Raw genomic sequence first — 96,234 nt, 5'->3', positions numbered from 1 at the left:
TCTCGGTTGGCTTCGCAACCCCGAGCTACCAAGAGGCCCTGTCTTCATGCCCGCCGCCAGCTGCGACCACCCGATCGAGACTCTCGTTCGACGCACAACCCTCACGATCGGAACGACAACAGCTACTAAGGCCATCGGACGACGCTGGGAGCGAGCCAAACGGGTGCACGAGGCCGTGAGTGATGAGTTCGCTCGGCGAACCACGTAGCGCGGCGGGTCATTCAACGACAATGGTCCCGGCGCCAGGGGAACTTGGCGCCGGGAGCGCGCCTCACGGGTGATGCGTGGCTGCGCGACATGGCAACCGCACGGTGAACTCGCTGCCCGTTTGCCGGTTGGCCGCGCGAATCGATCCGCCCATGAGATGGGCGTTCTCCTGAGCGATGGACAGTCCCAGCCCGCTGCCTTGGGAACGAGGCCGCGGGCTCTCGGCCCTGAAGAAGCGTTGGAAGATCAGGGGCAGAGCGTCCTCCGGAATGCCCCTGCCGCTGTCCGCCACCGTGATCTCGAAGTCCTCGTCGGGGCGAGGAGCCACCGTGACGGTCACCGGTGGCGCTCCGTGTTTCAGAGCGTTGGTGACGAGGTGCGCCACAACAAGGTCAAGGCGTCGGGGGTCCAGATACGCCTGGATGAGGTGCGGGGCCCGGAGCGTGACCGTGTCCCTCGGCTCCTGGGCACGGATCAGGGCGCCGACCCGGGCGGTGATCTCCACCTCCTCCGGTGCCACGGTGGCGAGGCCGGCGTCGATCCTCGCCAGGTCCATGAGCCCTTCGACGATCTCGTTCAGTCGGTGTGCTTCGTTGGACACGAGGCGGACCGAGGGCCGGAACTGCGGGTCCAGCCGTTCGGCTTCCTCCGCCAGCACGTCGGTCACGGCAGTGATCGCCGTCAGCGGGGTGCGTAGTTCGTGCGCCATGTCCGCGAGGAACCGTCTCAGGGTCGGGTCCACCGATGTCCTGACTGGCTCGGCGGGTGGCAGGTACGCGTGGTTGGGGGTGAAGGGCACGGTGCCCAGGGCGTTGCGGTCTCGGCACTGCGGCTGTGGCCGGTTCGCGGCCTGTAGGGCGGAGCCCACCGCACCGAAGACCTCGTTGAGCGTCAGCGTCTCCCCCGCACCGGGCACCCCGCCGCGCAGCACCTCGATCAGTTCTCCGGTGAAGGCCGTGTGCCTCTCTCCTGGTGGCGCCAGCGCCACGGCGTTCTCCGCGGTCGCGGCCAGCAGATACGTCCCGTCGATCTCCGCCAACCCCAGCCCTTCGGACATCGAGCCGAGCATCCGGCCGCTGTAGCAGCAGTCCAGCACCACGATGCGCCGTGCGGCGGGGCTGGTCAGCAAAGCCCGCCGGACCCACTCGTACGGCACTGCCGTGTCGTACACCTCCTGCGGATGGCTGTCCCGCACGGCCAGGTACAACTCACCGGTGCCCGGGTCGATCAACCCGTGACCCGCGTAGTAGAAGACCAGTGTGTCCGACGCGTCGCGCGCGGCGAGTCTGATCGCGTGCGAGACCGCCGGTGCCGCATGCGGTTCGCGCACGACCACGCAGTGGTCCTCGGGCAGCTCCCACATCCCTTCAGCGGTGAAGAGCTCACGCAGCACCGCGACATTGGCCGCGACCGCCGGAAGGTCGGTCAACTCGGTGAATCGGCTGGCACCGACCAACACCACCCGCGAACGCTCCCGGTCGGGTAGCCCGCTCACGGCTCGGAACGGTTATCGGGCAGGACGCCGAGCGCCCTCAGGGTCCGCTGTGCTTCCTCCGTGGATGTCCCGCTCACGGTCACCTTCAGGCCGTCTGCCCGCTCGACGATCACCGTGGTCCCCTCGTGCCGACGCGTACCGCGCCACTGGGCAAGGGTCACGGCCAGCGACGCCGCGCTGAACCCTGAGCCAAGGACGAGGGAAATGACGTCCAGAGCCCCGCCCATGCTGTCGGGTCGTGACGGTGCCGAAGCACGCAACTCCACCTGCGCGCCGCGCCGCGCCTCGGGGTCAGCCAGCAGCCATGTGTGAAGCGATCGGAGCTCCTCCTCCGCCGTGTCCCCCTCAACGGTCAAGGTCACCCGCACTCGAACCCCCTCCCGGCGCCCATGCGAACGGCAGCTTAGACCCAGCTCGACATCCCGAACCAGGTCGGAGTCGGCCGGCCGTTCCTCACCGACCGCCGCAGCCTGTTCGGACGTACACAGGCGTGAATCACCCAAGAGGATGAAGTTCGCGACTCAGTGTCGATCACGGCACGCGCACACGAGCAACCCCTCAATTGCGGACATACACTCATAAACAGGAGTAGATGATCAAGGAATCGTCTACGGAGATCTGCGCACTGACATTGTCCGCGAAGGGGAAATGACCATGGAACACGCCAGCATGCTGAAGCTGTCGGAAGTACTCACCACGCTCGACATGAGCCGGGCCGCCTTCTACCGCATGCGGTCTCGGGGGCAAGGACCCCGCCTCCACAGGCTGCCCAACGGGCACCTCCGCGTCCGGCGCAGTGACCTCGACGCCTGGATCGAGGGCCTGGCCGAGACCACTGTCTGACTCCTCCTTCACCCGCCGATGGCGCTCGGCCGCGCGGAGCGTCGTCTCAGAAAGGAAAGGCGCCTACTTTGGGGCACACGTTCGACGTCAAGATCTGGGCTGTCCGGCAGAGAGCCGGCGTGAGACAGAAGTCCGCTGAGCTGCGGTGGAGGACCGGGAATGTACCTCCCCACTCAGAGACGTTCCGTACCAAGACGCTCGCCGACAACCGGCGAGCCGAGCTGCTGGTCGCCCTCCAGCGCGGAGAGGCGTTCGACGAGGCGACCGGGCTTCCCCTGTCCGAGCTCCGGCGGCTGCGGGATGTGAGCTGGTATCAGCACGCGCGGAACTACATCGAGATGAAGTGGGACCGGTCCTCTGCGGGGACGCGGAGGACGCTGGCGGAGGCGATGGCCACCGTGACGCCCGTGCTCGTGCAGGACACCAAGGGGATGGCCGACCCGCAGGCGGTGCGCACCGCCCTGTACGGGTGGGCCTTCAACAAGAGGAGATGGGAGGAGGAGACGCCAGCGGACGTGGCGGCGGTGCTCAGGTGGTTTGAGCGCAAGTCGCTTCCCACCTCGGCTCTGGCCGACCGGATGGTCGTGCGGCGGGCGCTCGACGGGCTCACTAGGAAGCTGAACAGTGAGACAGCCGCAGCCTCGTCCATCCGCCGGAAGCGGGCCATCTTCCACAACGCGCTGGTCTTCGCAGTCGACGCGGATCTGCTGACTGACAACCCGCTGCAGCGGGTGAGCTGGACGCTCCCGGAGCCGGTTGAGGAGGAGGTGGATCCGGCCTCCGTGCCGAGTCCCGATCTTGCCGCGCAACTGCTGGACGCGGTGGGTGCTCAAGGGCCGCGTGGGAGGCGGTTGGTCGCCTTCTTCGGGTGCATGTTGTACGCCGCCGCGCGGCCAAGTGAGGTGATCCCCTTGGGGCGCCAGGGTTGCCGGAGCCTGCCTCGGCGTGGGTGGGGCCTGATTGCTCTCCAGGAAACCCGGGCGCGTTCCGGGTCGGCGTGGACGGACAGCGGTGAGGCGCACGATCGGCGTGGGTTGAAGAAGCGGTCGCGTAAGGCCGTGCGTCTGGTGCCTGTGCCGCCCGAGCTGGTGGCGCTGCTCCGGTGGCACATCGACGCCTACGGCTACGCGCCGGACGGTCGGCTCTTCCGCACGATAAGAGGTGGGCTGGTCCAGGAGAGTGGCTACGGGGAGGTGTGGGCTCGGGCGCGGGCGAAGGTTTTGCCGCCGGAGCTCCTGCACACCTCGTTGGCGAAGCGGCCGTACGACCTGCGGCACACCGCTGTGTCGGTGTGGCTGGCGTCCGGGGTCGATCCACAGACGGTCGCCAAGCGGGCCGGGCACAGCGTGGCCGTGTTGTTCCGGGTGTACGCCAAGTTCATCAACGACAGCGACGAGGCGGCGAACGCCAGGATCTCCGCGCGGCTTCGGCAGCGCGGGTGAGGCCCGTAGAGGCCTTGTTTCTGTCCACAAATAGGCCGCAGACGCTGGTCAGGAGGTGATTCGCGGCGAGACATAAGCGGACATAGAGCCCATATTGGGCGCGGAGTGTTCGAGGGGAATGACGAAGCCCCTGCTCCGCGTTTCCGCAGGTCAGGGGCCGTTTGGTGCAGGGTGGCGGCGCTAGGATTCGAACCTAGGAAGGCTGAGCCGGCAGATTTACAGTCTGCTCCCTTTGGCCACTCGGGCACACCGCCTTGTGACGACGTCAACGATACCCGATCGGGAGGGGTGCTCCGCCACCGGGTAATGGGGGTGGGGAACGGTGGGGTGAGTCATAGGCTGTGCGGCGAGGTAGCGGACGAGCGATCTGTGAGGAGTCCCGTACACATGGCTGACTCGAGTTTCGACATCGTGTCCAAGGTTGACCGGCAGGAGGTCGACAACGCGCTCAACCAGGCGTCGAAGGAGATCTCCCAGCGCTACGACTTCCGTGGCGTGGGTGCCGCGATCGCCTGGTCGGGTGAGCGGATCGAGATCCGGGCGAACGCCGAGGAGCGGGCCACGGCGGTGTTGGACATCTTCCAGTCCAAGCTGGTCAAGCGCGGCATCTCGCTGAAGGCGTTGGAGTCCGGGGAACCGCAGCCGTCGGGGAAGGAGTTCCGGCTGTACTCGACGATCAAGGAGGGGATCTCGAGCGATGACGCGAAGAAGGTCGCGAAGCTGATCAGGGACGAGGGGCCGAAGGGCGTCAAGGCGCAGGTGCAGGGGGACGAGCTGCGGGTGAGCTCCAAGAGCCGGGACGCGCTGCAGGAGGTGCAGCGGCTGGTGAAGGAGCGGGACTTCGACTTCGCCCTGCAGTTCGTCAACTACCGCTGACGGACCGGAGGCCCCGGGGGCGCGACGAGGGCCCCCGGGGGGACATCAGGTGTGGAAGTCGCGCTGCCACTGGTGCCTGGCCAGCACGGCGAGTTGGTCGGGGGTGAGCGGGCGCCCGTCGCTCGGGGCCGCGTTGCGTTCGACGTTGCGCACGGTGCGCATGCCGGGGATGACGGTGGAGACCTCGGGCGCGCTGAGCACGGACCGCAGCGCGTGGGCGGCGATCTCGTCGGGTGCGATGCCGAGGTCGGCGACGATCGCGGCCACCCGCCGTGCCACCTCGGCGGGGCGGTCGTCGCGGAAGTAGTCGCGGCGGAAGTCGGCCTCGGGGAACGTGCTGTCGGCGGTGATCCGGCCGGTGCGGCCGCCCTCGTCCAGGGCGACCCGGACGATGACGCCGACGCCGTGTTCCGCGCAGGCCGGCAGCAGGGCGGTGGCTGGCGACTGGTCGAAGACGTGGTAGATGACCTGCACGGTGTCGACGACGCCGCTGCGGACGAGGGCGAGGGCGTCGTCGGGCTGGTGGTCGTTGACGGAGACGCCGAAGAGGCGGATCGTGCCCTCGCGCTTCAGCGCGGCGATCGTCTCCAGCCAGTCGCCGCGGCCGACCCACTCGTCGCTCCAGACGTGGAACTGCAGCACGTCGAAGTGGTCGAGGCCGCTGGTGCGCAGGCTGGTCTCCAGGCTGGCGCGGATGTGCTCGCCCGGGAACGTCTCGGCGGGGTCCAGGCCGTCGGGCGCGGGCCACCGGCCGTTCTTCGCGCGCCGTGGCCGATCTCCGACACGGACAGGCCGCCGCGGCCCAGTTCGCGACAGCGCACGTTCTTCCTCCACAGGCCGTCGCCAGGGACACGGCGACGATACCCGGGAGGGTCAGTGACGGAAGCCCTGGACGGGTGGCCGCGGGGCCGCCGCGGCGGGCTCGGCCGGGGCGGCGCCCGGCAGGTCGGACTCGATGGTCCAGTGCCGGGGGTTGACCGCGATCGGGATCATCTTCAGGTGCTGGACCGCGGCCAGCCAGGCCACCAGCGTGACCGCGAAGAACAGGCCGAGCAGCAGGTGCAGCGCCAGCACCCAGATCCCGCCGACCAGCAGCCACAGCAGGTTCCGCGGGTCGTACCACGGGCCGGGCTCGGGTCCGGGGACCGGGGCGCGGCCGAACGGCCACAGCACGTATCCGGCCATCCGGAACGCGGCCAGGCCCCAGGGCAGGGTGACCACCAGAAGGCAGCAGATCACCCCGGCCAGCGCGTAGACCAGGGCCATCCACAGGCCGGAGAAGATCAGCCACAGCACGTTCAGCAGTGCGCGGAGCACCGGGCGGTCCGGCTCCTCGGTCCGTCCCGCGGTGTTCGCAGTCCCCGAGTACGCCATGGCGTTACCTGGGTCCGCCGGCCATGCGCTCAAGGCGCGCGATGCGTTCGGTCATGGGCGGGTGTGTGGAGAACATGCGGGCCAGCCCTTCGCCTCGGCGGAACGGATTGGCGATCATCATATGACTGGCGGTCTCCAGCTGGGGTTCCGGACGCAACGGCCGTCGCTGGGTGCCGGCCTCCAGCTTGCGCAGCGCGCTGGCCAGGGCCAGCGGATCGCCGGTGAGCTGGGCGCCGGAGGCGTCCGCCTGGTACTCGCGGGAACGGCTGACCGCGAGCTGGATCAGCGAGGCGGCGATCGGGCCGAGGAGCATCACGAGCAGCATGCCCACGATGCCGGGCCCCTCGTCGTCGTCGCGGCCGATGGGCAGGAACCAGGCGAAGTTCACCAGGAACATGATCACCGAGGCCATGGCGCCGGCGACCGACGAGATCAGGATGTCCCGGTTGTAGACGTGGCTGAGCTCGTGGCCGATGACGCCGCGGAGCTCGCGCGGTTCGAGCAGGGTGAGGATGCCCTGGGTGCAGCAGACCGCGGCGTTGCGCGGGTTCCGGCCGGTGGCGAACGCGTTCGGCGCCTCGGTCGGCGAGATGTAGAGACGGGGCATGGGCTGCCTGGCCAGGCCGGCGAGCTCGCGCACCATGCGGTACAGCTCGGGCGCCTCGAACTCGCTGACCGGCCGGGCCCGCATGGCGCGGAGCGCGAGACGGTCGCTGTTCCAGTACGCGTAGCCGTTGGTGGCGAGGGCGATGACCAGGGCGACGATCAGCCCGGCGCGGCCGAAGAAGCTGCCGATGAGCAGGATCAACGCGGACATGCCGCCGAGCAGGGCGGCGGTTCGCAGTCCGTTGTGCCGGCGGTGCACGGTGGCCCTCCAGATTGCGCGGCGTGGGGGAGTCCGGGCGTTCCGGATGTCGGAGTTTCTCCACCAACAGTGGACACTCCCGAAGTGCACAACGCCATACGGCGGAAATCCGTTCCCCCGGCGGCGCCGCCCAGTGCGTCCGGCCTCCGGCCGGGGAACCGGTCAGAGCGCGCGGCAACGGGGGGCGGGGAAGGCCCGGAGAAGGGTCAGAGGAAGGTGCCGGAGGCGAAGGTGAGGATGAGCTGCGGGGCTCCGGAGAGCACGATGCCGGCGCCCGCGGCCAGGGCGATGGCGCCGGCCAGGGGCAGCGTCAACGGCCGCGCGACCGCCTCCGGCGCGACCGCCTCCGGCGCGCCGGCCGGGAGCGCGACCGTCTCCGGCGCGCCGGCTGTCACCGCGCCTGCGGGCACCGGGTCGCCGGAGTCGCCGGCGGGGGTCGTGGCGCTGGCAGCCGCCGGGCCAGGGGTCTCGGCGCCTGCGGGCACCGCGCCGCCGGAGTCGCCCGCCGGGGTCGTGGCGTGGGCAGCCGCCGGGCCAGGAGTCTCGGCGCCTGCGGGCACCGGGTCGCCGGAGTCGCCCGCCGGGGTCGTGGCGTGGGCAGCCGCTCCGGCCTGGGCCGGTGTGGGGTCGGCCGCCGGGCGGAAGAGGGTCGCGGTCCAGCGCAGGTAGTAGTAGAGGGCGATCGCGACGTTGGCCGCCATCACCACCGCGAGCACGCCGAGGCCGGCGTCCACCGCCGTGGAGAAGACCGCGACCTTGGCGAACAGGCCGATCACGCCGGGCGGCAGCCCGGCCAGGCAGAGCAGGAAGAAGCCCATGGCCAGCGCGGCCAGCGGCTGCCGGGCGTACAGCCCCCGGTAGTCCGCGATCCGGTGGCCGGCGCGCGCCCGGTCCACGTGCGCCGCGACGGCGAAGGCGCCGAGGTTGACCGCGCCGTACATCAGGGCGTACGCGACGGTGGTGCCGATCGCGGCGGAGACCGCCTCGGCGTCGCCCTCGTCGGCGTAGGCCGCGGCGGCGAGCGGTACCAGCAGGTAGCCGGCCTGGCCGATGGAGGACCAGGCCAGCAGCCGGATCGCGCTGTGCGGCGCGTCCGGCACGGTGCGCAGCGCGGCGACGTTGCCGGCGGTCATGGTGAGGCCGGCGAGCACGGCCACGACCGGGCCCCACAGCTCGGTGTAGTCGCGGAAGGCGACGACGGTCACCAGGATCAGCCCGGCCAGCCCCGCGGTCTTGCCGACGACCGAGAGGTAGCCGGCGACCGGCAGCGGCGCGCCCAGGTAGGTCTCGGGCACCCAGAAGTGGAACGGCACGGCGGCGACCTTGAACGCGAAGCCGACCAGCGTCAGCGCCACCCCGGCCTCGATCAGCGTCGCCAGTCGCGGATCGGCGTCCGGCAGGGCGGCGGCGATGCCTTCGAGGTGGAGGGTGCCGGCGCCGGCGTAGACGAAGCTGATGCCGAGCAGCCCGACGGCGGTGGCGGTGACCGAGGTGAGGAAGAACTTCACCGCGGCCTCCGGACCCGCACGCCCCTCGCGGCGCAACGCGACCAGGGCGTACGCCGGGAGCGTGGCCACCTCCAGGGCGATGACCAGGGTGGCCAGGTCGCGGGCGGCGGGCAGCAGCGCCGCGCCGGAGGCCGAGGACAGCAGCAGGAACCAGAACTCGCCCGCCGGCAGCGAACCGCCGGTCTCCTCGTCGTCGCCCTCGTGCACCTCGGGGAAGGACAGCAGGGCGGCCAGGAAGGCGCCGCCGAGCACCAGCAGTTGGACGATGACGGCGAAGCGGTCCGCGGCGTACGAGCAGTCGCCGCCGGCCAGGCAGAACGTGGCCCGGTCGCCGTCCCGCAACGGCAGCAGCGACAGCGCGGCCAGCGCCAGGCCGGCCAGCGCCAGCCAGCCGAGCAGCCGGCGGCGCGCGGGTGGTAGGAAGAGGTCGACCAGCATCACCGCGGCGGCGGCCGCGGCGGCGATGGTCGGCGGCGCGATGACCGCCCAGTCCACGCTCTGGATGCCGGTCGCGCCGGCGGCACCCCCGGCGCCCACGGTCAGATTCATCTGGCGACTCCCGGCAGGAGGCTCTGCACGGCGGGATCTGTCAGGTCGAGCAGCACCGCCGGCCACAGCCCGGCCAGCACGGTGAGCGCGACCAGCGGGCCGAACGCCGCGTACTCGTACACCCGCAGGTCCGGCAGGTGCGGCGGTGGCTCGGACGGGACGTCGCCCATGCACACGCGGCGGACGACCAGCAGCAGGTACCCGGCGGTCAGCAGGGTGCCGAACGCGGCCACGACCAGGAAGACGAGGTACGCGGGCCGGCTGAGCCCGTCCGCCGGCTGGTAGGCGCCGAGCAGGGCCAGCAGCTCGCCCCAGAAGCCGGCCAGCCCGGGCAGCCCGAGCGAGGCCACCGCGGCGAACGCGATCAGGCCGCCGAACCGCGGCGTCCTGCCGTACAGCCCGGCGCCGCCGGCGGCCCCGGCGAGGCCGTCCAGGTCGGTGGACCCGGTGCGCTCCTTCAGGGCGCCGACCAGGAAGAACAGCAGGCCGGTGATGAGCCCGTGGGCGATGTTGGCGAACAGCGCGCCGTTGACGCCGGTCGGGGTCAGGGTGGCGATGCCCAGCAGCACGAAGCCCATGTGGCCGACCGAGGAGTAGGCGATGAGCCGCTTGAGGTCGCCGCCCGCGCCCTCCCTGACCAGCGCCAGGCAGGCCAGCGACCCGTAGACGATGCCGGTCACGGCGAACGCGCCGAGGTACGGGGCGAGGGTCTCCATGCCGTCGGGCGTCATCGGCAGCGCGATGCGCACCAGCCCGTAGGTGCCCATCTTCAGCAGCACCCCGGCCAGCAGCACCGAGCCCACGGTCGGGGCGGCGGTGTGGGCGTCCGGCAGCCAGCTGTGCAGCGGCCACATCGGGGTCTTCACCGCGAGGCCGATGCCGATGGCGAGCACCGCGAGCAGCTGCGTGGTGTGCCCGAGCCCGGCGCCGTGCGCCTCGGCCAGCTCCACCATGTCGAACGTGCCGGCGCCGAGCCCGACCAGCAGCAGGCCGAGCAGCATGACGACCGAGCCGAGCACCGTGTACAGCACGAACTTCCAGGCCGCCGGGCCGCGCCCCGCGCCGCCGAAGCGGGCGATCAGGAAGTACATCGGGACGAGCACCGTCTCGAAGGCCAGGAAGAAGAGCATCAGGTCGAGCACGGCGAAGGTGGCGAGCGTGCCGCACTCCAGCAGCAGCAGGAACGCGACGAACGCCCGCGCGTCCCCCTCGGGCGGGCGGACGTAGCTGTAGAGCGCGCAGAGGAACGTCAGCAGCGCGGTGAGCACCAGCAGCGGCAGCGAGATGCCGTCCACGCCGAGGTGCAGCCGGATGTCCAGCGCCGGGATCCAGCTGACGTCGCTCTCCGCCTGGATGGCGCCCGGCCGGTCGTAGTCGAAGGCGGCGGCCAGCACCAGGGTGGCGACGAGGACGGCGCCGGTGACGGTGACGCCGTGCCGCAGCACGGCCCGGTCGCGGTCGCCGCCCGCCCCGAGGCCGGGCGGCGGGGGCAGCAGCGCGGCGCCGGAGCCGAGCAGCGGCAGCACGACGACGGCGACGAGCAGCAGCTGGAGCGTGGTGTCGTTCAGCGTGATCATCGCGGGGTCACCCTCCGGCTGCGACGAGGACGGCGGCGAGGGCCAGCACCAGCGAGCCGGTGACGAGCACGCTCAGATAGCTCTGCACGTTGCCGGTCTGGGCGCGGCGGGTGACGGCGCCGAGCCAGCCGGGCGCGGCGGCCGAGGCGCGCACGTACGCGTCGATGACGGCCCGGTCGAGGAAGCGCACCAGCCGGGCGGCGGCCCGCACGGGCCGGACGAACGCGGCCGCGTAGAGGGCGTCGAGGTGGAAGCCGACGACGGCGTGCCGGTGCAGCGGGCCCAGCAGCGCCGGGCCCGGATCTATCAGCCGGTCGCTCTCGTAGGCGCGGCGCCAGGCGGCGTACGCGGCGATGCCGCCGACCAGGGCGACGCCGGTGGCCAGCACCGAGGTGGTCAGCGTCGGCGCCAGCGAGCCGCCGTCGAACCAGTCGGGCAGCACCCCGTACGCCAGGCCGAGCAGCAGCGAGGGCAGCGCCAGCAGCCACAGCATCGCGATCATCACCGGGCTGGCGCCCTCCCCGGTGGGCACCGGGTCGGTACGGGCGCCGACCGGGTCGTGGAACGCGACCAGCCACAGCCGGGCGGCGTAGGCGGCGGTGAGCAGGGCGGTGACGAGGCCGGCGACCAGCACGATCCAGCCGGCCGCGACCGGCGCCACGGCGGCCTCGGCGCCGTGGCCGGCCTCCTCGAGGGCGGCGTGCTCGGCCGCGCCGATCACCGCCTCCTTCGAGAAGAAGCCGGAGAACGGCGGGATCGCGGCGAGCGCCAGCAGGCCGATGGTCATCGTCCAGAATGCGTCGGGCGCCTTCTCCTTCAGCCCGCGCAGCCGGGCCATCGCGGCCAGCGAGCCGGTGCCCGCGGTGTGGATCAGCACCCCGGCGCCGAGGAACAGCAGCGCCTTGAACGCGCCGTGGGTGAGCAGGTGGAAGACGGCGGCCTCGCGGTCGGCGACGGCCAGCGCGCCGCTCATGAAGCCGAGCTGGCCGATGGTCGAGTACGCGAGCACCCGTTTGACGTCGTCCTGGGCGAGGGCGGCGAGCGCCGAACCGAGCATGGTGACCGCGGCCATGACGGCGAGCACCACCAGCGCGGCCGTGGAGGCCACGAAGACGGGCAACAGCCGGGCGACCAGGTACACGCCGGCGGCGACCATGGTCGCGGCGTGGATCAGCGCGGAGACCGGGGTGGGGCCGGCCATCGCGTCCGGCAGCCAGGTGTGCAGCGGCACCTGCGCCGACTTGCCGGCCACGCCGCCCAGCAACAGCAGCGCGACCAGCGTCGGCTGCTCCAGTTCGAAGGAGGACAGCGAGGAGGTCAGCCGGGTGACGATCGTGGAGATGCGGAACGTGCCCGCGTCTGCGGCCAGCACCAGGATGCCGATCAGGAACGGCACGTCGCCCAGCTTGGTGACCAGGAACGCCTTGAGGGAGGCGGCGCGGGCGGCGGAGGTCTCCCAGTAGTGGCCGACCAGGAAGTAGGAGCAGATGCCCATCACCTCCCAGCCGACCAGCAGCACGATCAGGTCGTCGGCGTAGACGACCAGCAGCATCGCCGCCGTGAAGAGGGAGATCAGCGCCGCGTAGGAGGGGTAGCGCGCGTCGCCGCGCATGTAGCCGGTGGAGTAGAGCTGCACGCAGGAGGCGACGACGGCCACCAGGACGGCGACCAGCACCGCGAAGCCGTCGAGGTGGAGGGCGAGGCTGATGGTGAACTGGGCGTCACCGGGGTCGGCGAGTGTGGTGGCGGCGCGGATCGGCTCCTCGCCGCCCTGCCGGACGGCGACGAGGACGGCGAGTCCGGCGGCGCCGAGGGTGGGCAGCACGGCCAGCGGGCGGACGAATCCTGGGGCGCGGCGGCCGGTCAGCAGGATCGCCGCGGCGGCGAGGAACGGCAGCAGCGGGACGAGGGCGGCGGCGGTGGAGGTGTTCACGTGGTGGTGTTCTCCCGGCGGGCGGGTTCCGGGTCGGTGGGGACGGCGGACGCGGTGGGGGCGGCGGACGCGGTGGGGGCGGCGGTCGGCTCAGCGGGTGCCGTGGGGTCGGAGTCGCCGTCCAGGGCGCGCATCCGGTCGACGGCGGAGACGCCGCTGTTGCGGTACAGCAGCAGCACCAGCGCCAGGCCGATGCCGATCTCGGCGGCGGACAGGGCGATGAGGAAGAGGGTGAAGACCTGCCCGGAGTGCAGGGTGTCGCGCAGCCAGACGTCGAACGCCACGAGGTTGAGGCTGACGGCGGCGAGCATCAACTCCACCGACATCAGCACCAGGATGGTGTTGCGCCGGGCCAACACCCCGTACAGGCCGGTGCAGAACAGCAGCGCGGCCAGCACGGCCGGGTAGACGAGGTGCATCAGCCATCCCCCCGATCGTCCCGGGCGCGCGACACGACGATCGCGCCGACCAGCGCGGCCAGCAGCAGCACGGACAGCGCCTCGAACGGCAGCACCCAGGTGCGGAACAGGCTCTCCCCCACCGGCCCCGACGCGCCGTGCGGGGTGTCCAGGTCGATCCACTGCCCGCGGAACGCGTCCACGACCAGGGTGACCAACGTCGCGGCGGCGGCCAGGGCGACGCCGAACGCCACCGGGCGGTTGGCCGAGTCGGCGTCCGGCGAGGGGCCGATGGGCGCCTTCGTCAGCATCAGGCCGAAGAGCAGCAGCACCACGACCGAGCCGAGGTAGATCAGCACCTGCACCCAGGCCACGAACTCGGCGGTGAGCAGCAGGTACTGGACAGCGAGCCCGCCCAGCGCGACCACCAGGTAGAGCGCCGCGTGCACCAGCTGCCGGCTGGTGACGCAGAGCACGGCGGCGCCCAGCACAACCACGCCGACCAGCACGAAGACGATCTCCTGGCCCGAGGGCGACAGGAAGCCGTGGGTCTCGTCGGCGGCGAGGATCACGACGGCTCCTCCCCCGGGCGCTCGGCGGCCTGTTCGGCGGCCAGCCGCTCCGCGGCCTTCTGCGCGGCGGCGACCTCCTTGGGCTCCTCGGCGGCGAGGTCGAGCGGCGGCGGCTCCGGCACGGTCCACATCCACTCGCGGAGCCGGTCCCGTTCGTGGGTCAACTCCCGGATGTCGGTCTCCGCGTACTCGAACTCGGGCGACCAGAACAGCGCGTCGAACGGGCAGGCCTCGATGCAGATGCCGCAGTACATGCAGAGCGCGAAGTCGATGGCGAACCGGTCGAGCACGTTCCGGCTGCGCTCCCGCCCGCCGGGGGTGGCGGGCGGCACGGTCTCCTTGTGCGAGTCGATGTAGATGCACCAGTCGGGGCACTCGCGGGCGCAGAGCATGCAGACCGTGCAGTTCTCCTCGAACAGCCCGATCACGCCGCGGCTGCGCGGCGGCAGCGCGGGCTGCGTCTCCGGGTACTGCTGGGTGACCGCGCGCCGGGTCATGGTGCGCAACGTGACCGCGAGCCCCTTGGCCAGCCCGGTGCCGAAACTCACGAGATCACCACCTTGATCACGCCCGTGAGCGCGATCTGCGCCAGGGCCAGCGGGACGAGCACGGTCCAGGCGAACCGCTGGATCTGGTCGGCGCGCAACCGTGGCCAGGCCACCCGCGCCCAGATCACCAGGAAGCAGAGCAGGCCGGTCTTCAGCAACATCCACAGCCAGCCGAGCTGGTCGGAGTAGGGGCCGTGCCAGCCGCCGAGGAACAGCACGGCGGTGAGCGCCGAGACCACCACGATGCCGGCGTACTCGGCCAGCAGGAACAGCGCGAAGCGCAGGCCCGAGTACTCGGTGAACGCGCCGAAGATGATCTCCTCGGGCGCGATCGGGGCGTCGAACGGCGGGCGCTGCAGCTCGGCCATGCCGGCGGTGAAGAAAACGAAGCCGCCGACGAGCTGCCAGGGCACCCACCACCACTCGTAGCCGTCCAGGATGCCGGTGAGGCTGAGCGTGCCGGCGGCCATGGCCACGGAGGCGGCGGACAGCAGCAGCGGCAGCTCGTACGCCATCAGCTGGGCGGCGGTGCGCAGGCCGCCGAGCAGCGAGTACTTGTTGGCCGAGGCCCAGCCGCCCATGAGCGAGCCGAGCACGCCGACGCCGAGCACGGCGAGCACGAAGAAGATCCCGGCGTCGATGCTCTCGCCGACCAGCTCGTCGGGGCCGAGCGGGATGGCGATCAGCACGATCAGGTACGGAATGAGGGCGACGGCGGGCGCGAGCTGGAAGACCCGCCGGTCGGCGCCGGCCGGGACGGTGTCCTCCTTCTGCACGAACTTCACGCCGTCGGCGACGAGCTGGGCCCAGCCGTGGAAGCCGCCGGCGTGCATCGGGCCGACCCGGCCCTGCATGTGGGCCATCGCCTTGTGCTCGATCTGCCCGACGAGCAGGGGCAGGATCAGGAAGGCGAGCAGCACGGCGAGCAGCCGCACCGCCACGTCGAACGCGTCCATCAGCCCCCGCCCTCGCCGCTCTCGCCGCCGTTGGCGGCGTCCGAGCCGCCGTCGGTGTCGGTCTCGTCGTCGGCCTCACGCCCGGCCCGGGGCCCACCCCGGGGCTGCCGCCCCGGCCCGGCGCCCTCGCCGCGCGGGGCGGCCCCGGCAGGACCGGGACGGTCCTCCGTCGAGGGCGCGACCGGGCCGCGCGCGTCATCGCTGGCCGGCGACGTTCCGGGTTCGCCGGGCGCCACCGGCGGCTCGTCGAGGCCCGGGGCCCCGGCGGGACCCGGGCGGTCCTCGGCCGGGGCGGAGTCCTCCACACCGGGTGGGGGCGTTACGGGTCCGTGCGCGTCGTCGTTCGCGGCGTCGCCGGGGCGATCGTCCGGCGTCGCCTCCTCGCTGCGCGCGGCCGACCCAGCCGGACCGGGACGGTCCTCCGCGGGCGCCGAGCCCGCCGCGCCCGGCGGGGGCGTTACGGGTCCGGCGTCGCCGGGGTGAACGTCCGGCGCGCCCGGCGGCTCATCGGAACCGGCGGAACCGGGACGGCCCTCCGCCGGGGCGGAGCCCTTCGCGCCCGGCGGGGGTGTGACCGGGGGTTGCCAGGGGGTGTCGGCGGCGCGGCGGCCGGCGGCGGTCCCCGGGGGCCGGCCGCGGCCGGGCGACTCGCCGGAGGCCGGGGCGGCGCCGTCGCCGCCGGAGCGGGCCCGGCGGGTCGGGCGCTCGTCCGGGGTCTCGCCCGGCGCAGCAGACTCGCGCTGGCTCGCGGAACCCTCGCTCGCCGAGCGGGCCCGGCGGGTCGGGCGCTCGTCCGGGGTCTCGCCCGGCGCAGCCGAGTCGCGTTGGCTGGCCGAGCCCTCGCTCGCCGAGCGGGTGCGGCGGGTCGGGCGGTCACCTCGGTCAGCGGCTCCTCGGGCGCGGGCCGGGCGGGCCGGGGCGTCGGGGAGCTGGCCCTTGAGCGGGCCCCATTCGTTGGGGTCCGGGACGCCCGGGGGCAGCATCTGGCGGCGCCTGGGGCCACCGTGCGCCGACTCGCCCGGCTCCTTCGCGCCCGGCCACGCCTTCACCACCCGGGCCGCCAGGACGAAGTCCTTCCGCAGCGGATGGCCCTCGAAGGTGTCCGGGAGCAGCAGCGGCGTGAGCCCCGGATGGCCGGGGAAGTCGATGCCGAACATCTCGTGCGTCTCCCGCTCGTGCCAGGCGGCCCCGGGGTACACCCCGGTCGCCGTGGGCACCGCGGCGCCCGCGTGCGGGAGCGTGGTGCGCAGCAGCAGCGTGCGCGGCGGGGCGCCGAGCGCCACCACGTGGGCGCAGACCTGGAACCCCGTGCCGGGCTCGTCCACCGCGCTGAGCCAGTCGAAGTAGGAGCAGCCGAGCTCGTCCCGGGCGGCCAGCAGGGCTCGCGGCCAGCGCTCGGCGTCGTCGGAGACGGGCACGTCGACGGTCAGCAGCCCGTACGACTCCGTGGCCTCCGCGCCCTCCCCGAAGAGATCCGCCGCGTCGCGCGGCAGCCAGCCCACCCCCGTCACCGGCCGCCCTCCTCGGGGGTGGCCGCCGGGGCCACCAGGCCGCTGGTCAGCGCCGCCGGGGAGGCGCCCGCGGGCGGCGCGTACCGGCCGGCGGTGGACTCCTCCGCGATCTTCTGCTGGAGCTTGAGGATGCCCTGGAGCAGCGCCTCGGGGCGGGGCGGGCAGCCCGGCACGTAGACGTCGACGGGGATGATCTGGTCGACGCCCTTGGTGACCGAGTACGAGTCCCAGTACGGGCCGCCGCAGTTGGAGCAGGCGCCGAAGGAGATCACGTACTTCGGCTCCGGCATCTGCTCGTACAGCCGCTTCACGGCCGGCGCCATCTTGTCCGTGACCGTCCCCGAGACCACCATCAGGTCGGCCTGCCGGGGCCCGGGTGCGAACGGGATCACGCCGAGCCTGATGAAGTCGTGCCGTGCCATGGACGCCGCGATGAACTCGATCGCGCAGCAGGCGAGCCCGAAGTTGAAGACCCAGAGGCTGTAGCGGCGACCCCAGTTGAGGATCACCTTCATCGGCTCGGGGGCCAGCCGGGCCAGCGGCCCCAGCCGCGACCCCGTCGGCTTCAGGTCCATGTCAGGACGCCCTTCCGCCAGGCGTACAGCAGCCCCGCGCTGAGGAAGCCGAGGAAGACGAACATCTCCACGAGGGTGACCGCGCCGAAGCCGTCGGCGGCGAAGATCGTCGCCCAGGGGAAGAGGAAGACCGAGTCGACGGCGAAGATCACGTACAGGAACGCGTACACGTAGTACCGCACCTGGGTGTGGGCCCAGCCCTCACCGACCGGGTCGACGCCGCACTCGTAGGTCAGCAGCTTCTCCCGGCTCGGCACCGCGGGCCGCAGCAGCCGCCCCGCCGTGAACGCCACCGTGACGAAGAGCACGCCGACGACCGCGACCAGACCGACGACCGCGTAGCCGTGGAAGTAGTCGGGCACGTTCGGACCTCCGGCGGATGATCCGTGTAGGGGGACTCCGGTGAACTGTCAGGAGGGGAGTCTAGGGGGTGCCGGGCCGCTTGTGACCAGTGCGTTGCGGCCCCCGCTCACGCGAACCCCGACCACGCGTTCGGGGCGACGGGTGGGGTGACCGGCGCGGCGGCGGACGGCCGGCGGCCGGGTCGGTGGCCGGGGTGCGTGCCGGGGTGGGGATATCCCCCCCACGTGTTCACCGATCCACCCCCTGGCAGTCGCCCTCCGCGCCCGGCACGCTGGGTGCCATGACCAGCACTGTCGCCGCGCCCGACGCCCGCGAACCGGAGAGGCTTCCGCCGCCCCGGTCCGCGTTGGGCGCCCAGACCTGGCGGGAGATCGGCTATCTGCTGAGCAGCTTCCCGCTGGACGTCGTCGCCTTCGTCTACGTCCTGGCCTGGATCTACTCGGGCGTGCTGCTGTCCATCACGGTGGTCGGGCTGCCGATCCTGGCGCTCGGGCTGGTCGGCTGCCGCCGGCTGGGCGCCTGGGAGCGGTCCCGGGCCAGGTCCCTGCTGCGGCTGCGCATCGACGAGCCGAGTCGGCTGCCGGTGCGCCGGGGTGCCGGCTTCTTCGCCTGGCTGTGGAGCAGCCTGCGCGACCCGGTGGGGTGGCGCACCGCGCTGTTCTTCGTGGTGCGGCTGCCCTGGACGCTGGTGGCCTTCGTCGTGACGCTGGCCGGGCTGTTCGTCGTCTGGCCGCTGCTGCCCTGGCTGGTCCGCTGGATCAGCCACGTGGACCGGGCGCTGGTGCGGGCGCTGCTGTCCCCGTCCGACGCGTTGGAGCGGCGGATCGCGGAGCTGGAGTCGGACCGGATGACGGTCACCGACACGGCCAGCGCCGACCTGCGGCGGATCGAGCGGGACCTGCACGACGGCGCCCAGGCCCGGCTGGTCGCCCTGGCCATGGACCTGGGCCTGGCCAAGGAGAAGCTCACCGAGGACCCCGAGGCCGCCGCCAGGATGGTCGACGAGGCACACGGCGAGGTCAAGCTCGCCCTCCAGGAGCTCCGCGACCTCGCCCGCGGCATCCACCCCGCCGTCCTCACCGACCGCGGACTCGGCCCCGCGCTCTCCTCCCTCGCCGGCCGCTGCACCGTGCCCGTCACGGTGACCGCCGACCTGGCCGAGCGGCCCGCGCCCGCCATCGAGGGCATCGCCTACTTCACGGCGTCGGAACTGCTGCAGAACGTCAGCAAGCACAGCGGCGCCCGCCAGGCGAGCGCCGAGATCTGGCGGTCGCAGGACCGGCTGATGCTCCAGGTCACCGACGACGGGCACGGCGGCGCCGACCCCGCGACCGGCAGCGGCCTGTCCGGTCTCGCCGAACGCCTCGCCGCCGTGGACGGCCTGCTCGCCGTCCACTCCCCCGAGGGCGGCCCCACCACCATCACCGCCGAGCTCCCGTGGCGGGAGCGCACCGGCACACGAGAAGGATCACGCCGATGAGCGGCACGCTGAGCACCCACCGGAGCGACACCATGACCGGTCTCACGACTCCCACGGCCCCGGACGCCGCCGAGCGCGGCAGCCGGCTGCGGAACGCGCTGCTGCTGCCGTTCCGCGCCCGCACCCTGCGGGAGGGCCTGCACCTGCTGCTGAACTTCCCCGTCGCGCTCGCGGCGTTCGTCACCGCGGTGACCGGACTGGCGGTGAGCGCCGGGCTGTTGATCACCTTCGTCGGGCTGCCGTTGATGGGGCTGGTGCTGCTCTGCCTGCGCGGCTTCGGCCGGCTGGAGCGGGCGCGCGCCCGGAGCCTGCTGCGGATGGAGATCGCGGAGCCGGAGCCGCTGCGGCTGCGCGGCGAGCGCACCGGGCCCATGGCCTGGATGGGTGCGATGCTGCGGAGCAACGTCTCCTGGCGGGCGGTGGCGTACGCGCTTCTGGGCTTCCCGTGGGGCGTCTTCACCTTCTGCGTGGTGCTGGTGCTGTGGTCGGCCGGCTGGTCGATGCTGACGTTCCCGCTGTGGTTCTGGATCGTCCCGGCGTCCACGGACGAGCCCGGCGTGGGCATCAACCCCGGCGCGGAGGAGGGCGAGTGGTCCTGGGTCTGGGACGGCCCGCTGGAGGTGGTCATGGCCGTGGTGCTGGGTGCCCTGCTGCTGATGCTCGCCAGCGTGCTGATCCGGTTCCTGGCGCACGGCGACCGGGCGCTGGTGTCGCTGCTGCTGGGTCCCTCGGCGGCGGCCACCCGGATGTGGCAGCTGGAGTCGGACCGGTCGCAGGTGGTGGACGCCTCGGCGGAGGACCTGAGGCGGATCGAGCGGGACCTGCACGACGGCGCCCAGGCCCGGCTGGTCGCCCTGGCCATGGACCTGGGCCTGGCCAAGGAGAAGCTCACCGAGGACCCCGAGGCCGCCGCCAGGATGGTCGACGAGGCACACGGCGAGGTCAAGCTCGCCCTCCAGGAGCTCCGCGACCTCGCCCGCGGCATCCACCCCGCCGTCCTCACCGACCGCGGACTCGGCCCCGCGCTCTCCTCCCTCGCCGGCCGCTGCACCGTGCCCGTCACGGTGGATGTGGAGCTGGACTGGCGGCCGGCCGAGGCGATCGAGGGCATCGCCTACTTCACGGCGTCGGAACTGCTGCAGAACGTCAGCAAGCACAGCGGCGCCCGTCGGGCCTCCGTGGACATCTGGCGGTCGCAGGACCGGCTGATGCTCCAGGTCACCGACGACGGCCGCGGCGGCGCCGACCCGGCCAGCGGCAGCGGCCTGTCCGGCCTCGCCGAACGCCTCGCCGCCGTGGACGGCCTGCTCGCCGTCCACTCCCCCGAGGGCGGCCCCACCACCATCACCGCCGCCCTGCCCTGGCGCGACCGGGTGGCCGCCCGGCGCTGAGCGCCCTTCCGAAGTCTCCTCACCCAGGCTCCTCGCCGCCCCGCGGCGGGGAGCCTGGGTGAGATGCTGAACGCCGACACGGGGCATCCCCCCAACGCCGTATCTGGCGAAACGAACGGAGTCGAGGACGTGCGGGTAGTCATCGCCGAGGATTCGGTGCTGCTCCGGGAGGGGCTGACCCGGCTGTTGAACGACCGGGGCCACGAGGTGGTCGCCGGGGTCGGGGACGGGGACGCGCTGATCGCGGCGGTGCGCGAGCTGGCGGACGGCGGGGCCGCGCCCGACGTGGTGGTGGCCGACGTGCGGATGCCGCCGACGCACACCGACGAGGGCGTACGGGCGGCGGTCCGGCTGCGGCAGCGCTACCCGGACCTGGGCGTGCTGGTGCTGTCGCAGTACGTGGAGGAGCAGTACGCCACGGAGCTGATCGCCGGATCCAGCCGGGGCGTGGGGTACCTGCTGAAGGACCGGGTCGCCGACGTGAGCGAGTTCGTCCAGGCCGTGGCCCGGGTGGCGGAGGGCGGCACCGCGCTCGATCCCGAGGTGGTGGCGCAACTGCTGGGGCGCAGCCGGAAACAGGACGTGTTGGCGGGGCTTACTCCGCGGGAAAGAGAAGTCCTAGGACTAATGGCGGAGGGCCGCACGAACTCCGCTATCGCCCAGCAGCTCGTGGTGAGTCACGGTGCCGTCGAAAAACACGTGAGCAACATCTTTATGAAGCTCGGCTTGGCACAGAGTGACACAGATCACCGGCGAGTTCTGGCAGTTCTGACCTACCTCAATTCCTAGCGACTGGGTCAGCCTGTACTCAGGACCCTGGGGCGGTGGGACGGTCGGGACTTCGAGGGGGGCCTTTGGACGGTTGTCGGGACGCCGGCGGAGCACGGCGGGGGTGGGGCGGACGGCCCCGCGCCGACGCGCGTAGCCCGCGTCCATCATGTGATCACCTTCGGGAAGGCACCCCTTACCCGCGTACGATGGCTGACAAGAGCCGCCTCGAAGGAGGGCTACAGCAGTGACCACTGAGGTCAACCAGGCGAGCCGGGACAGCAAGGACGTCAGGCGTCTCGACCGGGTGATCATCCGGTTCGCTGGTGATTCCGGAGACGGGATGCAGCTCACGGGGGACCGTTTCACCTCGGAGACGGCCTCGTTCGGAAATGATCTGTCGACGCTTCCCAACTTCCCCGCGGAAATCCGCGCCCCCGCTGGCACGCTGCCCGGCGTGTCATCGTTCCAGGTGCATTTCGCGGATCATGACATCCTCACCCCGGGTGACGCCCCGAATGTGCTGGTGGCGATGAATCCGGCCGCTTTGAAGGCGAATGTTCCTGACCTGCCGCGCGGCGCGGAGATCATCGTCAACACCGACGAGTTCTCGACCCGGGCGATGGCCAAGGTCGGGTACGCCGAGAACCCGATGACGGACGGCTCGCTGGACGGGTACAGCGTGCACGAGGTGCCACTGACCACGCTCACCGTCGAGGCGCTCAAGGAGTACGGCCTGACCCGCAAGGAGGCGGGCCGCAGCAAGAACATGTTCGCCCTCGGGCTGCTGTCGTGGATGTACCACCGGCCCACCGAGGGCACCGAGGCGTTCCTGCGCAGCAAGTTCGCGAAGCGCCCCGAGCTGGCCGAGGCGAACATCACCGCCTTCCGCGCCGGATGGAACTTCGGCGAGACCACCGAGGACTTCGCCGTCTCCTACGAGGTCGCGCCGGCCACGTCGGCGTTCCCCGCCGGCACCTACCGCAACATCTCGGGCAACCTCGCGCTGGCGTACGGCCTGATCGCCGCCGCGCGGTGCGCGGACCTGCCGCTGTTCCTCGGCTCGTACCCCATCACGCCGGCGTCCGACATCCTGCACGAGCTGTCCAAGCACAAGAACTTCGGCGTGCGCACCTTCCAGGCCGAGGACGAGATCGCCGGCATCGGCGCGGCCCTGGGCGCGGCGTTCGGCGGGGCGCTGGGCATCACCACCACCTCGGGGCCCGGCGTGGCGCTGAAGTCGGAGACCATCGGCCTCGCGGTCTCGCTGGAGCTGCCGCTGCTGATCATCGACATCCAGCGCGGCGGCCCGTCCACCGGTCTGCCCACCAAGACCGAGCAGGCCGACCTGCTCCAGGCGATGTACGGGCGGAACGGCGAGGCGCCCGTACCGATCGTCGCCCCGGCCACCCCGGGCGACTGCTTCACCGCGGCGCTGGACGCGACGCGCATCGCGCTGGCGTACCGCACTCCCGTCTTCCTGCTGTCCGACGGGTACCTGGCCAACGGCTCGGAGCCGTGGCGGATCCCGGAGCTGGACGAGCTGCCCGACCTCCGGGTGCAGTTCGCCACCGGGCCCAACCACGAACTGGCCGACGGCACCGAGGTCTTCTGGCCGTACAAGCGCGACGAGCGGACCCTGGCCCGGCCCTGGGCGGTCCCCGGCACGCCGGGCCTGGAGCACCGCATCGGCGGCATCGAGAAGCAGGACGGCACCGGGAACATCAGCTACGACCCGGCCAACCACGACCACATGGTGCGCACCCGACAGGCCAAGGTGGACGGCATCGCGGTGCCGGACGTGGTGGTGGACGACCCCAGCGGTCCGCCCGGCGAGGGCGCAAAGCTGCTGGTCCTCGGCTGGGGCTCGACGTACGGACCCATCACCGCCGCCGTCCGGCGCATCCGCCGGGACGGCGGCCAGATCGCCCAGACCCACCTGCGCAACCTCAGCCCGCTCCCCGGCAACCTCGGGGACGTGTTGCGCGCCTACGACCGGGTCGTGCTGCCCGAGATGAACCTCGGCCAGCTCGCCATGCTGCTCCGGGCGAAGTACCTGGTCGACGTCAGGTCGGTGACCCAGGTCACCGGTCTGCCCTTCAAGGCAGAGCAGCTCGCGTCCGCTTTCAAGGAGGCCCTCGACCATGACCACTGAGGCACCCACCCAGCCCTCAGCCGCGTCACCCACCCCGTCACCCACCCCCACACCCGGTGTGGGGCGCACCGCGCTGGCGCTCGTGCCGACCGCCGAGACCCGCCAGACCGCGAAGGACTTCAAGACGGACCAGGAGGTCCGCTGGTGCCCGGGCTGCGGCGACTACGCCGTGCTCGCCGCCGTCCAGGGCTTCATGCCCGAGCTCGGCCTGGCCAGGGAGAACATCGTCTTCATCTCCGGCATCGGCTGCTCCTCGCGGTTCCCGTACTACATGAACACCTACGGGATGCACTCGATCCACGGGCGCGCTCCGGCGATCGCCACCGGCCTGGCCGCCGCCCGCCGCGACCTGTCGGTCTGGGTGGTCACCGGCGACGGCGACGCGCTGTCCATCGGCGGTAACCACCTGATCCACGCGCTGCGGCGCAACGTGAATCTCAAGATCCTGCTGTTCAACAACCGGATCTACGGTCTGACCAAGGGCCAGTACTCGCCCACCTCGGAGACCGGCAAGATCACCAAGTCCACGCCGATGGGCTCGCTCGACACCCCGTTCAACCCGGTGTCGCTGGCGCTGGGCGCGGAGGCGTCGTTCGTCGCCAGGACCGTGGACTCCGACCGCAAGCACCTCACCAGCGTGCTGCGCGCCGCCGCGGACCATCCAGGATCGGCGCTCGTGGAGATCTACCAGAACTGCAACATCTTCAACGACGGCGCCTTCGAGGCGCTGAAGGACAAGCAGCAGGCGCAGGAGGCGGTGATCCGGCTGGAGCACGGGCAGCCGATCCGCTTCGGTGCCCCGTTCGCCGAGGAGGACGGCGGCGACGGGCTCGGGCGCCGGGGCGTGGTCCGCGATCCGGTCAGCGGTGAGCTGCGGGTGGTGGACGTCACCACGGAGGGCACGCACGGCGTGCTGACCCACGACGCCCACGCCGACTCCCCCGCCACCGCCTTCGCGCTGTCCCGGCTGGCCGACCCGCAGACCCTGCACCGCACCCCGATCGGCGTGCTGCGCTCGGTCGAGCGGCCGGTCTACGAGGAGCGGATGGCCGAGCAGTTGGAGGCCGCGGTGGAGCGGCACGGCAAGGGCGACCTGGCCGCGCTGCTGACCGGGCACGACACCTGGACCGTCGCCGGCTGAGGGCCACGCCCACGGGCTGTCAGGACCGTCACGCCGTAACGGGAATGACAGCCCGGCCGCCCGGCGCTACCGTCATGACGGGGTTGGCGTGGACATGGGAGGCAGTGGTGGGCGCAGCGGCGAGCCGGGCGGGCCTGGTGTACGGACTCGCGGCCTTCGGCATGTGGGGCCTGCTCCCGCTCTACTGGCACGAGTTGGAGGACACGGGCCCGTGGCAGCTGCTCGCCCACCGGATGCTCTGGTCGCTCCCCACCGCGCTGGTGATCCTGGCGCTGGTCCGCAGCTGGTCCTGGATACGCCCGCTGCTGCGCCAGCCGAAGCAGCTCGCGCTGCTCGCCCTGTCCGCCTCGTTGATCACCGTCAACTGGGGCGGCTTCATCTGGGCGGTGGCGAACGACCGCACGCTTGAGGCGTCGCTCGGATACTTCATCAACCCGCTGATCAGCATCGCCATCGGCGTGCTGCTGCTGCGGGAACGGCTGCGCCGCGCGCAGTGGGTGGCGGTCGGCATCGGCGCGCTCGCCGTGGTGGTGATGTCGGTGGCCTACGGGCAGGTGCCCTGGCTGGCGCTCGCCCTCAGCTTCAGCTTCGGGACCTACGGACTGGTCAAGAAGAAGACCGGCCTCGACGGCGTCGCGGGCTTCAGCGCCGACGCCGCGCTGCACTTCCTGCCGGCGCTCGGCTTCCTGCTGCTGTTCCCCGGCGACGGCGGAATCGCCGGGGGCGCCGGCCTCTTCGGGGACGGCGTCGGTCACACGCTGCTGCTGGTCGTCAGCGGTCCCATCACCGCGCTGCCGTTGATCCTCTTCGGCGCCGCAGCGGTCCGGGTGCCGCTGTCCACGCTCGGGCTGATGCAGTACCTGGCGCCGAGCTTCATGTTCCTGCTCGGCATCTTCGTCTTCCACGAGGAGATGCCGCCGGAGCGGCTGGCCGGCTTCCTGCTGGTCTGGGCCGCCCTCTCGGTGCTGACCTGGGACGCCCTGCGCGCCGCCCGCCGCGACCGCGCCCGCCGATCCGGGCCGGTGGCCCGGAGCACGCCGGCTGAGCGGGACACGGCCGCGGCCACGCGGTCAGCTGCGCGGAAACCCTGAGGTGTCGAGCGGCAACGGCCGCCCGTCCCGCCGCCGCAACTCGACCGTCTCACCGAAGGGCAGGACCTGCTCGCTCTTGTAGTCCTCGCGCCCCGGCTCGGTGAGCAGCGTGCAGCGGCCCTGAAGCGGATCGATGATCAGGTACGTCGGGATGCCGGCGTGGGCGTACTTCTGGCGCTTGACCTCGTAGTCGTTCCTGATGGAGCTGGGTGAGACGATCTCGACGGCGATGTCCACGTCGAGGAACACGTAGCGGCCTGTCTCCCCACGCTCGGCCGTGTCATCGAGGAAGGTGACGTCCGGCGCCGGAGTGTTCCGATAGCCCGGGAACTCTATCGGCACATCGGTCTTGAACTTGGTGCCCTCGCCCAGAAGCTGTACCGCCTGTTGCACCACGGCCCAGGTGATGTCGGAATGCTCCTCGTTCTGCGGCGTCAAGACGATCTGCCCCTCGATGACCTCGACCTTGTAGCCCTCGGGGAACTCGGTGTGCTCGATGGTCCACCAGATGTCATCCAGAACGGTCACCGCTGGCCTCCATCGTCTCGGGCTGTGTCTTCACGATACCCGGACGAACAGGGCGTGAGCCGCCCTCCGCGCGGCGCCGGGACCGCCCCCGCGCGCGAGTCCGGGAGACGGCCACGCCGGCCAGGCAGAGGAGGCCGCCGAGCATGGTGAGGGCGCCGGGGACCTCGTCGAGCAGGAGCCAGGAGAGCACGATCACCACGCCGGGTGCCGCGTAGGTGGTGGCGCCCATCCGGCCCGCCGTGGTGCGGGAGAGCGCGTAGGCCCAGGTGCTGAACGCCAGGGCGGTCGGGAAGACGCCGAGGTAGGCGACGTTCAGGGTGGCGCCCCAGGGCGCGTCCTGGACCTCGGTGACGAGCTGCCAGGAGAACGGCAGGCAGGCGAGCGTGCCGACCAGGCAGCCGAACGTCGTCACCTGCACCGGCGAGGCGTGCGCCAGCGCCGGCTTCTGGCTGACCACGGCCACCGCGTAGGAGACGGCGGCGATCAGGCACAGCCCGACGCCGAGCAGCGACGCGGCGCCCTCGTCGGACATGGACAGGCCGACCACCACGGCCCCGACGAACGACACCGCCATGCCGGCGAGCAGTCGCGGCGGGAAGCCCTCCTTCAGGAACCACCCGCCGAGCAGCGCCATCAGGATCGGCCCGACGTTCACGATCATGGCGGCGGTGCCGGCGTCCACCTCCTGCTCGCCCCAGTTCAGCGCGACCATGTAGCCGCCGAACCACAGCACGCCGGTGACGAGCACCCCCGGCCAGGCCCCGCGCGGCGGCAGCAGCGGACGCCCGCGCCGCTGCACCAGCAGCACGGCGACCAGCACCGCGGAGCCGGTGAGCAGCCGGCCGAGCGCCAGCGCCCCGGGCGAGAAGTGGTCGGCCGCGCTCCGGATCGAGACGAAGGCCGACGCCCACAGCACCACCGTGACCGAGGCGGCGGCGACCGCCCAACCGTCAACTCTTGCTTCGCTATCACCCATAGAACTCTTCAGCACTGCAACACCGTACGCGTGTTCCCCCTCGAACCGACAGGGGTTTTCGCGGATTGGCACGCGAGGGCCCGGAGTGCCGGCACGGAGGCCCGATCTCCGGAAATTCATGGCACGGAGTGCCCACCCTGCCGGGTGCGATCCGTGACCGAGCGCGTACTATGCGGCGGTGAACGGCGCGGACAGTCCGGCCAGCCAATGACCAGGAGGCAGCGACCGTGATCGAAGCGGAACTCAAGGCCCGCGTGCACGCCCCCCAGGACGTCATACGAAACCTCGACCAGTACGGCCCGGGGCATGTGGAGACGTACCACGACACCTACTACGACGACGCCGACGGCAGCCTCACGGCGCGGGACGCGGAGCTGCGCACACGCACCGTCAGCAGCCCGCACGACACTCGCTTCGTGCTCACCTACAAGGGCGCGACCATCGACGCGGACTCGGGCTCCAAGCCGGAGCACGAGACCCGGGTCACCGACCCCGACGCGGTCCACGCGATGCTCACCGGCCTGGGATACCGGCCGGCCATCGCCTTCGAGAAGCGGTGCCGCAACTACGAGTTCGACGCCCGCGGCCGGAAGATGCAGGCCACGTTGGCGTTCCTGCCCGAGCTCGACGCCACCTTCCTGGAGCTGGAGACCCTGATCCGGGACGACGGCGACGTGCAGGAGGCGCTGAGCGACGTCAGGGCGGTGCTGCACGATCTGGGCATCAAGGATCCGGACCTGACCAAGGAGCGGTACTCCGAGGCGGTGGCCGCCAGCCGCGGCTGACGCGGCCCGGCCGAGCAGAGCCCCAGCAGAGCCCGAGGGGGGCGAGTGGGGTCGAGGGGCCCGTGGGGGTGCTCCGGAAGCGCGCCCACGGGCCCCTCGGCACGCCGGCCGGCAGGCTGTCAGTGGCGGCTGGTATCAGTGGGGAATGGCACTGGGATGGAAGCTCGTCATCGACTCACGGGACGCCCCGCGGCTGGCCGACTTCTGGGCGGCTGCCCTGGAGTACGACCTGGAGGACCACAGCGCGCTGATCGAACGGCTGCTGGCCGCCGGACACATCGGCGAGGACATGGTCGTCGAATGGCACGGGCGGCGCGCCTGGCGGGACTTCGCGGGGGTCAGGCATCCGGACGACCCGGTGGACGAGGCCACCGGCGTCGGCACGGGCCGGCGGCTGCTCTTCCAGAACGTGCCGGAGTCCAAGACCGTGAAGAACCGGCTGCACATCGACGTGCACGTCCCCGAGCCGGGGAATCCGGCCGCCCTGGAGGAGCTGGTCACCCGGCTGGAGGGCCTGGGCGCGCGGCGGCTCCGCGAGGAGAACCAGGGCCCGGCGGGCCACTGGTGGGTGATGCTCGACCCCGAGGGCAACGAGTTCTGCGTGTCCTGACGAGGCCGCGGCGCCGGCCGAGAGGGCCGACGCCGCGGGGCGTTCGTTCGGTGCGGTCCCGGGCTCAGCGGGACAGCACGTCCGGGAGCAGCTCGGGCGCCAGGCCGCCGAAGGAGGTGCCCGGGTTGATCTCCAGCACCTCCGCGTCCTGCGGCGGGGTGAAGTCGAACGTGCCCCCGGCCGGCTGCTCGTAGGTGATCTGCGAGAACGACACGTCCAGCAGCTGGTCGTCGCCGTCCTGGATGGTCACCGCGAGCGGCACGCCGGTCTCGGCGTCCACCGCGATCCGGACCGAGCTGGCCCGGTCCGCCACCTCCTCCTCGGTGGGCACCACCAGCAGCTGGTAGGCGTCCCGGCCGGCCACCCGGGCGGTGCCGTCCACGGAGATGTCCGCGTACTCACCGGCCTCGTCCAGCAGCCGCTCCGCGACCTGCTGCGGGGTGAGGCTGCCCAGCCAGTCCTGCTCCTCCGCCGGCAGGTTCTCCCCGTGCTCCCCCGCGTCGTCGGGCACGGTCCCCTTGAAGACGGTGTTGCTGCTGCTGTCGTACGCCCACAGCTCGTCGCCGTCGTGGATCACGCTGAACTCGTCGGAGCCGCTCGCCACCGCGAGCCGCTGCCGCTCCGGGCCGTCCATCGCCACCCGCAGCGTGCTCTCGCCGGTGGCCACCCCGGCCAGCGCGCCGGCCGGACCCCCGACCTCGCCGAGCACGCTGTCCAGCACGCCGCCCATGTTCGGCAGCGACGGGATGCCGAGATCCGCGTCCACCCGCACCGTGCCCGAGAGCTGCTCGGTCTCGGACTCGGCCATCTGCACCAGCAGCTCCTCCGCCGTCGTGGCCGGCAGGTCCGGGCTACCGTCGCTGGCCAGGGCGGGCCAGATGCCGGCTCCGACGGCGGCGATGCCGGCCACCACGGCGGTCGGCACGGCCGCCCGCCGGACATTTCTCGTCAACGTCGATGCCATCAGATCCCCATCCACTCGGCGTCGGTCCCATTCCCCGTCCCCGGAACGATCACAAGACCAATTGCACCAGGCTCGGGCCAAACCGGCATCCGCCAGCGGTCGGCTTCCGCAGTCATACCCAGGGAGTACCCCCGGGCCCGGTCATGACCCGAACCCGTAGGGGTAGGCCCCAGGGACACCGGTCGGAAACGCGCCACCGGGCCGCCGCCACCATCGGAAGCCGCACGGACACGGACGGTGGCCGGCCACCGGCGACAGGGGCCAGCAGGTGGTCAGGAGGAGCTCAGCAGGAGCTCAGCAGGTGGTCAGCGGGCGGACCCGCGGCTGGCCGGCCGGAGGTCACACGGCGCGGTCGGCCACCGCGTCGCAGAGCTCGGCCAGGGCCCGCCTGGCCGGGATGTCCGGCAGCGGCGTCAGGGTCTGCCGCGCCTGGTCGGCGAAGGACAGCGCGTCGCGCCTGGCCTGCGCCAGCGCGGGGTGCCGGCGCAACCGCGCCAGCGCCTCGGCGTGCCGCGCGTCGTCGCTGAGGTCGCTCTCCACCAGGTCGAGCAGCTCCCGGTCCGCCGCGGCCGCCGGCCCCTCGCCCGCGGCCATCTCGCGCAGCCGCAGCACCGGCAGGGTGGCCACGCCCTCCCGCAGGTCGGTGCCCGGCGTCTTGCCCGACTCCAGCTCGTCGCTGGCGATGTCCAGCACGTCGTCGGCGAGTTGGAAGGCGACGCCGATCCGCTCGCCGAACTGCGCCAGCACGTTGACGAACGGCTCCTCGACGCCGGCCAGCAGCGACCCCAGCCGCATCGAGACGGCGATCAGCGAGCCGGTCTTGCCCGCCACCACGTCCAGGTAGTGGCCCACCGGGTCCTGCCCGGGGCGGGGCCCCGAGGTCTCCTGCATCTGGCCGGTGACCAGCCGGCCGAACGCCTCGGCCTGGATGCGGACCGCCTGCGGGCCGAGCTCGGCGACTATCGCCGAAGCCCGGGCGAAGAGGAAGTCGCCGGTGAGCACCGCCACCGAGTTGTCCCAGTTGGCGTTGGCGCTGGGCACGCCGCGCCGGACCTCCGCCTCGTCCATGATGTCGTCGTGGTACAGCGTGGCCAGGTGGGTCAGCTCCACCACCACGGCGGCCGGCACCACACCGGGCGCGTCCGGGTCGCCGAACCGCGACGCCAGCAGCGTCAGCAGCGGGCGGAACCGCTTCCCGCCGGCCCGCACGAGGTGTTGGGCGGTCTCGGTGAGGAACGGGACGTCACTCTTGGTGGCCTCCACCAGCCCCGCCTCGACGGCCGCCAACCCCGCCCGGATCTCTGCGTCCAGGGCGGTGTCCCGCACGCTCACCCCGAAGGGTCCCACGACCGTCACGAGCGTTACTCTCCTGTCTCCGGCCAGCCTGATGGTGGGATGTCCCCCGCAGGGTAACGGGTCAGAAGTGGATCACCGCCGCCCGATCCCCCTGGATCCCCCCTGACGGTGCGCTCCCGGCTGGATGCTGGTGGCACGGATGCCGCAGACTGCCATAGGACGGTAACACTTTGACCTTTCGCCTTCCGTCCGGGATAGCGTCGGCCGGGATAGCGTCAGTGACCACGTGCAACGTTGTGCGACGTTCGAGGGGATGACATGGGTAGGTCAAGGTCAACGAGGCTCGCCGCGCCCGCCCTCGCGGCGGCGGGTGTGCTGCTGCTCGGGGCGTGCGGCCTCATCGGCGGCGACGAGGAGGGGGACTCCGGATCCGCCGAGGACCAGGGCTCGGACCAGGGCGGCGGCGAGGAGAGCGGCGGAGGCGAGGGCGAGGAGACGGGCACCGAGGGCCTGGACGGCACCTGGATCACCGGGTTCGAGGAGCCGTACAACGCCCTGGTGATCGCCGGCGAGACCGCGACGTTCGTCAAGGACAGCGGCACCGAGGTGTGCACCGGACCGGCGCTCAACGACACGCTGGCCCTGGTCTGCGAGTCCGGCAACACCGAGTTCACCGCCGCCACCTTCGAGCGGCAGGGCGACTCGCTCACCGTGTCCTGGGAGTCCGGCGGCGACGAGTCGTACCAGCGGGCCGACGACGCGGCCCTCCAGGAGCTCCCGGGAATCGAGGACATTCCGGGCCTGGAGGATCTGGAACAGGACCTCCAGGATCTGCAGGACCTTCAGGACACTCTCGACAACTAATCGGCCAGAAGCCGGATTTCCGGCCAACTGCCCCAAGCCCCCCTGCGGGTGCGGAACCGTCACCCCCATCATGACGTGTACGCAAGCACACACAGCCCGTAGGGGGGTTTCATGCACACCACGGCCCGGCGACTCGCCGGTGCACTGGCGCTGATACCGATGGCGCTCGCGATCGGCGCCTGTTCCGACGGTGGCGGCGGGGGGGCCGCCGTCGCGGAGATCACCGAGAACGCCGACCTGTCGGACGGCACCCTGCCCGGCGAGCTGATCGCCGACGGCATGCGCGATCTGGGCGACTGGCGCGATCTGATGCCCGAGGAGGGCGAGGAGGACCTGCCCACCGACGACTGGGACTCCGACTCGGGGGTGGTGGGGTCCTGGTTCAGCGTCGACGACTACTACAACTACCTGTCGTTCTACGACGACGGTTCGGCCTCGCTGATCACCGAGGCGGAGACCTGCTACGGCACGTTCACGGAGGCGGGCTCCGTGTCGCAGCTGCAGTTCCCCGACTGCTCGGGAAGCACCTACACGAGTGGCACCGCGACGCTCTCCTCCGACACCCTGGAGGTCTCCTGGGCGGACGGCACGTCCGAGGGTTACAGCCAGAACGCCGCCGACGCCCCGGCCTCCCCGGACGACGAGGGCGACGGGACGGAGAACGTGGCCGAGGAGATCTCCGGGATCTGGGCGGGCGACGACGGCTCGTTCTTCCTGGCGGTCCCCTCCCAGGAGTCCGGCACCGGCATCGCCAACGCCTCCTACCTGGCGCCGGGATCGACCACCGAATGCCTCGGCATCATCCTGGAGGACATCCTGGGTGAGGGCTGGGACGCCACCGTCACCTGCGACGAGAGCGGCGAGGGCGGGCTGCTCTTCGCCGACCTCACCCTGGACGGCGAGATCCTGACCGTCAGCTGGCCCGACACCGGCGAGTCCGCCGCCTACCAGTGGTACTCGGAATGGGACGCCGCGCTGCCCGACGACACCCAGGAGTCCTGACCCCAACCGTGCCCGCGCACGAGCCGTGAACGACGCCGGCCGGATCCCCGAGGGGATCCGGCCGGCGTTCGCGTCCGTGACGGCGGGGCTCAGCGAACGAACACCCCCGCGTCGCCCGCCAGGTCCAGGAAGTACTGCGGGGCCACGCCCAGCACCAGCGTCACGACCACCGCCAAGCCCACCACCATCGTGGTCAGCGGGCTCGGGATGACCACCGAGGGGCCCTCCGGCTTCGGCTCGCTGAAGAACATCAGCACGATGACCCGGACGTAGAAGAACGCGGCGATGGCCGAGGCGATCACGCCGACCACGACCAGGCCCATGGCGCCGGCGTCCGCCGCCGCCTTGAACACCGCGAACTTCCCGGCGAAGCCCGACGTCAGCGGGATGCCGGCGAAGGCCAGCAGGAACAGCGCGAAGACCGCCGCCACCAGCGGCGAACGGCGCCCGAGCCCGGCCCACTTCGACAGGTGGGTGGCCTCGCCCCCGGCGTCCCGCACCAGCGTCACCACCGCGAACGCGCCCAGCGTGACGAAGGAGTAGGCCGCCAGGTAGAACAGCACCGAGGAGACGCCGTCCTCGCTGATCGCCACCACACCGGCCAGGATGAACCCGGCGTGCGCGATCGAGGAGTACGCCAGCAGCCGCTTCACGTCCGTCTGCGTGATCGCGATGACCGCGCCGGCCACCATCGAGGCGATGGCCACGCCCCACAGCACCGGCTCCCAGTCCCAGCGCAGGCCCGGCAGCACCACGTACAGCAGGCGCAGCATCGCGCCGAACGCGGCGACCTTGGTGGCCGCCGCCATGAAGCCGGTGACCGGGGTCGGCGCGCCCTGGTAGACGTCCGGCGTCCACATGTGGAACGGCACCGCGCCCACCTTGAACAGCAGGCCCATCAGCACCATCGCGCCGCCGATCAGCAGCAGCGCGTCGTTGCCCATGGTCGAGGCCAGGCCGGCGTTCAACGCCGCCGGCTCGCCGCTGACCACGTCGGCGATGCCGGCGTACGACAGCGTGCCCGCGTAGCCGTACAGCAGCGCGATGCCGAACAGCAGGAACGCCGAGGCGAAGGCGCCGAGCAGGAAGTACTTGACCGCCGCCTCCTGCGACAGCAGCCGCCGCCGGCGGGCCAACGCGCACAGCATGTACAGCGGGAGCGACAGCACCTCGAGGGCGATGAACAGCACCAGCAGGTCGTTGGCCGCGGGGAAGAGCAGCATGCCGCCGACCGCGAAGAGCAGCAGCGGGAAGATCTCGGTGGCGGTCCACCCGGCCTTCACCGCCTCCCGCTCGGCCACGCCGCCCGGCACCGCCGCCGGCTGCGCCGCGAACGAGTCCACCGCCGCGCCGTGCGCCGCCGGTTCCAGGCGGCGTTCCGCGAACAGGAGCACGGAGACCAGGCCCACCAGCAGGATGACGCCCTGCAGGAAGAGCGCGGGGCCGTCCACGGCCAGCGAGCCCATGCCGGCCACCTCGGCCTCGGTGGTGGCGCGGCCGCTGGCGGCCAGGGCCACCACCGCGGCGAAGCCGCCGGCCATGGCCAGGCCGGTCAGCACCGCCTGCGCGGCGTACCTCGTCGAGCGGGGCGCGAACGCCTCGATCAGCACGCCGATGATGCCCGCACAGAAGACGATCAGGCTCGGCGAGAGCGCGACCCACTCGATGTCGGGGGCCTGGAGTTCCCCATTCATTCGGTGGCCTCCACTTCAGGAACCTGCGGTTCGGGGTCGGTCTTGCCGACGTCGGACAGGGTGTGGTCAACGGCCGGGTTGACGACGTCGGTCAGCGGCTTGGGGTAGACGCCGAGGAAGATCAGCAGCGCGATCAGCGGCCCGACCACGACGAGCTCCCGCACCCGCAGGTCGGGCAGCTTCTCCAGGCCCGCCTTCACGGGTCCGGTCATCGTGCGCTGGTAGAGGATCAGCACGTACAGCGCCGCCAGCACTATTCCGGTGCAGGCGATGATGCCGGCCACGTGGTAGCGGCTGAAGGTGCCCACCAGCACGAGGAACTCGCTGACGAACGGCCCGGTGCCCGGCAGCGACAGCGTCGCCAGGCCGCCCACCAGGAACGTGCCGGCCAGCACCGGTGCGGACTTCTGCACACCGCCGTAGTCGGCGATGAGCCGGGAGCCGCGCCGGGAGATCAGGAACCCGGCGACCAGCATCAGCGCCGCGGTCGCCACCCCGTGGTTGATCATGTAGAGGGTGGCGCCGCTCTGGCCCTGGCTGGTCATCGCGAAGATGCCGAGGATGATGAAGCCGAAGTGGCTGATCGAGGCGTACGCGATCAGCCGCTTCATGTCCCGCTGGCCGATCGCCAGCAGCGCCCCGTAGACGATGCTCACCAGCGCCAGCGTGATGACCACGGGGGTGGCCCAGTCGCTGGCCTCGGGGAACAGCCCGAGGCAGAAGCGGAGCATCGCGAAGGTGCCGACCTTGTCCACCACGGCGGTGATCAGCACCGCCACCGGGGCGGTCGACTCGCCCATGGCGTTGGGCAGCCAGGTGTGCACCGGCCACAGCGGGGCCTTGATGGCGAACGCCACGAAGAAGCCGAGGAACAGCCAGCGTTCGGTGCCGGTCGCCAGGTCGAGCTCGCCCGCCGCCCGCGCCTCGGTGATGGCCTGGAGCGAGAAGGTGCCGGCGTCCAGCTGGTCCGCGGTGGCCACGTACAGGCCGATGACCGCGGCCAGCATGATCAGCCCGCCGACCAGGTTGTAGAGCAGGAACTTGACGGCCGCGTAGGAGCGCTGCCTGGCCTGCCCCTCCTCGTCCTGCTCCCCCGCCCGGTCGCCGAAGCCACCGATGAGGAAGTAGAGCGGGATCAGCATCGCCTCGAAGAAGATGTAGAAGAGGAAGACGTCGGTCGCCACGAAGGACATCACGACCATCGCCTCGACCATGAGGATCAGCGCGAAGAAGCCCTGGGTGGGCCGCCAGCGCCGGTCCGCGGGGGTCTCCTCCTCCTTGGGGTCGGCGTCGTTCCAGCCGGCGCCGATGAGGAACGGGATCAGGCCGGCGACGAGCGCCAGCATGGCGACGCCGATGCCGTCCACGCCCAGCTCGTAGCGCACCCCGAAGTCCGCGATCCAGGGATGCGACTCGGTCAGCTGGTACCGGTCGGCGCCGGCGCCGGTGTCGAAGCGCACCAGCACCACGGCCGCCAGGCCCGCGGTCACCAGGGAGAACAGCAGGGCCAGCCACTTGGCGGCGGTGCGCTGGGCGGCCGGCACCGCGGCCGTGACCACGGCGCCGACGGCCGGGGCCAGCGCGGTGGCCGTCAGCAGGGGAAACGACATGTCAGACCGCCCTCATCAGCAGGGTCGCGGCGATCAGCACGGCCGCGCCGCCGAACATCGAGACCGCGTAGGAGCGGGCGAATCCGTTCTGGACCCGCCGCAGCCGCCCGGACAGCCCGCCGAACGCGGCGGCGGTGCCGTTGACCACGCCGTCGACGAGCTTGTGATCCACGTAGACCAGGCCGCGGGTCAGGTAGTTGCCCGGGGTGACCAGCGCCGCGTGGTTGAAGTCGTCCTGCAGCAGGTCCCGCCGGGCGGCCCGGGTGAGGAAGCGGCCCGCCGGCGCCACCACGGGCACCGGGCGCCGCCCGTACTGGAACCAGGCGCCGGCCACGCCGACCACCATCACCGCGGTGGCGGCGATCGAGACCTCGCCGTGGCTGACCGGCGAGTGGCCGTGCGCCAGCCCGGTGACCGGCTCCAGCCAGTGCACGAAGGACTCGTTCAGGTCGAACAGGAAGCCGGCGCCGACCGAGCCGAAGGCCAGGATGATCATCGGGATGGTCATGGTGGCCGGCGACTCGTGCGGGTGCGGCTCGTGCCCGTGCGCGTCCGGCTGCCAGCGCTTCTCGCCGAAGAACGTCAGCAGCATGATCCGCGTCATGTAGTACGCGGTCAGCGCCGCGCCCAGCAGCATCACCCCGCCGAGCACCCAGCCCTGGGTGTCGCCCTTGGCGAACCCGGCGTAGATGATCTCGTCCTTGGAGAAGAAGCCCGACAGGTAGGGGAAGCCGATGATGGCCAGATAGGCGAGGCCGAACGTGGCGAAGGTGACCGGCATGTGCTTCCGCAGGCCGCCGTAGCGGCGCATGTCGACCTCGTCGTTCATGCCGTGCATCACCGAACCGGCGCCGAGGAACAGCCCGGCCTTGAAGAAGCCGTGGGTGACCAGGTGCATGATCGCGAAGACGTAGCCGATCGGGCCGAGCCCGGCGGCCAGCATCATGTAGCCGATCTGCGACATGGTCGAGCCGGCCAGCGCCTTCTTGATGTCGTCCTTGGCGCAACCGACGATGGCACCGAACAGCAGCGTGACCGCGCCGACGGTGACGACGACGGTCTGCGCGTCGGGCGCCGCGTTGAAGATCGCGCCGGACCGGGTGATCAGGTACACGCCCGCGGTCACCATGGTGGCGGCGTGGATCAGGGCGGAGACCGGGGTCGGGCCCTCCATCGCGTCGCCGAGCCAGGACTGCAGCGGCACCTGGGCCGACTTGCCGCAGGCGGCGAGCAGCAGCATCAGGCCGATGCCGGTGAGCGTGGCCTCGCTCGTGCTGGTCGCGTTGGGCAGCACCTCGTCGAACGCGAAGCTGCCGAACGTGGTGAACATCAGCAGGATCGCGATGGACAGGCCGACGTCGCCGACCCGGTTGACGATGAACGCCTTCTTGGCCGCGGTGGCCGCGCTGGGCTTGTGCTGCCAGAAGCCGATCAGCAGGTACGAGGCGAGGCCCACGCCCTCCCAGCCGACGTACAGCAGCAGGAAGTTGTCGGCCAGCACCAGCAGCAGCATGGCCGCGAGGAAGAGGTTCAGGTACCCGAAGAACCGGCGCCGGCGCTCGTCGTGCGCCATGTAGCCGACCGAGTAGAGGTGGATCAGGCTGCCCACGCCGGTGATCAGCAGCACGAAGGTCATCGACAGCTGGTCGAGGTGGAAGCCCACGTCCGCCCGGAAGTCGGCGACCGGCACCCAGCTGAAGAGGTGCTGGTTCAGGGTGCGCTCCTCACCGCCCCGGTCCAGCATGTCGAAGAACAGCACGGCCGCGACGGCGAACGACGCGGCGGCCATGACGACGCCGATCCAGTGCCCCACGCGGTCCAGGCGCCGCCCGCCGACCAGCAGCAGGGCGGCGCCGAACAGCGGCGGCGCGATCAGCAGTCCGATCAGTGACTCCACTGGTCTCTTCCCCTTACAGCTTCATCAGGCTGGCGTCGTCGACCGAGGCCGAGTGACGGGAGCGGTACAGCATGACGATGATCGAGAGGCCCACCACGACCTCGGCGGCGGCCACCACCATCACGAAGAACGCCATGATCTGGCCGTCCAGGTTGCCGTGCATGCGGGAGAAGGTGACCAGCGCCAGGTTGGCGGCGTTCAGCATCAGCTCGATGCACATGAACACCACGATCGCGCTCCGCCGCAGCAGCACCCCGCAGGCGCCCAGGGTGAACAGCATGGCGGCCAGGTAGAGGTAGTTCTCCGGGCTCACTTGCGGGCCTCCTCGGCCTCGTTCTCACGCTCCGACTCCGAGTCGTTCCGCATGCCCTTCTTGGGGCCGCCCTCCAGCTCCGCCGTGGTGTCGGGCTGGCCGTGGTACCGGGCGGTGCGCCGCTCCAGCGCGGCGACCTCGGTCAGCGCCTCCCGGTGCACCTCGCGGATCTGGCCCCGGCGGCGCAGCGTCTCGTTGACCGTGAGCTCGGACGGGGTGCCGTCGGGCAGCAGGCCCGGCACGTCCACCCCGTTGTGCCGGGCGTAGACGCCGGGCGCGGGCAGCGGCGGCACCTGGGTGCCGGCGCGCACCCGCTCCAGCGCCTGCTCGCGCTGGGACTTGGTGCGTTCGATGCGCTCGCGGTGGGTGAGCAGCGTGGCGCCCACCGCGGCGATGGTCAGCAGCACGCCCACCACCTCGAACGCCACCACGTAGCGGGTGAACAGCAGCGAGGCGAGGCCCTCGACGTTCCCGTCGGCGTTGGCCTCGGACAGGCCGGTGAAGGAGCCGACGGACGCCTGGCCGATGCCGACGACCAGCAGGATGCCGAGGCCGAGGCCGCAGCCGGCGGCCAGCCAGCGCTGGCCCTTCAGCGTCTCCTTCAACGATTCGGTGCTGCTGACGCCGACCAGCATCAGCACGAAGAGGAAGAGCATCATCACGGCGCCGGTGTAGACGACGATCTGCACCATGCCGAGGAAGTAGGCGCCGTTGGCGAGGTAGAAGATCGCCAGGATCACCATGGTCCCGGCCAGGCACAGCGCCGAGTGCACGGCGCGGCGCAGCAGCACCGTGCCGAGCCCGCCGAGCAGGGCGACCGGGCCCAGGATCCAGAACTGCGTGGCCTCCCCCGAGGACGTCGAGGTCTCGGCGGCGAGGTTCGCCAGCGCGTTCATGCGCGCACCTCCGGGGATGACGCTCCGGCTGGGCCGGTGGAGCCCGAGGGATCGGAGTCGCTGCCCTGTGCCTGCCGGCGGCCCTGCGGTGCGGCGCCGTGGTCGGCGCCCGCCGGGTCGCGCAGCGAGGCGGCGGCGGCCAGCGCGTCGGTGTGGTCGACCGGCTCCTTGTCGGTGAGGAACTCCTCGCCGGTCGACCCGCCGTGCGGCGTCTGGCGGGGCGTGCCGGGCGCCGCCGCGGTCACCTCGCCCCGGTAGTACGACTGCTCGTCGGTGCCGGGGTACATCGCGTGCGGCGCCTCGACCATGCCGTCCTCCAGACCGGCGAGCAGCTCCTTCTTGGTGAAGATGAGCGACTCACGGCTGCGGTCGGCGAGCTCGTACTCGTTGGTCATGGTCAGCGCCCGGGTCGGGCACGCCTCGACACACAGGCCGCACAGGATGCAGCGCAGGTAGTTGATCTGGTAGACGCGGCCGTAGCGCTCGCCCGGGGAGTAACGCTCCTCCTCGGTGTTGTCCGCGCCCTCCACGTAGATGGCGTCGGCCGGACAGGCCCAGGCGCACAGCTCGCAGCCGATGCACTTCTCCAGCCCGTCCGGGTGCCGGTTGAGCTGGTGCCGGCCGTGGAAACGAGGCGCGGTGGGCTTCTTCTCCTCCGGGTACTGCTCGGTGAGCCGCCGCTTGAACATGGCGCGGAAGGTCACGCCGAAGCCGCCCAGCGGATTGTGGAACTCAGGCACCGTCGCCCTCCTCCTTCTCGTCGGTCTCGGCAGCGCTTCCGGCGGCCTTGGCCCCTACTCCGGCCGCCGCGGGCTCCCGGTGCCGGTCGGCACGGGACGGCCGGCGCGGCACCGGCGGCAGGGTCTGTCCGGGCAGCGGCGGCACCGGGAAGCCACCGGCCATCGGGTCGAACGGCTGCTCCGCCGCCGCCTCCTTCTCGGCGTCCTCCTTGGCCTGTTCGGCCCGGTCCCGGAAGACGTCGACGACGAAGGAGAGCAACAGCAGCACCAGCACGCCGGCGCTGACGTAGAGCACGATGTCGCGGAAGCTGTAGTCCTCGTTCTGCATCCCGCGGACGGTGGCCACCAGCATCAGCCAGACCAGCGCGATCGGGATGAGCACCTTCCAGCCCAGCACCATCAGCTGGTCGTAGCGGACCCGCGGCAGCGAGGCGCGGATCCACATGAAGAAGAAGATCACCATCGTCAGCTTGATCGTGAACCAGAGCATCGGCCACCAGCCGGAGTTGGCGCCGTCCCAGAAGCTGAGCGGCGCCGGGGCGCGCCAGCCGCCGAGGAACAGGGTGACCATCAGCATGGACACGGTGACCGTGTGGATGTACTCGGAGAGCATGAAGAAGGCGAACTTGATCGAGGAGTACTCGGTCAGGTAGCCGCCCACCAGGTCGCCCTCGGACTCCGGCATGTCGAACGGCGGGCGGTGCGCCTCGCCGACCATCGTGATCATGTAGATCAGGAACGACACCGGCAGCAGGATCACGAACCACCGGTCCTCCTGCTCGGCGACGATGGCCGAGGAGGACATCGAGCCCGAGTAGAGGAAGACGGCCGCGAAGGACAGACCCATCGCGACCTCGTAGGAGATGATCTGCGCCGTGGCCCGCACGCCGCCGAGCAGCGGGTACGTGGAGTTCGACGACCAGCCGGCGAGCACCGTGCCGTAGACCGCTATGGCCGAGGTGGCCAGCACGTACAGCAGCGCCACCGGCAGGTCGGTCGCCTGGAGCACGGTCTCGGTGCCGAAGATGCTGACCGGGTCGTCCGCGGGCCCGAAGGGGATCACCGCGACCGCCATGAAGGCCGGGATGGCCGCCAGGATGGGCGCCAGGATGTAGACCGGCTTGTCGGCGGCCTTGACGGTGATGTCCTCCTTCAGCATCAGCTTGACGCCGTCGGCGAGCGACTGGAGCATGCCCCAGGGGCCGTGCCGGTTGGGGCCGATGCGGAGCTGCATCCAGCCCAGCACCTTGCGCTCCATGACGATGGAGATCAGCACGCACACCATCAGGAACGCGAAGCAGAACACCGCCTTGAGCAGGATGAGCCAGAAGGGGTCCTGACCGAACATCGACAGGTCAGGATCCTGCGCGAGCATCACGCTGTGACCTCCTCGGTGCGGGCCGGCTCGGCGCCGGCCGGCTCGATGCGGACCGGCTGGCCCGGCAGCGCGCCAAGATCCTGGGGCACGCCGCCGCCGACCGAGTTCAGCGGGAGCCAGACCACCCGGTCGGGCATCTCGCCGGTGACCGCGAGCGGCAGCCGCACCGTGCCGGCGGGCCCGGTGACGGCGATCTCGGCGCCGTCGCTGAGCCCGGCCTCCGCGGCGGTGGCCGCGGAGACGCGGGCCACGGCGGCGTGCCGGGTGCCCGCGAGCGCCTCGTCGCCCTGCTGCAGGACGCCCTGGTCGAGCAGCAGCCGGTGCCCGGCGAGCACCGCCTCGCCGGCGTCCGGGCGGGACAGTTCGGCGGGCTGGGCCGTCGGGCCGAGCGGCAGTTCGCCGGTCCACTCGGCCAGCCCGTCCAGCTCCGCGCGGAGCGTGCGCAGGTCGGGCAGGCCCAGGTGGACGTCCATCGCGTCGGCCAGCATGTGCAGCGCGGCCGCGTCGGACCGCACGTGGCGGCGGGTCATCTGGTCCGGCTTTATGGCCGCGGTGAACGGCCGGGCGCGGCCCTCCCAGTTCAGGAAGGTGCCGTCCTTCTCGACCACGGCGGCCACCGGCAGCACCACGTGGGCCCGCGCGGTGACCTCGGAGGGCCGCAGCTCCAGGCTGAGCAGGAAGCCGCGGTCCGCGACCGCGTCCAACGCCCGGCGGGCCAGGGCCGGGTCGGGCAGGTCGGCCACCTCGACGCCGGCCACCACAAGGGCGGCCAGTTCGCCGGCGGCCGCGGCCTCGACGATCTGCCCGGTGTCGCGGCCCTCGCCCTCGGGCAGGGTGGCCAGCCCCCAGGCGGTGGCGACCTCCTGCCGGGCGCGGGTCGAGCTCGCCGGGCGGCCGCCGGGCAGCAGCCCGGGCAGCGTGCCGGTCTCGATCGCGCCGCGCTCGCCGGCCCGGCGCGGGATCCAGACGAGCCGGGCACCGGTCGCGTTGGCCGCGGCGACGGCGGCGGTGTACCCGCCGGCCACGGCGGCCAGCCGCTCGCCGACCACGATCAAGGCGCCGTCCTGCCGGAGCGCCTCGGCCGCGACCTCGCCGTCCGCGTTCAGTCCGGTGTGCCCGGCGCCGGTGGCCAGGGCTTCCAGCCAGGCGGGCTCGGTGCCGGGCGCGGCCGGCAGCAGCGTGCCGCCGGTCTTGGCCAGGCCCCGGGTGGTGTGGGTGGCCAGCGAGAAGACCCGCAGGCCGCGCTTGCGGTGCGCCTTGCGCAGCCGCAGGAAGACGCCGGGCGCCTCCTCCTCGGACTCCAGACCCACCAGCAGCACGGCGGGCGCGGCCTCCAGGGCCCGGTAGTTCGGCCCCTCACCGTCCAGGTCGACGCCGCCGCCCGCGATGTGCGAGGCGAGGAACGCGGCCTCCTCCGCGCTGTGCGCGCGGGCCCGGAAGTCGATGTCGTTGGTGCCGAGCGCGACCCGGGCGAACTTGGCGTACGCGTACGAGTCCTCGACGGTGAGCCGGCCGCCCGTGAGCACCGCCGCGCCGCCCGCGTTCGCGCCGCGCGCCCGGCTCAGGCCCTCGGCAGCGGCGGTCAGCGCCTCCGGCCAGCTCGCCGGCTCCAGCTCGCCGGTCTCGGCGTTCCGCACCAGCGGGGTGGTCAGCCGGTCGGGTAGCTGCGCGTAGCGGAACGCGAAGCGGCCCTTGTCGCAGATCCACTCCTCGTTGACCTCGGGGTCCTCGGCGGCGAGCCGGCGCATCACCTTGCCGCGCCGGTGGTCGGTGCGGGTGGCGCAGCCGCCCGCGCAGTGCTCGCAGACGCTGGGCGAGGAGACCAGGTCGAAGGGGCGGGAGCGGAACCGGTAGGCCGCCGAGGTGAGGGCGCCGACCGGGCAGATCTGGATGGTGTTGCCGGAGAAGTACGACTCGAACGGGTCGCCCTCGCCGGTGCCGACCTGCTGCAGCGCCCCGCGCTCCAGCAGCTCGATCATCGGGTCGCCGGCGATCTGGTTCGAGAAGCGGGTGCAGCGGGCGCACAGCACGCAGCGCTCGCGGTCCAGCAGCACCTGCCGGGAGATCGGCACCGGCTTGTCGAAGGTGCGCTTGCGGCCCTCGAACCGGCTCTCCGGGTCGCCGTGGGACATCGCCTGGTTCTGCAGCGGGCACTCGCCGCCCTTGTCGCAGACCGGGCAGTCCAGCGGGTGGTTGATGAGCAGCAGCTCCATCACCCCGCGCTGCGCCTTCTCGGCCACCGCGGAGGACAGCTGGGTGCGGACGACCATGCCGTCGGTGCAGGTGATGGTGCAGGACGCCATGGGCTTGCGCTGGCCCTCGACCTCCACGATGCACTGCCGGCAGGCGCCCACCGGGTCGAGCAGCGGGTGGTCGCAGAACCGGGGGACCTCGATGCCGAGCTGCTCGGCGGCGCGGATCACCAGCGTGCCCTTGGGCACGGAGATCTCGATGCCGTCGATGGTCAGCGTGACCAGGTCCTCGGGCGGCACCGCCTGTCCACCTCCGGTGGTGGCCTCGGTGGTGACCGTCATGCGTTCACCTCCTGGTGAGCCGTGCTGGTGCCGTGGTCGGCCCAGAGCGTGGAGCGGGCCGGGTCGAACGGGCAGCCGCGTTCGGTGATGTGCTGCTCGTACTCCGCGCGGAAGTGGTCGAGCGACGAGAGGATGCAGGCGGCGGCGCCGTCGCCGAGTGCGCAGAACGACTTGCCGTTCACGTTGTCGGAGATGTCGGCGATCTTGTCGATGTCGCTGAGCAGCGCCTTGCCGGCCTCGATGTCCCGCAGCAGCTGGACGAGCCAGTAGGTGCCCTCCCGGCAGGGGGTGCACTTGCCGCAGGACTCGTGCGCGTAGAACTCGGTCCACCGGGTCACCGCGCGGACCACGCAGGTGGTCTCGTCGAAGCACTGGAGCGCCTTGGTGCCGAGCATCGAGCCGGCGCCCATCGTGCCCTCGTAGTCCAGCGGGACGTCGAGGTGGGCGTCGGTGAGCATCGGCGTGGACGAGCCGCCGGGGGTCCAGAACTTCAGCCGGTGCCCGGGGCGCATGCCGCCGCTCATGTCGAGCAGCTCGCGCAGCGTGATGCCGAGCGGGGCCTCGTACTGTCCGGGCTGGGCGACGTGTCCGGACAGCGAGTAGAGCGTGAAGCCGGGGGACTTCTCGCTGCCCATGGTGCGGAACCACTCCTTGCCCCGGTCCATGATGGCGGGAACCGAGGCGATGGACTCCACGTTGTTCACCACGGTGGGGCTGGCGTAGAGGCCGGCCACGGCGGGGAACGGCGGGCGCAGCCGGGGCTGTCCGCGGCGGCCCTCCAGCGAGTCGAGCAGCGCCGTCTCCTCACCGCAGATGTAGGCGCCGGCGCCGGCGTGCACGGTGAGGGTGAGGTCCTTGCCGGGGCCGAGCGCGTCCTTGCCGAGGTAGCCGGCGGCGTAGGCCTCGGCGACGGCCGCGTGCAGCCGTCGCAGCACCGGCACGACCTCGCCCCGCAGGTAGATGAAGGCGTGGTGGGACCGGATCGCGTGGCAGGCGATGATGATGCCCTCGATGAGGGAGTGCGGGTTGGCGAAGAGCAGCGGGATGTCCTTGCAGGTGCCCGGCTCCGACTCGTCCGCGTTGACCACCAGGTAGTGCGGCTTGTCGTCGCCCTGCGGGATGAACTGCCACTTCATGCCCGTGGGAAAGCCCGCGCCGCCGCGGCCGCGCAGGCCCGATTCCTTGACGTAGGCGATGACGTCGTCCGGGGGCATGGCCAGCGCCTTGGTCAGGCCGCGGTAGCCGCGGTGCGCCCGGTAGACGTCCAGGGTCCAGGACTCCGGTTCGTCCCAGAACTCGGAGAGCACGGGCGCGAGCAGCTTCTCCGGGCTGGTCTCGGCGCGCTTGTCGTCGGTCACGGCTTCACTCACCCTCCTCGGTGACCGGCCCGGAGGGGTGCTTCGGGTCGGACGCCGAGCTCGGCTGCGGGGCGTCATGGGAGCTGGGGTGCGTCGCCGGCGGGCGGTCGCCGGGCTCGCCCGGCTCGCCGGGTTCGCTGACGGGCCGCCGGGTGCCCTCGGTGCCGGGTCGGGCGGCCACCCGGTCGGGTCCGGTCTCGCCCTTGGCGAGCCGCAGGCCGGCCAACGAGGCGGGGCCGGCGCTGCCCGAGGCGGCGACGGCGTCCGGGCGCTCGTCGGGGAACCCGGCCAGGATCCGGGAGGTCTTCCGGAAGTCGCAGAGCGGGGCGCCGCGGGTCGGGGTGACCGTGCGGCCGGCGCGCAGGTCGTCGACCAGGCGCTTGGCCGACTCGGGCGTCTGGTTGTCGAAGAACTCCCAGTTGATCATGAGCACGGGCGCGAAGTCGCAGGCCGCGTTGCACTCGATGTGCTCCAGGGTGACCGTGCCGTCCTCGGTGGTCTCCCCGTTGCCGACGCCGAGGTGCTGCTGCAGCTCCTCGAAGATCGCGTCGCCGCCGAGCACCGCGCAGAGCGTGTTGGTGCACACCCCGACCTGGTAGTCGCCGGACGGCTTGCGCCGGTACATCGAGTAGAAGGTGGCGACGGCGGTCACCTCGGCGGTGGTCAGCCCGAGCATGTCGGCGCAGAACGCCATGCCGGTGCGGGTGACGTAGCCCTCCTCCGACTGCACCAGGTGCAGCAGTGGCAGCAGCGCGGAGCGGCTGTCGGGGTAGCGGGCGATCAGCTCGCGCGCGTCGGCCGCCAGCCGCTCGCGCACCTCGGCCGGGTACTCGGGGGCGGGCGGCTGCGGCATGCCGAGGTCCACGCCGCTGCCCCTGCCGCCGTTGACGCTGGTCACCGGTCAACGCCTCCCATCACGGGATCGATCGACGCCACCGCGACGATGACGTCGGCGACCATGCCGCCCTCGCACATCGCCGCCATGGACTGGAGGTTGGTGAAGGAGGGGTCGCGGAAGTGCACCCGGTAGGGCCGGGTGCCACCGTCGCTGACCACGTGCACGCCGAGCTCGCCCTTGGGCGACTCGACGGCGGTGTACGCCTGGCCCGCCGGGACCCGGAAGCCCTCGGTGACCAGCTTGAAGTGGTGGATCAGGGCCTCCATGGAGGTGCCCATGATGTTCTTGATGTGGTCGAGCGAGTTGCCCAGGCCGTCCGGGCCGAGCGCGAGCTGCGCCGGCCAGGCGATCTTCTTGTCCGCGACCATGACCGGCCCCGGCTCCAGGCGGTCGATGCACTGCTCGATGATGCGCAGCGACTGCCGCATCTCCTCCAGCCGCAGCAGGAAGCGGCCGTAGGAGTCGCAGGTGTCGGTGGTCGGGACCTCGAAGTCGTAGGTCTCGTAGCCGCAGTACGGATCGGACTTGCGCAGGTCGTGCGGCAGGCCGGCGGAGCGAAGGATCGGCCCCGTGGCGCCGAGCGCCAGGCAGCCGGCGAGGTCGAGGTAGCCGACGTCCTGCAGGCGGGCCTTGAAGACCGGGTTGGTCGTGGCCAGCTTGTCGTACTCCGGCAGGTTCTTCCACATCTTCTTGACGAAGTCGCGCAGCGCGTCCAGGGCGCCGGGCGGCAGGTCCTGGGAGAGGCCGCCGGGGCGGATGTACGCGTGGTTCATCCGCAGGCCGGTGATCAGCTCGAAGATGTCCAGGCACAGCTCGCGGTCGCGGAAGCCGTAGATCATCACCGTGGTGGCGCCCAGCTCCATGCCGCCGGTGGCGATGGCCACCAGGTGCGAGGAGATCCGGTTGATCTCCATCAGCATGACCCTTATGACGTTCGCCCGGTCCGGCACGTCGTCGAGGATGCCGAGCAGCTTCTCCACGCCCAGGCAGTACGCCGCCTCGTTGAAGAAGGGCGTGAGGTAGTCCATGCGCGTGACGAAGGTGGTGCCCTGCGTCCACGTCCGGTACTCGAGGTTCTTCTCGATGCCGGTGTGCAGGTACCCGATGCCGGCGCGGGCCTCGGTGACGGTCTCGCCGTCGATCTCCAGGATGAGCCGCAGCACGCCGTGCGTGGACGGGTGCTGCGGGCCCATGTTGACGACGATCCGCTCGTCGTCGGTCGCGGCCGCGGCCTGGGCGACCTCGTCCCAGTCGCCGCCGGTGACGGTGTAGACGGTGCCCTCGGTGGTCTCCCGCGCCCCGGCGGTGGCGTGCGGGGCGTCCTGGGGGTGTGTGGTGGACATCAGGAGTACGACCTCCGCTGGTCGGGAGCCGGGATCTGCGCGCCCTTGTACTCGACGGGGATGCCGCCGAGGGGGTAGTCCTTGCGCTGCGGGAAGCCCTGCCAGTCGTCCGGCATCATGATCCGGGTCAGCGCCGGATGGCCGTCGAAGATGAGGCCGAAGAAGTCGTAGGTCTCCCGCTCGTGCCAGTCGTTGGTGGGGTACACGTCGACGATCGAGGGCACGTGCGGATCGCTGTCCGGCGCGCTGACCTCCAGGCGGATCATCCGGCCGTGGGTCAGCGAGCGCAGATGGTAGACGGCGTGCAGCTCCCGGTCGGTGTCCGCCGGGTTGTGCACGCCGCTCACGCCGGTGCACAGCTCGAACCGGAGCGCCGGGTCGTCGCGGAGGGTGCGGGCCACCCGGGGCAGGTGCTCGCGGGCGATGTGCAGGGTCATCTCGCCGCGGTCGACCACGATCCGCTCGATCGCCGCGTCCGGATCGACGTCCTGCTCCTCCAGGGCGCCCTCCAGCTCGTCGGCGACCTCGTCGAAGTACCCGCCGTACGGACGGGAGCTCTCGCCCGGCATGCGCACGGTGCGGCGCAGCCCGCCGTACCCGGAGGTGTCGCCGCCGGTGCTCGCCCCGAACATGCCGCGGCGGCGCGCGATGGGCTCGCCCGACCCGTCCCGGGGGACCGGCGTCCCGCTTGTGCTTGTGTTCCCGTTCACCTGCTCGCTCACGGCGTCACTCCCTTCGCTTCCGCGACCGCCTCTGCCTTGCCGGCCGGACATCGCCCGGGGCACTCGCTGTGGTCCGCACTGGCCACCGCAGGCCCGAGCCCGCGCCCGGCCGGAAGCGGACGGGCCGGATGCCCGACGCGCTCGGCGTGGCCCGCGCTGGCCCCGACGGCCTCGCGCCCGCCCGGCAGCCCACCTGCCGGACGCCCGACCCGGTCAGCGCTGACTGCCGCCGTGGTGGTCCGGTGCCCGGCTCGCGGCGCCCGTGCGTAGCCCGCGCCAGCGGGCCGGTGCCCGCCCGGCAGCCCGCGGGCGGAAAGCCCGACGTGGCCCGCGCTGACCGCCGCGGTAGCGGCTCGTGTCGCGCTCACCATGGCTCCTCCGCGCCGCCGATGCGGCGGGACGGCGTGCCGCGTAGCCGGCACAGGGCCGGCAGCGACACGTCGCCGGTCGCGGGAAGCGCCCCGCGCGTGCGGTGGCGGCCGCCGGGGCCGAACGCCGCCGCTCCGGCCAGGCCCGGACCGGCGAAACCGCCGGCGCCCGGCCGGGCCGGTGCCGGCGGGAAGCCGCCCCGCGGGAAACCGCAGTTCACCGGAGCAGCCCCTTCATCTCGATCGTCGGCAGGGCCTTCATCGCGGCTTCCTCCGCCTCGCGGGCGGCCTGCTCGCGGTTGATGCCGAGCTTCTCCTCGCGGATCTTGGCGTGCAGCTTGAGGATCGCGTCGATCAGCATTTCCGGCCGCGGCGGGCAGCCGGGGAGGTAGATGTCGACGGGCACGACGTGGTCGACGCCCTGCACGATGGAGTAGTTGTTGAACATGCCGCCCGAGGAGGCGCACACGCCCATGGAGATGACCCACTTGGGATTCGGCATCTGGTCGTAGACCTGGCGCAGCACCGGGGCCATCTTCTGGCTGACCCGCCCGGCCACGATCATCAGGTCCGCCTGCCGCGGCGAGCCGCGGAAGACCTCCATGCCGAAACGGGCCAGGTCGTAGCGCCCGGCCCCGGTCGTCATCATCTCGATCGCACAGCACGCGAGCCCGAAGGTCGCGGGGAACACCGACGACTTTCGGGCCAGCCCGGCGAGGTTCTCCACCGTATCGAGGAGAAATCCGCTGGGAAGCTTCTCTTCGATACCCATCAGAGAATCTCCTTTACCCGTTCCCTCAGTCCCATTCGAGGCCCCCCCGACGCCAGTCGTACGCGTACGCGACACCGATCAGGCCGACGAAGACGAGCATCTGCGTCAGCCCGAACATCCCCAGCGAGTCGAAGTGCACCGCCCAGGGATAGAGGAAGACGATCTCGATGTCGAAGACGATGAACAGCATCGCCGTGAGGTAGTACTTCACCGGGAACCGGCCACCGCCGGCCGGCTGCGGAGTGGGCTCGACGCCGCACTCGTAGGCCTCCAGCTTCGCCCGGTTGTAACGCTTCGGGCCGATGAGGGCGGCGGCTACCACGGAGCCGACGGCGAAGAGGAAGCCGATGGCACCCAACACGAGGATGGGAACGTAGGCATTCACCGCTCTTCGCTCCTTCCGGTCGACGACGACTACCAGCGCGACGATCAGATCAGACTCTTCAAGATCATCGCTATGTGAGTCAGTTCACAAGGCTGGACAGCATCCTAAGCCCCGGGGCCTGTGACGTCCGACACGGGGGTCCCTCTTCGTGCTTGTGATCTCGCCCACCCAGCGTTGTTGGGTGCCTGACATAACTCTGACCACAGTGGTCGCGCTCCGCCTCGCCGCCGCGGCGGCCATGGGCCCCTCCTGCCCGCTGGCGGGCTAGGAGGGAGGGTGGACGCCGCGGTCGGCGGGTGCGAGGGCCTGCCGCTGGCCGCGCTGCTCGTCGTCGGCCTCGGCATCGGCTTCTACGACGGCCTGGTGGGTCCGGGCACGGGCACCTTCCTGGCGCTCAGCCTGGTCGCGCTGGAACGGCTGTCGCCGCTGACCGCGGCGCGCACCGCGAAGGTCGTGAACGTGGGCACGAACCTCGGCGCGCTCGTCGTCTTCTCCGCCGCCGGCACCGTGCTCTGGCGACTGGCGCCGCCGCTCGCCGCGTTCAACATGGCCGGCGGATGGGCCGGAGCGCGTATGGCGCTGCGTCGGGGCAGCGGATTCGTCCGGATCGTCCTGCTCGTGGCGGTCTGCGCCCTGGCCCTCAGGCTGGGCTACGACCAGCGGGGCGGATGACCCCGCGCACGAGCCGGAACGGGCGGGCCGGAGTGGGTGAGCGCGTGATGTACGCCACTGCGCGATTCGGTAACGAGCCGGCAACATTGAACGGACGGCGGCCGAATGATAGGCACCGGAGAGTCGGCCGACAAACCGGACAGTACGCAGGACACGGCCGCACACCGGCACGAAAGATCAACTTCCCAGCGAAGCGGCATTTCCGACATTCACCCCGCCAACCTGGCGGGTACACGGCGACTGTGGCGCATTCCACAGCGATTGAGATCAACCGGGCGTTGCTGGTAGCCAGGGGTCCCATGTCCCCAATTCGTTACCAAGTCGGTCCCCGAGGCAGGCATCGCAAACCGCGTCAGCCTCGCGCCAACACCCTGATCCGCGGCGGCCTGCTGTCCGGCGTCGTGGGCACGGTCGCGGTGACCGGCACCACGCCGGCGTCCGCCGACCAGGCGAGCGCCGTGGAGACCACCGCAGAACGTCCCCTGTTCGACCGGGTGCTCGCCGACAGCGCCCACCGGGCCTCCGAGGCCACCGTCACCTACGTCGGCGAGGCCGAGGTCGCGCACGAGCGCGAGCAGGCCGTGGCGCAGGCCGTCAGTGAGGCCCGCGAGGCCGCGGCCGAGCGGCGCGAGCGCGAGGAGCGGGAGGCCCGGCGAGCCGCCGCGGCGGCCGAGGCGGAGGCCCGGCGCCAGGCGGCTGAGGAGGCGGCGGCCGAGGAGGCCGCCGCCGCGGAGGAGGCGCAGTCCCTCGCCACCGAGGCGCCCGCCGGCTCCGGCGCCGCAGCCGTCGTCGACTTCGTGCGCTCCCAGCTCGGCGACTACTACGCCTCGGGCGGCACGGGCCCGGACTCCTGGGACTGCTCAGGACTGACCCAGGCCGCGTTCTCGCAAGTCGGCGTCTCGCTGCCGCGCACCGCGGCCGAGCAGTCCGTCGCCGGCACCCAGGTCTCGCTCGACGCGCTCCAGCCCGGCGACATCCTCTACTGGGGCGGCGCGGGCAGCGCGTACCACGTGGCCGTCTACGTCGGGGACGGCGCCTTCGTCGGCGCCCAGAACTCCTCGACCGGCGTCGTCGAGCGCACCCTCGACTGGGACCCCCCGACCGGAGCCATCCGCCTCCTCTGAGCCCGTCCGAGGGCCGGTCCGAGCCCGCGAGGCAGACAACACAGCCGCCGTCACCGACAGTCGGGGTCGACTGTCGGTGACGGCGGCTACGGTGCGGCCCATGACACTCCAGCCCTCCGACTACACCGCGTTCTTCACGCCGGGGCGCACCTTCGCGATGGCCGGCGGAATGACCGGCACGGTCTCGGTGGTGCCGGCCGGCGACCTCCGTCTCGACACCGGCCGGCTGATCGCCTGCGACCCGCTGTCGTACGTCGGCGACGAGGGCTTCGAACCCTTCACCGTCACCGTGCCGCCCGGCAGCTACCCGGTCGCGGCCTCGGTCGTCACCCTCGCCGAGGCGGACTCGTCGTCCCGCGAGGACGCGCCCGAGCACCGCAGGGTGGCCGCCGCCCGCCTGACGTCCCGGGACACCCCGCCGGTCACCTGGGAGATGGCGGTGGTGCGCGGCCAGGACCCGTCCGAACTGAAGGAGGGCCACTACTTCGGGTACGGCGTGGACGCCGGCCTCGGCTGCTTCATGGACGAGGCGGCCAACCGCGCCTTCCCCTACGTGCTGGACGAGCGGCCGGAATGGCTCTGGTCCGCCATGGCGTCCACCGGAGACAGCGCCGTGCCGTTCATCGCCACGGACCCGGCCTCCGGACAGTCACTCGCCGCCTTCTCCTCCGGCTGGGGAGACGGCGCCTACCCCACCTGGATAGGCCGCGACGCCACCGGCGAGGTCGCCTGCTTCGTCACCGACTTCCTGGTGCTGCCGGCGCCGGGATCCGACTGACCCCACCCCGCCCCCGTCGGGGCCCGCTCAGATGCCGGCCCCGGTGTGGATGTGCAGCCCGGTGGCGCTCTCCACCTGGCTGGTCACCTGACCGACGACGCCCTGCACGTAGGCGCCGGTCGCCGTGGAGTTCACGGTGCCGATGACGTCGGTGACCAGCGCACCCGCCAGGCCACCGTTGATGGTGACGGTGTCGCCGACCATCCCGCCGGCGACCATGTCGAGCTCGTCGTCCGCGATCTCACGGGTCTCAAGGTCGTTACGCAAGACACTGTCCCTTCAACGTGCTGGTCGTCAGGCCGCAGATACAAGCACGCGAACCGGCACGGAGCCAGCCTGGTCAGCCCACCACAGCGCCCCGGACTCCCTTTCAGGTGGCGACGTGCACCTTCCTCCACCAAGTCACACCACCATCCCTCGTAATGCGGTGGCGAGCCCGCCTGTCCTCGGCCAGAAACAGCGAGCAATCGCCCCATCGGCCCGAACCTCGGCATACCGCGCTTCCACCGCGAACGGGAGGAAGCGACCCGCTATGCCACCCCGATGTGAAGGTTCCCGACCGGGGTCACGGATTCCCGGTGCGTGGACCAGTCATCCGGCCTAGTCTGTGTCTGTTTGCTCACCTTCTGTCGATACGGAGTACCCGTGACCGGCCGGATCAGGATTGGCATCGCCGCCGTCGCCGCGGCCTCAGCCCTGCTGCTCAGCGCGTGTGGAGGGGGCGACGACGGCGCGGAGGACGAGATCGAGGGCGTCGAGGAGAACACGGACGCCGGCGGCGAGGAGTCGGCGGAGCCGAGCCCGAGCGCCTCCGAGGACGACGGCATCGACCGCCCGGAGATCGAACTGCCCGACGACGTGAACAACGTCTTCGAGGAGGTCGACACCGACGACCCCGTCGAACTCGCGGTCCTGGCCGACCACGAACGCCGGATCGAGTCCCTGGACGAAGCTCTCACCAGCGGAGACATGAACCGTCCGGCCCTCGGCTTCTACTCGACCGGGCAGGCTCTCGAGTCCGCCGTGGATTGGATCGAGCCCGCCGTCACCAACGGCTACAGCTGGAAGGGAACCGTCAGGTACTACGACCGTGAGGTGAGCGTCAGCAACGCCACCGAGGCGACGGTGAACTACTGCGTCGATGAGACGGACATCGAGGGTATCTATCGGGAGACCGGGGAGCCTCGTGACGAGGGAGGCGACGAGGACGCCACCGGCCATCTCTTCTACAACACCAGGCTGGAGAAGAACGACCAGGGCGTGTGGCAGACCACCATGGTCGACTCGCGCACGTTGGAGGGGCCGTGCTGATCGAAAACCGGTACCCGAGAATCGGATGCGGCCTCTTACTCGCTGGCCTGGTGCTGATCGGGACGACCACCCAGGCCCAGGCGAACCGGGGCACTGACGACGACGGCGAGTCCACCGGCGGCGGCTCCGACGGCCAGGACATCACCGCCAGTGCCGGGATCACCTTCACCACGAGCGGGGGCAGTGGTGACGGGAGTGGCGGGGGGGCGCTCACGAGTACCGACTCGTCGTGGAGTCCGCCGCCGTGCTGGTACGCACCACTCTTGACTCCCTCGGAGTTCAAGGCGGAGTGGGAGGACTACCTCAACTCGCCGCTGCACTCCGGCAAGGGCGAGGCCGTGCAGATGCACGAGGAGCGGTACGGGCCGGACAGCGAGTACGAGGACCACAACCTGGCCAAGGAGGGCGAGGGCATGTGGTGGAGGAGCGTGATCAACGAGGAGTCCACAGACTACGACGCGGCGCTCTCCTGCACTGAGCCGACGTTCTGGGTGGACTTCGACGACAGCCCGCCGGACCTCCCGGGCGTTCCCACGCCCGACGTGCTCGCCGAGTTGGCCTACGAGCGGATCACCGTGCCGGACACCGAGGTCGAGCTGGACCCGGAGGGCGAGCAGGTGGTGAACCTGCCCACCTGGGTCTGGTTGGAGGGCGCGCGGTTCGAGCCCGTCGAGGTCACGGCGCGGATCGACGGCTACGACGTGTGGGCGACCACCCGGGCCGAGCCGGTCTCGCTGACCATTAGCGCCGGCACCGAGGACGCCGAACTGCATCCGGTGTCCGGCGAGTGCGCGATCAACGACGACGGCACCATCGGCGAGCCGTACACGGAGGGCCGGGCGGACGAGACGCCGCCCTGCGGGCTCACCTACCTCCGCGCCACCCACGCCACCGACGCGTACGAGCTGACCGCGAGCCTCACCTGGGAGGTGAGTTGGGAGGGCTCCGGCGGCACCGGCGGGGACCTGCCCGACGGCGTGTTCGAGACGACGCAGGAGATCACGGTCGACGAGGTCCAGGCGATCGTCCGCTGAGCGGACCGGACACGGAGGGACGGCATCCCATGGCATCGATCAGCAGACGACGCGCGCTGGCACTCGGAGGAGGATCGCTTCTGGGGACCGCCGGGGCGCTGGCCGCCGCCCGTGGCGCCGGCGCGGCCACCGACTGGACGGATCTCGTGGTCGTCACCGCCAACATCGGGCGCGAGAACCTGGGGCAGCGGGAACGGGCCATCCGCGACGTCCGCCACGGGGTGACGATCGGCGGCCAGACGGCCCAGCCGCTCGTGGGCTGGCAGGAGATCGGCGAGGGGGACGACGACGGTCAGGAGCCGCGCTGGATCAACGAGCATTTCGGCAGCAACTTCCGCAACGTCTACGAATACGACGACTCGGCGCATCGCGTGCCCATGTCGATACCCCGGGCCTACGACATCGTCGACCGCAGGGTCACCGTCGTCCACGGTGGCATGGCCGGCGTGTCGCCGCACCGCGTGATCACCCAGGCCGTGCTGGCCCGAGCCGACGACCCGCAGTTGAGGTTCGTGTTCGCCAACACCCACTATGTCGCGGGGGCGTGGAACGGGCAGACCGATCCGCACGAGGACTGGCGCAAGGACAGGTGGCAGGAGCACTTCAGGTCGCACCGTGACGACGTGCTCGGGCACTGGCGCTCGCGCGGCTACCCGGTGATCTGGACCGGCGACGTGAACCGCAGCCCGATGCCGCTGCTGCTGCCCAACCACGAGAAGCGCGCGTTCGCCAACGGGATCGACCAGATCGGCTGGGTGCCCGGCAGCAACGGCACCGAGCTGCGGCTGCGGGACACCCGGGTCGTGCCGATGCACGTCGACGGCCACGACGCGCGGGTCGCCGTCCTGCAGGTCCGGCGCGCCTGACGCGGGTCGTGCACCGCGCCCGGAGTCGGGCGCGGTGCCCGTCCGGTCAGGAGCGGGGGGTCACCTTGGCGAGGCCGTTGATGACGCGGTCGGCGGCGTCGCCGCTGTTGGGGTCGGTGAGGTTCGCCAGGAGCTTCAGCAGGAAGCGCATCAGCACCGGGTGGCTCAGGCCGCGTTCGGCGGCGATCCGCATCACCCGGGGGTTGCCGATGAGGCGGACGAACGCGCGGCCCAGGGTGTAGTAGCCGCCGTAGGTGTCCCGCAGGGTCTTGGCGTAGCCGCGCAGCGCCAGCTCCCGCTGGACCGGGCTCTGCCGGGCCATGGCCTGGCCGATGACCTCGGCGGCGAGCCGCCCCGACTCCATGGCGTACGCGATGCCCTCGCCGTTGAACGGGTTGACCAGCCCGCCCGCGTCACCGATCAGCAGCAGCCCGCGGGCGTAGTGCGGCTTGCGGTTGAACGCCATCGGCAGCGCCGCGCCGCGGATCGGGCCCGTCATGTTGTCCGGAGTGAAGCCCCACTCCTCGGGCATGCCCGCGCACCAGGTGCGCAGCACCTCGCGCCAGTCCAGGTCGCGGAAGGCCGGCGAGCTGTTGAGCACGCCCAGGCCGACGTTGGAGGTGCCGTCGCCCATGCCGAACACCCAGCCGTAGCCGGGCAGCAGGCGCTCCTGCCCGCCGCGCCGGTCCCACAGCTCCAGCCAGGACTCCAGGTAGTCGTCGTCGTGCCGCGGCGTCGTGAAGTACGTGCGGACGGCCACGCCCATCGGGCGCTTGGCGTCCCGGTGCAGGCCCATGGCCAGCGAGAGCCGCGAGGAGTTCCCGTCGGCGGCGACGACCACGGGGGCGCGGAAGGTGACCGGGCGCTTCTCCACGCCCAACTTGGCCGCCACGCCCACGATCCGGCCACCGCCCTCGCCGCCGCGCTCCTCGCGCACCGGCCCGGTGACGTTGCACAGCTCGTGCAGCCGGGCGCCGGCCTTCTCGGCCTGCCGGGCGAGCTGCTCGTCGAAGTCGTCGCGGTTGCGGACCAGGCCGTAGTCCGGATACGAGGCCAGCTGCGGCCAGTCGAGCTCCAGGCGCTGGCCGCCGCTGATGATCCGCAGGCCCTTGTTCCGCAGCCAGCCGGCCTCCTCGGACACGTCGATGCCCATGGCCACCAACTGCTTGACGGCGCGCGGGGTGAGGCCGTCGCCGCACACCTTCTCGCGGGGGAAGCTGCTCTTCTCCAGCAGCAGGACGTCAAGCCCGGACTGGGCGAGGTGGTACGCGGCCGTGGACCCGGCCGGCCCGGCGCCGACGACGATGACGTCTGCGGTGTGTTCGGACGCGGTGGTCTCGGCCATCGGCTGGGCGTTGTCGGCCACGTTCTCGGCCCCGTTCTCGGCCACGGTCGGCTCTCCCATCAGTGTGGTCCACGGTCCACGGCGGTCCGCCGAGTCTACGGGGCGCGTCGGCCGGTGGCCTTGGCGCCTCGGTGCAGCGCGACGATGCCGCCGGACAGGTTGCGCCAGCCCACGCGGCGCCAGCCCACGCGCAACATCCGGGCGGCCAGGCCCGGCTGGTTCGGCCAGGCGCGGATGGACTCGGCGAGGTAGACGTACGCGTCCGGGCTGCTGGACACCCGCCGGGCGACCGGCGGCAGGGCGCGCATCAGGTACTCGGTGTAGACGGTGCGGAACGGCGCCCAGGTGGGGTGGCTGAACTCACACACCACCAGCCGCCCGCCGGGCCGGGTGACGCGGAGCATCTCGCGCAGCGCGGCGTCGGTGTCCTGAACGTTCCGCAGGCCGAAGGAGATGGTCACCGCGTCGAAGCTGCCGTCGGCGAACGGCAGCCGGGTGGCGTCGCCGGCCGTGAACGGCAGCCAGGGCACCCGGCGTTTGCCCTCGGCCAGCATGCCGAGGCTGAAGTCGCAGGGGACCGTGAAGGCACCGGCGGCGGCGAAGGGCTCGGCGGACGTCCCGGTGCCGGCGGCCAGGTCCAGCACCCGCTCCCCCGGCCGGGCGGCCACGGCGCGGGCCACGGCCTTGCGCCAGCGCCGGTTCTGGCCGAGGGCCAGCACGTCGTTGGTGAGGTCGTACCGCGCGGCGACGGAGTCGAACATCGCGCGGACCTCGCTGGGCTGCTTCGCCAAACTCGCTCGGGTCACGCGCCTCATTCTCGCGGATGGTCCGACACGGCAATACGCCGCCGTCCCGCTGCTCCGTTCGGATGACTTGGCGGACGCAGATGGCGTCGCTCCGTGGGTGAGGAACTACGGTGCGTGTCATGCGCCATCTCTACCGCACTGCACTGACAACCGCCTCCGTGACCGTCGCAGCCGCCGGCGCGGTCCTCGCCTCGGCCGGCGGCGCCTCGGCTGAGGTGCTGCCGAGCGACCTCGGCGCGAGCTCGGTGCCGGTGTTGTCCGACGTGGTCTCGGGCACCTTCGGCACGCTTTCGGGCGCCACCACCTCGGCCCTCGGCCCGGCCCTCGACCTGCCGCTCAACCCCCTGTCCAACTCCAGCACCGACCCGTTGAACAACTCCGCGAACACCCAGATCGCGGACTTCCAGCCGCTCAGCACGGAGCTGCTGACCGGCCCGCTGGCGGACGGCGCCTCGGCGGACGACCTCCCGGCCGACCTGCTCGGCGGGCTCCTCGGTTTCCTCGCCCCCTCCGGCACCCCTTCCGGCTCCTAAGTCCCGCCCACTTCCTCGCGATCCGGCCCGGGCCCCGGGCTGCGTTCCTGGGCTGCGTCGGCTGCGTACCGGGTCGGGCGCGGGGACCGAGGGGCGGCCGTCACTCCTCGCGTTCCGCCTCCAGGGTCGCGAGGCCTTCCTCCTGCGCGCTCACCGCCGCCTCGTGGATCTCCGCGACCAGGGCCCGCGCCTCGTCCTCGTCCAGCCCGCCCTCGGCCAGCTCCAGCAGTCTGGTCGTCCACAGCTCGATCGAATCCCGCACATCCGTCATGCCCCCATTGCACCGCTGTTTCCCCCGGCCGGCGACTCCAGCCCGCGGCCCGTCCGACGCGTCGGACGCGTCCGGCCCGTGCGGTCCGGTCGGCCGGTCGGCTCCGGCAGGGCGGGCTCGGGCAGGGTGCGGATGACGAGCCAGGCCAGCGCCGGCATGACGACCAGCGGGGCCAGGGCGAGGCGCAGCGACGTGGCGTCGGCGAGGACGCCGATCGCGGGGCTGGCGAGGCCGCCGACGCTGACCGTCAGGCCGAGGGTGATCCCGCTGGCGGTGCCGACGCGGGACGGCAGATAGTCCTGGCCCAGGGTGACCTGGAGCGAGAACGGCACGTAGAGGCCGGCGGAGGTCAGCGCCACGAAGACGTAGATCGCCGGGCCGGGGACGAACACGGTGCCGGCGACGGCGGCGACGGCCACCAGATAGGAGCCGCGCACCACGGTGACCCGCCGCCAGCGGTTGGCCAGGGCGCCGCCCAGGACGGTGCCGACCGCGCCGCCGGCGTAGAACACGAACAGCGCGGCCGAGCCCGCCGCCGTGCCGCCGCCCGTGCGCTGCTCGGCGTAGACGGCGACGAACGTGCTCAGGCCGACGAACGTGACGGAGCGGCAGACCACCGCCAGCGACAGCCGCACGAACGAGCGGACGTCGTCGACCGCGACGCCGGTGTCGGTGCCGGCGGCCGTGCCCCCGTCGGCGCCGGTGCCCGGCCGTGGGCCGCCGGGCATCGCGTGCAGGGCGCGCAGCGCCGCCAGGCACAGCACGCCGCCGGCGAGCGCCGGCACCACCAGCAGCGGCGAGAGGCGCAGCCCGCCCGCGCCGACCACGGCGGCCACCAGCAGGGGCGCGGCGGCGAAGCCGAGGTTGCCGCCGAGGGAGAACCAGCCCATCCCGGTGTGGCTGCCCCGGCTGGCGAGGCGCGCGACCCGGGCGGACTCGGGGTGGTAGGCGGCGACGCCGAGGCCGGACAGGGCCACCAGGACGAGCGTCAACGCGTACGACTCGCCGAGGCCGCACAGCGCGATGCCCAGCCCGCCGCACACCGTGCTCACGGGCAGCAGCCAGGGCAGCGCCCGGCGGTCGGTGAGCGCGCCGAACAGCGGCTGCGCCACCGAGGACAGCAGGGAGGCGGCGAGCACGATGCCCGAGGCCGTCGCGTAGCCGTACGCGCGCTCGGCGACGAAGAAGGGGATGAGCGCGGCCACGGCACCCTGGTAGACGTCCACGCAGCCGTGGCCGACGGCCAGCAGGACGATCGGTCGGTTCCGTCGCATCTGGTCATGTTCACCGCCGGGCACGTTGTCGCGCTTCCGATAAACTGCCACGTGATGACGGATATCCGCCACGAGCCGGTGGCGCCGACCCGCGCCCAGTGGCTGGCGCCGGGAGCGGCCATCGACGCGCACCGGCACGACGACCACCAGCTCGTCTACGCCGCCCGCGGGGTACTGGCCATCACCACGGACGCCGGGTCGTGGATCGCCCCGGCCACCCGCGCCATCTGGGTCCCGGCCGGCACGGTGCACGCGCACCAGACCCACGACGGGCTCGAACTGCACCTGGTCGGCCTGCCCGCGGCCGACGACCCGACCGGCGGCGACGGACCGGCGGTGCTGGCCGTCGACCCGCTGCTGCGGGAGCTGATCCTCGCCTACACCCGCGCCCCGCACGACGAGAGCCCGGAACGGGGACGGCTGCGGGCGGTGCTGCTCGACCAGCTGCGGGCCGCGCCCCGGCTGCCGGCGCTGCACCTGCCCACGCCCACCGCTCCGCGGCTCCGCGCGGTCTGCGAGGCGCTGCTCGCCGATCCGGCCGACAACCGCACCCTGGCCGCCCTGGGCCGGCAGGTCGGGGCGAGCGAACGCACCCTGTCCCGGCTCTTCCGGGCCGACCTGGGCCTGACGTTCCCGCAGTGGCGCACCCAACTGCGTCTCTCCCACGCCCTGGTGCTGCTGGCCGAGGGCACCCCCGTGACCACGGTGGCCCACCGCTGCGGCTGGTCCTCGGCCAGCGCCTTCATCGACACCTTCCGCCGCACCTTCGGCCACACCCCGGGCACCCACCGGGGGTGATGCCCCGCCCGGCGGGCCGAGCCCGGCCGGTCAGCCGGGCGTGGCGTGGAGTTCGAGGAGTTCGGGGGCCTGGATGTGGATGGTGTGGGTGTGGCGGTCAGTGGTGATGAGGCCGGTGTGGCGGAGGTGGGCGAGGGTGCGGCTGACGGTGACCCTGGTGATGCCCAGCAGGTCGGCCAGGGATTGCTGGGTGCCGCCGGGGAGCGGGATGGTGGTGCTCGCCGTGGCCGTGGCCTGGTCGAGCAGCCAGGCCGCGATCCGGGCCGCCGCGGGGAGCGTGGCGGCCGCCGCGAAACGGTCCTGGCCGCGCCGGGCGGCCGTGGCCAGTACGCGGAGCACGTGGCCGCGGACGGCCGGGGCGTCGTCCACCAGCGCCAGGAAACGGTCGCGCGGCAACGCGCGGACGGTGCACGGGACGAGCGCGGTGAGGCTGGCGGTGTGGCCGCCGCCGTCGATCACGGCGACCTTGTCGAGCGCGCACGGCGCGGCCCACTCGCCGTGCCGGACGGCGCGGCCGGTGGCGGTGGTGGTGGCGGCCGCGATCCGGCCGTCGAGGAGGATCAGCAGGTGGGTGGCGGGATCGCCGGCGTGCCGGAGGGTCTGCCCGGCGGGGAGACGGCGCGGCGACGCGGCCGCCCAGAGGGCGCGGAGCCGGTCCTCCGGCACGCCGGCCAGCAGCGGCACGGCGCGCAGCGCGGACCAGGGCCCGTCCCCGGGCTCGGCGGTCGGGGCGGCGGATGTATCACGTGATACGGACGGGCTCACGCACCCGACCGTAGTCTCCGGCGCATGTTGATCGTGGAACTGACCTTCGCACCCGACCCCTCGCCGGCCCGGCTGGCCGCCCGCCCCGCGCACCGGGAGGTGCTGGCCCGGCTGCACGCCGAGGGCCGGCTGGTGGCGGCCGGGCCCTGGGCGGACGACACCGGCGCGCTGCTGGTCTTCGACGCGGACCGGCCCGCGCTGGACCGGATCATGGAAGCGGATCCCTACTACCGCACGCCGGGCGTGACGGTGGCGGGGGTGCGCGAATGGACCCCCGTGGTCGGCCCCGAGCCTCCGCGCGCGGGCTCGACGCCGTAGACGCTGCCGCGGCCCCGTTGGGATACTCGCCGCCAGCTAACTCTCATCTTCAGTGGGGGGACCGGTGAGCGAGCGATCGCAACGGGGCGGCGGGTCAGGGTGCCTGTGGTTCCTCGCCGGCGCCCTGGCCTTCGGCTTCCTCCTCTCCCAGACGGCGAACGACGCGACGGGCTCCGGCGGCTCGACCGGTCCGCAGTCCCAGAGCACCGCCAGCCCGACCGCACCCGACGCGACGGCGCAGGCGCTGCTGAGCGTCGGCACCGGCAGCTGCCTGCGCAACTACTACGGCGGCTTCGGCTGGGGCGACCAACTGCCCGAGGTCACCGACTGCGAGCGGGTCGACGCGTTCTACACCGTGACGGACGGGGGCATCGCGCCGCGCTGCGCCTCGGACGGGAGCAGCACCGAGTGGTCGCACTACAGCGACTACCACCGGGACCACGTCGCGCTGTGCCTGAGCCGGCGGTACCGCGCGGAACAGTGCTTCCCCGGGCAGCCGGACGGTTCCGGCGAGGTGGTGTCGGCCCGGCTGGACACGGTCTGGCCGTGCGACACCGACGACGTGCCCGAGGAGGGCGACCAGATCCTGCGGATCACCGGGTACTACTCCTCGCCCGCGGATCCGGACGACCGCGTCTGCACCGGTGACCCGGCCGACACCACGTACTACTACGTGTGGGGCGTGCACGGCGGCGAGGAGTTCATCTGCGCCGTCATCACGGACTAGCCAGCACGTCGAATCGGCGTCGAATTGATCCCGTCCGGGGGTGTTCTGCGGCGAATTATTTCCGTTGCCCCGGTCCATAACGCTGCGGTAAAGCTCGCTCCACCACTCCTTGACACCCACCGCTCGGGCGACAACATTTTCGCTCACGTTGGAACAAGGAGGTGCGTGCGTGGCGACCATACCTGCCGCCCGGGACGTCGGTGGCGTCCGAAAACCCCGAAGCGTGCCCAACGAGGCCCGCGAGGCGCCCAGCTGGCGCAAACGAGAGGCCAGGGTCGCCTTCGTCTTCCTCGCCCCCGCCGCGCTCGGCTTCCTCGTGTTCTTCGCCTGGCCGATGGTGCGTGGCATCTACCTGAGCTTCACCGACTACGACCTGCTCACCGCCCCGGAGTTCACGGGGCTCGACAACTACGACCGGCTGCTCGCCGACGACGTCTTCTGGAACTCCCTCTGGGTGACGCTCCAGTACGTGCTGATCAACATCGGCGTGCAGACCGTCGTGGCGCTACTGCTGGCCGTGCTGATCCACCGGCTCACCCGCTCCGTCGTGATCCGCGGCATCATCCTGCTGCCGTACCTGGTGTCCAACGTGGTGGTGGCGCTGCTGTGGTACTGGATGGCCGACTTCAACCTCGGCATCCTCAACGAGATGCTCGGCTGGGTCGGCGTCGACCCACAGGGCTTCTTCGGCGACCCGGACATGGCGATCCCGACCATCGCGCTGGTCAACGTCTGGCGGCACATGGGCTACACCGCGCTGTTGATCTTCGCCGGGCTCACGATGATCAACCGGGACGTCTACGAGGCGGCCGCGGTGGACGGCGCCAGCGAGGTCCGCATCTTCTTCCGCATCACGCTGCCGCTGCTGCGGCCGGTGCTCGCGATGGTGCTGATCATCACCGTGATCGGCTCCTGGCAGATCTTCGACACCGTCGCGGTGGCCACCCAGGGCGGCCCGGTGGATGCCACCCGCGTCGTCCAGTACTACATCTACGACCAGGCGTTCACCCGCTTCGACATGGGCTACGCGTCGGCGATCGCGGTCGTGCTCTTCCTCATCCTCGCCGGGGTGGCGTTCGCACAGCTCAAGCTGATGCGCGCCGGTGAGTCGGACCAGGCGTGACGGAGGCGAAGCCATGACCACCGTGATACCGAAGCCCACCGCGGCGCCCGAGCCGGTGCCCGCCCGGGCCCGACCCGTCGGGCCGACCCGCCGCGGGTTCCGCCCCGGCCGGGTGCTCGCCTGGGTGGCGCTCTTCCTGATCATCGTCGTCACCGTGGCGCCGTTCCTGTGGATGCTGCGCACCGCCCTGTCCAACAACCGGTCGCTCTTCACCGACCCCCACTCGGCGCTGCCCGCGGACTTCACCTGGGGGCCGCTGGAGCGCGTGCTGGGCACCGCCACCACCGAGGAGGCGCTCGCCGAGGGCGGGGCCGGCGCCTCGTTGGCCTTCTGGACCTACCTGCGCAACTCGCTGATCGTCTCCACGGTCATCACCCTTGGGCAGGTCTTCTTCTGCGCGATGGCGGCCTACGCCTTCGCCCGGCTGCGCTGGCCCGGCCGCGACAAGGTGTTCTTCCTCTTCATCAGCGCCCTGATGATCCCGCCGGTGTTCACGCTGCTGCCGAACTTCGAGCTGATCAAGAACCTCGGTCTGCTCAACACCTTCCCGGCCATCGTGGCGCCGTACTTCTTCATGACGCCGTTCGCGGTGTTCTTCCTGCGGCAGTTCTTCCTCGGCATCAGCCGGGACATGGAGGAGGCCGCGATGATCGACGGGGCGGGCTATTTCCGGATCTTCTTCCGGATCATCCTGCCGTCCAGCGCCGGACCGCTGATCACGCTGGGAATCCTGACCTTCATCAACGCGTGGAACGAGTTCTTCTGGCCGCAGCTCGTCGGCCAGGAGGAGCAGGTGCGGGTGCTCACCGTGGCGCTGAACGCGTTCCGCGGCTCCACCCCGGCGACCGGCCCCGACTGGGCCGGGCTGATGGCCGCGAGCCTGATCGCCGCCATCCCCACCCTGCTGCTCTTCATGGTCTTCGCGCGCAGGATCGTCGACTCCATCCAGTTCACCGGCGGAAAGTGAGGGCTGAGCCGTGGGAATGCGCACCAAACGCCTCCGGGTGGTCGCCGCCGGCGCGGCGGTGGCCGGCCTGACGCTGGCCGGCTGCGGGGAGGTCACCGGCGCGGGCGGTCCGACCACGATCACCTACGCGCTGTGGGACACCAACCAGCTTCCGGCGTACCAGGAATGCGCGGAGGACTTCGAGCGGGCGAATCCGGACATCGACATCCGCTTCGACCAGCGGGGTTGGGACTTCTACTGGTCGACGCTGGCGTTGGGCATGGTCTCGGAGTCCGCGCCGGACGTCTTCACCGACCACCTGACGCGTTTCCCCGACTGGGTGACGCGGGAGCAGATCCTGCCGCTGGACGAGTACATCGAACGCGACAACGTCGACCTGAGCGTCTACCAGGACGGCCTGGCCGACCTGTGGATGGGCCCGGACGGCAAACGCTACGGCCTGCCCAAGGACTTCGACGCCGTGGCGATCTTCTACAACAAGGACATGCTCGCCGAGGCCGGCATCACCGAGGACCAGATGAACAACCTCACCTGGAACCCCGACGACGGCGGCAGCTACGAGGACGTCATCGCCCACCTCACCGTCGACGCCAACGGAGTGCGCGGCGACGAACCCGGCTTCGACAAGAACAACGTCGAGACCTACGGCCTGTGGATGGAGGAGTCCGGCGGCACCAGCCACGGCCAGACCCAGTGGTCGATGTACGCCGCCTCCACCGGCTGGCTGCCCACCGACACCAACCCCTGGGGCACCAGCTACAACTACGGCGACCAGGAGTTCCTGGACACCATCGCCTGGTGGCGCGGCCTGGTCGACAAGGGCTACATGCCCTCCTGGGAGGCCCAGGAGGGCGTGAACTGGGCCGACCAGCTCGCCGCCGGCAACACCGCCATGGCCACCAACGGCTCCTGGATGACCGGCACCGTCTTCGGCACCGACCTCAACGCCGGCATCGCCCCCACCCCCGTCGGCCCCTCGGGCGAGCGGGCCAGCATGTTCAACGGCCTGTCCGACTCCATCTACGCCGGCACCGAACACCCGGAGGAGTCGTGGCGCTGGGTGAAGTACCTGGGGTCGCTGGAGTGCCAGCAGGTGGTGGCCGAGCACCACGTCGTCTTCCCCGCCATCACCGAGGCCGCCGAGGTCGCGGAGCAGGCGTTCGCCGACGAGGGCATCGACGTGTCGCCGTTCATGACGCACGTCGAGAACGACACGACGATGCTCTTCCCGGTCACCGAGCACCCCGCCGACGTCATCACCACCCTCACGGCCGGCATGGAGGCGGTGATGTCGGGACAACGGCCGGTCGACTCCCTGGTCGGCATGAACAGGGAGCTCAACCGGCTGTTCGACTAGCGGATCGGCTGACGGATCGGCTGACGGATCAGCCCGCGTTCGCGTCGAGCAGCTTCAGCTCGGGGTGAGCGGTGCCGCCCTCGATCGCGGTGGACGACAGGTGGGAGACCACCCGCTCGTCCACCGGGTCGTCGGCGGGGTCCTCGTGCACCACCAGGTGCTCGTACGTGGTCGCCCGCTGGGCCGGGACCCGGCCGGCGGCGCGGATCAGGTGGATCAGCTCCAGCAGGTTGGAGCGGTGCTTGGCGCCGGCCGAGGAGACCACGTTCTCCTCCAGCATCACCGAGCCGAGGTCGTCCGCGCCGTAGTGCAGCGACAGCTGGCCCACGTCCTTGCCCGTGGTCAGCCAGGAGCCCTGGATATGGGCGACGTTGTCCAGGAAGAGCCGGGCCACGGCGATGATCCGCAGGTACTCGAAGAGGGTCGCCTGGGTCTGGCCGCGCAGCTTGTTGTTCTGCGGCTGGTAGGTGTAGGGGATGAAGGCGCGGAAGCCGCCGGTGCGGTCCTGCACGTCGCGGATCATCCGCAGGTGCTCGATGCGCTCGGCGTTGGTCTCGCCCGTGCCCATCAGCATCGTCGTGGTGGACTCCACGCCCAGCCGGTGCGCGGTCTCCATGATCGCCAGCCACTCCTCGCCGGACTCCTTCAGCGGGGCGATCGCGGTGCGCGGGCGGGCCGGCAGCAGTTCGGCGCCCGCGCCGGCGAACGAGTCGAGCCCCGCCGCCTTCAGCCGGGAGATCGCCTCCTCGTGGCCGACCCCGGAGATCCGCGCCATGTGCGCCACCTCGGAGGCGCCCAGCGAGTGGATCACCAGCTGCGGGAACTCCCGCTTGATCGCCGCGAAGTGGCTCTCGTAGTACTCGACGCCGTAGTCCGGGTGGTGGCCGCCCTGGAACATGATCTGGGTGCCGCCGAGCGCGACGGTCTCCGCGCAGCGGCGCAGGATGTCGTCCAGGTCCCTGGTCCACACGTCCTCGCTCTTCGGCGCGGCGTAGAACGCGCAGAACTTGCAGGCGGTGACGCAGGCGTTGGTGTAGTTGATGTTCCGCTCGATGATGTAGGTCGCGATGTGCTCGGTGCCGGCGTAGCGGCGGCGCCGGACGGCGTCGGCGGCCCGCCCGAGGGCGTGCATCGGCGCGGAGCGGTAGAGCGCGAGCGCCTCGTCCGCGGTGATCCGCCCCCCGGCGGCGGCGCGGTCCAGCACGGTCTGAAGGTCAGCGCTTCCCAGGCTCTCGGACATGTACGGTCCCTCCGGCACGACGACGACCGAACCAGCGTACGTGGTGCCTGCGGCACGCTGCCCCCGACCGCGCCCGCCCGCGGCGCCTCCGGCGCGGCCCTGCTTGCCGCAGGACCCCGCGCCGCGGGGCCGGTGCACACCACGCGGCCAGGCCATCGCCCGGCCCGGCCCGGCCACACGTGGGCCAAGCGGCGTCACGGGTGCCTGCAAACGCGACGCCCCCGGCGCGGCCCCGCCTGCCGGCAAGGAGTCCCGCGCCACGGGCCAGATCATGGCACGCGCCCGGGCCAGCACCCCGGCCAGGCCCGGACCCGGCGCCTCCGGCGCGGGGACGCTTGCCGCAGGGGCCCGGGCCGGAGGCCTCGTCGCCCCTCGGACGGGCCGACGCCCCGCGCCCCCGGCGCGTGGCGGGCGTAGCCACGCCCCCTGTGCGCGGCGGCGAATCGCCGCGCACAGGGGGCACCAGCCTCACACTGGCCAGCGCGGCGGCCCCGTTCGCCGCGAACCCCGTAGGCGTCCGCGCAGCGGCGCGACTGCCGACACATGCCTCCGGCGCGGCGCGCTCGCCACAGCGTCCCAGGCGGAGGCCTCGTCGCCCGTCGGACGGGCCGGGGTTCTTCCGGATGTCGCGCGGCAAGCGCTCAGCAGGTGGCCGCCGGCTTCAGCCAGCTGCACTCCAGGTCCAGCGTGGCCGGCTCCGTGGCCGGGTCGGCCTCGTGGGTCCTGGTCTGGGCCGGTTCGGACTGGTCGCCGGCCAGGGTGGCGACGATGGCGTCCTGGAGGTCGGTGGGCGCCGCGCCCAGGTGGTCGTTGAACAGGATGCTGAAGACCAGCTCGCGGCCGTCCGCCGCGGTGACGTAGCCGGACAGCCCGCTCGCGCCGGTGAGCGAGCCGGTCTTGGCGTGCGCGTTGCCTGAAGCCGGGGTGTCGCACATCCGGGTGCGGAGCGTGCCCCCGGTCAGCCGGTCCGGCTGGCAGGCGATGGGCAGCGCCTCGTACCAGGCGTCGAACCAGGGCTCGTCCCGCACCTCGACCAGCAGCGTGGCGAGGGATTCGGGGGACACGGTGCTCATCCGGGACAGCCCGGAGCCGTCCACCTGGAGGTAGCTGCCGGCCGTCACGCCCAGCCCGTCCGCGTACGCCTCGACGACGTCGAGCCCGGCGTCCCAGGTGCCGGCGCCGCCGGCCTCGTGGCCCAGGGTCTTCACCAGCGCCTCGGCGTGCATGTTGTTCGACAGCTTGAGGAACGGCACCAGCAGCTCGGCCAGCGTCATCGACTCGTGGCTGGCCAGCACCTCGGCGTCCGCCGGCGTCGCGCGCCCCAGCACCGTGTCGCCGGCGAGCCCGATGCCGTGCGCGGCCAGCGCGTCGGCGAAGACCGCGGCGGCGTAGCCGGTGGGCTCCCAGACCGGGTTCCAGGTCTGGGTGGTGCCGGCGTCGGCGGGCACCTGTCCGCTGATCACGATGGTGTTCGTGCCGTGCTCGCGGGTGATGTTCAGGGTGTTGTCCTCGCCGGCGGCGACGGTGGTGGCCTCGTTGACGAGGGTCACGTAGTCGTTGGCCGGTTGCATGGTCACCTGCGGCTTGTCGCCCTCGGTGGCACCGGGTGAGGTCTCCAGGTAGACGTTCCCTGAGTCGTAGTCGGTGTCGGGCGCCAGGGTCAGCGCGGAGGTCTGGGCCGCGAAGTAGTCCGACTCGCTGTCCCACGCCCAGGCGGTGCCGAGCCGGACGTCGTCGAAGCGGGTGTCGTCCGCGACCAGGTCGCCGCTGACCTCGGTGACGCCCGCGGCGGCCAGGTCCGCGGCGAGCGCGTCGTAGTCCTCGGCGAGCATCGTCGGGTCGCCGCTGCCGCGCAGGTACAGGTCGCCGGCGAGGGTCCCGCCGGTCACCGTCCCGTCGGTGGCGAGGTCGGTGACGTACCGGTAGTCGGCGCCGAGCGTGTCCACGGCCGCGGCCGAGGTGAGCAGCTTGGCGTTGGAGGCGGGCGTCAGCCGGTCCGCGCCCTCGTGGTCGTAGAGCGTCTCGCCGGTCGCGGCGTCCAGCACGACGACGCCGGCGTGGGCGCCGTCCAGGCGTGGGTCGGCGAGTATCTCGTCGATCGAGGCGGCGAGGTCGGCGGTCGCGTCGCCGTCGGCCGCGGCGTTCCAGGCGAGGGTGCCGCCGAGGGTGAGCGCGAGGCCGGCGGCCAGCGGGGCGACGAGTCGGGACCGTGGACGGGAGCGCCTGCGGGGGCGTTGCTGCATGGGGAACGGGCGGAAGCCCTGCCTCCTTCGGGGATGACGGCTGGCACCGCATTGATACCAGCGGTCCGCGACGTCCGACCGGCGAATCGGCGAATCGGCGAACGAGCGTGGGCCGGCCCCGGGTTATGCGGCGCCCTCACCGGAAACGGGTGTGCTCGACAGCGAGGGCGCCGCGTTCTGGGGGGACGCGGGCCAGGAGGTGCCCACGGCAGAACCCTTTCGCGTGCATTGAAATGTTTCTAGAGGTTTGCTTGTGACTGTTTGGTGAAGCCATTCGACCGATAACCGACGATTCCGCACAGGTGGCGGTCTCGTGAAGGTGCTGGTAAGGGACCCCGCACAAGCGTGCCTCCGGCGGCAGAATGCGCGGCAGCCGCCGTCCCAGCACGTCAGCCGCACCGGGAGGGAGGGCCCGTGTCGGACACCCACGTCCAGGCCACCACCGCGTCCCCGTCCGTCGTCCGTCCCCAACTGAGCACCGAGAACGGCCGCGTCACCCAGGCGTACGTTCCGGCCTTCGCGTCTCCCATCGAGGAGGGCAGCCTCGCCGACATCCCGTTCTTCAACGCGCGCCACGCGCCGGACGATGTCGTGCTCAGCCGCAAGGAGCAGGACGGGACCTGGCGGGACGTCAGCTGCGCGGAGTTCGCCTCCGAGGTGCTCTCCGTCGCCAAGGGGCTGATCGCGCACGGGCTGAAACCGGGCGACCGGCTCGCCATCATGTCCCGCACCCGCTACGAGTGGACGCTGCTGGACTTCGCCGCGTGGGCCGCCGGGCTGATCACCGTGCCCATCTACCCCACCTCCTCCAGCCACCAGGTGGCCTGGATCCTCCGCGACGCCGAGGTGCGCGCCTGCGTCGTGGAGCGGGTCGAGGAGGCCAGGACGCTGATCTCGCTGCGGCACGAGCTGCCGGACCTGGAACACCTGTGGCAGCTCACCGCGTTCTCCGGCGGCGAGCGCTCCGCCATCGCCCATATCGCCGCCGCCGGCCGCACCGTCCCCGACTCGGCCGTCGCCGAGCGCCGCGCGCTGCTCGCGCCCTGGCTGGCCGCCACCCTGATCTACACCTCGGGCACCACCGGCGACCCCAAGGGCTGCGTCATCACCCACGGCAACCTCTTCGCCGAGGTCGACAACGCCATCGAACTGCTCTACCCGATCTTCCGCGAGGTGACCGACGAGCCGGCCTCCACCCTGCTCTTCCTGCCGCTGGCCCACGTGCTGGGCCGGATCGTCGCGATCGGCTGCGTCCGCGCCCGGGTCAGGCTGGGCCACGCGCCGAGCATCCGCACCGAGGACCTGCTCGCCGACCTCGCCGGCTTCCAGCCCACGTTCCTCTTCGCCATCCCGTACCTGCTGGAGAAGGTCTACAACACCGGCCGGGCGATGGCCGAGAAGATGGGCCGGGCCAGTTCCTTCGACCGTGCCGCCAGGATCGCCAGGCGCTACGGCGCAGCGGCCGAGGCGGAGCAGCACGGCACGGGCTCAGGGCCGGGACTCGCGCTGCGCGCGACCCGTTCGCTCTACGACGCGCTGGTCTACCGCCGGGTGCGGGCGGCGCTCGGCGGCCGGGTGAAGCAGGTGGTGTGCGGCGGGTCGCCGCTGGGCGGCCGGCTGTCCGCGTTCTACGAGGGCGCCGGCATCGCCGTCTACGAGGGCTACGGCCTCACCGAGACCACCGCGGCCGCCACCATCACCCCGCCGAACGCCCAGCGGATGGGCACCGTCGGCTGGCCGCTGCCCGGGACGGCGGTGCGCATCGCGCCCGACGGCGAGGTGCTGCTGCGCGGCCCCCAGGTGTTCTCCGGCTACTGGGACGGGGAACGCCGCGAGGTGGTGCCCGTCACCGATCCCGAGGGCTGGCTGGCGACCGGCGACCTCGGCTCCCTGGACGAGGACGGCTACCTCACCATCACCGGGCGCAAGAAGGACCTGATCATCACCTCGGGCGGCAAGAACGTCGCGCCCGCCCCGTTGGAGGACTGCCTGCGCGCCCACCCGCTGGTCGGCCAGTGCCTGGTGGTCGGCGACAACCGCCCGTACCTCACCGCTCTGCTCACCCTGGACCCGGACGGCCTCGCGCACTGGCGGCAGGTCAGCGGCCACCTGCACGACCCGCTGGAGCGGCTGGTGCGGGATCCGGAGCTGCTGCGCCACCTCCAGCGCGCGGTCGACGACGCCAACGCCCTGGTGTCCACGCCCGAGTCCATCCGCCGCTTCCTGGTGCTGCCGCGCGACTTCACCATCGACTCGGGCTATCTGACACCCTCTCTCAAACTGCGCCGCACAGCGGTGTTGCACGACTACGCCGACGAGGTGGAACGCCTGTATGCCCGTTGACCGGCCCGCCGACGGATCCCTCGCCGAACGCCTCGCCCACGTCCGCTGGATCGCCGGCGGCACCGGCACGGGCAAGAGCACCGTGACCGCGCTGCTGGCCCGCGACCACGCCGTCACCGTCTACGACGGGGACCGCGGCGAGGCCGGCTACGCGCACCGGGCCACGCCCGAACGCCAGCCGCTGCTGCACGGGCTGGTCACCCGGACGCCCACCGAGAAGTGGCTGGAGCCCACCCCCGAGGAGGTCTTCGCCGCCATGCCCAGCCTGCACGGCGAGACGTTCCCGTTCGTGGTGGAGGACCTGCTCGCGCTGCCGGCCGACCGGCCGGTGCTGGTGGACGACTTCCGTGTCCTCCCCCGCGAGGTCGCGCCGCTGCTGCCGCGCCCGGAGTTCGCCGCCTTCCTGCTGCCGACCTCGGAGTTCCGGCGCCAGGCGCTGGGCCGCCGCTACGCCGATCCGGACCGGGCGCGCGCGAACTGGGGCGACGCCGACCCGGCGGTCATGCTGGAGCGCAGGCTGGCCCGCGACGCCCTGTGGGACGCGGAGGTCAGGCACCAGGCCACGGCGCTCGGGCTGCCCGTCGTCGAGGTGGACGGCCGCATCGGGCCCGAGACCCTGGCGGCCCGGCTGGCCACCGCGTTCGCGCTGCCGGGCCGGGAGCCCGCGGGCTCCTGAGCCCGGCCGACAGGCGCCCGACGACATGCGCCCGACGACATGCGGGAGCCCCCGCCGGTTGGCGAGGGCTCCCTGGTGGCGCAACGACCGAGCGGTGGCTCAGACGATGGTGACGTTCTCAGCCTGCGGACCCTTCGGACCCTGGGTGACGTCGAAGGTCACCGCCTGGCTCTCCTCGAGCGAGCGGAAACCAGTGGCGTTGATAGCGGAGTAGTGGACGAAGACATCAGGGCCTCCGCCGTCCTGGGCAATGAATCCAAAGCCCTTTTCGGCGTTGAACCACTTGACGGTTCCGGTAGCCATTAAGCCCTCCCTGGGCCTGAAAGGGTCGCCCTGCTCCAGAACCTGCATGAATTGTGCATGAAGCCTGAAAACGACGAAAGCCCGCGGTCACATGCTCCGCAGGCTCGTACTGCAAGGGAAACCAAACTGCAACTCCTCGCGAGCCTAGCACGGTGCTTTCACGGCCGGAAGGGCAGAGATCACCCACAGGCAGGACCCTGGGGAGGTCGCATCCCCGACCGCTGGCTCGCACGAACACAGGCGTACCCTCCCTGGAGTGAGCCCTAACCCTCCAAGCCGCCCTCGTGTCGGTCACATCCAGTTTCTCAACTGCCTCCCCCTGTACTGGGGCCTGGCCCGCACGGGCAGCCTGCTGGACCTGGAGCTCAGCAAGGACACCCCGGAAAGGCTCGGGGAGCAGCTGGTGAACGGGGCGCTCGACATCGGCCCGGTGTCCCTCGTGGACTACCTGCGGCACGCCGACGAGCTGGTCGCGCTGCCGGACATCGCCGTGGGCTGCGACGGCCCCGTGATGTCCTGCGTCATCGTCTCCCAGCAGCCGCTCGACCGGCTCGACGGGGCGCGCGTCGCGCTGGGCTCCACCTCACGTACGTCCGTGCGCCTGGCGCGGCTGCTGCTCGCCGAGCGGTACGACGTCACCCCCGACTACTACGTCTGCCCGCCCGACCTCGGCCTGATGATGCAGGAGGCCGAGGCGGCCGTGCTGATCGGCGACGCCGCGCTGCGCGCCTCCCTGCACGACGCGCCCCGGCTCGGCCTGGAGGTGCACGACCTGGGGCGGATGTGGCACGAGTGGACCGGGCTGCCGTTCGTCTTCGCGCTCTGGGGCGTGCGGCGGGACTACCTGCGCGACCGCCCGGAGACCGTGCGCGAGGTGCACGAGGCGTTCCTCGCCTCCCGCGACCTGTCCCTCGACGAGGTCGGCAAGGTCGCGGAACAGGCGGCGCGCTGGGAGACGTTCGGCGTGGACGTGTTGGAGCGTTACTTCACCACGCTGGACTTCCGGCTGGGGCCGCGTCAGCTCGCCGGGGTCGAGGAGTTCGCCCGCCGGATCGGCGACGGCGGGCCCGTGCCCCGGGTGCAGTTGCTCGGCTCCCAGGACCCGGACCGCCCGGCGCGCTGATCGCCGTAGGCTGACGGCCATGGAGCCGCTGTCCCCAGACGATCCCTCCGCGATGGGCCCCTACCGGCTGTTGGGCCGGCTGGGTCGCGGCGGCATGGGCCGGGTGTACCTCGGGCGCAGCGCCGGCGGCCGGACGGTCGCGGTCAAGGTGGTGCACCCGCACTTCGCGGTGGACGAGCGGTTCCGGTCGCGTTTCGCCCGCGAGGTGGCGGCGGCGCGCCGGGTTGGCGGCGCCTGGACCGCCCCCGTGCTGGACGCCGACCCCGACGCGGACCTGCCGTGGGTGGCCACCGGCTACGTGGCGGGCCCCGATCTCCAGCGGGCGGTCGGCGACCACGGTCCGCTGCCCGTGCCGACGGTGCGGGCGCTGGGCGCCGGCCTGGCGGAGGCGCTGGCCGCGGTGCACGCCAGCGGCCTGGTGCACCGCGACGTCAAGCCGTCGAACGTGCTGCTGGCCCTGGACGGGCCGCGGCTGATCGACTTCGGCATCGCGCGGGCCACCGACTCGTCGGCGGTGCTGACCGCCACCGGCGTCGCGGTGGGCTCGCCCGGCTACATGTCGCCCGAGCAGGTGCAGGGACAGCCGACCGGGCAGGCCGGCGACGTCTTCTCCTACGGCGCGGTGCTGGCGTTCGCGGCGAGCGGACGGGAGCCCTTCCCCGGCGACAGCGCGGCGCAGTTGCTGTACCGGGTGGTGCACGAGGAGCCCGACCTGGACCAGGTACCGGCGGGCCCGCTGCGCGAGGTGATCGCCGCGTGCCTGGCCAAGGAGCCGGCCGCGCGGCCCACCCCCGACGAGGCGGCGCGGGCCTGCGCGGACGGTTCGGGCGCGGCCACGCTGATCCGGCCCGGCTGGCTGCCCGCGCCGGTGGTCGAGACGGTCAGCCGCCGCGCCGTGGAGCTCCTGGACGCGGAGGTCTTGCCGACCGGTCCCCCGCCGCCGGCCCCCGGCGGTCCGGCGGTCCCGTCGTCGTCGGCGGCGTCGGCGGACCAGCCCGTCGCGGCCAGCGGAGGGCCTGGGGCGACCGGCTCATCTGATTCGTCCGGGTCATCCGGGTCGTCCGAGTGGATGGCGTCGTCCGCCGCCGTGGCGGCGCCGCCCGGGCCCGGCGCCTCGGGCGCCCAGGGCGCGGGATCGCCGTACGCCTCCCCGCCACCACCCGGCTTCGGCCCGCCGAACCCCGGCTACGGCTATCCGAACCCCGGCCGGGACGCGCCGACGCCCGGCTTCGGCCCGCCACGGCCCGGCGGCGGTCAGCCGGCCGGCGCCAACCCGGCCCCGCCGCTGCCCGGGTACGGCTACCCGCCGCCCGAAGCGCCGGCGCAGGACCGGCCCCACCGCCCGTCCGACCGGCCCTCCGGCGGGCGAAGGCGACGGCTGGGCGCCGTCGTCGCCGCGTTGGTCGCCGTCGCCGCGGTGCTGGCCGCGGGCGCGGTGTTCCTGCCCGGCGACGACGGGGCCGAGGGCGGGAGCGGCGGGCCGACGACGGACCAGTCCACGGAGCCGACAAGGCTCCCCGCCGCCCTTCCCGAGCGCTACGTGGGACGGTGGCAGGGCAACGTCACGATCCCGCCCGGGGTCGACGGCGGCACCATGACCTTCGAGTTGGAGGCCGGCCGGATCGGCGATCGGGTCGGCATCGCCACCAGCACCCTCTTCCTGGGGCTGACCGAATGCGTGGATCGGCTGACGCTGCGCGAGGTGACCGACGAGCAGATCGTCCTCGACGCGCGGATGGACCCCGAGCGGTCCGACCCAACGTTCTGCGCCGGCGGCGACTTCCAGTACGTCGTGCAGACCCGGGGCGAGAACTCCATCCACATCAGCAGCACCCACCCGGACAGCGGCTCCGAGGGCGTCCTCGACCGGCAGTTCTAGCCGCGCGGGCCAGGAGGGCGTCAAGGGGCGGCGCCGAAGGAGACCGCTGGCCCCGCGGGCGGGCAGAGGGCTCCCGCTCGCCGCACCGCGAGCCGGGAGCGCTCGTCGCCCGGCGCGAAGCCGCGATGACGATACCGCGGCCGACGGGCACACCGGCCCCGGCTGCCGGCCGCGCCGGAAAGGCGCTACGCGCTACGCCCGGGCCGTGTCGTCGGCCTCGTCCTCCATCGAGCGGTTGGCGCGCAGGCGCTCCCTGGCCCGGTCCACGTGCGGCACGATCTGCTCGGACATCGCGTCCCGCTGGCGGCGCAGCAGGACGAAGCTGAGCGGGGCCGAGACCACGATGGCCAGCAGCACGATCCACAGCGAGTTGGCCGCGCCGACCGCCTCGGGCAGGGCGCCGACGTACGCGAGCACCGCGATGGCCACGTAGCAGCCGGCGAAGACGCCGAGCCGCATCGCCGTGTACCGGAGTGCCGCGTGCCGCGTCCGGGTGCTGGTGTCGCTCATGCCGGAACCTCCCTCGATAGCCCAGTGAAACACAGGCCGCTCAGTCGCCGTCCAGCGGCAGCCACAGCGTGACGTCGTCGCGCAGATCGTCCTCGGCCACCCGGATCGCGCCGGGCGCGCGGCCCACCTCGGTGTAGCCGCAGGAGGCGTAGAAGCGTTCGAGCCCCATGCCGCCGCGGCAGGTCAGCCGTATCCCGGTGACGCCCGGCATGCCGCGGGCCGCCGACGCGGCCGCGGCCATCAGCTCCCGGCCGGTGCCGCGGCCCTGCCACTCCGGGTGCACCATCACCGTCTTCAGCCACACCCAGTGCCGCATCAGCCGGTGCGCGTTGAGCTCGAAGAACGCGGTGGCCACCGGCCGGCCCGCCTCGCTGAAGCCGACCAGCGGCCGGGTGCCGCCCTCGGCCACGCCGACCAGGTGCTTGCGCAGGTCGGCCGCGACCTCCTCCGGGGTGACCGGCGGCAGGAAGCCGACCGCGCCGCCCGCGTTGACCACCTCGGCCCACAGCACCGCGAGGCCGTCCCGCAGGCGCGGCGTCATCGCCGGGTCCAGCACGTAGCGCAGCCGCCGCCGCGTGATCGCGGTCACGTCACCTCACACCCGCATCGGCTGCGGCGACTCGCGCCGCTCCGGGTCGGGCCCGTCGTACTCGCGCACCACCTCGTAGCGGGTGTTGCGCTCGATCGGGCGGAAGCCGGCGTCCCTGATCAGCTCCAGCAGATCCTCGCGGGTCAGCTTGTCCGGGGTGCCGTAGTTGTCCGCGTCGTGGGTGATCTTGTACTCGACGACCGAGCCGTCCATGTCGTCCGCGCCGTGCTGGAGCGCGAGCTGGGCGGTCTGCACGCCGTGCATCACCCAGAAGACCTTCACGTGCGGCACGTTGTCGAAGAGCAGCCGGGACACCGCGAAGGTGCGCAGCGACTCGGCGCCGGAGGCCATCGTGGTGCGGGCCTGCAGCGTGTTGCGGACCTTGCCGTCCTTCAGGTCCACGAAGTCGTGCTGGTACCGCAGCGGGATGAAGACCTGGAAGCCGCCGGTCTCGTCCTGCAGCTCGCGCAGCCGCAGCACGTGGTCCACCCGGTGCCGGGGCTCCTCGATGTGGCCGTAGAGCATGGTGCACGGGGTCTTCAGGCCCTTCTCGTGCGCCAGCCGGTGGATCCGGGACCAGTCCTCCCAGTGGGTGCGGTGGTCCACGATCTGCTGGCGGATCTCCCAGTCGAAGATCTCCGCGCCGCCGCCGGTCAGCGACTCCAGGCCGGCGTCGATCAGCTCGTCCAGGATCTCCGAGGCCGGCAGCCCCGAGATCGTCTCGAAATGGTGGATCTCGGTCGCGGTGAACGCCTTCAGCGAGACCGCGTCGCCCAGCTCGTCCTTCAGGGCGCGCAGCGAGCGCGGGTAGTACCGCCAGGGCAGCGTGGGGTGCAGGCCGTTGACGATGTGCAGCTCGGTGAGGTTGTCGCCCTCCATGGAGCGGGCCAGCCGCACGGCCTCCTCGATGCGCATCGTGTAGGCGTCCTTCTCGCCCGGCTTGCGCTGGAACGAGCAGTAGGCGCAGGAGGCGGTGCACACGTTCGTCATGTTCAGGTGGCGGTTGACGTTGAAGTACACGACGTCGCCGTTGAGCCTGGTGCGCACCTCGTGCGCCAGGCCGCCGAGCCATGCCAGGTCGTCGGACTCGTACAGCGCGATGCCGTCCTCGCGGCTGAGCCGCTCGCCCGCCCTGACCTTCTGCTCAAGCTCTCGCTGCAGACCCGCGTCCATCCCGCGTCTCGCCTCCCGTTGTGCCTGTGAGCTGAAGGACCAGCCTCGTCGAGCCTACGCCGCCGCGCCGCCGGGCAGTTCGCCGACCCGGTTCTCCCACTTCGTGGACAGCACGATCGTGGTCCTGGTGCGGGAGACGCCCTGGGTGCCGGAGAGCCGCCGGATGGTGCGCTCCAGGCCGTCCACGTCGCTGGCCCTGACCTTCAGCATGTAGGAGTCGTCACCGGCGATGAACCAGCAGTCCTCGATCTCCGTCAGCTCGCGCAGCCGCGCCGCGACCTCCTCGTGGTCCACCGCGTCGGAGAGCTGGATGCCGATCAGCGCGCTGACGCCGAGGCCGAGCGAGCGGGCGTTGACGGTGGCGCGGTACCCGGTGATCACACCGGCCGCCTCCAGCCGGTTGATGCGGTCGGTGACGCTGGGGCCCGAGAGGCCGACGAGGCGGCCGAGCTCGGCGTAGGACGCCCGACCGTTCTCCCGCAGAGCTTGGATGAGCTGCCTGTCCACCGCGTCCATGCGCTGAGCCTTTCCTCGTCCCCGGGTCGTGTGCACAGACGAATCTAAGGCATACGCCATGCACCACCTACGAGTGGTGGGGGTGGTCACCGGGGCGGCCCAGCTCTCCGGTCCACCGGCGGTAGAGGTGGTGCCCCGTCATCCCGGCCGCGTCCAGGGCGCGTCCGGCCACGAAGTCCACCAGATCCTGGATGTGCGTGGCACCGGCGTAGAAGGCGGGCGCGGCGGGCAGCACCACGGCCCCGGACTCGTGCAACGTCACCAGGTGGCGCAGCGTCTGCCCGGTCAGCGGCGTCTCGCGCACCGCCATCACCAGGGGGCGGCGCTCCTTCAGCGTCACCCCGGCCGCGCGCTGCAGCAGGTCCTTGGACAGCCCGAGTGCCACCCCGGCCACGGCGTCGGTGGAGGCCGGCACGATCAGCATGCCGCGGGCCGGGTACGAGCCGGAGGAGGGGCCCGCGGCCAGGTCGCGGGGCGGCCAGTACCGCAGCAGGTCCACGTCGGCGTCGGCGTCGGCGTCGCGGGCGGGGTCGAGGGCGGCGGGCGGCGGGAACGTGTCCGGTTTGCCGTCGGCGCCGCGGGCCAGCCAGGCGCGCAGATCGTCGCGCCAGTGCGCGTCGCGCAGGCCGATGCCGGTCTCGTCGAGCAGGGTCAGCCGGGCGGCCCGGCTGACGATCAGGTCCACGGCCTCGCCCGCGCCGAGGAGCGCGCGCAGCACGGCCGCGGCGTACGGCGTGCCGGACGCGCCGGAGACCCCGACGATCCAGGGGCGTCGTTCGGCGGTCTGGCTGGCTGGCATACCCCGAGGCTAACCCTCGGTCGCGGGCGCGGCTCCGGGTGTCCGTCCGGGTGATCCGGTCACCCTCGTGTCCGCTTTCCCTTCCCGTTCCCGTACATGCGTGCGTACGGCAGCTAACGGGCGGCTTACCGGATTGTGACGCATCGGCCACAGAGTGCGCCCCGACCGCGGGTCGCCGCGCCGGCCGTGGACACTGGTGCTCACCATCCGAACGAGACGACCGAACCGACCGAACCGACCGAACGAGCCGGCCAACCGATCCGCAGTCGAGGAGCGTCCACACCAGCATGAGCCTGTCCCGCGCCCCGCACCCGCGTCTGGCCGCCGCCCTCGGCGCGGCGGGCGCCGCCGTTCTGCTCGTCGTCGGGACCTCGGCCTGTCAGGTCGTGGAGCGCGCACGGGCGGGCGCCGGCGTCGCCGGTGCGGTGGACGAGTTGTTGGCGTGGGAGGCGGTCACCCTGGAGGCCGGCGTCGACGCCTCCGCCGACCAGGTGTACGACTACCTGCTCCGCACCGCGGCCGGCGGATCGGGCGGCGAGGAGCCGTCCAGGGACGACGCCCGGCGGCTGGCGGAGCTCGACCTGACCACGGCGATCGGCGCGCCCGACGGCAGGACGGCGATGCGGGACCTGGAGCCGTACACCTCGCTGAACAGCGCGATGGTGATGTCCTTCGGCGGCGACGACGTGACGGGGCTGAAGAACATCAACGGCGTCCGCTACGCCAGGGCCGACGTGGCCGCCCTGGTCGAGGACGCGCTGCACGGCGACGAGGCGACGGTGGCCGAGGCCGAGCGGTTCGTCCAGGAGGCGAGCCGGGTCCCCGATTCGCTGGCCGTGCCGGGCGCGGCGCTGGCCGGCGACTGGGTGGAGGTCGATCCGTACCGCTACGACGACTACACCGCGGCCCTCGTCGAGGGCGAGTCGCGGGTCGAGCCGGAGACCGCCGAGGCGTTCGCGGGCGCGCTGACCGACGCGGGCGACCTGCTCACGGCGAACTCGCTGTGGGGCTTCGTGGAGGGCCTGGAGTCGGCGCTGCGCGGCGACGCCACGCTGGAGCCGGCGGGCGAGGAGCGCGGCGCCGAGCTGCTGCGCGCCGAGCTGCCGGCGGGTGACGCGTGGCGCGCCCTGGAGCCGCTGCTGACGCTGCTCACCGAGCAGAGCGCGCGGTTCGGCATGCCGCCGCTGGTGGCGGAGCCCGCGGACGACGCCGCGGCCGAGCCGGTGACGGCGGAGCTGACGGTCCGCAACGGGGTGCTGACCGGGATCGCGTTCGACCTGGCGCAGTTCGCGCCGGGCGGGGCGGAGGCCGCGGGCGGGGCGGGGCTGCCGCTGTCCCTGGACCTGACCGGCGGTTCCGCGCTGTCGCTCACCGCGCCGGCCAGCGGCGGGCCGCTGCAGCCCGAGGACCTCACCGTGGCGTTGCTGTACCTGGCCGACCGGGCCGAGGACCAGACCGCCGACCCGGACCGCGCGGACATTCCGGGGCCCATGCAGCCCGGCTCGTAGCCAGGCCGCCACCACCGGGCCTCCAGCGGCGTTCGAGCGCGGTCTCCTACCGTCCGGGCCCATGGTGCATTTCGACGTGATCGCCCCCGCGCTCAACATCAACGACCCAGCCATCCAGGACTACGTGCTCGCCCACTGCACGCCCGCCGACGACGTGCTGCGCGACCTCGCCGACGAGACCGAGCGGGAGTTCGCCAAGTACGCCGTGATGCGGCTCACCGAGGACGAGGGTGCGCTGCTCACCATCCTGACCCGCCTGGTCGGCGCCAAGCAGGCGGTGGAGGTCGGTACCTTCACCGGCTACTCCGCCATCTGCATCGCCCGCGCGCTGCCGCCGGACGGGAAGCTGCTGGCGTGTGACATCAGCGAGGAGTGGACCGACGTGGCCCGCCGCTACTGGGAGCGGGCCGGCGTCGCCGACCGCATCGACCTGCGGCTCGGCCCGGCCGTGGACACCCTGAAGGCGTTGCCCAGGGAGGAGACGATCGACATCGCCTTCATCGACGCGGACAAGTCAGGTTATGCGACGTACTACGAGGAGATCCTCACCCGGATGCGTCCGGGCGGCGTGATCGTGCTGGACAACGTGCTCTGGTTCGGGCGGGTCGTGGACCCGGCCTGCCAGGACCCGGACGACGTCGCCGTTCGCGAGATCAACGACCTGGTCGCCGCCGACCCGCGGGTGGAGTCGGTCATGCTGCCGCTCCGCGACGGCGTGACCATCGCCCGCAAGAAGTAGGCCAGCACGTCCGGTTGTCGCCCCCTCCGCGCCCCGGCGTGCTCCCGCGCGGCGGGGCGAGGCTCGTCCTCCGCCCCGCCGCCACCCGGCGCGTCGGCCCCCCGGCGACTCCTGGGCGCCCCTGGGCGACCCCTGGGAGGCGTCGCGGCCACGGGAGTATGGTCGGTCGGATGGCATCCGCCCGCGCCGGACCGGGTCGCGTGCCTCGGTCCCCCTCCCCGTGCCGGCACGGTGACGCCCATGACCGGTACCTCCCTCGGGTCGTCCTCCGACGCCCCGGGTGTCAGACCCACCGCCCGCTCCGCGGGGGATTCCGCGAGGGATCCCGCGCACGGTTCCGCGAGGGACCGGGAGCGGATCGCCCGGATCCGGCGGCGCCTGGAGCGCCTGATCGGCATCGCGGCGACGGAGGGCAACGCGCTCGTTCCGTTGCGCAACGGAGACGAGATATTCGCGGCCATGCTGGCGAGCATCCGCTCGGCCGAGCACACCGTGGACATGATGACGTTCGTGTACTGGAAGGGCGACATCGCCCGGGAGTTCGCGGAGGCGCTGTCGGACCGGGCGCGGGCCGGGCTGCGGGTGCGGCTGCTGCTCGACGGCTTCGGCAGCCGGCTGATCGAGAAGGACCAGCTCCGGATGATGGACGAGGCGGGCGTGCAGGTCGCCTGGTTCCGGAAGCCGCTGTGGCTCTCGCCGTTCAAGCAGAACCACCGCTGCCACCGCAAGGTGCTCGTCGTCGACGAGCGGATGGCGTTCACCGGCGGCGTCGGGATCGCCGAGGAGTGGTGCGGGGACGCCCGGAACCAGCACGAGTGGCGCGACACCCACGTCCAGCTGCGCGGACCCGCGGTGGACGGGGTCGCCGCGGCGTTCGCGCAGACCTGGGCGGAATGCCACGAGCAGCTCTTCGACGACCGCGACCGGTTCACCGACCAGGGCGTTTCGGGGGACGCGGTGGTGCAGGTGGTGCGCGGCTCGGCCAGCCTCGGCTGGCAGGACATGCAGACGCTGATGCGGGTGGTGATCGAGTCGGCCGAGGAACGCCTCCGGCTGGCCACCGCCTACTTCTCCCCGGACGCCTACTTCGTCGACCTGCTGTGCGCCGCCGCCCGGCGCGGGGTCGAGGTGGAGATCCTGCTGCCGGGCCCGCACATGGACAAGCGGGTGTGCCAGCTCGCCGGGCAGCGCCACTACGAGGAGCTCACCGACTGCGGCGTGCGGATCTTCCAGTACCAGCCGACGATGATGCACGCCAAGGTCGTCACCGTGGACGGCATCGCGGCGCTGATCGGGTCGACCAACTTCAACCGGCGCTCCCTCGATCACGACGAGGAGGTCATGCTCGCCGTGCTGGACCCGGCGTTCACCGCGGTCCTCGACGGCCACTTCGACGAGGACGTCGCGGAGAGCGTGCGGATCCACCGGGCGCGCTGGCGCAGGCGCTCGATCGTGCAGCGGGCCCGGGAGGCGGCGGTCGTCCCCTTCCGCCGCTTCTTGTGAGGGACCGAGCTTGTGACCAACCGAGCCCGCGATCGACCGAACCTGTGATCGACCGACCCGGCGTGATTGTCTGAGCTGTGGGTTAGTGTGGCCAGATGCCGGAGATGCCCGAGGTGGAGGCGTTGCGTGGGTTTCTGGCCGATCAGCTGGTCGGCGGGACCGTGGTGCGCGCGCTGCCCGTCGCGTTCCACGTCCTGAAGACCTACGACCCGCCGCTGGCCGCCGTCGAGGGCCGCACCGTGACCGGGGTGGCCCGGCACGGGAAGTTCCTCGACATCGCCTTCGCCGGCGGGACAGCCGGCGGGCCCGCCGAGGGGGGGCCGCATCTGGTGGTGCACCTGGCCCGCGCCGGGTGGCTGCGCTGGCTGGACGCCGTGCCCAAGGCGCCGCCGCGCCCCGGCGGCAAGGGACCGCTCGCGCTCCGCGTGGTGCTGGCCGGCGACGCGACGGGCGTGGGGGCCCCGGCCGGCTTCGACCTCACCGAGCAGGGCACCCAGAAGCGCCTCGCGGTGTACTGCGTGCGCCACCCCTCGGACGTGCCCGGCGTCGCCCGCCTCGGCCCCGACCCGCTCGATCCGACGCTCACCCCGGCCGCGTTCGCGGCGCTGCTGCGCACCGAGCGGCGGCAGATCAAGGGCGTGCTGCGGGACCAGAGCGTGCTGGCGGGCATAGGCAACGCGTATTCGGACGAGATCCTGCACGCGGCCCGCATGTCGCCGTTCAAGCTGGCGGCCCGGCTGACCGAGGAGGAGGCCGTCGGCCTGCACGCCGCCATGACCGGGACGCTGCGCGAGGCGGTCGAGCGGTCCCGCGGCCTCGCCGCCGGCCGGCTGAAGGCGGAGAAGAAGACCGGCCTGCGGGTGCACGGCCGCGCCGGGCAGCCGTGCCCGGAGTGCGCGGACACGGTCCGCGAGGTGTCGTTCGCCGACTCCGCCCTGCAGTACTGCCCCACCTGCCAGACCGGCGGCAAGCCGCTCGCCGACCGCCGGCTGTCCCGGCTGCTCAGGTAGCGCCCTCGGCGTCGGCGTGCACGTCCACGCCGTGCGACTCGGCGATCTCCAGAAGGCCGCCGGGGAAGCCCTGGCTGACCGCGGTGAACGCCCAGCCCTCGCCGTCGTCGTCGCGGTTCAGCTCGCCCAGGGTCAGCCCGCCGCAGCCCGCCGGCCCTTCGGGGAAGCCGTAGCAGAGCAGCTCCTCGCCGTCGTGCGTGCCGCCGGAGGCGTCGAGCAGCCGGACGTGCGGCGCCCGCACCATCGACATGTCCTGGCCGCGCTCCCGCGCCTCGTGGATGGAGAGGACGAACAGCACCCGGTCGGCCCGGGGGTCCCGCTCCAGCCGGGGCGCCCGCACGGCGAAGAGCGCCTCGGGCTCGGCGCGCACCAGCCGGAGGCCCGCGGCGCCCTGGTCCGGGTTGTTGTAGAAGACGAAGTGCTCGTCGGACAGCACCCGCCCGCGCTCGTCCACCACGAGCGCGCTGGCGTCCACGTCCAGCCCGGGCCCCGCCTGCCAGTCCAGGCCGATGACGAACGAGCCGACCCCGGGCAGCACGTCCTCCAGCCGCATCCGCTGTCCGGTGGCCAGCGGCAGCCGGCCGCCGTCGGGCTGCGGGCAGCTGGCCAGCAGCACCGCCCGCGGGTCCATCCGGGTCGGCTGGTACGCGGTCGCGCCGGTGACCCCGACGACCCCGGCCACCGCCGCATCCGGCGCGTCCAGGGCGGCCCCGGTAACCGGGGCGGCCGGCGCGGCCGGCAGGTTCGGCGCCCGCACGGCCAGCTCGCGCAGCCGCCCCGCGACCTCCTCCGCGGTGCGGGGACGGGTGGCCGGATGCTTCGCCAGCAGCTCGGCGATCAGCTCGTCCCACTCGTGCGGCAGCTCGGGCCGCAGCGTGCTCGGCGGCGGCGCCTCCCGCTCCATCTGCTGCCGCAGCAGTTGGTAGAGCGAGCCGCCGTGGAACGGCGGCCGGCCGGTGGTCAGCGCGTACAGCACGCAGCCCAGCGCGTACAGGTCGCTGCGTGCGTCGACGGTGCCGCCCTCGATCTGCTCCGGTGACATGTAGGCGGGGGTGCCGAGCACCACGCCGGTCGAGGTCAGCCGGGCGTGGTCGCTGGACCCGGCGAGCACCGCGGCGATGCCGAAGTCCAGCACCCGGGCCAGCCCGTCCGGCTCGATGATGACGTTGGCCGGCTTGAGGTCGCGGTGCACCACGCCCGACTCGTGCGCGACGGACAGCGCCCGGCAGATCTGCTCGCCCCAGCGGGCCACCTCGGCCAGCGGCGGCAGCTCCTCGGCCAGCACCTGGTCCAGCGAGCGGCCGAGCAGCCGCTCCATCACCAGGTACAGCACCGGATGGCCGTCGAACGACGCCTCGCCGGCGTCGTGCACGGTGACGATGTACGGGCTGGACAGCCCGGCCAGCAGCTTCGCCTCCCGTTCGAACCGCTCGCGCAGCCGGGGATCGCGGCCGGCGACCGTGCCGGTGCCGAGCCCCGCGCCGACGACCTTCACCGCCACCCGGCGCTCCAGCCGCAGGTCCCGCGCCTCCCAGACGCTCCCCATGCCGCCCTCGCCGATCAGCTGGCCGAGTCGGTACCGGCCGTCCAGCACCTGGTCTTGCATCCCGACGAACCCCCTGCCGCGCCACCGCGAACCGCCAGTCTGTGTCAGGCCAACTCTAAGCCGGACCCGCGGCTGGGCCGAGAGTCGTTGGGGGTACCGCCAGGCCCCGAGGGCGTGGGGGAGGCTCGGGCGGGCGCGTCATCCACAGGTCGGGGCCTTCCTGTGGATACTGTGGATAACTTTGTGGTGCGCCTTAGCCTCGATTGTCAGACCCCCTGGCTACGCTGACCGAAATTCGACAGCTTGCCAGGGGAGTCCACGATGAACACCACCGCGAACCCGTCCGTAGCCCCGCCCGGCACGCCGGTGGAGGCGCAGTTGGAGAAGCACCGGACCGAGCTGACGGGGTACTGCTACCGGATGCTCGGCTCGGCCTTCGAGGCCGAGGACGCCGTGCAGGAGACCCTGGTGCGGGCCTGGAAGTCGTTCGACAAGTTCCAGGGACGCTCCTCGCTCCGCTCCTGGCTGTACCGCATCGCGACGAACGTCTGCCTGACCATGCTGGAGAGCAGCAACCGCCGGGCCCGCCCGATGGACCTGTCCTCGCCGGTGCCGTCCCCCTCGTCGATGACGCTGAAGCCGCCGCTGCCGGAGACGGCGTGGGTGGAGCCGATGCCCGACCGGCGGATGCTGCCGGCCGACCCGGCCGAGCAGGCGGAGACGCGCGAGTCGGTGCGGCTGGCGCTGATCGCCGCGCTCCAGCACCTGCCGCCCCGGCAGCGTGCCGTGCTGATCCTGCGCGAGGTGCTGGCCTGGCGGGCGAGCGAGGTGGCCGAGCTGCTCGACACCAGCGTCGCCTCGGTGAACAGCGCGCTCCAGCGCGCCCGTGCCACCCTGGCGGCCACGGGTCTCAACGACGCCGACGGCGACGGCGTGAGCGCCGCCGGCCCCGGCGTGGAGCACGCGGCGCTGACCGACGAGCACAAGGAGCTGCTCTCCCGGTACCTCGACGCCTTCGAGCGGTATGACATGGACTCCCTGACCACCCTGCTGCACGAGGACGCCACGCTGTCCATGCCGCCGTACGCGATGTGGTTCCGCGGCCCGCAGGCCATCCGGGACTGGATGCTGGGGCTGGGCATCGAGTGCGAGGGCTCGCGTCTCATACCGACGTGGGCCAACGGCGCGCCGGCCTTCGGTCAGTACCGACCCGACCCGAACGGCGGGCACACCGCGTGGGCGCTCCAGGTGATCGAGATATCGGGCGACCGCATCTCGGGGCTCAACTCGTTCCTGGACACCGCGCGGCTCTTCCCGCTGTTCGACCTGCCGCCGCGGCTCGACGCCTGAGCGACCACCGGCTCACCTGCCCCACTGGTTCCGATGGTCCCAGTGCTCCCACAGGTCGGGGCGGTCCGCGCACTCCGGCCCCGCCCGCTGTTCCCGTCGTTCCCGCTGTTCCTGCTGTCTCTGGTGTTCCTGCCGCTCCTGGAGGAGGTGGCCGAGGCCGACCCACTCGACCAGCTGCCGCAGCCGTCCGTGCATATGCGAGAACCGCACGGGCCGATCGGCGGCGAGCCGTATCCGCGCCAGCAGATCCAGAGCCGCGGCGTCGCCCGGGCCCAGATCGGCCACGTCTACGACGAGGGTGCCGCCGGGTTCCGAACGCTCCAGCTGCTCCTTCAGACGCTCGCACACCCCGGGTACGTCCGCGCGTTCGACGGGGCCCCACACCACGAACACGACCTCTCGCCGCGTCACCGTCATCACCTCCCACCCTCTTCTGACCGCTCGACGCCGCGTAACTCATCGGACGCGGCGCCGCGAACGCTCGGGGGTCGGTCCTCGGGGCGGTCGTCGGGTGCGGTCATCGGGCCGCTCAGGGAAGGCTTTTGACCCACCGTCCCCATTCCGGCTGCCGGTGGTAGCCGCGGGCGGACCAGGCGCCGTGGGCGAGTTCGTTGTGGTGCAGCACCATCGCGTCGGCGCGGCGCCCGCCGAGCCGGGCGAACCGCCGCTCCGCGGCGTCCAGCAGCGCGGTGGCCACGCCCTGCCGCCGGTGCGCGGGCGCGACCGCGAGCCGGTAGAGATGACAGCGCCAGCCGTCGAAGCCGGCGATGACCGTGCCGACCAGCTCGGCCGTTTCGGCGCCGTCCCCGTCGAGGGACGCGCGCTCGGCGAGCAGCAGGGCCTCCGGATCGCGCGTCACCAGGCCGAGCACCCCGGCCGGGTCGTCGCTGACGGACACCCCCTCGGCGGCGTCCCGCCAGAACCCGAGGACGGTCGCCACGTCCGCCGGCCGCGCGGCCCTGATCCGCGGGCCCTGACCTTTGTCGTCGTCTGTCATGCGGCCATCCCATCACCCGGTCGGCGCGGCAGGCCACGGCATTCGTGCTGGCGGAACCGACTCAGCCGGGCGGCCCGGGCGGCGGCACCGCCTCGGGGAGCGCGGGCAGGACGCGCCCGCGAACCTCGCCGAAGCCGATCCTCGCGCCGCCGGGCCCCGGCGCGGACGCGGTGATGACGACCTCGTCGCCGTCCTGGAGGAAGGTCCGCTCGGAGCCGTCGGGCAGCTTGAGCGGCTCCGCGCCGTTCCAGGACAGCTCGATGAGCGAGCCGCGCTGGTCGCGTTCGGGACCGCTGACCGTGCCGGAGGCGAACAGGTCGCCGGCCCGCAGCCGGGCCCCGTTCGCCGTCAGGTGCGCCAGCTGCTGTGCCGCCGTCCAGTACAGGCCGGCGAACGGGGGCCGCGAGACGACGTGCCCGTTGAGCGACACGGTCAGATCCAGGTCCAGGCCCCAGGGTTGGTCCGCGCCGGGCGCGGAGTCGTCGAGGTACGGCAGCGGGCGCGGGTCGCGGGGCGGGGGCGCGACCCGGGCGTGCCGGAGCGCGGCGAGCGGCACGATCCACGGCGAGACCGAGGTGGCGAAGGACTTGCCGAGGAACGGCCCGAGCGGCACGTACTCCCACGCCTGGAGGTCGCGGGCCGACCAGTCGTTGACCAGGCAGACGCCGAAGACGTGCCGCTCCGCGTCGGCCAGCGGCACCGGCCGCCCCTGCTCGGTGGGCGCGCCGACCACGAAGCCCACCTCGGCTTCGAAGTCCAGCCGGCGCGAGGGGCCGTGGCTGATGGCGTCGTCCGGCGCGCGGCGCTGTCCGCGCGGCCGCACCACCGGCGTCCCCGAGACCACGACGGTGCCCGCCCGCCCGTGGTAGCCGATGGGCATGTGGCGCCAGTTGGGGGTGAGCGGGTCGCCGCCCGGCCGCAGGATCCGGCCCAGGTTGGTGGCGTGCTGCTCGCTGGCGTAGAAGTCGACGTAGTCGGCGACCGTGAACGGCAGCCGCGGCCGGGCCGCCGCGGCCGGCACCAGCAGCGGCTGGACGGTGGCCCGGTGCCGCTCGTCCACCAGCCATTCGGTCACCGCGGCGCGCACCCGCGCCCAGGTCTCTGGCCCCGTGCCGAGCAGCCCGTCCAGGGTTCCGTCGGCGAACAGCGCCGCGTGTTCGGGGAGCAGGGCGGCCGTGGCGGCGGTCACGTCGAGCACCCGCTCGCCCACGGCCACCCCGACTCGGGGCCGGCCGGCGTCGGGCGTGGTGAAGCTGCCGTAGGGCAGGGTCTGCAGGCCGAACGGGTGGTCGGCCGCCAGGCCCAGCCAACCGGCCGGCACCGGGGCGGGCGGCGGGGGCGGCGGCGCCTCGGGGCGCGGCGGCACGGCCGGCTGGGGGGATGCCGTCGTCATCGGCCGCCCCCGTCCCCGGGGCCGGCCGCCGGCCCGCCGGCCCAGGTCCAGGCGTAGCCGCCGTCGTCCGACTCGACGCCGCCCTCGCCGAGCTCCAGCGGCCGGAAGGTGTCCACCATCACCGCGAGTTCGTCGAAGAACTCGGCGCCCAGGGACCGCTCCACGGCGCCCGGCTGCGGCCCGTGGGCGTGCCCGCCCGGGTGCAGGCTGACGGAGCCCTGGCCGATGCCCGAACCGCGGCGCGCCTCGTAGTCGCCGCCGCAGTAGAACATCACCTCGTCGGAGTCGACGTTGGAGTGGTAGTACGGCACCGGCACCGCCAGCGGGTGGTAGTCGACCTTGCGCGGCACGAAGTTGCAGATGACGAAGTTGCCGCCCTCGAAGACCTGGTGCACCGGGGGCGGCTGGTGCACCCGCCCGGTGACGGGCTCGAAGTCGGCGATGTTGAAGGCGTACGGGTAGAGGCAGCCGTCCCAGCCGACCACGTCGAAGGGGTGGGTGGGGTAGACGTAGCGGGTGCCGGCGATGCCGCCGTTCCCGGCCCGCGAGGAACGGTGCTTGACCAGCACCTCGACGTCGGTCGCCGGTTCGGCGAGCAGCGGTTCCGCGGGCCCGCGCAGGTCGCGTTCGCAGTAGGGGGCGTGCTCCAGCAGCTGCCCGTACCGGGAGAGGTAGCGCTTCGGCGGGGCGATGTGCGAGTTGGCCTCGACGACGTAGGCACGCAGCGGCTCGGGGCCGGTCGGCAGCCAGCGGTGCGTGGTGCCGCGGGGCAGCAGCACATAGTCGCCCTGGACCGCCTCCAGCACGCCGAAGACCGTCTCCACGGTCGCCGAGCCCGACTCCAGGTACACGCACTCGTCGCCGATCGCGTTGCGGTACAGCGGGCTGGGCGCGCCGGCCATGGCGTAGTTGATGCGGACGTCGGCGTTGCCCAACACCAGCCGACGGCCGGTCACCACGTCGAGCCGCTTGGCCTCGGTCTCGTCGAACAGTTCGGGCAGCCGCAGGTGTCGGGGCGTCAGCGGGGCGTTCGGCGTGGTGTCCAGATCGCCCGGGTGCCACGGCGTGGCGGCGGCGATCGCGGACGGCACGCCGGTGTGGTAGAGCAGCGAGGAGTCCGACGAGAAGCCCTCCTCGCCCATCAACTCCTCGTAGTACAGGCCGCCGTCGGGGCGGCGGTGCTGGGTGTGTCGCTTCGGGGGGATGTCGCCCACCCGCCGGTAGTACGGCATGGTGTTCCTCCGGTCGATGCGCTCTCGATGCGGTCGCCGTGTCAGAAGTTGCCGCGCTTGGCCTGTTCCCGCTCGATGGCCTCGAACAGCGCCTTGAAGTTGCCGATGCCGAAGCCGAGCGAACCGTGCCGCTCGATGAACTCGAAGAAGACGGTGGGCCGGTCGCCGATCGGCTTGGTGAAGATCTGCAGCAGGTAGCCGTCCTCGTCGCGGTCCACGAGGACGCCGCGGCGGCGGAGCTCCTCAATGGGGACCCGCACCTCGCCGATGCGGGCCCGGAGTTCGGGGTCCTCGTAGTAGGAGTCGGGGGTCGACAGGAACTCGACACCCTTGGCCCTGAGGGTGTCCACGGTGCCGAGGATGTCGTTGGTGGCCAGCGCGAGGTGCTGCACGCCGGGGCTGTCGTAGAAGTCGAGGTACTCGTCGATCTGCGAGCGTTTCCTGCCGATCGCCGGCTCGTTGAGCGGGAACTTGACGCGGTGGTTGCCGCTGGCCACGACCTTGCTCATCAGCGCCGAGTACTCGGTGGCGATGTCCTCGCCGACGAACTCGGCCATGTTCGTGAAGCCCATGACGCGGCGGTAGAAGGCCACCCACTCGTCCATCCGGCCCAGTTCGACGTTGCCCACGGCGTGGTCGAGCGCCTGGAACAGCCGCCGCGGCTCGCCGGCCGCCTTCACGTAGCCGGAGCCGCGGGCGACGTAGCCCGGCAGGTAGGGCCCGGTGTAGCGGGAGCGCTCGACGAGGCTGTGCCGGGTCTCGCCGTAGGTGGCGATCGCGGCCAGCCGAACGGTGCCGTGCTCGTCCGACACGTCGTGCGGCTCCTCGACGATCCGCGCCCCCTGCGCCCGGGCGTGCGCAACGCAGCGGTCCACGTCGGGCACCTCGAGCGCGATGTCGACCACGCCGTCGCCGTGCCTGCGGTGGTGGTCGAGCAGCGCGCCCTGGGGGTCGATGCCGCCCTTGAGCACGAAGCGGACGGCGCCCGAGCGCAGCACGTACGCGTGATGGTCCCGGTTGCCGGTCTCCGGGCCCGAGTAGGCGACCAGCTCCATGCCGAAGACGTGCTGGTAGAAGAGCGCGGCCTGGGTGGCGTTGCCGACCGACCAGACCACAGCGTCCCAGCCGGTGACGGGGAACGGGTCGCTCGCCGCGTCGTACTCGACGAGGCCGACGAGCTGGCGCAGTTGGTCGGGGGAGAGCTCGGCCAGCCGCTCCTGGTTGGTGAGGGTCACGTCAGTGGACACGATGCGGACCTCCAGACCGTCTCGGTACTGGTCAACCAGGACACCGCGCGGCCCGATGTCTGCGCAACAGACGCGTTCTATGCTGGTCCCACTGCCCAGAATGGCGAGCAGAGGCGCTCCCGAGCTGGACAGATCGACCACTTCCCAGGACGCGCCACCCCACCACCCCCCACCGGTCCGGACCCGGGTGCCGACGTCGGAGAGGCGACGCGATGGAGCTCGACGCGCTGGACGTGGACCTGCTGGCCGCGCTCACCGCCGGCCGGCGGGCGGGGATGCTGGAGCTGTCGCGGACGTTGGGCGTCGCCCGCGGCACCGTGCAGGCCAGGCTGGAGCGGCTGGAGCGGGCCGGCGTCGTCACCGGCTACGGCCCCGACGTCAACGTGGCGGCGGCCGGTTTCCCGGTGCAGGCGTTCGTCACCCTGGAGATCGCCCAGGGCGCGCTGGCCGACGTGGCGGCCGAGCTGGCGGCGCTGCCCGCGGTGCTGGAGGCGTACGCGACGACCGGCTCCGCCGACGTGCTGTGCCGGCTGGCCGCGTCCTCGCACGAGGACCTCCAGCTGACCCTGCTGAAGCTGGCCCGGGCGGGCGGGGTGGCCCGCTCGACGAGCGTCATCGTGCTGTCCGTGGTCGTCGCGCCGCGCACGCTGCCGCTGCTGGCGGAGAGCCCACGCCGCGGACCCCGCCGGGCCCCGGCCTACCGCGAGGCGTCGGGCCCGGCACCGGACGACGGCCGCTGACCGCTCAGACGCGCACCCACTGGACGGGCGAGGCCCGATCCACCGACACGGCCGCGCAGAGCTTCGGCACGCGCGAGCCGTCGGACGAGACAACCTTCGCGCTTCCCGCCACCCCTGCGGCGGTCGCCACGACCAGCGAGTCGACCACGCACTCGTGCCCGTCGAGCCCTGTCGCCTCCAGCAGTTCGGCCGCCAGGTCAGCGACCGGTTCCGTCACGGGAACGACGGTCAACCGCGACCGCAGCCAGCGAAGCCGCTGGGCCGCCTGACCGGCACGCCGCACCTCGGCGATGGTCACCGCGCTGATCGCGGGCGCGTAGCCGTCCTGTCGAGCGATCTCGATCAGGGACATCATCGCGCGGTCGTTGTCGGCCAGCAGCGAGAGGGGCTGCGCGTCGAGGACGCACCACGGGCCGGGAGAGACGCCCTCCCGCATCACTCGCCTCGCCACGCTCGCCTCGCCGCATCGAGATCCTCGGGTGCCAGAGAGCCGAACTCACGTTCGTGTTCGGCCACGATCTCCTGCGCCTTGAGCAGGGCCAGCCAGTGCTCGGCAGCGGCGTCTATGAACCGGGAGAAGCCACGAGCCCCGGCGCGCTCCTCGATCTCCTGGGCGAGCGAGCGCCGCAGAGTGACCGACTTCTTGACGGTCGTCTCGCCCTGTTCGGTGCCGCGGGTCACGGAGTGCATGGCCATACGACCATTATGCCACCATGAGTAGGATTACAGCGCGCGTCAGCCGATCGCCTTGGCGTGCGAGGCCGCCAGGGCGAGGTAGTGCTCGGCGTTCAGCCGGACGCGGGCGAGCTCCTCCTCGTTCAGCTCGCGGCGGATCTTCCCCGGTACCCCGGCGACGAGCGAGCCCGGCGGGATCTCGGTGCCCTCCAGCACGACCGTGCCGGCCGCGATGAGGCTGCCGGCGCCGATGCGGCAGCCGTTGAGCAGGACGGCGCCCATGCCGACCAGCACCTCGTCGCCGACCGTGCAGCCGTGCAGCACGGCCCGGTGCCCGACGCTGACGCCCTCGCCGACCACGGTCGGGATGCCGTAGTCGGTGTGCACCACGCAGCCGTCCTGGATGTTGCTGCGGGCGCCGAGCGCGATGCGGTCCATGTCGCCGCGCATCACGGTGCCGTACCAGACGCTGGCCCGCGGGCCGATCTCGACCTTGCCCACCAGCGTCACGCCGGGCGCCACCCAGGCCTCGTCGTGCACGGCGGGCCGCACCCCGTCGAACTCCACGATGGTCTGTTCCTGCCCCTGCGCCGCGCCGCTGCTCGTCATGGCTCCATCATGCAGGCCCCGGCGCGAGCGCCGGTAAGCCGGGGGCGTACGCCATCCGGGCGTACGCCGTCCGGCGGAATCAGGAGACCACGCGCCGTCACGGCCCGTCGCTCCGGGTAGTCCCCGCATACCTTGCGGGCCGGGGTCCCCTCACCCCTCGACAACCCTGGAGGCCAGATGGCTGACCACACGGCGGAGCACGGTGCGCGGAGGCGCGGATACCGCGAAGGGCTGGGCGGCGAGTTGCTCGCCGAGTTCCTCGGCACCATGGTCCTGCTCCTGCTGGGCTGCGGCTCGGTGGCCGTCGCCGTCGTCGGACTGCCGGAGTCGGGGCGCCAGGGGGGCGCCTTCGGACCCTCGAACTGGCTGATCATCTCCTGGGGATGGGGCCTCGGCGTGGTCTTCGGCGTCTACGTGGCCGGCGGCATCAGCGGCGCCCACATCAACCCCGCGGTGACCCTGGCCCTCGCGGTCCGGCGCGCCTTCTCGTGGGGCAAGGTGCTGCCGTACTGGGGCGCGCAGCTGCTGGGCGCCTTCACCGCGGCGGTGATCGTCTTCGTCAGCTACAGCTGGGCGATCGACGCGTTCAACGACCGGGCTGGGTTCGACCGGAAGGAGTCGCTGGAGACCTTCTCGATCTTCGCCACCTTCCCGGCCCAGTACTTCGGCGACTCCTGGTGGGGCCCGTTGCTCGACCAGATCATCGGCACGGCGATCCTGCTGCTGCTGATCTGCGCGCTCCTCGACACCCGCAACACCGCGCCGGCCGCGAACCTGGGCCCGTTCCTCACCGGCCTGATCGTCGTCGCGATCGGCCTCACCTGGGGCACGAACGCCGGTTACGCGATCAATCCGGCCCGCGACTTCGGGCCGCGCCTGTTCACGTTCTTCGCCGGCTGGGGCGATATCGCACTGCCCGGGCACTTCGGCTGGTTCGACCACTACTGGTGGATCCCGATCATCGGCCCGCTGATCGGCGCGGTGATCGGCGTGCTGGTGTACGACCTGCTGATCAGCCCGGTCACCAAGGCGAGGAGCGCGCCACCCGAGGAGGGCCGCACGCCCACGCCCGTTCAGGACTGAGCCGCCCCGGGACGGATGAACGTTCGGTAAGGATTCCCGGCGACGTCTTGGCCGCCGGGCCGGCCCCGGCTACCGTCACCGCGACCACACAGCGACACACACGCGTTCCACGCCGGGAGGGGAGCCCGGCGGGAGGGGGGTCACGGTTGTGGGCGACTTCCGCGATGCCGATCCCGACCAGCTGGACGAGCTGGCCGCCCGGCTCTGGCCGCGCCACGACAGCGTCTACCACCGGCTCGTGGCCGCCTATCGCCGCGCCGCGGAACTGGGCGTCTCCGCCGAGTTGACGCCGCTCCGGCCGATGCTGGAATGGCTGACCAACGCCACCCCGCAACTGCGCGAGGCGGCACGGATCCTGCGGAGCCGACCGGAGCGGGCGGGCGGCTGGGAGTGGCGCGCGGTGGGCTCGGACAGCGCGGACGCGGTCGTCGCGCTGTCCGGCAAGCCCGACCTGCGTCCCGACGACCTGGCGACGCTCCGCGACCTGCTGGCCGACCACGCCGACGACCCCGACTTCGCCGGCTGCCTCGTCGACCGGATGGGCGTCGCGGAGTTCCTGCGCCTGTGCGAACGGGTCAACGCCGCCGCTGCCGCCACCGCGGAACCGGCCACGGCGGCGGGCGCGCTGCACGCACTCACCACGACCACCCTGGCCAGCGCGTTCGCCGTGCCCGCCGGCACGCGGTTCGGCTCGCCGGCGTACCGGCGGTGGACCCGGGAGACGGCGCAGGGCCGGCGACTGCGGGCCCGGCTGGCGGCCTTCGCCGAGGCCGACGCACTACGTGCCCCCGACGACGCGCCCGCCAGTGCGTTCTGGCACCTCACGCTCCTGGCCGTCCGCGCGAGCGCCCGCGCCGCCCTGCCCCGCCCCCGGCGCGAGCGCTGACCGACGCCGCGCGTCGGTGATGCGGGAGGCCGCCGGGTGTCGGCGGCACGCGACCAGGCGTTCGCGCCGTCGGCAGGGGACGCGTGACACCCGCGGTTCCGCCGCGGTTCCGGTTCGGCGTCAGACCAGCCGGAGGCAGGAAATGTGCCACTTTCGCACCCAAAGCTGAGTACCGTCTAGGTCGAGCACCCGCGCTCTCACGGAGGGGAATCATGTCGGACGTCACATGGCAGAAATCCAGCTACAGCAGCGGCGACGCCACAGGCAACTGCCTGGAACTCGCCCGCACCGGGGAGGGCCTCATACGCCTCCGGGAGAGCGAGGACCCAAACCGGGTCATCATCACCACTCCCCCACGCCTGGCCTCCCTCCTCCATCACCTCAGATGACCCTGTCCGCTCAACGGACCGGCTCGGTGGAGTGCGCGCACGTCGAACAACGACCCACCGCGCTCCACCGGCATCCCGCGCGCTCCCGGCGTGGTGGCACGCCGAGTTGAGTACGCCCCTCCCCGACGGCTCCTCCCGCACGACCGTCAGGCGCCCCCTGTCGACAACGACCACCGTCGGGGACTTCGGCGACGGGGTCTTCCGGGACCTGGAGCGGCTGCGCCCCGGCGACCGGATCGAGGCGCGCCTGGAGAACGGCGACGTCGCCGAGTTCGTCGTCACCGACGTACAGACGGTCGCCAAGGCGGACTTC

Annotated in this window: 95 protein-coding genes, 1 tRNA gene and 2 pseudogenes; 40 read left to right on the top strand and 58 right to left on the bottom strand. The window is 72.2% G+C overall.

Going from position 1 to position 96,234, the window contains the following annotated elements:
* Nucleotides 1-271: 271 nt before the first annotated feature.
* Both ABGB06_RS35980 and ABGB06_RS35975 read right to left on the bottom strand, forming a co-directional pair.
* Nucleotides 272-1,702 (bottom strand): ATP-binding protein, encoded by a 1,431-nt coding sequence (locus ABGB06_RS35980; protein ID WP_347598623.1) that lies wholly within the window; start codon nucleotides 1,700-1,702, stop codon nucleotides 272-274.
* Entirely contained in the window at nucleotides 1,699-2,064 is a 366-nt protein-coding gene (locus tag ABGB06_RS35975) for a hypothetical protein (RefSeq protein ID WP_347598620.1), read from the bottom strand. Before ABGB06_RS35975 ends, ABGB06_RS35980 begins: the two co-directional genes overlap by 4 nt.
* A gap of 292 nt (nucleotides 2,065-2,356) precedes the next feature.
* Between ABGB06_RS35975 and ABGB06_RS35970 the strand changes: the two genes are divergently transcribed.
* Together ABGB06_RS35970 and ABGB06_RS35965 are read left to right on the top strand one after the other, a co-directional pair.
* Nucleotides 2,357-2,545 carry a helix-turn-helix domain-containing protein gene (locus tag ABGB06_RS35970; protein ID WP_347598617.1) on the top strand — a complete coding sequence of 63 codons (189 nt, stop codon included), beginning with the start codon at nucleotides 2,357-2,359 and terminating at the stop codon, nucleotides 2,543-2,545.
* Between the two features lie 68 nt (nucleotides 2,546-2,613).
* Nucleotides 2,614-3,987, top strand: coding sequence for a site-specific integrase (locus ABGB06_RS35965; protein WP_347598614.1), 1,374 nt, complete (start codon nucleotides 2,614-2,616; stop codon nucleotides 3,985-3,987).
* A 172-nt stretch (nucleotides 3,988-4,159) separates the two neighbouring features.
* On the opposite strand, the gene ABGB06_RS35960 is transcribed toward ABGB06_RS35965, so the two are convergent.
* Nucleotides 4,160-4,241, bottom strand: a tRNA-Tyr gene (locus ABGB06_RS35960).
* A 133-nt stretch (nucleotides 4,242-4,374) separates the two neighbouring features.
* On the opposite strand from ABGB06_RS35960, the gene ABGB06_RS35955 reads away from it, so the two are divergent.
* Entirely contained in the window at nucleotides 4,375-4,863 is a 489-nt protein-coding gene (locus ABGB06_RS35955) for a YajQ family cyclic di-GMP-binding protein (RefSeq protein WP_347598611.1), read from the top strand.
* A 45-nt stretch (nucleotides 4,864-4,908) separates the two neighbouring features.
* Here the strand turns inward: ABGB06_RS35955 and ABGB06_RS35950 are convergent, their stop codons facing one another.
* The 13 genes from ABGB06_RS35950 to ABGB06_RS35890 form a co-directional block, all read right to left on the bottom strand.
* Nucleotides 4,909-5,697 (bottom strand): aldo/keto reductase, encoded by a 789-nt coding sequence (locus ABGB06_RS35950; RefSeq protein WP_347598608.1) that lies wholly within the window; start codon nucleotides 5,695-5,697, stop codon nucleotides 4,909-4,911.
* Between the two features lie 39 nt (nucleotides 5,698-5,736).
* The gene (locus ABGB06_RS35945) at nucleotides 5,737-6,237 is read right to left on the bottom strand and encodes a YccF domain-containing protein (protein WP_347598605.1); all 501 of its coding nucleotides are present in this window, start codon (nucleotides 6,235-6,237) and stop codon (nucleotides 5,737-5,739) included.
* A gap of 4 nt (nucleotides 6,238-6,241) precedes the next feature.
* Nucleotides 6,242-7,102, bottom strand: coding sequence for a zinc metalloprotease HtpX (gene htpX, locus ABGB06_RS35940; RefSeq protein ID WP_347598602.1), 861 nt, complete (start codon nucleotides 7,100-7,102; stop codon nucleotides 6,242-6,244).
* A gap of 206 nt (nucleotides 7,103-7,308) precedes the next feature.
* On the bottom strand, nucleotides 7,309-9,159 hold the full coding sequence (locus tag ABGB06_RS35935) for an NADH-quinone oxidoreductase subunit N (RefSeq protein ID WP_347598599.1): 1,851 nt from the start codon (nucleotides 9,157-9,159) through the stop codon (nucleotides 7,309-7,311).
* The gene (locus tag ABGB06_RS35930) at nucleotides 9,156-10,736 is read right to left on the bottom strand and encodes an NADH-quinone oxidoreductase subunit M (protein WP_347598596.1); all 1,581 of its coding nucleotides are present in this window, start codon (nucleotides 10,734-10,736) and stop codon (nucleotides 9,156-9,158) included. Before ABGB06_RS35930 ends, ABGB06_RS35935 begins: the two co-directional genes overlap by 4 nt.
* Before the next feature lie 7 nt (nucleotides 10,737-10,743).
* Nucleotides 10,744-12,669 (bottom strand): NADH-quinone oxidoreductase subunit L, encoded by a 1,926-nt coding sequence (locus tag ABGB06_RS35925; protein WP_347598593.1) that lies wholly within the window; start codon nucleotides 12,667-12,669, stop codon nucleotides 10,744-10,746.
* Nucleotides 12,666-13,088 (bottom strand): NADH-quinone oxidoreductase subunit NuoK, encoded by a 423-nt coding sequence (gene nuoK / locus ABGB06_RS35920; RefSeq protein WP_347598590.1) that lies wholly within the window; start codon nucleotides 13,086-13,088, stop codon nucleotides 12,666-12,668. The genes ABGB06_RS35925 and nuoK (ABGB06_RS35920) overlap by 4 nt, the downstream gene beginning before the upstream one ends.
* Nucleotides 13,088-13,636, bottom strand: a complete 549-nt coding sequence (locus ABGB06_RS35915) for an NADH-quinone oxidoreductase subunit J (protein ID WP_347598649.1) — start codon at nucleotides 13,634-13,636, stop codon at nucleotides 13,088-13,090. Before ABGB06_RS35915 ends, nuoK (ABGB06_RS35920) begins: the two co-directional genes overlap by 1 nt.
* Nucleotides 13,636-14,136 carry a 4Fe-4S binding protein gene (locus ABGB06_RS35910; protein ID WP_347598646.1) on the bottom strand — a complete coding sequence of 167 codons (501 nt, stop codon included), beginning with the start codon at nucleotides 14,134-14,136 and terminating at the stop codon, nucleotides 13,636-13,638. The genes ABGB06_RS35915 and ABGB06_RS35910 overlap by 1 nt, the downstream gene beginning before the upstream one ends.
* A gap of 47 nt (nucleotides 14,137-14,183) precedes the next feature.
* Nucleotides 14,184-15,146 (bottom strand): complex I subunit 1 family protein, encoded by a 963-nt coding sequence (locus ABGB06_RS35905; protein ID WP_347598643.1) that lies wholly within the window; start codon nucleotides 15,144-15,146, stop codon nucleotides 14,184-14,186.
* On the bottom strand, nucleotides 15,143-16,654 hold the full coding sequence (locus ABGB06_RS35900) for an NADH-quinone oxidoreductase subunit C (protein WP_347598588.1): 1,512 nt from the start codon (nucleotides 16,652-16,654) through the stop codon (nucleotides 15,143-15,145). Before ABGB06_RS35900 ends, ABGB06_RS35905 begins: the two co-directional genes overlap by 4 nt.
* Nucleotides 16,651-17,229: an NADH-quinone oxidoreductase subunit B family protein gene (locus ABGB06_RS35895; protein WP_347598585.1), complete on the bottom strand. Its 579-nt coding sequence runs from the start codon at nucleotides 17,227-17,229 to the stop codon at nucleotides 16,651-16,653. The genes ABGB06_RS35900 and ABGB06_RS35895 overlap by 4 nt, the downstream gene beginning before the upstream one ends.
* Nucleotides 17,220-17,591 (bottom strand): NADH-quinone oxidoreductase subunit A, encoded by a 372-nt coding sequence (locus ABGB06_RS35890; protein WP_347598582.1) that lies wholly within the window; start codon nucleotides 17,589-17,591, stop codon nucleotides 17,220-17,222. The genes ABGB06_RS35895 and ABGB06_RS35890 overlap by 10 nt, the downstream gene beginning before the upstream one ends.
* 281 nt (nucleotides 17,592-17,872) lie before the next feature.
* Between ABGB06_RS35890 and ABGB06_RS35885 the strand changes: the two genes are divergently transcribed.
* From ABGB06_RS35885 to rarD, 6 genes are all read left to right on the top strand, one after another.
* Nucleotides 17,873-19,072 carry a sensor domain-containing protein gene (locus tag ABGB06_RS35885; protein WP_347598580.1) on the top strand — a complete coding sequence of 400 codons (1,200 nt, stop codon included), beginning with the start codon at nucleotides 17,873-17,875 and terminating at the stop codon, nucleotides 19,070-19,072.
* Entirely contained in the window at nucleotides 19,069-20,463 is a 1,395-nt protein-coding gene (locus tag ABGB06_RS35880) for a sensor domain-containing protein (protein ID WP_347598577.1), read from the top strand. Before ABGB06_RS35885 ends, ABGB06_RS35880 begins: the two co-directional genes overlap by 4 nt.
* Before the next feature lie 129 nt (nucleotides 20,464-20,592).
* Nucleotides 20,593-21,252 carry a response regulator transcription factor gene (locus ABGB06_RS35875; protein WP_347598640.1) on the top strand — a complete coding sequence of 220 codons (660 nt, stop codon included), beginning with the start codon at nucleotides 20,593-20,595 and terminating at the stop codon, nucleotides 21,250-21,252.
* Nucleotides 21,253-21,478: 226 nt separating this feature from the next.
* Nucleotides 21,479-23,386, top strand: a complete 1,908-nt coding sequence (locus ABGB06_RS35870; protein WP_347598574.1) for a 2-oxoacid:acceptor oxidoreductase subunit alpha — start codon at nucleotides 21,479-21,481, stop codon at nucleotides 23,384-23,386.
* A complete protein-coding gene (locus ABGB06_RS35865; RefSeq protein WP_347598571.1) occupies nucleotides 23,376-24,527 on the top strand; it encodes a 2-oxoacid:ferredoxin oxidoreductase subunit beta in 1,152 nt (383 codons plus the stop codon). The genes ABGB06_RS35870 and ABGB06_RS35865 overlap by 11 nt, the downstream gene beginning before the upstream one ends.
* 74 nt (nucleotides 24,528-24,601) lie before the next feature.
* Entirely contained in the window at nucleotides 24,602-25,618 is a 1,017-nt protein-coding gene (gene rarD, locus ABGB06_RS35860) for an EamA family transporter RarD (protein ID WP_347598568.1), read from the top strand.
* Here the strand turns inward: rarD and ABGB06_RS35855 are convergent.
* The gene (locus ABGB06_RS35855) at nucleotides 25,598-26,146 is read right to left on the bottom strand and encodes a Uma2 family endonuclease (RefSeq protein ID WP_347598565.1); all 549 of its coding nucleotides are present in this window, start codon (nucleotides 26,144-26,146) and stop codon (nucleotides 25,598-25,600) included. The two genes, rarD and ABGB06_RS35855, sit on opposite strands and share 21 nt — an antisense overlap.
* On the bottom strand, nucleotides 26,130-27,122 hold the full coding sequence (locus tag ABGB06_RS35850; protein ID WP_347598562.1) for a DMT family transporter: 993 nt from the start codon (nucleotides 27,120-27,122) through the stop codon (nucleotides 26,130-26,132). The genes ABGB06_RS35855 and ABGB06_RS35850 overlap by 17 nt, the downstream gene beginning before the upstream one ends.
* Nucleotides 27,123-27,349: 227 nt before the next feature.
* Here ABGB06_RS35850 and cyaB point away from each other — a divergent pair, with 227 nt between their 5' ends.
* Together cyaB and ABGB06_RS35840 are read left to right on the top strand one after the other, a co-directional pair.
* On the top strand, nucleotides 27,350-27,907 hold the full coding sequence (gene cyaB, locus ABGB06_RS35845; RefSeq protein WP_347598559.1) for a class IV adenylate cyclase: 558 nt from the start codon (nucleotides 27,350-27,352) through the stop codon (nucleotides 27,905-27,907).
* Nucleotides 27,908-28,052: 145 nt separating this feature from the next.
* The gene (locus ABGB06_RS35840) at nucleotides 28,053-28,517 is read left to right on the top strand and encodes a VOC family protein (protein ID WP_347598556.1); all 465 of its coding nucleotides are present in this window, start codon (nucleotides 28,053-28,055) and stop codon (nucleotides 28,515-28,517) included.
* Between the two features lie 64 nt (nucleotides 28,518-28,581).
* Here ABGB06_RS35840 and ABGB06_RS35835 read toward each other — a convergent pair whose 3' ends face one another.
* Nucleotides 28,582-29,481 (bottom strand): sigma-E factor regulatory protein RseB domain-containing protein, encoded by a 900-nt coding sequence (locus ABGB06_RS35835; protein ID WP_347598553.1) that lies wholly within the window; start codon nucleotides 29,479-29,481, stop codon nucleotides 28,582-28,584.
* A gap of 339 nt (nucleotides 29,482-29,820) precedes the next feature.
* Complete coding sequence (locus ABGB06_RS35830; RefSeq protein ID WP_347598550.1) at nucleotides 29,821-30,837, bottom strand: polyprenyl synthetase family protein; 1,017 nt, start codon at nucleotides 30,835-30,837, stop codon at nucleotides 29,821-29,823.
* 258 nt (nucleotides 30,838-31,095) lie between these two features.
* Here ABGB06_RS35830 and ABGB06_RS35825 point away from each other — a divergent pair, with 258 nt between their 5' ends.
* Nucleotides 31,096-31,641 (top strand): hypothetical protein, encoded by a 546-nt coding sequence (locus tag ABGB06_RS35825; RefSeq protein ID WP_347598547.1) that lies wholly within the window; start codon nucleotides 31,096-31,098, stop codon nucleotides 31,639-31,641.
* 111 nt (nucleotides 31,642-31,752) lie between these two features.
* Nucleotides 31,753-32,643, top strand: a complete 891-nt coding sequence (locus ABGB06_RS35820; RefSeq protein WP_347598544.1) for a hypothetical protein — start codon at nucleotides 31,753-31,755, stop codon at nucleotides 32,641-32,643.
* Between the two features lie 89 nt (nucleotides 32,644-32,732).
* On the opposite strand, the gene nuoN is transcribed toward ABGB06_RS35820, so the two are convergent.
* From nuoN to ABGB06_RS35745, 15 genes are all read right to left on the bottom strand, one after another.
* Complete coding sequence (nuoN, locus tag ABGB06_RS35815; RefSeq protein ID WP_347598541.1) at nucleotides 32,733-34,337, bottom strand: NADH-quinone oxidoreductase subunit NuoN; 1,605 nt, start codon at nucleotides 34,335-34,337, stop codon at nucleotides 32,733-32,735.
* Nucleotides 34,334-35,947, bottom strand: a complete 1,614-nt coding sequence (locus tag ABGB06_RS35810) for an NADH-quinone oxidoreductase subunit M (RefSeq protein ID WP_347598539.1) — start codon at nucleotides 35,945-35,947, stop codon at nucleotides 34,334-34,336. The genes nuoN and ABGB06_RS35810 overlap by 4 nt, the downstream gene beginning before the upstream one ends.
* Before the next feature lies 1 nt (nucleotide 35,948).
* The gene (nuoL, locus tag ABGB06_RS35805) at nucleotides 35,949-37,844 is read right to left on the bottom strand and encodes an NADH-quinone oxidoreductase subunit L (protein ID WP_347598536.1); all 1,896 of its coding nucleotides are present in this window, start codon (nucleotides 37,842-37,844) and stop codon (nucleotides 35,949-35,951) included.
* A gap of 13 nt (nucleotides 37,845-37,857) precedes the next feature.
* Entirely contained in the window at nucleotides 37,858-38,157 is a 300-nt protein-coding gene (gene nuoK / locus ABGB06_RS35800; RefSeq protein ID WP_347598533.1) for an NADH-quinone oxidoreductase subunit NuoK, read from the bottom strand.
* Nucleotides 38,154-39,053: an NADH-quinone oxidoreductase subunit J gene (locus tag ABGB06_RS35795; protein ID WP_347598530.1), complete on the bottom strand. Its 900-nt coding sequence runs from the start codon at nucleotides 39,051-39,053 to the stop codon at nucleotides 38,154-38,156. The genes nuoK (ABGB06_RS35800) and ABGB06_RS35795 overlap by 4 nt, the downstream gene beginning before the upstream one ends.
* Nucleotides 39,050-39,793, bottom strand: a complete 744-nt coding sequence (nuoI, locus tag ABGB06_RS35790; RefSeq protein WP_347598527.1) for an NADH-quinone oxidoreductase subunit NuoI — start codon at nucleotides 39,791-39,793, stop codon at nucleotides 39,050-39,052. The genes ABGB06_RS35795 and nuoI overlap by 4 nt, the downstream gene beginning before the upstream one ends.
* Nucleotides 39,786-41,168, bottom strand: coding sequence for an NADH-quinone oxidoreductase subunit NuoH (nuoH, locus tag ABGB06_RS35785; protein WP_347598637.1), 1,383 nt, complete (start codon nucleotides 41,166-41,168; stop codon nucleotides 39,786-39,788). The genes nuoI and nuoH overlap by 8 nt, the downstream gene beginning before the upstream one ends.
* Nucleotides 41,168-43,705, bottom strand: coding sequence for an NADH-quinone oxidoreductase subunit G (locus tag ABGB06_RS35780; RefSeq protein WP_347598524.1), 2,538 nt, complete (start codon nucleotides 43,703-43,705; stop codon nucleotides 41,168-41,170). The genes nuoH and ABGB06_RS35780 overlap by 1 nt, the downstream gene beginning before the upstream one ends.
* A complete protein-coding gene (nuoF, locus tag ABGB06_RS35775; protein ID WP_347598521.1) occupies nucleotides 43,702-45,063 on the bottom strand; it encodes an NADH-quinone oxidoreductase subunit NuoF in 1,362 nt (453 codons plus the stop codon). The genes ABGB06_RS35780 and nuoF overlap by 4 nt, the downstream gene beginning before the upstream one ends.
* Nucleotides 45,064-45,067: 4 nt before the next feature.
* Nucleotides 45,068-45,961, bottom strand: coding sequence for an NADH-quinone oxidoreductase subunit NuoE (gene nuoE, locus ABGB06_RS35770; RefSeq protein ID WP_347598518.1), 894 nt, complete (start codon nucleotides 45,959-45,961; stop codon nucleotides 45,068-45,070).
* Nucleotides 45,958-47,304: an NADH-quinone oxidoreductase subunit D gene (locus tag ABGB06_RS35765; protein ID WP_347598515.1), complete on the bottom strand. Its 1,347-nt coding sequence runs from the start codon at nucleotides 47,302-47,304 to the stop codon at nucleotides 45,958-45,960. The genes nuoE and ABGB06_RS35765 overlap by 4 nt, the downstream gene beginning before the upstream one ends.
* Nucleotides 47,304-48,077: an NADH-quinone oxidoreductase subunit C gene (locus tag ABGB06_RS35760; protein WP_347598512.1), complete on the bottom strand. Its 774-nt coding sequence runs from the start codon at nucleotides 48,075-48,077 to the stop codon at nucleotides 47,304-47,306. Before ABGB06_RS35760 ends, ABGB06_RS35765 begins: the two co-directional genes overlap by 1 nt.
* 313 nt (nucleotides 48,078-48,390) lie before the next feature.
* Nucleotides 48,391-48,615 (bottom strand): hypothetical protein, encoded by a 225-nt coding sequence (locus ABGB06_RS35755; RefSeq protein WP_347598510.1) that lies wholly within the window; start codon nucleotides 48,613-48,615, stop codon nucleotides 48,391-48,393.
* The gene (locus ABGB06_RS35750; protein WP_347598508.1) at nucleotides 48,612-49,166 is read right to left on the bottom strand and encodes an NADH-quinone oxidoreductase subunit B family protein; all 555 of its coding nucleotides are present in this window, start codon (nucleotides 49,164-49,166) and stop codon (nucleotides 48,612-48,614) included. Before ABGB06_RS35750 ends, ABGB06_RS35755 begins: the two co-directional genes overlap by 4 nt.
* Before the next feature lie 25 nt (nucleotides 49,167-49,191).
* Entirely contained in the window at nucleotides 49,192-49,551 is a 360-nt protein-coding gene (locus tag ABGB06_RS35745; RefSeq protein WP_347598506.1) for an NADH-quinone oxidoreductase subunit A, read from the bottom strand.
* A 312-nt stretch (nucleotides 49,552-49,863) separates the two neighbouring features.
* Here ABGB06_RS35745 and ABGB06_RS35740 point away from each other — a divergent pair.
* From ABGB06_RS35740 to ABGB06_RS35730, 3 genes and pseudogenes are all read left to right on the top strand, one after another.
* A pseudogene (locus ABGB06_RS35740) lies at nucleotides 49,864-50,223 on the top strand (TSUP family transporter); the annotation flags it as partial.
* Between the two features lie 299 nt (nucleotides 50,224-50,522).
* A complete protein-coding gene (locus tag ABGB06_RS35735) occupies nucleotides 50,523-51,347 on the top strand; it encodes a C40 family peptidase (RefSeq protein ID WP_347598503.1) in 825 nt (274 codons plus the stop codon).
* A gap of 100 nt (nucleotides 51,348-51,447) precedes the next feature.
* Complete coding sequence (locus tag ABGB06_RS35730) at nucleotides 51,448-52,125, top strand: DUF4241 domain-containing protein (RefSeq protein ID WP_347598500.1); 678 nt, start codon at nucleotides 51,448-51,450, stop codon at nucleotides 52,123-52,125.
* Between the two features lie 27 nt (nucleotides 52,126-52,152).
* Here ABGB06_RS35730 and ABGB06_RS35725 read toward each other — a convergent pair whose 3' ends face one another.
* Nucleotides 52,153-52,392: a hypothetical protein gene (locus ABGB06_RS35725; protein WP_347598497.1), complete on the bottom strand. Its 240-nt coding sequence runs from the start codon at nucleotides 52,390-52,392 to the stop codon at nucleotides 52,153-52,155.
* A gap of 378 nt (nucleotides 52,393-52,770) precedes the next feature.
* Between ABGB06_RS35725 and ABGB06_RS35720 the strand changes: the two genes are divergently transcribed.
* The 3 genes from ABGB06_RS35720 to ABGB06_RS35710 all read left to right on the top strand — a co-directional run bounded on the left by ABGB06_RS35720 (nucleotide 52,771) and on the right by ABGB06_RS35710 (nucleotide 55,336).
* Nucleotides 52,771-53,436, top strand: a complete 666-nt coding sequence (locus tag ABGB06_RS35720; RefSeq protein WP_347598495.1) for a hypothetical protein — start codon at nucleotides 52,771-52,773, stop codon at nucleotides 53,434-53,436.
* 263 nt (nucleotides 53,437-53,699) lie between these two features.
* Nucleotides 53,700-54,470 carry a hypothetical protein gene (locus ABGB06_RS35715; protein WP_347598492.1) on the top strand — a complete coding sequence of 257 codons (771 nt, stop codon included), beginning with the start codon at nucleotides 53,700-53,702 and terminating at the stop codon, nucleotides 54,468-54,470.
* 29 nt (nucleotides 54,471-54,499) lie between these two features.
* Nucleotides 54,500-55,336, top strand: coding sequence for a hypothetical protein (locus tag ABGB06_RS35710; RefSeq protein WP_347598489.1), 837 nt, complete (start codon nucleotides 54,500-54,502; stop codon nucleotides 55,334-55,336).
* Nucleotides 55,337-55,382: 46 nt separating this feature from the next.
* On the opposite strand, the gene ABGB06_RS35705 is transcribed toward ABGB06_RS35710, so the two are convergent.
* Entirely contained in the window at nucleotides 55,383-56,681 is a 1,299-nt protein-coding gene (locus ABGB06_RS35705; RefSeq protein WP_347598634.1) for a geranylgeranyl reductase family protein, read from the bottom strand.
* Nucleotides 56,682-56,776: 95 nt separating this feature from the next.
* Complete coding sequence (locus tag ABGB06_RS35700; RefSeq protein ID WP_347598486.1) at nucleotides 56,777-57,487, bottom strand: demethylmenaquinone methyltransferase; 711 nt, start codon at nucleotides 57,485-57,487, stop codon at nucleotides 56,777-56,779.
* Nucleotides 57,488-57,645: 158 nt separating this feature from the next.
* On the opposite strand from ABGB06_RS35700, the gene ABGB06_RS35695 reads away from it, so the two are divergent.
* Entirely contained in the window at nucleotides 57,646-58,020 is a 375-nt protein-coding gene (locus ABGB06_RS35695; RefSeq protein ID WP_347598483.1) for a hypothetical protein, read from the top strand.
* Between the two features lie 100 nt (nucleotides 58,021-58,120).
* On the opposite strand, the gene ABGB06_RS35690 is transcribed toward ABGB06_RS35695, so the two are convergent.
* Both ABGB06_RS35690 and ABGB06_RS35685 read right to left on the bottom strand, forming a co-directional pair.
* On the bottom strand, nucleotides 58,121-58,291 hold the full coding sequence (locus ABGB06_RS35690) for a hypothetical protein (RefSeq protein ID WP_347598480.1): 171 nt from the start codon (nucleotides 58,289-58,291) through the stop codon (nucleotides 58,121-58,123).
* A complete protein-coding gene (locus tag ABGB06_RS35685; RefSeq protein ID WP_347598477.1) occupies nucleotides 58,288-59,565 on the bottom strand; it encodes an MFS transporter in 1,278 nt (425 codons plus the stop codon). Before ABGB06_RS35685 ends, ABGB06_RS35690 begins: the two co-directional genes overlap by 4 nt.
* 54 nt (nucleotides 59,566-59,619) lie before the next feature.
* Here ABGB06_RS35685 and ABGB06_RS35680 point away from each other — a divergent pair, with 54 nt between their 5' ends.
* Nucleotides 59,620-60,363, top strand: coding sequence for a helix-turn-helix transcriptional regulator (locus ABGB06_RS35680; protein ID WP_347598474.1), 744 nt, complete (start codon nucleotides 59,620-59,622; stop codon nucleotides 60,361-60,363).
* A gap of 30 nt (nucleotides 60,364-60,393) precedes the next feature.
* On the opposite strand, the gene ABGB06_RS35675 is transcribed toward ABGB06_RS35680, so the two are convergent.
* Nucleotides 60,394-61,128 (bottom strand): Crp/Fnr family transcriptional regulator, encoded by a 735-nt coding sequence (locus ABGB06_RS35675; RefSeq protein WP_347598471.1) that lies wholly within the window; start codon nucleotides 61,126-61,128, stop codon nucleotides 60,394-60,396.
* A 24-nt stretch (nucleotides 61,129-61,152) separates the two neighbouring features.
* Between ABGB06_RS35675 and ABGB06_RS35670 the strand changes: the two genes are divergently transcribed.
* From ABGB06_RS35670 to ABGB06_RS35650, 5 genes are all read left to right on the top strand, one after another.
* Nucleotides 61,153-61,446 (top strand): YciI family protein, encoded by a 294-nt coding sequence (locus ABGB06_RS35670; protein ID WP_347598468.1) that lies wholly within the window; start codon nucleotides 61,153-61,155, stop codon nucleotides 61,444-61,446.
* A 64-nt stretch (nucleotides 61,447-61,510) separates the two neighbouring features.
* The gene (locus tag ABGB06_RS35665; protein WP_347598465.1) at nucleotides 61,511-62,173 is read left to right on the top strand and encodes a hypothetical protein; all 663 of its coding nucleotides are present in this window, start codon (nucleotides 61,511-61,513) and stop codon (nucleotides 62,171-62,173) included.
* A gap of 223 nt (nucleotides 62,174-62,396) precedes the next feature.
* Entirely contained in the window at nucleotides 62,397-63,296 is a 900-nt protein-coding gene (locus ABGB06_RS35660) for a sugar ABC transporter permease (protein ID WP_347598632.1), read from the top strand.
* 13 nt (nucleotides 63,297-63,309) lie between these two features.
* Complete coding sequence (locus ABGB06_RS35655) at nucleotides 63,310-64,263, top strand: carbohydrate ABC transporter permease (protein WP_347598463.1); 954 nt, start codon at nucleotides 63,310-63,312, stop codon at nucleotides 64,261-64,263.
* A gap of 16 nt (nucleotides 64,264-64,279) precedes the next feature.
* Nucleotides 64,280-65,620, top strand: coding sequence for a sugar ABC transporter substrate-binding protein (locus ABGB06_RS35650; RefSeq protein ID WP_347598460.1), 1,341 nt, complete (start codon nucleotides 64,280-64,282; stop codon nucleotides 65,618-65,620).
* 28 nt (nucleotides 65,621-65,648) lie between these two features.
* Here the strand turns inward: ABGB06_RS35650 and mqnC are convergent, their stop codons facing one another.
* Nucleotides 65,649-66,860 (bottom strand): cyclic dehypoxanthinyl futalosine synthase, encoded by a 1,212-nt coding sequence (gene mqnC / locus ABGB06_RS35645; RefSeq protein ID WP_347598457.1) that lies wholly within the window; start codon nucleotides 66,858-66,860, stop codon nucleotides 65,649-65,651.
* Nucleotides 66,861-67,501: 641 nt separating this feature from the next.
* On the bottom strand, nucleotides 67,502-69,103 hold the full coding sequence (dacB, locus tag ABGB06_RS35640; RefSeq protein ID WP_347598454.1) for a D-alanyl-D-alanine carboxypeptidase/D-alanyl-D-alanine-endopeptidase: 1,602 nt from the start codon (nucleotides 69,101-69,103) through the stop codon (nucleotides 67,502-67,504).
* A gap of 414 nt (nucleotides 69,104-69,517) precedes the next feature.
* Here dacB and ABGB06_RS35635 point away from each other — a divergent pair, with 414 nt between their 5' ends.
* Together ABGB06_RS35635 and ABGB06_RS35630 are read left to right on the top strand one after the other, a co-directional pair.
* Nucleotides 69,518-71,446, top strand: a complete 1,929-nt coding sequence (locus ABGB06_RS35635) for an AMP-dependent synthetase/ligase (protein WP_347598451.1) — start codon at nucleotides 69,518-69,520, stop codon at nucleotides 71,444-71,446.
* Entirely contained in the window at nucleotides 71,436-72,122 is a 687-nt protein-coding gene (locus tag ABGB06_RS35630; protein ID WP_347598448.1) for a hypothetical protein, read from the top strand. Before ABGB06_RS35635 ends, ABGB06_RS35630 begins: the two co-directional genes overlap by 11 nt.
* A gap of 99 nt (nucleotides 72,123-72,221) precedes the next feature.
* Here the strand turns inward: ABGB06_RS35630 and ABGB06_RS35625 are convergent, their stop codons facing one another.
* Nucleotides 72,222-72,425, bottom strand: a complete 204-nt coding sequence (locus ABGB06_RS35625) for a cold-shock protein (protein WP_347598445.1) — start codon at nucleotides 72,423-72,425, stop codon at nucleotides 72,222-72,224.
* 256 nt (nucleotides 72,426-72,681) lie between these two features.
* On the opposite strand from ABGB06_RS35625, the gene ABGB06_RS35620 reads away from it, so the two are divergent.
* Together ABGB06_RS35620 and ABGB06_RS35615 are read left to right on the top strand one after the other, a co-directional pair.
* Nucleotides 72,682-73,548 carry a menaquinone biosynthesis protein gene (locus ABGB06_RS35620; protein WP_347598442.1) on the top strand — a complete coding sequence of 289 codons (867 nt, stop codon included), beginning with the start codon at nucleotides 72,682-72,684 and terminating at the stop codon, nucleotides 73,546-73,548.
* A gap of 19 nt (nucleotides 73,549-73,567) precedes the next feature.
* Nucleotides 73,568-75,427 (top strand): serine/threonine-protein kinase, encoded by a 1,860-nt coding sequence (locus ABGB06_RS35615; protein ID WP_347598439.1) that lies wholly within the window; start codon nucleotides 73,568-73,570, stop codon nucleotides 75,425-75,427.
* Nucleotides 75,428-75,619: 192 nt separating this feature from the next.
* On the opposite strand, the gene ABGB06_RS35610 is transcribed toward ABGB06_RS35615, so the two are convergent.
* The 5 genes from ABGB06_RS35610 to ABGB06_RS35590 form a co-directional block, all read right to left on the bottom strand.
* Nucleotides 75,620-75,937 (bottom strand): DUF4229 domain-containing protein, encoded by a 318-nt coding sequence (locus ABGB06_RS35610; protein WP_347598436.1) that lies wholly within the window; start codon nucleotides 75,935-75,937, stop codon nucleotides 75,620-75,622.
* 40 nt (nucleotides 75,938-75,977) lie between these two features.
* On the bottom strand, nucleotides 75,978-76,478 hold the full coding sequence (locus tag ABGB06_RS35605; RefSeq protein WP_347598629.1) for a GNAT family N-acetyltransferase: 501 nt from the start codon (nucleotides 76,476-76,478) through the stop codon (nucleotides 75,978-75,980).
* 54 nt (nucleotides 76,479-76,532) lie between these two features.
* The gene (gene mqnE / locus ABGB06_RS35600; RefSeq protein WP_347598433.1) at nucleotides 76,533-77,699 is read right to left on the bottom strand and encodes an aminofutalosine synthase MqnE; all 1,167 of its coding nucleotides are present in this window, start codon (nucleotides 77,697-77,699) and stop codon (nucleotides 76,533-76,535) included.
* A 54-nt stretch (nucleotides 77,700-77,753) separates the two neighbouring features.
* Nucleotides 77,754-78,215 carry an Lrp/AsnC family transcriptional regulator gene (locus ABGB06_RS35595; protein WP_347598430.1) on the bottom strand — a complete coding sequence of 154 codons (462 nt, stop codon included), beginning with the start codon at nucleotides 78,213-78,215 and terminating at the stop codon, nucleotides 77,754-77,756.
* Between the two features lie 67 nt (nucleotides 78,216-78,282).
* A complete protein-coding gene (locus tag ABGB06_RS35590) occupies nucleotides 78,283-79,014 on the bottom strand; it encodes a UbiX family flavin prenyltransferase (RefSeq protein WP_347598427.1) in 732 nt (243 codons plus the stop codon).
* Between the two features lie 287 nt (nucleotides 79,015-79,301).
* On the opposite strand from ABGB06_RS35590, the gene ABGB06_RS35585 reads away from it, so the two are divergent.
* The 4 genes from ABGB06_RS35585 (at nucleotide 79,302) to ABGB06_RS35570 (ending at nucleotide 83,774) form a co-directional block, all read left to right on the top strand.
* On the top strand, nucleotides 79,302-80,522 hold the full coding sequence (locus ABGB06_RS35585; RefSeq protein WP_347598424.1) for a hypothetical protein: 1,221 nt from the start codon (nucleotides 79,302-79,304) through the stop codon (nucleotides 80,520-80,522).
* 61 nt (nucleotides 80,523-80,583) lie between these two features.
* Nucleotides 80,584-81,261 (top strand): class I SAM-dependent methyltransferase, encoded by a 678-nt coding sequence (locus ABGB06_RS35580; RefSeq protein WP_347598421.1) that lies wholly within the window; start codon nucleotides 80,584-80,586, stop codon nucleotides 81,259-81,261.
* A 240-nt stretch (nucleotides 81,262-81,501) separates the two neighbouring features.
* Entirely contained in the window at nucleotides 81,502-82,764 is a 1,263-nt protein-coding gene (locus ABGB06_RS35575) for a phospholipase D-like domain-containing protein (protein ID WP_347598418.1), read from the top strand.
* Between the two features lie 95 nt (nucleotides 82,765-82,859).
* Nucleotides 82,860-83,774 (top strand): DNA-formamidopyrimidine glycosylase family protein, encoded by a 915-nt coding sequence (locus ABGB06_RS35570; RefSeq protein ID WP_347598415.1) that lies wholly within the window; start codon nucleotides 82,860-82,862, stop codon nucleotides 83,772-83,774.
* On the opposite strand, the gene ABGB06_RS35565 is transcribed toward ABGB06_RS35570, so the two are convergent.
* Nucleotides 83,767-85,380, bottom strand: a complete 1,614-nt coding sequence (locus tag ABGB06_RS35565) for a TerD family protein (protein WP_347598412.1) — start codon at nucleotides 85,378-85,380, stop codon at nucleotides 83,767-83,769. The two genes, ABGB06_RS35570 and ABGB06_RS35565, sit on opposite strands and share 8 nt — an antisense overlap.
* 261 nt (nucleotides 85,381-85,641) lie before the next feature.
* On the opposite strand from ABGB06_RS35565, the gene ABGB06_RS35560 reads away from it, so the two are divergent.
* The gene (locus ABGB06_RS35560) at nucleotides 85,642-86,670 is read left to right on the top strand and encodes a sigma-70 family RNA polymerase sigma factor (RefSeq protein WP_347598409.1); all 1,029 of its coding nucleotides are present in this window, start codon (nucleotides 85,642-85,644) and stop codon (nucleotides 86,668-86,670) included.
* 12 nt (nucleotides 86,671-86,682) lie between these two features.
* Here the strand turns inward: ABGB06_RS35560 and ABGB06_RS35555 are convergent, their stop codons facing one another.
* The 5 genes from ABGB06_RS35555 to hppD all read right to left on the bottom strand — a co-directional run bounded on the left by ABGB06_RS35555 (nucleotide 86,683) and on the right by hppD (nucleotide 91,479).
* Nucleotides 86,683-87,081 (bottom strand): STAS domain-containing protein, encoded by a 399-nt coding sequence (locus tag ABGB06_RS35555; RefSeq protein ID WP_347598407.1) that lies wholly within the window; start codon nucleotides 87,079-87,081, stop codon nucleotides 86,683-86,685.
* Between the two features lie 118 nt (nucleotides 87,082-87,199).
* A complete protein-coding gene (locus tag ABGB06_RS35550; RefSeq protein WP_347598404.1) occupies nucleotides 87,200-87,667 on the bottom strand; it encodes a GNAT family N-acetyltransferase in 468 nt (155 codons plus the stop codon).
* Between the two features lie 61 nt (nucleotides 87,668-87,728).
* Nucleotides 87,729-89,060: a fumarylacetoacetase gene (fahA, locus tag ABGB06_RS35545; protein WP_347598402.1), complete on the bottom strand. Its 1,332-nt coding sequence runs from the start codon at nucleotides 89,058-89,060 to the stop codon at nucleotides 87,729-87,731.
* Complete coding sequence (locus ABGB06_RS35540) at nucleotides 89,057-90,292, bottom strand: homogentisate 1,2-dioxygenase (protein ID WP_347598399.1); 1,236 nt, start codon at nucleotides 90,290-90,292, stop codon at nucleotides 89,057-89,059. The genes fahA and ABGB06_RS35540 overlap by 4 nt, the downstream gene beginning before the upstream one ends.
* A gap of 41 nt (nucleotides 90,293-90,333) precedes the next feature.
* Nucleotides 90,334-91,479: a 4-hydroxyphenylpyruvate dioxygenase gene (gene hppD, locus ABGB06_RS35535; protein WP_347598626.1), complete on the bottom strand. Its 1,146-nt coding sequence runs from the start codon at nucleotides 91,477-91,479 to the stop codon at nucleotides 90,334-90,336.
* A 272-nt stretch (nucleotides 91,480-91,751) separates the two neighbouring features.
* On the opposite strand from hppD, the gene ABGB06_RS35530 reads away from it, so the two are divergent.
* Nucleotides 91,752-92,279 carry an Lrp/AsnC family transcriptional regulator gene (locus ABGB06_RS35530; protein WP_347598396.1) on the top strand — a complete coding sequence of 176 codons (528 nt, stop codon included), beginning with the start codon at nucleotides 91,752-91,754 and terminating at the stop codon, nucleotides 92,277-92,279.
* A 4-nt stretch (nucleotides 92,280-92,283) separates the two neighbouring features.
* Here the strand turns inward: ABGB06_RS35530 and ABGB06_RS35525 are convergent, their stop codons facing one another.
* From ABGB06_RS35525 to ABGB06_RS35515, 3 genes are read right to left on the bottom strand one after another with little or no spacing between them, the layout of a single operon-like run.
* Nucleotides 92,284-92,730 carry a DNA-binding protein gene (locus tag ABGB06_RS35525; RefSeq protein ID WP_347598393.1) on the bottom strand — a complete coding sequence of 149 codons (447 nt, stop codon included), beginning with the start codon at nucleotides 92,728-92,730 and terminating at the stop codon, nucleotides 92,284-92,286.
* The gene (locus tag ABGB06_RS35520) at nucleotides 92,715-92,975 is read right to left on the bottom strand and encodes a hypothetical protein (protein WP_347598390.1); all 261 of its coding nucleotides are present in this window, start codon (nucleotides 92,973-92,975) and stop codon (nucleotides 92,715-92,717) included. The genes ABGB06_RS35525 and ABGB06_RS35520 overlap by 16 nt, the downstream gene beginning before the upstream one ends.
* A gap of 39 nt (nucleotides 92,976-93,014) precedes the next feature.
* Nucleotides 93,015-93,563, bottom strand: coding sequence for a gamma carbonic anhydrase family protein (locus ABGB06_RS35515; protein WP_347598387.1), 549 nt, complete (start codon nucleotides 93,561-93,563; stop codon nucleotides 93,015-93,017).
* Nucleotides 93,564-93,740: 177 nt separating this feature from the next.
* Here ABGB06_RS35515 and ABGB06_RS35510 point away from each other — a divergent pair, with 177 nt between their 5' ends.
* The 4 genes and pseudogenes from ABGB06_RS35510 to ABGB06_RS35495 form a co-directional block, all read left to right on the top strand.
* Nucleotides 93,741-94,646, top strand: a complete 906-nt coding sequence (locus ABGB06_RS35510) for an MIP/aquaporin family protein (RefSeq protein WP_347598384.1) — start codon at nucleotides 93,741-93,743, stop codon at nucleotides 94,644-94,646.
* Between the two features lie 148 nt (nucleotides 94,647-94,794).
* Complete coding sequence (locus ABGB06_RS35505) at nucleotides 94,795-95,532, top strand: hypothetical protein (protein WP_347598381.1); 738 nt, start codon at nucleotides 94,795-94,797, stop codon at nucleotides 95,530-95,532.
* Nucleotides 95,533-95,744: 212 nt separating this feature from the next.
* Nucleotides 95,745-95,921 carry a DUF397 domain-containing protein gene (locus ABGB06_RS35500; protein WP_347598378.1) on the top strand — a complete coding sequence of 59 codons (177 nt, stop codon included), beginning with the start codon at nucleotides 95,745-95,747 and terminating at the stop codon, nucleotides 95,919-95,921.
* A gap of 172 nt (nucleotides 95,922-96,093) precedes the next feature.
* Nucleotides 96,094-96,234 (top strand): annotated as a pseudogene (locus ABGB06_RS35495) (class F sortase); the annotation flags it as partial.

The organism is Streptomyces sp. B6B3, from assembly GCF_039871525.1.
GTDB lineage: Bacteria > Actinomycetota > Actinomycetes > Streptomycetales > Streptomycetaceae > Streptomyces.
Note: the sequence above shows the minus strand (reverse complement) of the source record. Positions and strands in the feature narration are given on the sequence as shown.

Bases quoted from the DNA above. Each gene is read 5' to 3' on its own strand.
- ABGB06_RS35690 (WP_347598480.1), bottom strand. From the start codon at position 58,291: ATGACGGATGTGCGGGATTCGATCGAGCTGTGGACGACCAGACTGCTG.
- ABGB06_RS35835 (WP_347598553.1), bottom strand. From the start codon at position 29,481: ATGGCATCGACGTTGACGAGAAATGTCCGGCGGGCGGCCGTGCCGACC.
- fahA (WP_347598402.1), bottom strand. From the start codon at position 89,060: ATGACGACGGCATCCCCCCAGCCGGCCGTGCCGCCGCGCCCCGAGGCG.
- ABGB06_RS35680 (WP_347598474.1), top strand. From the start codon at position 59,620: ATGACGGATATCCGCCACGAGCCGGTGGCGCCGACCCGCGCCCAGTGG.
- mqnC (WP_347598457.1), bottom strand. From the start codon at position 66,860: ATGTCCGAGAGCCTGGGAAGCGCTGACCTTCAGACCGTGCTGGACCGC.
- ABGB06_RS35595 (WP_347598430.1), bottom strand. From the start codon at position 78,215: ATGGACGCGGTGGACAGGCAGCTCATCCAAGCTCTGCGGGAGAACGGT.
- ABGB06_RS35840 (WP_347598556.1), top strand. From the start codon at position 28,053: ATGGCACTGGGATGGAAGCTCGTCATCGACTCACGGGACGCCCCGCGG.
- ABGB06_RS35530 (WP_347598396.1), top strand. From the start codon at position 91,752: ATGGAGCTCGACGCGCTGGACGTGGACCTGCTGGCCGCGCTCACCGCC.
- ABGB06_RS35970 (WP_347598617.1), top strand. From the start codon at position 2,357: ATGGAACACGCCAGCATGCTGAAGCTGTCGGAAGTACTCACCACGCTC.
- ABGB06_RS35910 (WP_347598646.1), bottom strand. From the start codon at position 14,136: ATGACCCGGCGCGCGGTCACCCAGCAGTACCCGGAGACGCAGCCCGCG.
- ABGB06_RS35540 (WP_347598399.1), bottom strand. From the start codon at position 90,292: ATGCCGTACTACCGGCGGGTGGGCGACATCCCCCCGAAGCGACACACC.
- ABGB06_RS35560 (WP_347598409.1), top strand. From the start codon at position 85,642: ATGAACACCACCGCGAACCCGTCCGTAGCCCCGCCCGGCACGCCGGTG.
- ABGB06_RS35615 (WP_347598439.1), top strand. From the start codon at position 73,568: ATGGAGCCGCTGTCCCCAGACGATCCCTCCGCGATGGGCCCCTACCGG.
- ABGB06_RS35520 (WP_347598390.1), bottom strand. From the start codon at position 92,975: ATGGCCATGCACTCCGTGACCCGCGGCACCGAACAGGGCGAGACGACC.
- ABGB06_RS35650 (WP_347598460.1), top strand. From the start codon at position 64,280: ATGCGCACCAAACGCCTCCGGGTGGTCGCCGCCGGCGCGGCGGTGGCC.
- ABGB06_RS35955 (WP_347598611.1), top strand. From the start codon at position 4,375: ATGGCTGACTCGAGTTTCGACATCGTGTCCAAGGTTGACCGGCAGGAG.
- ABGB06_RS35850 (WP_347598562.1), bottom strand. From the start codon at position 27,122: ATGGGTGATAGCGAAGCAAGAGTTGACGGTTGGGCGGTCGCCGCCGCC.
- ABGB06_RS35500 (WP_347598378.1), top strand. From the start codon at position 95,745: ATGTCGGACGTCACATGGCAGAAATCCAGCTACAGCAGCGGCGACGCC.
- ABGB06_RS35820 (WP_347598544.1), top strand. From the start codon at position 31,753: ATGCACACCACGGCCCGGCGACTCGCCGGTGCACTGGCGCTGATACCG.
- nuoN (WP_347598541.1), bottom strand. From the start codon at position 34,337: ATGAATGGGGAACTCCAGGCCCCCGACATCGAGTGGGTCGCGCTCTCG.
- ABGB06_RS35705 (WP_347598634.1), bottom strand. From the start codon at position 56,681: ATGGCCGAGACCACCGCGTCCGAACACACCGCAGACGTCATCGTCGTC.
- ABGB06_RS35765 (WP_347598515.1), bottom strand. From the start codon at position 47,304: ATGTCCACCACACACCCCCAGGACGCCCCGCACGCCACCGCCGGGGCG.
- ABGB06_RS35730 (WP_347598500.1), top strand. From the start codon at position 51,448: ATGACACTCCAGCCCTCCGACTACACCGCGTTCTTCACGCCGGGGCGC.
- ABGB06_RS35515 (WP_347598387.1), bottom strand. From the start codon at position 93,563: ATGACGAGCAGCGGCGCGGCGCAGGGGCAGGAACAGACCATCGTGGAG.
- dacB (WP_347598454.1), bottom strand. From the start codon at position 69,103: ATGCAGCAACGCCCCCGCAGGCGCTCCCGTCCACGGTCCCGACTCGTC.
- ABGB06_RS35590 (WP_347598427.1), bottom strand. From the start codon at position 79,014: ATGCCAGCCAGCCAGACCGCCGAACGACGCCCCTGGATCGTCGGGGTC.
- ABGB06_RS35685 (WP_347598477.1), bottom strand. From the start codon at position 59,565: ATGCGACGGAACCGACCGATCGTCCTGCTGGCCGTCGGCCACGGCTGC.
- ABGB06_RS35750 (WP_347598508.1), bottom strand. From the start codon at position 49,166: ATGGGTATCGAAGAGAAGCTTCCCAGCGGATTTCTCCTCGATACGGTG.
- ABGB06_RS35510 (WP_347598384.1), top strand. From the start codon at position 93,741: ATGGCTGACCACACGGCGGAGCACGGTGCGCGGAGGCGCGGATACCGC.
- ABGB06_RS35625 (WP_347598445.1), bottom strand. From the start codon at position 72,425: ATGGCTACCGGAACCGTCAAGTGGTTCAACGCCGAAAAGGGCTTTGGA.
- ABGB06_RS35895 (WP_347598585.1), bottom strand. From the start codon at position 17,229: ATGGACCTGAAGCCGACGGGGTCGCGGCTGGGGCCGCTGGCCCGGCTG.
- nuoH (WP_347598637.1), bottom strand. From the start codon at position 41,168: ATGCTCGCGCAGGATCCTGACCTGTCGATGTTCGGTCAGGACCCCTTC.
- ABGB06_RS35580 (WP_347598421.1), top strand. From the start codon at position 80,584: ATGGTGCATTTCGACGTGATCGCCCCCGCGCTCAACATCAACGACCCA.
- ABGB06_RS35585 (WP_347598424.1), top strand. From the start codon at position 79,302: ATGAGCCTGTCCCGCGCCCCGCACCCGCGTCTGGCCGCCGCCCTCGGC.
- ABGB06_RS35710 (WP_347598489.1), top strand. From the start codon at position 54,500: ATGGCATCGATCAGCAGACGACGCGCGCTGGCACTCGGAGGAGGATCG.
- ABGB06_RS35865 (WP_347598571.1), top strand. From the start codon at position 23,376: ATGACCACTGAGGCACCCACCCAGCCCTCAGCCGCGTCACCCACCCCG.
- ABGB06_RS35670 (WP_347598468.1), top strand. From the start codon at position 61,153: ATGTTGATCGTGGAACTGACCTTCGCACCCGACCCCTCGCCGGCCCGG.
- ABGB06_RS35550 (WP_347598404.1), bottom strand. From the start codon at position 87,667: ATGACAGACGACGACAAAGGTCAGGGCCCGCGGATCAGGGCCGCGCGG.
- ABGB06_RS35930 (WP_347598596.1), bottom strand. From the start codon at position 10,736: ATGATCACGCTGAACGACACCACGCTCCAGCTGCTGCTCGTCGCCGTC.
- rarD (WP_347598568.1), top strand. From the start codon at position 24,602: ATGACGGGGTTGGCGTGGACATGGGAGGCAGTGGTGGGCGCAGCGGCG.
- ABGB06_RS35760 (WP_347598512.1), bottom strand. From the start codon at position 48,077: ATGTCCGGCCGGCAAGGCAGAGGCGGTCGCGGAAGCGAAGGGAGTGAC.
- ABGB06_RS35810 (WP_347598539.1), bottom strand. From the start codon at position 35,947: ATGTCGTTTCCCCTGCTGACGGCCACCGCGCTGGCCCCGGCCGTCGGC.
- ABGB06_RS35935 (WP_347598599.1), bottom strand. From the start codon at position 9,159: ATGAATCTGACCGTGGGCGCCGGGGGTGCCGCCGGCGCGACCGGCATC.
- ABGB06_RS35885 (WP_347598580.1), top strand. From the start codon at position 17,873: ATGACCAGCACTGTCGCCGCGCCCGACGCCCGCGAACCGGAGAGGCTT.
- ABGB06_RS35605 (WP_347598629.1), bottom strand. From the start codon at position 76,478: ATGACGCCGCGCCTGCGGGACGGCCTCGCGGTGCTGTGGGCCGAGGTG.
- ABGB06_RS35630 (WP_347598448.1), top strand. From the start codon at position 71,436: ATGCCCGTTGACCGGCCCGCCGACGGATCCCTCGCCGAACGCCTCGCC.
- ABGB06_RS35565 (WP_347598412.1), bottom strand. From the start codon at position 85,380: ATGCAAGACCAGGTGCTGGACGGCCGGTACCGACTCGGCCAGCTGATC.
- nuoK (WP_347598590.1), bottom strand. From the start codon at position 13,088: ATGCACCTCGTCTACCCGGCCGTGCTGGCCGCGCTGCTGTTCTGCACC.
- ABGB06_RS35795 (WP_347598530.1), bottom strand. From the start codon at position 39,053: ATGAACGCGCTGGCGAACCTCGCCGCCGAGACCTCGACGTCCTCGGGG.
- ABGB06_RS35880 (WP_347598577.1), top strand. From the start codon at position 19,069: ATGAGCGGCACGCTGAGCACCCACCGGAGCGACACCATGACCGGTCTC.
- ABGB06_RS35825 (WP_347598547.1), top strand. From the start codon at position 31,096: ATGGGTAGGTCAAGGTCAACGAGGCTCGCCGCGCCCGCCCTCGCGGCG.
- ABGB06_RS35945 (WP_347598605.1), bottom strand. From the start codon at position 6,237: ATGGCGTACTCGGGGACTGCGAACACCGCGGGACGGACCGAGGAGCCG.
- ABGB06_RS35575 (WP_347598418.1), top strand. From the start codon at position 81,502: ATGACCGGTACCTCCCTCGGGTCGTCCTCCGACGCCCCGGGTGTCAGA.
- ABGB06_RS35610 (WP_347598436.1), bottom strand. From the start codon at position 75,937: ATGAGCGACACCAGCACCCGGACGCGGCACGCGGCACTCCGGTACACG.
- ABGB06_RS35780 (WP_347598524.1), bottom strand. From the start codon at position 43,705: ATGACGGTCACCACCGAGGCCACCACCGGAGGTGGACAGGCGGTGCCG.
- ABGB06_RS35570 (WP_347598415.1), top strand. From the start codon at position 82,860: ATGCCGGAGATGCCCGAGGTGGAGGCGTTGCGTGGGTTTCTGGCCGAT.
- ABGB06_RS35655 (WP_347598463.1), top strand. From the start codon at position 63,310: ATGACCACCGTGATACCGAAGCCCACCGCGGCGCCCGAGCCGGTGCCC.
- ABGB06_RS35735 (WP_347598503.1), top strand. From the start codon at position 50,523: ATGTCCCCAATTCGTTACCAAGTCGGTCCCCGAGGCAGGCATCGCAAA.
- mqnE (WP_347598433.1), bottom strand. From the start codon at position 77,699: ATGGACGCGGGTCTGCAGCGAGAGCTTGAGCAGAAGGTCAGGGCGGGC.